Annotated in this window: 105 protein-coding genes (2 of these 105 only partly in view); 43 read left to right on the top strand and 62 right to left on the bottom strand. The window is 63.4% G+C overall.

What is annotated here, in order from left to right; translation table 11 throughout:
* The 3 genes in view from N805_RS16905 to N805_RS16915 are tightly spaced (at most 16 nt apart) and all read left to right on the top strand, a layout consistent with a single transcriptional unit that may run on beyond the window.
* On the top strand, positions 1–182 hold the final stretch of the coding sequence (locus tag N805_RS16905) for an ABC transporter permease (protein WP_019473622.1). 730 nt of this gene lie to the left of the window's left edge; the window shows 182 of its 912 coding nt (coding positions 731–912); the start codon falls outside the window, past its left edge; the stop codon is at positions 180–182.
* On the top strand, positions 172–978 hold the full coding sequence (locus N805_RS16910) for an ABC transporter permease (RefSeq protein ID WP_019473621.1): 807 nt from the start codon (positions 172–174) through the stop codon (positions 976–978). The genes N805_RS16905 and N805_RS16910 overlap by 11 nt, the downstream gene beginning before the upstream one ends.
* Before the next feature lie 16 nt (positions 979–994).
* On the top strand, positions 995–2,419 hold the full coding sequence (locus N805_RS16915; RefSeq protein ID WP_019473620.1) for a gamma-aminobutyraldehyde dehydrogenase: 1,425 nt from the start codon (positions 995–997) through the stop codon (positions 2,417–2,419).
* Positions 2,420–2,713: 294 nt separating this feature from the next.
* Here the strand turns inward: N805_RS16915 and N805_RS16920 are convergent, their stop codons facing one another.
* The 3 genes from N805_RS16920 to N805_RS16930 form a co-directional block, all read right to left on the bottom strand.
* Complete coding sequence (locus N805_RS16920; protein ID WP_019473619.1) at positions 2,714–3,820, bottom strand: NADH:flavin oxidoreductase/NADH oxidase; 1,107 nt, start codon at positions 3,818–3,820, stop codon at positions 2,714–2,716.
* Between the two features lie 229 nt (positions 3,821–4,049).
* Positions 4,050–5,759, bottom strand: a complete 1,710-nt coding sequence (gene recJ / locus N805_RS16925) for a single-stranded-DNA-specific exonuclease RecJ (protein WP_019473618.1) — start codon at positions 5,757–5,759, stop codon at positions 4,050–4,052.
* A gap of 8 nt (positions 5,760–5,767) precedes the next feature.
* Entirely contained in the window at positions 5,768–6,310 is a 543-nt protein-coding gene (locus N805_RS16930; protein ID WP_016485154.1) for a YaeQ family protein, read from the bottom strand.
* A gap of 131 nt (positions 6,311–6,441) precedes the next feature.
* On the opposite strand from N805_RS16930, the gene N805_RS16935 reads away from it, so the two are divergent.
* Both N805_RS16935 and N805_RS16940 read left to right on the top strand, forming a co-directional pair.
* The gene (locus tag N805_RS16935) at positions 6,442–7,641 is read left to right on the top strand and encodes a CaiB/BaiF CoA transferase family protein (protein WP_019473617.1); all 1,200 of its coding nucleotides are present in this window, start codon (positions 6,442–6,444) and stop codon (positions 7,639–7,641) included.
* Between the two features lie 21 nt (positions 7,642–7,662).
* Complete coding sequence (locus tag N805_RS16940) at positions 7,663–8,538, top strand: TIGR02285 family protein (RefSeq protein ID WP_019473616.1); 876 nt, start codon at positions 7,663–7,665, stop codon at positions 8,536–8,538.
* A gap of 178 nt (positions 8,539–8,716) precedes the next feature.
* Here N805_RS16940 and N805_RS30010 read toward each other — a convergent pair whose 3' ends face one another.
* From N805_RS30010 to ffh, 12 genes are all read right to left on the bottom strand, one after another.
* Positions 8,717–8,998, bottom strand: coding sequence for a DUF3509 domain-containing protein (locus tag N805_RS30010; protein WP_019473615.1), 282 nt, complete (start codon positions 8,996–8,998; stop codon positions 8,717–8,719).
* A 78-nt stretch (positions 8,999–9,076) separates the two neighbouring features.
* A complete protein-coding gene (locus N805_RS16950; protein ID WP_019473614.1) occupies positions 9,077–9,496 on the bottom strand; it encodes a response regulator in 420 nt (139 codons plus the stop codon).
* A 131-nt stretch (positions 9,497–9,627) separates the two neighbouring features.
* Positions 9,628–11,037 carry a threonine synthase gene (thrC, locus tag N805_RS16955; RefSeq protein ID WP_019473613.1) on the bottom strand — a complete coding sequence of 470 codons (1,410 nt, stop codon included), beginning with the start codon at positions 11,035–11,037 and terminating at the stop codon, positions 9,628–9,630.
* A gap of 61 nt (positions 11,038–11,098) precedes the next feature.
* Positions 11,099–12,403, bottom strand: coding sequence for a homoserine dehydrogenase (locus N805_RS16960; protein ID WP_019473612.1), 1,305 nt, complete (start codon positions 12,401–12,403; stop codon positions 11,099–11,101).
* Between the two features lie 83 nt (positions 12,404–12,486).
* On the bottom strand, positions 12,487–13,230 hold the full coding sequence (locus N805_RS16965) for a thioredoxin fold domain-containing protein (RefSeq protein WP_019473611.1): 744 nt from the start codon (positions 13,228–13,230) through the stop codon (positions 12,487–12,489).
* A 153-nt stretch (positions 13,231–13,383) separates the two neighbouring features.
* Positions 13,384–14,280, bottom strand: a complete 897-nt coding sequence (gene xerD / locus N805_RS16970; protein WP_003252154.1) for a site-specific tyrosine recombinase XerD — start codon at positions 14,278–14,280, stop codon at positions 13,384–13,386.
* Positions 14,281–14,451: 171 nt separating this feature from the next.
* Positions 14,452–14,859, bottom strand: a complete 408-nt coding sequence (locus N805_RS16975) for an acyl-CoA thioesterase (protein ID WP_019470347.1) — start codon at positions 14,857–14,859, stop codon at positions 14,452–14,454.
* A gap of 94 nt (positions 14,860–14,953) precedes the next feature.
* Positions 14,954–15,304, bottom strand: a complete 351-nt coding sequence (gene rplS / locus N805_RS16980) for a 50S ribosomal protein L19 (RefSeq protein WP_003252148.1) — start codon at positions 15,302–15,304, stop codon at positions 14,954–14,956.
* Between the two features lie 42 nt (positions 15,305–15,346).
* Positions 15,347–16,099, bottom strand: coding sequence for a tRNA (guanosine(37)-N1)-methyltransferase TrmD (trmD, locus tag N805_RS16985; protein ID WP_003252146.1), 753 nt, complete (start codon positions 16,097–16,099; stop codon positions 15,347–15,349).
* A 3-nt stretch (positions 16,100–16,102) separates the two neighbouring features.
* Entirely contained in the window at positions 16,103–16,639 is a 537-nt protein-coding gene (rimM, locus tag N805_RS16990; protein WP_016485144.1) for a ribosome maturation factor RimM, read from the bottom strand.
* Positions 16,640–16,644: 5 nt separating this feature from the next.
* On the bottom strand, positions 16,645–16,896 hold the full coding sequence (rpsP, locus tag N805_RS16995; protein ID WP_008094480.1) for a 30S ribosomal protein S16: 252 nt from the start codon (positions 16,894–16,896) through the stop codon (positions 16,645–16,647).
* Between the two features lie 247 nt (positions 16,897–17,143).
* Positions 17,144–18,520: a signal recognition particle protein gene (gene ffh / locus N805_RS17000; RefSeq protein WP_012270758.1), complete on the bottom strand. Its 1,377-nt coding sequence runs from the start codon at positions 18,518–18,520 to the stop codon at positions 17,144–17,146.
* 313 nt (positions 18,521–18,833) lie between these two features.
* Here ffh and N805_RS17005 point away from each other — a divergent pair, with 313 nt between their 5' ends.
* The 3 genes from N805_RS17005 to N805_RS17015 all read left to right on the top strand — a co-directional run bounded on the left by N805_RS17005 (position 18,834) and on the right by N805_RS17015 (position 22,432).
* A complete protein-coding gene (locus N805_RS17005; protein WP_019470346.1) occupies positions 18,834–19,643 on the top strand; it encodes a cytochrome C assembly family protein in 810 nt (269 codons plus the stop codon).
* 9 nt (positions 19,644–19,652) lie between these two features.
* Positions 19,653–20,858 (top strand): transporter associated domain-containing protein, encoded by a 1,206-nt coding sequence (locus tag N805_RS17010; RefSeq protein ID WP_019470345.1) that lies wholly within the window; start codon positions 19,653–19,655, stop codon positions 20,856–20,858.
* Positions 20,859–21,133: 275 nt separating this feature from the next.
* Entirely contained in the window at positions 21,134–22,432 is a 1,299-nt protein-coding gene (locus tag N805_RS17015; protein WP_019470344.1) for an MFS transporter, read from the top strand.
* A gap of 38 nt (positions 22,433–22,470) precedes the next feature.
* Here N805_RS17015 and purT read toward each other — a convergent pair whose 3' ends face one another.
* From purT to N805_RS17040, 5 genes are all read right to left on the bottom strand, one after another.
* Positions 22,471–23,652 carry a formate-dependent phosphoribosylglycinamide formyltransferase gene (gene purT, locus N805_RS17020; protein ID WP_016501237.1) on the bottom strand — a complete coding sequence of 394 codons (1,182 nt, stop codon included), beginning with the start codon at positions 23,650–23,652 and terminating at the stop codon, positions 22,471–22,473.
* A 76-nt stretch (positions 23,653–23,728) separates the two neighbouring features.
* A complete protein-coding gene (locus N805_RS17025; protein ID WP_010952556.1) occupies positions 23,729–24,196 on the bottom strand; it encodes a VUT family protein in 468 nt (155 codons plus the stop codon).
* 176 nt (positions 24,197–24,372) lie between these two features.
* Positions 24,373–24,570, bottom strand: a complete 198-nt coding sequence (locus N805_RS17030; protein WP_016501238.1) for a DUF1289 domain-containing protein — start codon at positions 24,568–24,570, stop codon at positions 24,373–24,375.
* Positions 24,560–25,084: a gamma carbonic anhydrase family protein gene (locus N805_RS17035; protein WP_016485138.1), complete on the bottom strand. Its 525-nt coding sequence runs from the start codon at positions 25,082–25,084 to the stop codon at positions 24,560–24,562. The genes N805_RS17030 and N805_RS17035 overlap by 11 nt, the downstream gene beginning before the upstream one ends.
* A 44-nt stretch (positions 25,085–25,128) precedes the next feature.
* Entirely contained in the window at positions 25,129–25,728 is a 600-nt protein-coding gene (locus tag N805_RS17040; protein ID WP_019470343.1) for a CoA pyrophosphatase, read from the bottom strand.
* 123 nt (positions 25,729–25,851) lie between these two features.
* On the opposite strand from N805_RS17040, the gene N805_RS17045 reads away from it, so the two are divergent.
* Together N805_RS17045 and N805_RS17050 are read left to right on the top strand one after the other, a co-directional pair.
* A complete protein-coding gene (locus N805_RS17045) occupies positions 25,852–26,409 on the top strand; it encodes an NUDIX hydrolase (RefSeq protein ID WP_019470342.1) in 558 nt (185 codons plus the stop codon).
* A 25-nt stretch (positions 26,410–26,434) separates the two neighbouring features.
* Positions 26,435–26,989 carry a L,D-transpeptidase family protein gene (locus tag N805_RS17050; RefSeq protein ID WP_019470341.1) on the top strand — a complete coding sequence of 185 codons (555 nt, stop codon included), beginning with the start codon at positions 26,435–26,437 and terminating at the stop codon, positions 26,987–26,989.
* Positions 26,990–27,072: 83 nt separating this feature from the next.
* Here N805_RS17050 and gspN read toward each other — a convergent pair whose 3' ends face one another.
* From gspN to N805_RS17110, 12 genes are read right to left on the bottom strand one after another with little or no spacing between them, the layout of a single operon-like run.
* Positions 27,073–27,732 (bottom strand): type II secretion system protein N, encoded by a 660-nt coding sequence (gene gspN, locus N805_RS17055; protein WP_019470340.1) that lies wholly within the window; start codon positions 27,730–27,732, stop codon positions 27,073–27,075.
* The gene (gspM, locus tag N805_RS17060) at positions 27,729–28,115 is read right to left on the bottom strand and encodes a type II secretion system protein GspM (RefSeq protein WP_019470339.1); all 387 of its coding nucleotides are present in this window, start codon (positions 28,113–28,115) and stop codon (positions 27,729–27,731) included. Before gspM ends, gspN begins: the two co-directional genes overlap by 4 nt.
* Positions 28,112–29,188, bottom strand: coding sequence for a type II secretion system protein GspL (gspL, locus tag N805_RS17065; protein ID WP_019470338.1), 1,077 nt, complete (start codon positions 29,186–29,188; stop codon positions 28,112–28,114). Before gspL ends, gspM begins: the two co-directional genes overlap by 4 nt.
* A complete protein-coding gene (locus tag N805_RS17070) occupies positions 29,185–29,835 on the bottom strand; it encodes a prepilin-type N-terminal cleavage/methylation domain-containing protein (protein WP_046811380.1) in 651 nt (216 codons plus the stop codon). The genes gspL and N805_RS17070 overlap by 4 nt, the downstream gene beginning before the upstream one ends.
* 17 nt (positions 29,836–29,852) lie before the next feature.
* Complete coding sequence (locus tag N805_RS17075; protein WP_019470336.1) at positions 29,853–30,221, bottom strand: type II secretion system protein GspI; 369 nt, start codon at positions 30,219–30,221, stop codon at positions 29,853–29,855.
* On the bottom strand, positions 30,218–30,655 hold the full coding sequence (gene gspH, locus N805_RS17080) for a type II secretion system minor pseudopilin GspH (protein ID WP_019470335.1): 438 nt from the start codon (positions 30,653–30,655) through the stop codon (positions 30,218–30,220). Before gspH ends, N805_RS17075 begins: the two co-directional genes overlap by 4 nt.
* 2 nt (positions 30,656–30,657) lie before the next feature.
* Entirely contained in the window at positions 30,658–31,092 is a 435-nt protein-coding gene (gspG, locus tag N805_RS17085; RefSeq protein WP_019470334.1) for a type II secretion system major pseudopilin GspG, read from the bottom strand.
* Between the two features lie 17 nt (positions 31,093–31,109).
* Entirely contained in the window at positions 31,110–32,312 is a 1,203-nt protein-coding gene (gene gspF / locus N805_RS17090; protein ID WP_019470333.1) for a type II secretion system inner membrane protein GspF, read from the bottom strand.
* Positions 32,313–32,315: 3 nt separating this feature from the next.
* Positions 32,316–33,764, bottom strand: coding sequence for a GspE/PulE family protein (locus tag N805_RS17095; protein ID WP_019470332.1), 1,449 nt, complete (start codon positions 33,762–33,764; stop codon positions 32,316–32,318).
* Positions 33,764–35,530: a type II secretion system secretin GspD gene (gene gspD / locus N805_RS17100; RefSeq protein ID WP_177313741.1), complete on the bottom strand. Its 1,767-nt coding sequence runs from the start codon at positions 35,528–35,530 to the stop codon at positions 33,764–33,766. Before gspD ends, N805_RS17095 begins: the two co-directional genes overlap by 1 nt.
* Positions 35,531–35,533: 3 nt before the next feature.
* Positions 35,534–35,959, bottom strand: coding sequence for a pilus assembly protein PilZ (locus tag N805_RS17105; RefSeq protein ID WP_019470330.1), 426 nt, complete (start codon positions 35,957–35,959; stop codon positions 35,534–35,536).
* Positions 35,956–37,596 (bottom strand): hypothetical protein, encoded by a 1,641-nt coding sequence (locus tag N805_RS17110; RefSeq protein ID WP_019470329.1) that lies wholly within the window; start codon positions 37,594–37,596, stop codon positions 35,956–35,958. The genes N805_RS17105 and N805_RS17110 overlap by 4 nt, the downstream gene beginning before the upstream one ends.
* A gap of 224 nt (positions 37,597–37,820) precedes the next feature.
* Here N805_RS17110 and N805_RS17115 point away from each other — a divergent pair, with 224 nt between their 5' ends.
* Complete coding sequence (locus tag N805_RS17115) at positions 37,821–39,896, top strand: PhoX family protein (protein WP_019470328.1); 2,076 nt, start codon at positions 37,821–37,823, stop codon at positions 39,894–39,896.
* A 132-nt stretch (positions 39,897–40,028) separates the two neighbouring features.
* Here the strand turns inward: N805_RS17115 and gspK are convergent, their stop codons facing one another.
* Positions 40,029–40,994, bottom strand: coding sequence for a type II secretion system minor pseudopilin GspK (gspK, locus tag N805_RS17120; protein ID WP_019470327.1), 966 nt, complete (start codon positions 40,992–40,994; stop codon positions 40,029–40,031).
* A 145-nt stretch (positions 40,995–41,139) separates the two neighbouring features.
* Between gspK and tatA the strand changes: the two genes are divergently transcribed.
* The 3 genes from tatA to tatC are packed head-to-tail and all read left to right on the top strand — an operon-like array spanning position 41,140 to position 42,418.
* The gene (gene tatA / locus N805_RS17125) at positions 41,140–41,373 is read left to right on the top strand and encodes a twin-arginine translocase TatA/TatE family subunit (RefSeq protein ID WP_016501257.1); all 234 of its coding nucleotides are present in this window, start codon (positions 41,140–41,142) and stop codon (positions 41,371–41,373) included.
* Complete coding sequence (gene tatB / locus N805_RS17130) at positions 41,373–41,663, top strand: Sec-independent protein translocase protein TatB (protein WP_019470326.1); 291 nt, start codon at positions 41,373–41,375, stop codon at positions 41,661–41,663. Before tatA ends, tatB begins: the two co-directional genes overlap by 1 nt.
* Positions 41,660–42,418 (top strand): twin-arginine translocase subunit TatC, encoded by a 759-nt coding sequence (gene tatC / locus N805_RS17135; RefSeq protein WP_019470325.1) that lies wholly within the window; start codon positions 41,660–41,662, stop codon positions 42,416–42,418. Before tatB ends, tatC begins: the two co-directional genes overlap by 4 nt.
* A 105-nt stretch (positions 42,419–42,523) precedes the next feature.
* Here tatC and N805_RS17140 read toward each other — a convergent pair whose 3' ends face one another.
* Both N805_RS17140 and purL read right to left on the bottom strand, forming a co-directional pair.
* Entirely contained in the window at positions 42,524–42,835 is a 312-nt protein-coding gene (locus N805_RS17140; RefSeq protein WP_019470324.1) for an NIF3 1, read from the bottom strand.
* A 3-nt stretch (positions 42,836–42,838) separates the two neighbouring features.
* Positions 42,839–46,738 (bottom strand): phosphoribosylformylglycinamidine synthase, encoded by a 3,900-nt coding sequence (purL, locus tag N805_RS17145; protein WP_019470323.1) that lies wholly within the window; start codon positions 46,736–46,738, stop codon positions 42,839–42,841.
* Between the two features lie 359 nt (positions 46,739–47,097).
* On the opposite strand from purL, the gene mltF reads away from it, so the two are divergent.
* Positions 47,098–48,555 (top strand): membrane-bound lytic murein transglycosylase MltF, encoded by a 1,458-nt coding sequence (mltF, locus tag N805_RS17150; protein WP_019470322.1) that lies wholly within the window; start codon positions 47,098–47,100, stop codon positions 48,553–48,555.
* Between the two features lie 110 nt (positions 48,556–48,665).
* Here mltF and tadA read toward each other — a convergent pair whose 3' ends face one another.
* The 6 genes from tadA to N805_RS17180 form a co-directional block, all read right to left on the bottom strand.
* A complete protein-coding gene (gene tadA, locus N805_RS17155) occupies positions 48,666–49,145 on the bottom strand; it encodes a tRNA adenosine(34) deaminase TadA (RefSeq protein WP_019470321.1) in 480 nt (159 codons plus the stop codon).
* Positions 49,145–50,527, bottom strand: coding sequence for a multicopper oxidase family protein (locus N805_RS17160; RefSeq protein WP_019470320.1), 1,383 nt, complete (start codon positions 50,525–50,527; stop codon positions 49,145–49,147). The genes tadA and N805_RS17160 overlap by 1 nt, the downstream gene beginning before the upstream one ends.
* A gap of 264 nt (positions 50,528–50,791) precedes the next feature.
* Positions 50,792–52,369: a glutamine-hydrolyzing GMP synthase gene (guaA, locus tag N805_RS17165; protein ID WP_016501266.1), complete on the bottom strand. Its 1,578-nt coding sequence runs from the start codon at positions 52,367–52,369 to the stop codon at positions 50,792–50,794.
* Positions 52,370–52,447: 78 nt separating this feature from the next.
* The gene (gene guaB / locus N805_RS17170; RefSeq protein WP_012270723.1) at positions 52,448–53,917 is read right to left on the bottom strand and encodes an IMP dehydrogenase; all 1,470 of its coding nucleotides are present in this window, start codon (positions 53,915–53,917) and stop codon (positions 52,448–52,450) included.
* Positions 53,918–54,003: 86 nt separating this feature from the next.
* On the bottom strand, positions 54,004–54,561 hold the full coding sequence (locus N805_RS17175; protein WP_019470319.1) for a hypothetical protein: 558 nt from the start codon (positions 54,559–54,561) through the stop codon (positions 54,004–54,006).
* Positions 54,562–54,608: 47 nt separating this feature from the next.
* A complete protein-coding gene (locus N805_RS17180) occupies positions 54,609–55,364 on the bottom strand; it encodes a sulfite exporter TauE/SafE family protein (protein WP_019470318.1) in 756 nt (251 codons plus the stop codon).
* 97 nt (positions 55,365–55,461) lie between these two features.
* On the opposite strand from N805_RS17180, the gene N805_RS17185 reads away from it, so the two are divergent.
* From N805_RS17185 to leuA, 4 genes are all read left to right on the top strand, one after another.
* Positions 55,462–56,340, top strand: a complete 879-nt coding sequence (locus N805_RS17185) for a LysR substrate-binding domain-containing protein (protein WP_019470317.1) — start codon at positions 55,462–55,464, stop codon at positions 56,338–56,340.
* A gap of 205 nt (positions 56,341–56,545) precedes the next feature.
* On the top strand, positions 56,546–57,925 hold the full coding sequence (xseA, locus tag N805_RS17190; RefSeq protein WP_026034458.1) for an exodeoxyribonuclease VII large subunit: 1,380 nt from the start codon (positions 56,546–56,548) through the stop codon (positions 57,923–57,925).
* Between the two features lie 3 nt (positions 57,926–57,928).
* A complete protein-coding gene (locus N805_RS17195; protein WP_019471486.1) occupies positions 57,929–58,756 on the top strand; it encodes a M23 family metallopeptidase in 828 nt (275 codons plus the stop codon).
* A gap of 432 nt (positions 58,757–59,188) precedes the next feature.
* Positions 59,189–60,862, top strand: coding sequence for a 2-isopropylmalate synthase (leuA, locus tag N805_RS17200; RefSeq protein ID WP_019471487.1), 1,674 nt, complete (start codon positions 59,189–59,191; stop codon positions 60,860–60,862).
* Between the two features lie 76 nt (positions 60,863–60,938).
* Here the strand turns inward: leuA and N805_RS17205 are convergent, their stop codons facing one another.
* From N805_RS17205 to zwf, 4 genes are all read right to left on the bottom strand, one after another.
* Positions 60,939–61,670 carry a monalysin family beta-barrel pore-forming toxin gene (locus tag N805_RS17205; RefSeq protein WP_019471488.1) on the bottom strand — a complete coding sequence of 244 codons (732 nt, stop codon included), beginning with the start codon at positions 61,668–61,670 and terminating at the stop codon, positions 60,939–60,941.
* Positions 61,671–61,830: 160 nt separating this feature from the next.
* The gene (locus tag N805_RS17210; protein WP_019471489.1) at positions 61,831–62,511 is read right to left on the bottom strand and encodes a bifunctional 4-hydroxy-2-oxoglutarate aldolase/2-dehydro-3-deoxy-phosphogluconate aldolase; all 681 of its coding nucleotides are present in this window, start codon (positions 62,509–62,511) and stop codon (positions 61,831–61,833) included.
* Positions 62,512–62,528: 17 nt separating this feature from the next.
* Positions 62,529–63,242: a 6-phosphogluconolactonase gene (gene pgl / locus N805_RS17215; protein WP_019471490.1), complete on the bottom strand. Its 714-nt coding sequence runs from the start codon at positions 63,240–63,242 to the stop codon at positions 62,529–62,531.
* Entirely contained in the window at positions 63,229–64,698 is a 1,470-nt protein-coding gene (gene zwf / locus N805_RS17220) for a glucose-6-phosphate dehydrogenase (protein WP_019471491.1), read from the bottom strand. Before zwf ends, pgl begins: the two co-directional genes overlap by 14 nt.
* Before the next feature lie 211 nt (positions 64,699–64,909).
* Between zwf and hexR the strand changes: the two genes are divergently transcribed.
* Entirely contained in the window at positions 64,910–65,773 is an 864-nt protein-coding gene (gene hexR, locus N805_RS17225; protein ID WP_172455959.1) for a DNA-binding transcriptional regulator HexR, read from the top strand.
* On the opposite strand, the gene N805_RS17230 is transcribed toward hexR, so the two are convergent.
* The 12 genes from N805_RS17230 to edd form a co-directional block, all read right to left on the bottom strand.
* A complete protein-coding gene (locus N805_RS17230; protein ID WP_019471492.1) occupies positions 65,766–66,620 on the bottom strand; it encodes a D-hexose-6-phosphate mutarotase in 855 nt (284 codons plus the stop codon). The genes hexR and N805_RS17230 overlap by 8 nt on opposite strands.
* Positions 66,621–66,737: 117 nt before the next feature.
* On the bottom strand, positions 66,738–68,081 hold the full coding sequence (locus N805_RS17235) for a carbohydrate porin (RefSeq protein WP_019471493.1): 1,344 nt from the start codon (positions 68,079–68,081) through the stop codon (positions 66,738–66,740).
* A gap of 41 nt (positions 68,082–68,122) precedes the next feature.
* Positions 68,123–69,277 carry an ABC transporter ATP-binding protein gene (locus N805_RS17240; protein WP_019471494.1) on the bottom strand — a complete coding sequence of 385 codons (1,155 nt, stop codon included), beginning with the start codon at positions 69,275–69,277 and terminating at the stop codon, positions 68,123–68,125.
* Positions 69,278–69,280: 3 nt separating this feature from the next.
* Positions 69,281–70,126, bottom strand: coding sequence for a carbohydrate ABC transporter permease (locus N805_RS17245; protein WP_019471495.1), 846 nt, complete (start codon positions 70,124–70,126; stop codon positions 69,281–69,283).
* Positions 70,119–71,027, bottom strand: a complete 909-nt coding sequence (locus tag N805_RS17250) for a carbohydrate ABC transporter permease (RefSeq protein WP_019471496.1) — start codon at positions 71,025–71,027, stop codon at positions 70,119–70,121. The genes N805_RS17245 and N805_RS17250 overlap by 8 nt, the downstream gene beginning before the upstream one ends.
* A 181-nt stretch (positions 71,028–71,208) precedes the next feature.
* Positions 71,209–72,495, bottom strand: coding sequence for an ABC transporter substrate-binding protein (locus tag N805_RS17255; protein ID WP_019471497.1), 1,287 nt, complete (start codon positions 72,493–72,495; stop codon positions 71,209–71,211).
* Between the two features lie 104 nt (positions 72,496–72,599).
* Positions 72,600–73,850, bottom strand: coding sequence for an AGE family epimerase/isomerase (locus N805_RS17260; protein ID WP_019471498.1), 1,251 nt, complete (start codon positions 73,848–73,850; stop codon positions 72,600–72,602).
* A gap of 228 nt (positions 73,851–74,078) precedes the next feature.
* A complete protein-coding gene (locus N805_RS17265; protein ID WP_019471499.1) occupies positions 74,079–75,533 on the bottom strand; it encodes an ATP-binding protein in 1,455 nt (484 codons plus the stop codon).
* The gene (gene gltR, locus N805_RS17270) at positions 75,514–76,239 is read right to left on the bottom strand and encodes a two-component system response regulator GltR (RefSeq protein WP_019471500.1); all 726 of its coding nucleotides are present in this window, start codon (positions 76,237–76,239) and stop codon (positions 75,514–75,516) included. The genes N805_RS17265 and gltR overlap by 20 nt, the downstream gene beginning before the upstream one ends.
* A gap of 340 nt (positions 76,240–76,579) precedes the next feature.
* Positions 76,580–77,638, bottom strand: a complete 1,059-nt coding sequence (locus N805_RS17275) for an IS110 family transposase (RefSeq protein WP_080956862.1) — start codon at positions 77,636–77,638, stop codon at positions 76,580–76,582.
* Positions 77,639–77,806: 168 nt separating this feature from the next.
* Complete coding sequence (locus tag N805_RS17280) at positions 77,807–78,769, bottom strand: glucokinase (protein ID WP_019472029.1); 963 nt, start codon at positions 78,767–78,769, stop codon at positions 77,807–77,809.
* Positions 78,766–80,592, bottom strand: coding sequence for a phosphogluconate dehydratase (gene edd, locus N805_RS17285; protein WP_019472028.1), 1,827 nt, complete (start codon positions 80,590–80,592; stop codon positions 78,766–78,768). Before edd ends, N805_RS17280 begins: the two co-directional genes overlap by 4 nt.
* Positions 80,593–80,856: 264 nt before the next feature.
* Between edd and gap the strand changes: the two genes are divergently transcribed.
* The 6 genes from gap to N805_RS17315 all read left to right on the top strand — a co-directional run bounded on the left by gap (position 80,857) and on the right by N805_RS17315 (position 87,700).
* Positions 80,857–81,858 (top strand): type I glyceraldehyde-3-phosphate dehydrogenase, encoded by a 1,002-nt coding sequence (gene gap / locus N805_RS17290; protein WP_019472027.1) that lies wholly within the window; start codon positions 80,857–80,859, stop codon positions 81,856–81,858.
* A gap of 247 nt (positions 81,859–82,105) precedes the next feature.
* A complete protein-coding gene (locus N805_RS17295; protein WP_003255059.1) occupies positions 82,106–82,618 on the top strand; it encodes an RNA polymerase sigma factor in 513 nt (170 codons plus the stop codon).
* 88 nt (positions 82,619–82,706) lie between these two features.
* Positions 82,707–83,669, top strand: a complete 963-nt coding sequence (locus N805_RS17300) for a FecR family protein (RefSeq protein WP_019472026.1) — start codon at positions 82,707–82,709, stop codon at positions 83,667–83,669.
* Between the two features lie 126 nt (positions 83,670–83,795).
* Positions 83,796–86,384 (top strand): TonB-dependent receptor, encoded by a 2,589-nt coding sequence (locus N805_RS17305; RefSeq protein WP_019472025.1) that lies wholly within the window; start codon positions 83,796–83,798, stop codon positions 86,382–86,384.
* A gap of 254 nt (positions 86,385–86,638) precedes the next feature.
* Positions 86,639–87,232: a biliverdin-producing heme oxygenase gene (locus tag N805_RS17310; protein WP_019471745.1), complete on the top strand. Its 594-nt coding sequence runs from the start codon at positions 86,639–86,641 to the stop codon at positions 87,230–87,232.
* 54 nt (positions 87,233–87,286) lie between these two features.
* The gene (locus N805_RS17315; RefSeq protein ID WP_019471746.1) at positions 87,287–87,700 is read left to right on the top strand and encodes a YbaN family protein; all 414 of its coding nucleotides are present in this window, start codon (positions 87,287–87,289) and stop codon (positions 87,698–87,700) included.
* Here the strand turns inward: N805_RS17315 and arcD (N805_RS17320) are convergent.
* Positions 87,680–89,107 (bottom strand): arginine-ornithine antiporter, encoded by a 1,428-nt coding sequence (gene arcD, locus N805_RS17320; protein WP_019471747.1) that lies wholly within the window; start codon positions 89,105–89,107, stop codon positions 87,680–87,682. The genes N805_RS17315 and arcD (N805_RS17320) overlap by 21 nt on opposite strands.
* Positions 89,108–89,543: 436 nt before the next feature.
* On the opposite strand from arcD (N805_RS17320), the gene arcD (N805_RS17325) reads away from it, so the two are divergent.
* The 7 genes from arcD (N805_RS17325) to gltS all read left to right on the top strand — a co-directional run bounded on the left by arcD (N805_RS17325) (position 89,544) and on the right by gltS (position 97,803).
* Positions 89,544–90,971, top strand: a complete 1,428-nt coding sequence (gene arcD / locus N805_RS17325) for an arginine-ornithine antiporter (protein ID WP_019471748.1) — start codon at positions 89,544–89,546, stop codon at positions 90,969–90,971.
* A gap of 33 nt (positions 90,972–91,004) precedes the next feature.
* Positions 91,005–92,267, top strand: coding sequence for an arginine deiminase (arcA, locus tag N805_RS17330; RefSeq protein WP_019471749.1), 1,263 nt, complete (start codon positions 91,005–91,007; stop codon positions 92,265–92,267).
* Positions 92,268–92,336: 69 nt separating this feature from the next.
* Positions 92,337–93,347: an ornithine carbamoyltransferase gene (locus N805_RS17335; protein ID WP_016485079.1), complete on the top strand. Its 1,011-nt coding sequence runs from the start codon at positions 92,337–92,339 to the stop codon at positions 93,345–93,347.
* A gap of 104 nt (positions 93,348–93,451) precedes the next feature.
* Entirely contained in the window at positions 93,452–94,381 is a 930-nt protein-coding gene (arcC, locus tag N805_RS17340) for a carbamate kinase (protein WP_019471750.1), read from the top strand.
* Positions 94,382–94,437: 56 nt separating this feature from the next.
* Positions 94,438–94,806, top strand: a complete 369-nt coding sequence (locus N805_RS17345) for a DUF5064 family protein (RefSeq protein WP_019471751.1) — start codon at positions 94,438–94,440, stop codon at positions 94,804–94,806.
* Positions 94,807–94,961: 155 nt separating this feature from the next.
* Positions 94,962–96,470, top strand: a complete 1,509-nt coding sequence (locus N805_RS17350; protein WP_019471752.1) for a sigma-54-dependent transcriptional regulator — start codon at positions 94,962–94,964, stop codon at positions 96,468–96,470.
* A gap of 127 nt (positions 96,471–96,597) precedes the next feature.
* Entirely contained in the window at positions 96,598–97,803 is a 1,206-nt protein-coding gene (gene gltS, locus N805_RS17355; RefSeq protein WP_019471753.1) for a sodium/glutamate symporter, read from the top strand.
* A gap of 57 nt (positions 97,804–97,860) precedes the next feature.
* On the opposite strand, the gene N805_RS17360 is transcribed toward gltS, so the two are convergent.
* Positions 97,861–98,352 carry a RidA family protein gene (locus tag N805_RS17360; protein WP_019471754.1) on the bottom strand — a complete coding sequence of 164 codons (492 nt, stop codon included), beginning with the start codon at positions 98,350–98,352 and terminating at the stop codon, positions 97,861–97,863.
* A 78-nt stretch (positions 98,353–98,430) separates the two neighbouring features.
* Positions 98,431–99,846 (bottom strand): NAD(P)/FAD-dependent oxidoreductase, encoded by a 1,416-nt coding sequence (locus tag N805_RS17365; protein WP_026034482.1) that lies wholly within the window; start codon positions 99,844–99,846, stop codon positions 98,431–98,433.
* A gap of 687 nt (positions 99,847–100,533) precedes the next feature.
* Between N805_RS17365 and gcvH the strand changes: the two genes are divergently transcribed.
* The 6 genes from gcvH (at position 100,534) to N805_RS17395 (ending at position 107,618) form a co-directional block, all read left to right on the top strand.
* Positions 100,534–100,917: a glycine cleavage system protein GcvH gene (gene gcvH / locus N805_RS17370; protein WP_019471756.1), complete on the top strand. Its 384-nt coding sequence runs from the start codon at positions 100,534–100,536 to the stop codon at positions 100,915–100,917.
* An 11-nt stretch (positions 100,918–100,928) separates the two neighbouring features.
* A complete protein-coding gene (gcvP, locus tag N805_RS17375; RefSeq protein ID WP_019471757.1) occupies positions 100,929–103,784 on the top strand; it encodes an aminomethyl-transferring glycine dehydrogenase in 2,856 nt (951 codons plus the stop codon).
* 154 nt (positions 103,785–103,938) lie between these two features.
* Positions 103,939–105,315 (top strand): L-serine ammonia-lyase, encoded by a 1,377-nt coding sequence (locus N805_RS17380; RefSeq protein ID WP_019471758.1) that lies wholly within the window; start codon positions 103,939–103,941, stop codon positions 105,313–105,315.
* Between the two features lie 27 nt (positions 105,316–105,342).
* Complete coding sequence (gcvT, locus tag N805_RS17385; protein ID WP_019471759.1) at positions 105,343–106,464, top strand: glycine cleavage system aminomethyltransferase GcvT; 1,122 nt, start codon at positions 105,343–105,345, stop codon at positions 106,462–106,464.
* Positions 106,465–106,821: 357 nt separating this feature from the next.
* Positions 106,822–107,034, top strand: a complete 213-nt coding sequence (locus N805_RS17390) for a cold-shock protein (RefSeq protein ID WP_019471760.1) — start codon at positions 106,822–106,824, stop codon at positions 107,032–107,034.
* Between the two features lie 95 nt (positions 107,035–107,129).
* A complete protein-coding gene (locus N805_RS17395) occupies positions 107,130–107,618 on the top strand; it encodes an RDD family protein (protein ID WP_019471761.1) in 489 nt (162 codons plus the stop codon).
* 173 nt (positions 107,619–107,791) lie between these two features.
* Here N805_RS17395 and lptG read toward each other — a convergent pair whose 3' ends face one another.
* Together lptG and lptF are read right to left on the bottom strand one after the other, a co-directional pair.
* Positions 107,792–108,853: an LPS export ABC transporter permease LptG gene (gene lptG, locus N805_RS17400; RefSeq protein ID WP_019471762.1), complete on the bottom strand. Its 1,062-nt coding sequence runs from the start codon at positions 108,851–108,853 to the stop codon at positions 107,792–107,794.
* The gene (gene lptF / locus N805_RS17405) at positions 108,846–109,961 is read right to left on the bottom strand and encodes an LPS export ABC transporter permease LptF (RefSeq protein ID WP_019471763.1); all 1,116 of its coding nucleotides are present in this window, start codon (positions 109,959–109,961) and stop codon (positions 108,846–108,848) included. Before lptF ends, lptG begins: the two co-directional genes overlap by 8 nt.
* A 301-nt stretch (positions 109,962–110,262) precedes the next feature.
* On the opposite strand from lptF, the gene N805_RS17410 reads away from it, so the two are divergent.
* The 4 genes from N805_RS17410 to N805_RS17425 all read left to right on the top strand — a co-directional run.
* Positions 110,263–111,756: a leucyl aminopeptidase gene (locus tag N805_RS17410; RefSeq protein ID WP_019471764.1), complete on the top strand. Its 1,494-nt coding sequence runs from the start codon at positions 110,263–110,265 to the stop codon at positions 111,754–111,756.
* 50 nt (positions 111,757–111,806) lie between these two features.
* Entirely contained in the window at positions 111,807–112,235 is a 429-nt protein-coding gene (locus N805_RS17415; protein ID WP_019471765.1) for a DNA polymerase III subunit chi, read from the top strand.
* Between the two features lie 5 nt (positions 112,236–112,240).
* On the top strand, positions 112,241–112,606 hold the full coding sequence (locus N805_RS17420; RefSeq protein WP_019471766.1) for a hypothetical protein: 366 nt from the start codon (positions 112,241–112,243) through the stop codon (positions 112,604–112,606).
* A 217-nt stretch (positions 112,607–112,823) separates the two neighbouring features.
* Positions 112,824–115,343 carry the 5' portion of a valine--tRNA ligase gene (locus N805_RS17425; RefSeq protein ID WP_028614168.1) on the top strand. It continues 327 nt past the right edge of the window, so only the first 2,520 of its 2,847 coding nucleotides appear in the window; its start codon is at positions 112,824–112,826; its stop codon lies beyond the right edge, outside the window.

A 115,343-nucleotide genomic window follows, 5' to 3' on the forward strand; every position in this document is an offset into this window, starting at 1 on the left:
GTGACTTCATCGTGCCGCAACTGGTCGGCCCACCCGGGTACTTCATCGGCAGCATGGTCTATGCCCAGCAAGGGGCGATCGGCAACATGCCGATGGCCGCCGCGTTCACCCTGGTGCCCATCGTGCTGATTGCGGTGTACCTGTCCATCGTCAAGCGCCTGGGGGCCTTCGATGCACTCTGAAAAAGCTTCAATAGGGCTGCGACTGGCGGCTTGGGGCGGGCTGCTGTTCCTGCACTTCCCGATCCTGATCATCTTCTTGTACGCCTTCAACACCGAAGACGCGGCATTCAGCTTCCCACCCAAGGGCTTCACCCTGAAGTGGATTGGCGTGGCCTTCGCCCGCCCCGATGTGCTGGAGGCGATCAAGCTGTCGCTGCAGGTGGCCTGCCTGGCCACGCTGATTGCCCTGGTGCTCGGCACACTGGCGTCAGTCGCATTGTATCGGCGCAGCTTCTTCGGCAAAGAGAGCATTTCGTTGATGCTGATCCTGCCCATCGCCCTGCCCGGCATCATCACCGGCATCGCCCTGCTCTCGGCATTCAAGTCCCTGGGGATAGAGCCCGGGGTGTTCACCATCGTGGTCGGCCACGCCACGTTCTGCGTGGTGATCGTCTACAACAATGTGATCGCCCGCCTGCGGCGCACCTCGCAAAGCCTGATCGAAGCGTCGATGGACCTGGGCGCCGATGGCTGGCAGACCTTCCGCTACATCATCCTGCCCAACCTCGGCTCGGCGCTGCTGGCCGGCGGCATGCTGGCTTTTGCGCTGTCGTTCGATGAAATCATCGTCACCACCTTCACCGCCGGCCACGAACGCACCCTGCCGATCTGGCTGCTCAACCAGCTGAGCCGCCCGCGCGACGTGCCGGTGACCAACGTGGTCGCCATGCTGGTGATGCTGGTGACCATGCTGCCAATCCTTGGCGCCTATTACCTGACCCGTGGCGGCGAAAGCGTCGCGGGCAGTGGCAAATGACCCTGGAGGAGCCCCGATGCAAACGCAGATGCTGATCAATGGCCAACTGATCGCCGGCCAAGGCCCGGCCTGGACCGTGCTCAACCCCGCGCTGGGAACCGCCCTGGCGCAGATCAACGAAGCCACCGAAGCCCAGGTGGACAGCGCCGTGCGCGCCGCCGACCAGGCCTTCGACAGCTGGTCGCAAACCAGCCCCAAGGACCGCTCGCAAACCTTGCTGGCGCTGGCGGATGCCATCGAAGCCCATGGCGATGAGCTGGCCCGGCTGGAATCGCAGAACTGCGGCAAGCCCCTGAGCGCCGCGCTGAACGATGAAATCCCGGCGATTGCCGATGTGTTCCGCTACTTTGCCGGCGCGGCGCGCTGCCTGGGCGGCTTGGCCGCGGGCGAGTACCTGCCGGGCCACACCTCGATGATCCGCCGCGACCCATTGGGTGTGGTTGCCTCCATCGCGCCGTGGAACTATCCGCTGATGATGTTGGCGTGGAAGATCGCCCCGGCCCTGGCAGCCGGCAACACGGTGGTGATCAAACCCTCCGAACTGACCCCGCTGACTGCCTTGCGCCTGGGTGAACTGGCCCAGGACCTGCTGCCGCCGGGCGTGCTGAACATTCTGTTTGGCCGCGGCCAGACCGTCGGCAACCCGCTGGTCAACCATCCCAAGGTGCGCATGGTGTCGCTGACAGGCTCCATACCCACTGGCGCGCACATCATCAGCGCCACCGCCGACAGCGTGAAACGCATGCACATGGAGCTGGGCGGCAAGGCCCCTGTGCTGGTGTTCGACGATGCCGACATCGACGCCGCCATCGACGGCATCCGCACCTTCGGCTTCTACAACGCCGGCCAGGACTGCACCGCAGCCTGTCGCCTGTACGTGCAGGCCGGAATCTACGAGCGCTTTGTCGAGCGCCTGGGTGAAGCCGTAGCCAGCCTCAAGCCTGGGTTGCAGGAGGCTGAGGACACCGAGCTGGGGCCGCTGATCAGTGCCCAGCATCGCGACAAGGTCGCCGGGCTGGTGGAGCGGGCCATCGCTCAACCGCACATCCGCCTGGTGACGGGGGGCAAGGCAATTGATGGCGATGGTTTTTACTTCGAGCCGACCGTGCTGGCCGACGCGCTGCAGGACGACGAGATCGTACGCAACGAAGTGTTCGGCCCTGTGGTATCGGTCACCCGCTTCAATGACGAAGCCCAGGCGCTGGAATGGGCCAACGACTCCAACTACGGCCTGGCCTCATCGGTCTGGACCCGCGACACCGGCCGCGCCCATCGCCTGGCGGCGCGCTTGCAGTATGGCTGCACCTGGGTGAATACCCACTTCATGCTGGTCAGCGAAATGCCCCATGGCGGGCAGAAGCATTCGGGGTATGGGAAGGATATGTCGATGTATGGGCTGGAGGACTACACCTGCGTGCGGCATGTGATGATCAAGCATTAAGTGCTCTGACCGAGGGTGTTGACTGCCCCTCGGTCAAAATCTCAGAAATTTCCTTCAACCGAGATCGACTTGAGACGTGTGAAAAGAGCATCAAACAACGGGTCAGCGATATCCTCAGCAAGGCTGCCTATAACTGATTCGAGCTGCCGACACGGTCATTGTAGGAGCGGCCTTGCGTCGCGATGGGCTGCGAAGCGGCCCCAGCATTGTCAGCGGCGGAGCTGAAAATCTGGGGCCGCTTCGCAGCCCATCGCGACACAAGGCCGCTCCTACAGGGACCGCGCAAGGGTTGGGTCAGTCGCGCAGATCGGACTCGTGAATCGGGTTGGCGCGGCTGGTCGCGCGTTGGTATTGCGCAGGCCAGGTGGCCTTGTTGCCGCCCAGGTCGTCGTCGGCGTGCAGTGGCCAGTACGGGTCACGCAACAGCTCGCGGGCGAGGAAGATGAGGTCGGCCTGGCCGGTGCGCAGGATGTGCTCGGCCTGGGCCGGTTCAGTGATCATGCCCACGGTGCCGGTGGCAATTTCCGATTCCTTGCGCACGCGTTCGGCGAAGCGGGTCTGGTAGCCGGGGCCGGTGGGGATCTCGGCGTTTATCGAGGTACCGCCAGAGGACACATCGATCAGGTCCACACCCAACCCTCGCAAGCGGCGGGCCAGTTCGACGGTTTCATCCGGGTTCCAGCCGTCCTCGACCCAATCGGTTGCCGAAACCCGCACCAACAGCGGCAATTCGGCAGGCCAGACCGTGCGCACGGCCTCGACCACCTGCAAGGTCAGACGGATACGGTTTTCGAAGCAACTACCGTACTCGTCACGGCGCTGGTTGCTCAGTGGTGACAGGAACTGGTGCAGCAGGTAGCCATGGGCGGCGTGTATTTCGACTACCTTGAAACCGGCCTTCAAGGCGCGTTCGGTCGCGGCGACAAAGGCCGCGATCACGCCCTGGATCTCGTTCGGGGTCAGCTCGTGTGGCGGTGTGTGTTGCGGGTCGAAGGCGATCTTCGATGGGCCTACTGGCTGCCAGCCTCCCTCTTCAAGCTTCACACTGCCCTGTTTGCCCAGCCATGGGCGATAGGTACTGGCCTTGCGCCCGGCGTGCGCCAACTGTATGCCCGGCACGGCGCCCTGGGCGGTGATGAAACGGGTGATGCGTTGCAGCGGCGCGATCTGGGCGTCGTCCCACAGGCCCAGGTCTTCGGCGGTGATGCGGCCATCGGCGGTAACTGCCACGGCTTCCGTGATCACCAGACCGGCGCCACCCACAGCACGGCTGCCCAAATGGACAAGGTGCCAGTCGTTGGCCAGGCCATCGATGGCGGAATACTGGCACATCGGCGATACCGCGATGCGGTTGGGCAAGGTCAGCTGACGCAGGGTGTAAGGCTCGAGCAGCAGGCTCATGAGGGCACCTCCCAAGGACTCCAATGGTGATCCGGCCCGGACACTCAATTGCACGTCCCTGGCCCAGGTCCGGTCATAACTTCAGACTAGACCAGAATGGGTGGGGGGGAGGTTCCATGGGATTTGGGTGCCTGCCTTGAGAGCGATGTCGTCTTTGAGATCGAGCGCCGCGCGGGCGGCGCTCGATTTCCGCCACACCAAACAAATCAAGGCAAGCCCAGCGAACCCGTCAGCGCGGCTCCATGTGGGCAATCATCAACTGCACGCTTTCGTTGCCACGAAACTCGTTCACATCCAGCTTGTACGCCAGTTCGACCCAGCGCACCGTCGGGTTCGGCCACACTTCGCGGTCGACGCCGAAGGCAATACCATCCAGGCGCACCGCACCACACTCGCTCTTGAGCACCACCTTCAGGTGCCGCTCGCCCACCACGCGCTGCTCCACCAGCTGGAACACGCCGTGGAACAGCGGCTCGGGGAAATGCTGGCCCCAGGGCCCGGCGTGGCGCAGGGCCTTGGCCAGGTCGAGGTGGAATTCCTCCACGGCCAGGCTGCCATCGGACAACAGCCGGCCTGTCAGGTCTTCCTCACGCAGCTGGCGCCGCACTTCTTCGTCGAACGCCTGGGCAAAGGCCGGGAAATTACCCTCGGGCAACGATAACCCCGCCGCCATGGCGTGGCCGCCGAACTTGCTGATCAGTTGCGGGTGACGCGCCGCCACGGCATCCAGCGCATCGCGGATGTGGAAGCCCGGCACCGAGCGCGCCGAGCCTTTGAGCATGCCCTCGCCGGCATCCGCGAAGGCGATGGTTGGCCGGTGATAACGCTCTTTAAGGCGCGAAGCCAGAATACCGATTACACCCTGGTGCCAGTCGGCATCGAACAGGCACAGTCCATACGGCATCGACTCGACCGGCAGGTCCTTGAGCTGGGCCAGGGCCTCGCGCTGCATGCCCTGCTCGATGGACTTGCGGTCCTGATTCAAATCGTCCAGCTGCTGGGCCATGTCCTGGGCCAGCGCCGCGTCTTCGCACAACAGGCATTCGATGCCCAGGCTCATGTCGTCCAGGCGGCCAGCGGCGTTCAGCCGTGGGCCGAGGATAAAACCAAGGTCAGTCGAGGTGATGCGCCGGTGATCGCGGCGGGCCACTTCGAGAATCGCCTTCAGCCCTGGCCGGGCGCGGCCGGCGCGGATGCGCTCGAGGCCCTGGTGCACCAGGATGCGGTTGTTGGCGTCCAGCGGCACCACGTCGGCGACGCTGCCCAACGCAACCAGGTCGAGCAGTTCGCCGATGTTGGGCTGTGGTTGCGTCTCGTAGCGCCCCAGGCTGCGCAGGCGCGCGCGCAGGGCCATCAGCACGTAGAAGATCACCCCTACCCCGGCCAGCGCCTTGCTCGGGAACGTACAGCCCGGCTGGTTAGGGTTGATGATGGCGTCGGCGTCGGGCAATTGCTGGCCCGGCAGGTGGTGGTCGGTGACCAGCACCTTGAGCCCGGCGGCCTTGGCTGCCGCCACACCCTCGACGCTGGAAATGCCGTTGTCCACGGTGATCAGCAGTTGCGGCTGACGCTGCAGCGCCACCTCGACGATTTCCGGGGTCAGGCCATAGCCGTATTCGAAGCGGTTGGGCACCAGGTAATCGACGTGGGCTGCACCCATCAGGCGCAGGCCCAGCACCCCGACGGTGCTGGCGGTGGCGCCATCGGCATCGAAGTCGCCAACGATAAGAATGCGCTGGCGCTGGTCCAGCGCCTCGACCAGCAGGTCGACACCGGCCTCGATGCCCTTGAGTTGCTGGTAGGGCAGCAGGCGCGCCAGGCTTTTGTCCAGTTCGGCCTCGCACTGTACGCCGCGCGCGGCGTACAGACGGGTCAACAAGGGTGGCAGGTTACCCAGAAATGGCAGGGTCGGCGGCAGGGGGCGAGGTTCGATGCGCATGGGTCGCTTCAGCCACGCTCACCGAGCAGCCACTGCAGTTGCACCTCGTGCTGGCCACGGTCATCGGTCACGAACACCGTACCTTCACTGATCATCACGTCCCACTTGATGCTGCGCGGCATGTCGGTAGCCAGCGTCTCCAGCACCTCCTGAGGCACGGCAGCGATGTTCAGGTTTTTCAGGTTCTTGACCGCGCCCACCACCTTGCCCTCCCACACGCGCAGGCTGCCATAGGCCAGCAGGCTGGTGCGTTCGGTGCGGCGCGAGCACCAGGTCAGGCGGTCGGCGTCCGGCTGGCCTACTTCGATCCAGTGCAACACACGATCGTCCAGGCTCTTTTCCCACAGCGCCGGCTCATCGACATCCGACAGACCGCGGCCAAACGACAAGTTCTCGTTGTACCAGAGCGCATACGCCAACAGACGAACCGCCATACGCTCTTCGGTTTCCGAAGGGTGGCGAGCAATGGTCTGCTTGACGCTTTCGTAGACATTGCGGTCAAGGTCGGTCAGATTCAATTCGAACTTGTAGGTGGTGGACGGCTGGGCCATGGTCGACGGGCTTCGTGCAAAAGAAAAGTGGCACAGTCTAACCCATCCGCTCCCTCCATGCGCCGCAGCAGTACCCGGCGAAACCGACGTGTGATAAAACCACGGCTCTGCCCAGCTGCCACGGATGCCCCATGTCGACGCCCAGCAAACCCCTCGCCGGCCTCAAAGTTGTCGAACTCGGCACCCTGATTGCCGGGCCGTTCGCCTCGCGCATCTGCGCCGAATTCGGCGCCGAGGTGATCAAGGTCGAATCCCCCGACGGCGGCGACCCGTTGCGCAAGTGGCGCAAGCTGTATGAGGGCACTTCGCTGTGGTGGTTCGTGCAGGCGCGCAACAAGCAATCGCTCACCCTCAACCTCAAGCACCCCGAAGGCCTCGAGATTCTGAAGCGCCTGCTGGCCGACGCCGACATCCTGATCGAGAACTTCCGCCCGGGCGTGCTGGAAAAACTCGGCCTGGGCTGGGATGTGCTGCATGCGCTTAACCCGCGCCTGGTGATGGTGCGCCTCTCGGGCTTTGGCCAGACCGGGCCGATGAAAGACCAACCGGGCTTCGGCGCCGTGGGCGAATCGATGGGCGGTTTGCGCTACATCACCGGCTTCGACGACCGCCCGCCGGTGCGCACGGGCATTTCCATCGGTGACTCGATTGCCGCCCTGTGGGGGGTGATCGGTGCGCTGATGGCGCTGCGCCACCGCGAGGTCAATGGCGGCCAGGGCCAGGTGGTGGACGTGGCGCTGTACGAGGCGATCTTCGCCATGATGGAAAGCATGGTCCCGGAGTTCGATGTGTTCGGTTTTATCCGCGAGCGCACCGGCAACATCATGCCGGGTATCACCCCCTCCTCCATCCACACCAGCGCCGACGGCAAGCACGTGCAGATCGGCGCCAACGGCGATGCCATCTTCAAGCGCTTCATGCAGGCCATCGGCCGTGCCGACCTGGCAGACGACCCGGCCCTGGCCAGCAACGATGGCCGCGACCTGCGCCGTGACGAGCTGTACGGGGTGATCGACCGCTGGGCCAACAGCCTGCCTCTTGAGCAACTGATGCAGGTACTGACCACGGCCGAAGTACCGGCCAGCCGTATCTATTCGGCCGAGGACATGTTCAATGACCCGCAGTACCTGGCGCGGGAAATGTTCCTGCAGGCCAAGCTGCCGGACGGCAAGCCGTTCCGCATGCCGGGCATCGTGCCCAAGCTGTCGGATACACCTGGCTCCACCGAATGGGTCGGCCCGGCGCTGGGCGAACACACCGAGGCATTGCTCACCCGCCTGGGCTACGACGCAGCGGCCATTGCCGGCCTGCGCGAAGCCGGCGCGGTCTGACGCCTGGCGCCGCCCTCGCCCATGCGCGCTGCCCGCGGGTTACGCCACCTGATCCTGCTGTGCGGGCTACTGCCCGCATTGCTGCTGCAGCCTGTCAGCGCCAAGGAACGCCTCTTCTGGCTGGTGCGTGACCTGCCGCCGTTCACCATTTTTGCAGGCCCGGAAGAAGGCCAAGGGGTGATCGACCAGTTGCTGCCTCTGTTGATCGGGCAGATGCCCGAATACGACCACAGCATTGTGCGGGTCAACCGCGCCCGTGGCATCCAGATGCTGCAAGACCGCAACAGCTTCACTTGCGACCCTACCCTGCTATGGACCCCGGAACGTGCCGAGTATGTGCGTTTTTCCAGGCCATCGCTGGGCGTCCTCAGCGGTGGCCTGGTGCTGCGCAAGGAAAACCAGGCGCTGGTGGCACCGTACCTCGATGGCCAGCAGGTCGACCTGCGTGGCCTGCTGAGCAACGATTCGCTGAAGCTGGGGATTGTTGCAGAACGCAGCTACGGCACCCAGATCGACGCCATCCTGCGCCAGTTGCCCGACAGCATGCTCAGCCGCCACTACGGCAACGAGGCGACCGCCAACCTGCTACAGATGCAACAGCTGGGGCGCCTGCGCATGGTCCTCGGCTACTGGCCGGAGGTGCGCTATCTGATCCAGCAGCAAGGGGGGGCACTGGCGGATTACCAGTTTCATCCGGTGCAGGGGGTAGAGCGCTACCAGTTTCTGCATGTGGGTTGCTCGGACAGCCCTCTGGGGCGCGATGCCATCGCGCATATCGATCAGCTGTTACCTGCACTGCGCCGGGATGTGTTGCCAGCGTTGTATGCGCGCTGGCTGGACCCGGCGTTGCAGGAAGACTATCTGGAAGACAGCAAGCGCTTTTTCCAAGACCAATAGCTGGTCGATCGGCAAGGCCGCTCCTACAGGGAAATGTGCTTAGTCAGAAAAAAGAAACCCCGGACGCTGGGGAGGACGCCCGGGGCCAAGCGAAAGCCGATTGAGGCTTCCCGAGGCAGCCTTGCCAGCGCCGGAGCAAAGCTCTGGCTGGCTACCCTCACACTGTCTGATAAACCACTCAGGCAAAGGTTCCCCTAGGTTGCTGACGCTGCTGCAGCGCCGCGATCACACAAGGCTGCAAACGCCCTTCGGCGATCTGCAAGTCACGGTGCAGGCCATCTACCAAATCAATCAACAGGCGTTGTTCCTGCAACTGACGCTCGCTAACCGTGCGCCGCAGGGTAATGCCGGCAACGGGGTCGTGAACGGTCAATTGGCGATTACCGCTGGCATCAGCGATGCCGAGCTGGGCCTGATAGGGAGTCAGGGCGTCGTTGAGCAGTTTGCAGATTCTTTCCATCCGGTTCACTCGCTGCGTGGTGGGATATAAAGGAACTGACCAACAGGCGCAGCGCAAAGTTCGTTATCCGCGGCTGTTTCAGTGAGCATGCGGGGCAGACGTGACAGTTTGAATACGCGGCCACGGGCGCACGTGCAACACTTGCAAGGCACGCTGCAGGCGCGTGGACGAAAGCGGCCAGGGGAGTTCGGCGAGCACCCAGAGGCCCCGCTTTCTTGCCTCCTGGGCAAGGTCCTGGTGCTTGGGTGTGGGTTGGCCAACGAACAGCAACGCACGTGATCGATGCTGCCGAGCGAGCAAAGAAAGGCCAGCCCGGGTTGGCATGGCATGGTCGAGAATCAGCAGGTCGGGGCAACGTTCAGCGGTCAGGCAGGCGTCCAGGTCGGTAGCGTTCGCGCTGATGCGCACGTTGAACATACCTTGGGCGTTGAGGGCCTGGTGCAGGAGGATCTGGTGGGATGGGCGGGCCTGGTGGATCAACACGTAGGGCTGGTGCATATGCCGCTCCTGGTGGGAGGACCGGCTAATTTAGGTTAGGCGTTCGGCGGGCCGAATAGGACTTTTCTGAGGGCCCCGTGGGAAAAGGCTGAGATTTTGGGGCTGCTCGGCAGCCCCAGAACGCAACGCAGTTACAGCGGCTTGCCGCGGTTACCGTGCTGGCTGACAAAGCCTTGCACTGCTTTCAGGTCATTTGCCAGTACCGTGCAACGCTCTTCACGGCTGAACAGGTCGCTGAGGTGTGCCGGCAGTTCCAGCGCCTTGCCTACACCCGCCTTCTCCACCGCTTCCGGGAACTTGACCGGGTGTGCGGTACCCAGCACCACCATCGGCGTGTCCAGGCTACGGCGGCACTCGCGTGCAGCCTTGACGCCGATCGCGGTGTGCGGGTCGAGCACTTCACCGGTGGCGGCGAAGACTTCGGCAATGGTCTCGCAGGTTTGCTCGTCACTTACCGCTAGCGAGTCGAACAGCTTGCGTGCTTCGGTCCAGCGGCCTTGCTCGACGCTGAAGCCGCCACCTTGCTTGAAGTTGGCCATCAGCTCGGCAATGGCGGCGCCGTTGCGCCCATGCAGGTCGAACAGCAGGCGCTCGAAGTTGGACGAGACCATGATGTCCATCGACGGCGACAGGGTCGCGTGCAGGGTGTCCTTGACGTACTGGTTGCCGCTCATGAAGCGGTGCAGGATGTCGTTGCGGTTGGTGGCGACGACCAGCTGGCTGACCGGCAGGCCCATGTTGCGCGCCAGGTAGCCGGCGAAGATGTCACCGAAGTTGCCGGTGGGCACCGAGAACGCCACCGAGCGCGCCGGGCCGCCCAGCTGCAGGGCTGCGTGGAAGTAGTAGACGATCTGGGCCATGATGCGTGCCCAGTTGATCGAGTTGACTGCCACCAGACGGGTGCCCTTGAGGAACGACTGGTCGGCGAAGCTGGCCTTGACCATTTCCTGGCAGTCGTCGAAGTTGCCTTCGATAGCGATGTTGTGGATGTTGTCGCCGAAGATGGTGGTCATCTGCCGGCGTTGCACTTCCGACACGCGCTGGTGCGGGTGCAGGATGAAGATGTCGACGTTGTCGCAACGGCGGCAGCCTTCAATGGCGGCGGAACCGGTGTCACCGCTGGTGGCACCGATGATCACCACGCGCTCGTTGCGCTTGGCCAGCACGTGGTCCAGCAAGCGGCCGAGCAGTTGCAGGGCGAAGTCCTTGAACGCCAGGGTCGGGCCGTGGAACAGCTCCAGCACCCACTCGTTGCTGTTCAGCTGGCGCAGCGGGGCGACCGCAGCGTGGGCGAACTCGCCGTAGGTTTCTTCGAGGATCTTCTTGAAGTCGGCGTCGGCGATGCTGCCTTCAACGAACGGGCGCATCACGCGGAAGGCCAGCTCGTGGTATGGCAGGCCAGCCCAGGAAGCGATTTCTTCCTGGGTGAAGCGTGGCAGGTTTTCCGGCACGTACAGGCCGCCGTCACTGGCCAGGCCAGCCAGCAGCACGTCTTCGAAATTCAGGGCCGGTGCCTGGCCGCGGGTACTGATATAGCGCATGGGTGCAAACCTTCGATGCTGGGGCCGGGGCCGCACTGGCGGCCCGACGGCAATAATTTTGTCAGTTGAGCTGTTCGACGCGGATGCGCACGACCTTGCCAATCACGTCCTGCAGGGCTTCCAGGGCGACGATGGCGTCGTTGATGCTCTGTTCGACCACACCATGGGTCAGGAGGATCATCGGCACCAGGCCGTCCTGCTCCTCGGCTTCCTTCTGCATGATCGACTCGATGTTGATGCCCCGCTCCGACAGGATGCTGGCCACCTGGGCCAGTACGCCCGGGTGATCCTTGGCCTGGATGCGCAGGTAATAGGCGCTTTCGCAGGCTTCGATCGGCAGGATCGGGTGGGCCGACAGCGAGTCTGGCTGGAAGGCCAGGTGCGGTACGCGGTTTTCCGGGTCGGACGTCATGGCACGGACCACGTCGACCAGGTCGCCGACCACCGACGAAGCGGTAGGCTCCATGCCGGCGCCAGCACCGTAGTACAGGGTGGAACCGGCAGCGTCACCGTTGACCATCACGGCGTTCATCACACCGTTGACGTTGGCGATCAGGCGGTCGGCCGGGATCAGCGTCGGGTGCACGCGCAGCTCGATGCCTTCGGCGGTGCGACGCGCCACGCCCAGGTGCTTGATGCGGTAGCCCAGGGCCTCGGCATAGTTCACGTCAGCAGTGGTCAGCTGGGTGATGCCTTCGGTGTAGGCCTTGTCGAACTGCAGCGGAATGCCGAAAGCGATGGACGCCAGGATGGTCAGCTTGTGCGCGGCGTCGATGCCTTCGACGTCGAAGGTCGGGTCGGCTTCGGCGTAACCCAGCGCCTGGGCTTCGGCCAGCACGTCCGGGAAGGCACGGCCCTTCTCACGCATTTCGGTGAGGATGAAGTTGCCGGTGCCGTTGATGATGCCGGCCAGCCAGTTGATGCGGTTGGCCGAGAGGCCTTCGCGGATGGCCTTGATCACCGGGATGCCACCGGCCACGGCCGCTTCGAAGGCGACGATCACACCCTTCTCGCGGGCCTTGGCAAAGATTTCGTTACCATGCACGGCAATCAGCGCCTTGTTGGCAGTGACCACATGCTTGCCGTTTTCGATGGCCTTGAGCACCAGGTCGCGGGCGATGGTGTAGCCACCGATCAGCTCGACGACAATATCGATCTCCGGGTTGCTCGCAACTTCGAACACGTCAGCGGTAATGGGGGTACCGGTAATCTGGCAGTTCGGGTTCTGCGAGCGCATGGCGATCTGTGCCACTTCAATACCGCGCCCGGCACGGCGGGCAATCTCCTCGGCGTTGCGCTGAAGTACATTGAAGGTTCCGCCACCGACGGTCCCCAACCCACAGATGCCTACTTTGACCGGTTTCACTGTGAACTCCCCATTGAACGGCCGACACTTTCGCCGACCGTGAAACATGCCGTCACCCCATGACGACGGCGTACTGAATTGGATTACTTGGCAAGTGCCAGCTTGGCGACCTGCGGTGCCGGCTGGTAGCCCGGAATGACCTGGCCGCTTTCGAGGACGATAGCCGGGGTACCATTGACGCCGATCGACTGGCCCAGCTGGAACTGCTTGCCGACCGGGTTGGCGCACTTGGCAGCCTTGATCTCTTCACCTTCGACCATCTTGTCCATCGCCCCGCGGCGGTCGCTGGAGCACCAGACCGCCTGCAGCTGCTGGTCACCCGGCGAGCCGAGCCCCTGGCGCGGGAAGGCGACATAGCGCACTTCGATACCGCGACGGTTCAGCTCGGGCACTTCGGCGTGCAGCTTGTGGCAATACGGGCAGGTGGTGTCGGTGAACACGGTGATGTGCGACTTGGTCTCGCCCTTGGCAGGATAAACCACCATCTCGGCGGCTGGAATGCCGTTGATGAGTTTGGCGACACCTTGGCGTTCGGTCTTCTCGGTGAGGTTGACCGGCTTGCCGTCCTGGATCTGGAACAGGTAGCCCTGCATCACGAACTGGCCGTCGGCACTGGCGTACAACACGCGGCCGCCCTGCAGCTTGACTTCGTACAGGCCGTTTAGCGGGCTGCTGGCCACACTTTCTACCGGTACTTCCAGCTCGAGGTTTTGCAACGATTTACGGATGGCCTGCTCGGCCCCGGCATTGCCATCGGTTGCCGCAGCAACGGCAAAGGTACTGGCCAGCGCCAACGCGGCGGCGGCGAAAAACTGGGTCACGCGCATGGGAACTCCTGAAGGCGGACAGGGGCCGGAGGGCGCCACCTGCGGAAAATACGCGGTGGCCGTGCGGCCCTTGGTGCAAACCGCCCAAGCCTACCACATCACACCACCGGTGAAGGGGCTTGCGAGGACCAGTCGGCGGAACATGAAAAACATTCATCCACGCGGGTGGTGCTGCGCGTGCAACTGCTGCAAGCGGGCTTTGGCAACGTGGGTGTAGATCTGGGTAGTCGACAGGTCGCTGTGGCCGAGCAGCATCTGCACCACGCGCAGGTCAGCACCATGGTTGAGCAAGTGGGTGGCGAACGCATGGCGCAACGTGTGCGGCGACAGCGGTTTGTCGATACCTGCCACCCGGGCATGGTGCTTGATGCGGTGCCAGAAGGTCTGGCGGGTCATCTGTTCGCCGCGCTGGCTGGGGAACAGCACGTCGCTGGGGCGGCCATTGAGCAACTCGGCGCGGCCATCGCGCTGGTAGCGCTCCAGCCACACGACCGCTTCTTCGCCCATGGGCACCAGGCGCTCCTTGCTGCCCTTGCCCATCACCCGCAGCACACCTTGGCGCAGGTTGACCTGGTCGAGGGTCAGGCTGACCAGTTCGGTGACGCGCAGTCCGCAGGCATAGAGCACTTCGAGCATGGCCCGGTCACGCTGGCCGATGGCTTCGCCCAGGTCCGGGGCCTGCAACAGGGCTTCCACGTCGGCTTCGGACAACGACTTGGGCAGCGGCTTGCCCAGTTGCGGCATGTCGACCTGCAGGGTCGGGTCAATCGCTACCAGCTTTTCCCGCAGCAGGTAGCGGAAGAAACCGCGCAGGCCAGACAGGAAGCGCGCGGTGGAGCGCGGCTTGTAACCCTGGTCGAGGCGCCAGGCCAGGTGGTCGAGGATCAGGTCACGGCCGGCATCGGGCAGGGAAACCGAATGCTCCTGCAGCCACCCGTTAAACAGTGCCAGATCGCTGCGATAGGACACGCGGGTGTTGTCGGACAGGCCTTTTTCAAGCCACAGGGCGTCGAGAAACTGGTCGATCAGGGGGTGGTCTAGGGCGGGCATTCGGGACTGCTGGGTGTTGGACGTTGGCTTAGTGTTTCACAGCAGCTGACAGGTTGTCTGTACTGGCCTCTTCGCGGCTAAAGCCGCTCCCACAGGGCTCCCCACAGGATCAGGAATTGTTTACCCCTGTGGGAGCGGCTTTAGCCGCGAAAGGGCCGCCACAGGAAAAGCTCAGGCCTGGGGCAAAACGGGCACCGGGCGCTTGTCCTCGTCGATGGCGACAAAGCTGAACACCCCGTGGATCGCCCGCTCACGGCCGTCCAGGTACATGTTCTCGACAAACACGTCCACCTGCACCTGCAGGCTGGTATTGCCGACCTTGATCACCGAGCCCACCAACTCGACGATCGAGCCCGCCGGGATCGGGTGCTTGAAGTCGATGCGGTCAGTGGACACGGTCACCAGCGGCAGGCGACAGAAGCGCGTGGCGGCAATGAACGACACTTCGTCCATCCAGGCCAGGGCGGTGCCGCCGAACAGGGTGTTGTGGTGGTTGGTGGTGTTGGGGAACACCGCCTTGGTCACGCGGGTCACCGACAACTCGGTGCGGCGCTGGATTTCCTGGTCTCGGGTAGTCATGGCAATCACATCTTCGGGGGTTCAAAACGCAAAAAAGCAGCCCGAAGGCTGCTTTTTTCTCGCTAGGCGGCCTTGGCCACCGGGCAAACTGTACTCAGGACAGTTTTTCCTTGATGCGAGCGGCTTTGCCGGACAGGTCGCGCAGGTAGTACAGCTTGGCTTTACGCACGTCACCACGACGTTTCACGGCCAGGCTGTCGATTTGCGGGCTGTAGGTCTGGAAGGTACGCTCTACGCCAACGCCGCTGGAGATCTTGCGCACGGTGAAGGCGCTGTTCAGACCGCGGTTACGCTTGGCGATAACAACGCCTTCGAACGCCTGCAGACGGGAACGCTCACCTTCCTTCACTTTAACCTGGACAACAACGGTGTCGCCTGGTGCGAAGGTCGGGATTTCCTTGCTCATCTGCTCGGCTTCGAGCTGCTGGATGATCTTGTTGGTCATGCTGTGCTCCTAAGATGGATACGCGATCCACCATCGATACGTTTAACTATCGTCCCGCTCGCGGAGGTATTCCTCGAGCAGCTTCTTCTCTTCTCCAGAAAGCGAGCGACTTTCCAGAAGATCGGCGCGTCGTTCGAAGGTCCTACCAAGGGACTGCTTCATCCTCCAACGCCGGATATGTGCATGGTTGCCACTTAGCAACACGTCGGGAACACGCTGATCCGCATACACCTCAGGTCGGGTGTAGTGCGGGCAATCCAGCAGACCGTCGGTGAAGGAATCTTCTTCCGCCGAGTCCACATGCCCTAAAGCTCCGGGCAGCAGCCGTGTAACCGCATCGATCAGTACCATGGCCGGCAGCTCGCCACCGGAAAGCACATAGTCGCCAATCGACCACTCCTCATCGACATGAGCCTCGATAAAGCGCTCGTCGATGCCTTCATAACGACCGGCGATCAGGATCAACGATTCCTGTTCGGCCAGGCCTTTGACCGCCTGCTGAGTCAGCTTGCGGCCTTGTGGCGAGAGGTAGATCACCTTCGCCGCAGCTCCAGTCGCTTGCCTGGCGCTAACCAGGGCGTCTTCCAGAGGCTTGATTTTCATCACCATGCCCGGACCACCGCCAAACGGCCGATCATCTACCGTGTGGTGACGATCTGTGGTGTAGTCCCGCGGGTTCCAGCAAGTCACCTGAAGCAACCCCTGTTTCACCGCGCGGCTGGTAATGCCGTACTCCGTGATGGCCGAGAACATCTCGGGGAACAACGTGATGACGTCTACGCGAAGGTTACCCATCGTTTAGAAGTCCGCGTCCCATTCAACCCGCATCACGCCTGCTTCCAGGTCGACGTCGAGCACGCATTGCGCCGTGTAGGGCAACAGACGCTCGCGATCATCCAGGCTGCCTGCGCAGGGCTTGACCACCATTACATCGTTCGCACCGGTCTCCAACAGGTGATCGACCTTGCCGAACAGCTGTTCGTCCTGGTTGATGACCTTCAGACCTACCAACTGGTACCAGTAGTACTCGTCGGCAGCCAGGTTGGGCAAAAGGCTCCGCGCAATGCAGATTTCGTAACCGCTCAGAAGACGGGCTTCATCACGATCATCGAGGCCTTTCAGTTTCACGACCAGGCCCTTTTGGGAGCCACGACCGCTGACCAGCTCGACCTGCTTTACCTTGCCTTCGTGCCGAAGCGTCCAGCCGGGATAATCCAACAGGTTTTCAATCGGATCGGTAAAGGAATACACCTTCACCTCGCCGCGAACGCCGTGAACCGAAAAAATCTTGCCAACGACGATGAGGTCGTCAGCCTTTTCTGGCGTCGCGTTCATACTGTTCAGGCAGCGGCCTTGGCAGCGTCCTTCAGCAGCTGAGCAACACGCTCAGACGGCTGTGCGCCCTGGCTCAGCCAGTAGGTGACGCGCTCTTGGTTGACCGACAGCTTGACTTCGGCGCCCGATGCGATCGGGTTGAAGAAGCCAACGCGCTCAACGAAACGGCCGTCACGGGCGTTACGCGAGTTGGTCACGGTCAGGTGGTAGAATGGGCGCTTTTTCGAGCCGCCACGGGCCAGACGAATGGTTACCATGTGAACATCGTTCCTATAGTCGGTGTTGCAGTTTGTACTGCAAATCTGAATGCCAAATAGGCACACGGGTGCCCAAAAGGCCGCATATTCTCGGGGAATACACGGACATTTGCAAATGACTTTTTCGGCAAGGCATTGCCCCACCGTCCAGATTTGCCGGTTTAGCCGCTAAATCAACGGCAGTTGCCCCGCCGGGGCGGGGGTTGTGGAAGCCTGCCCAGCTAAAGGCAGGCTTGCGCAATAGGGGTTACAGCTTCGGCATGCCGCCGCCTGGCAGCATCCCGCCCAGGCCACGCATCATCTTGGCCATGCCGCCTTTGGCGGAAAATTTCTTCATCATCTTCTGCATTTGCTTGTGCTGCTTGATCAGCCGGCCGATGTCCTGCACCTGGGTACCGGAACCCAGGGCGATACGGCGCTTGCGCGAACCACTGATCAGGTCAGGGTCGCGGCGCTCGGCCGGGGTCATGGAGTTGATGATGGCTTCCATCTGCTTGAACTGCTTCTCGGCCGCGCCCTGGGCGTTGCCCATCTGCGACAGGTTGACCCCGCCGATGCTCGGCAGCTTGTCCATCAGGCCGCCCAGGCCGCCCATGTTCTTCATCTGTTGCAGCTGGTCGCGGAAGTCTTCGAGGTCGAAGCCCTTGCCCTTCTTCAGCTTCTTGGCCAGCTTGTCGGCCTTGGCCTTGTCGATGGTCTGCTCGGCCTGCTCGATCAGGCTGAGCACGTCGCCCATGCCGAGGATGCGCGAAGCGACGCGGTCGGGGTGGAACGGCTCGAGGGCCTCGGTCTTCTCACCCATACCGATGAACTTGATCGGCTTGCCGGTAATGGCACGCACCGACAGCGCAGCACCGCCACGGGCGTCACCGTCAACCTTGGTCAGCACCACGCCGGTCAGCGGCAGGGCCTCGCCAAAGGCCTTGGCAGTGTTGGCGGCGTCCTGGCCGGTCATGGCGTCGACCACGAACAGCGTCTCGATCGGCTTGACTGCTGCGTGCAGCGCCTTGATCTCGTCCATCATGTCGGCGTCGATGTGCAGACGGCCGGCGGTGTCGACGATGACCACATCGATGAACTTCAGCTTGGCTTCACGGATGGCCGCTTCGGCAATGGCCACCGGCTTCTGGCTGATGTCGGACGGGAAGAAGGTGACGCCGATGTCGTTGGCCAGGGTTTCCAGCTGCTTGATCGCCGCCGGACGGTAGACGTCGGCGGACACCACCATCACGCTCTTTTTCTTGCGCTCTTTAAGGAAGCGCGCCAGCTTGCCGGCGGTGGTTGTCTTACCGGCGCCCTGCAGGCCGGCCATCAGCACCACGGCAGGCGGCGCAGCATTGAGCGCGAGGTCTTCGTTGGCCGCGCCCATCAGGCTTTCCAGCTCGGCCTGGACGATCTTCACGAACGCCTGGCCCGGGGTCAGGCTGCGCGACACTTCGGTGCCGACCGCACGTTCCTTGACGCTATTGACGAAATCCTTCACCACCGGCAGGGCAACGTCGGCCTCGAGCAGGGCCATGCGCACTTCGCGCAGCGTGTCCTTGATGTTGTCTTCGGTCAGCTTGGCCTTGCCGGTGACATGGCGCAGCGTCTGTGACAGGCGGTCGGTCAGGTTTTCGAACATGGTGATCCTTTCAGGCCCAGTAAAAGCCGAGGTTTGTCAGGCACCCTGGGGGAAATACACACCCGCCGGGCACAGCAAGGCGGCGATTATAGCGAAGTGCGGCGGCGGCGCACACCTTGGGAGATATTCGGTGGCTGTGCCGGCCTCTTCGCGGGCACGCCCGCTCCCACAGAATTTCAACCCGGTTGCGGACCTACGCGGTACCTGTGGGAGCGGGCGAGCCCGCGAATGCCCTGACACAAGCCTTCAGTCTTCCTTGATCAGCGGAATCTATGCCAAACTCCGTCTCTTTAAGGCTCGCCAACCAGGACTTATGGTCTCCTCTCCCAGCCTCATCCCCAACCTGATCGCTGCCGGCCTATATATAGCGGCGGCCATCTACCAGGGCTCGCACCTGGCCCAGGGCCGCAAGTCCGACAAGCGCCTGCTCGTCCTGCTGGGTACCTTCGCGGTGCTCGCCCAGGCCGGTGCGCTGTACTTCCAGCTGATCACCCCGCTGGGCCTGAGCCTGGATTTCTTCAGCGCCGCCAGCCTGATCGCCGTGGCCGTCATCGGCCTGACCCTGCTGGCCTGCCTGCGCATACCGGTCGAAAACCTGCTGGTGCTGCTGTTCCCGCTGGGTGCGGTCACCGCGCTGCTGGCGCAGTTTGCACCACCTGGCACCGTACCGCTGATCAACGAAGAGCCGGGCATCCTCGCGCATATCCTGCTGTCGATCCTGGCGTACGGGCTGTTCACCATCGCGGTGTTCCAGTCGCTGCTGTTGCTGCTGCAGGACCACCAGCTGAAGAACAAGCACCCGTCCGGGCTGATCCGCAATTTCCCGCCCCTGCAAACCATGGAAAGCCTGCTGTTCGGCTTTCTCTGGGCCGGCTGGTGCCTGCTGTCGCTGTCGCTGATCTCCGGCTGGCTGTTCCTCGACAACCTGTTCGCCCAGCACCTGGTACACAAGACCTTGCTGGCCTGTGTCGCCTGGGTGGTGTTCAGCGTACTGCTGTGGGGCCGCACCCGCCTGGGCTGGCGTGGCCACAAGGCCATCCGCTGGACGCTGGCCGGTTTCTGCCTGCTGATGCTGGCCTATTTCGGCAGCAAGCTGGTTCGCGAATTCATCCTGCATATCTGACGGCCGCTCATGGACACACTGCCGTACGCACCGCTCTTCGGCACCCTGGCACTGGCGCTGCTGTGGTCGGCGCTGTTCACCACGGTAGATGCCGCCCGCCTGCAGCTCAATGGCACGCTGCGCCCCCACGAGGACGGCCAGCCCGTGCTCCCGGCCCAAGCCTTGGTGCTTTGCGCCAGCCTGGGCAAGCTGCTGGTGTTGGGCCTGGCCTGCCTGGTCGGCCAGCGCCATAGCGGCGAGCACGGCTTTTGGCTGGCAGGGCTGGCCGCCGCCCTCACCCTGCTGGTGTTTGCCGAATACCTGCCGCGGCGCCTGGCACGGCGCAACCCGCAGGCATGCGTCAACCTGGGTACCAGCCTGCTGAAAGTGCCCCTCGCCCTGATGCAGCCAGTGGCCTGCCTGCTGGACGGTTTCGCCAAGCTGCTCCTGCGCCCGTTTCGCGTGCAACCCACGGCCGTGGCCCTGCACCCGCAGGAAGCCGACGACTTCGACGAAGACGAGGAGCACGAAACACCCCGCCATGGCCTGCTCGACGGCCTGCAGTCGCTGGACAAGATCACCGTCAACGACATCCTGGTACCGCGCAACGAGGTGGACGGCATCAACCTCGACGAGCCGATCGAGCGCATCATCGAGCAGTTGATCGTCAGCCGCCACACCCGCCTGCCGGTCTACCACAACGACATCAACCAGGTCGAAGCCATCCTCAACACCAAGCTGATCAGCCACCTGCTGCCCAAGGGCGAGCTGACCCTGGAGGCACTGCACGGCGCCTGCTACGAACCCTATTTCGTGCCAGAAAGCACGCCCTTGCAAATGCAGCTGCTGAACTTCCACAAGCAACAGCGCCGGCTGGGTGTGGTGGTAGACGAGTACGGCGAGGTGCAGGGCATCGTCACCCTGGAAGACATCCTCGAAGAGATCGTTGGCGAGTTCGAGGACGAACAAAGCCTGGAAAACCCCCACGTACACCCGCAACCCGATGGCACCTTCGTCATCGACGGCAACGCTTCGCTGCGCGAAATCAACCGCACCCTGGGCTGGCACCTGCCCTGCGACGGCGGGCCAAAAACCCTTAACGGGCTGGTTACCGAAGCGCTGGAAAGCATCCCGGAAAGCGCCGTTTGCCTGAAGATCGGCCGCTATCGCCTGGAAATCCTCGAAACAGAGGACAATTGTGCCAGCAAGGTACTGGTGTGGACCGTGACCCGATAGCTATACTCGGGTCACGCTTACCCAGCCCCGCCGCCACGCCCGCTACCCGCACCCGGCGTTCCACGGCCAGTCCGCTCCACTGACACGCCCTGCGGTCCTGCTTCAACACCCCGAACAGTGCCCGCGCCGCCCCTACCCCCCTTGGGCTATCGTCAGTCGGGCGCACACAACAACAAAACGCTCCGGCGCCCGCGCAACCGTGCCTGCCCTTTTGCTCAGCACGCCGCCGCGGGCCATGCCCATGGAGCTGGACCAGACTGTCAGGGACCTACTTAATGACAAGCAGCACCTATGCCCAAGCGCCTGCCGCGCCGGTCAACTCGCCCGCGCGAGTAGCCACTGCCAGCTTCATCGGCACCGCCATCGAGTTCTACGATTTCTACGTGTACGCCACCGCTGCGGCCCTGGTGATCGGCCCGGTGTTCTTCCCGTCCGGGTCGGGCACCGCGCAAATGCTGGCGGCCTTCCTCACCTTCGGCATCGCCTTTCTCGCCCGCCCGCTGGGTTCGGCGCTGTTCGGCCACTTTGGCGACCGCATCGGCCGCAAATCGACCCTGGTTGCCTCGCTGCTGCTGATGGGCGTGTCCACCACGGCCATCGGCGTGTTGCCAGGCTATGACAGCATTGGCGTGTGGGCGCCGATCATCCTTTGCCTGCTGCGCTTTGGCCAGGGCCTGGGCCTGGGCGGTGAATGGGGTGGCGCGGCGTTGCTGGCCACCGAGAACGCCCCGGAAGGCAAGCGCGCCTGGTTCGGCATGTTCCCGCAGCTGGGCCCTTCTATCGGCTTTTTGGCCGCCAACGGCCTGTTCCTGACCCTGGCCCTGACGCTCAGCGACGAGCAGTTCCGTGAATGGGGCTGGCGTATTCCGTTCCTGCTCAGTGCGGCGCTGGTGCTGGTTGGCCTGTATGTGCGCCTGAAGCTCGAAGAAAGCCCGGTATTCGCCAAGGCTGTTGCCCGCCACGAGCGGGTGAAAATGCCAGTGTTCGAGCTGTTTTCCAACTACTGGGTGCCCACCCTGCTGGGCGCTGCGGCGATGGTGGTGTGCTACGCGCTGTTCTATATCTCCACGGTGTTCTCGCTGAGCTATGGCGTGACCACGCTGGGTTACAGCCGCGAGACGTTCCTTGGCCTGCTGTGCTTCGCGGTGGTGTTCATGGCCCTGGCCACGCCATTGTCGGCCTGGCTCAGCGACCGCTACGGGCGCAAGCCGGTGCTGATCGTCGGCGGCCTGCTGGCGGTCGCTTCGGGCTTTACCATGGAACCGCTGCTGACGTCGGGGTCGACGACGGGGGTGGCGTTGTTCCTGGCCATCGAGCTGTTCCTGATGGGCGTGACCTTTGCGCCGATGGGGGCACTGCTGCCTGAACTGTTCCCTACCCACGTGCGTTACACCGGGGCTTCGGCGGCATATAACCTGGGCGGGATTGTCGGGGCCTCGGCGGCACCGTTCTTTGCCCAGAAGCTGGTCAGCATGGGCGGGTTGAGCTGGGTGGGGGGATACGTGTCGGTGGCGGCGGTGATCAGCCTGATTGCGGTGCTGTGCCTTAAAGAGACCCGTAATACCGAGCTGTAAGCAATTGGGGCCGCGTTGCGGCCCCCTTCGGTTTCGAATCAGAACTCGACCTTGACCGCCTGCGAAGCGCGGGTCGCCTTGGCCCGCGCCAGCTCGACCGACTCGTCACGTGCCAGGCACACGCCCATGCGGCGGGTACCGTTGATTTCCGGCTTGCCGAACAGGCGAATGGCCGTATCCGGCTCGCTCAGCGCTGCACCCAGGTTGGCGAAGCTGGTCTGCTGCGACTGCCCTTCTGGCAGGATCACCGCCGACGCCGACGGGCCAAACTGACGCACCACCGGAATCGGCAGGCCGAGAATGGCACGGGCATGCAGAGCGAACTGCGACAGGTCCTGGGAAATCAGGGTGACCAGGCCGGTGTCATGCGGGCGCGGCGACACTTCGCTGAACCACACCTGATCGCCCTTCACGAACAGTTCCACGCCAAACAGGCCGCGACCGCCCAGGGCATCGGTGACGGCCTTGGCCACGCGCTGCGACTCGGCCAGCGCTTTCGGGCTCATGGCCTGCGGCTGCCACGACTCCTGATAGTCGCCCTTCTCCTGGCGGTGGCCAACCGGCTCCAGGAAGGTGGTACCGCCGACGTGGCGCACGGTCAGCAAGGTGATTTCGTATTCAAAGTCGATGAAGCCCTCGACGATCACCCGGCCCTTGCCGGCGCGGCCGCCTTCCTGGGCGTAGTCCCACGACTTCTGCAGGTCGGCATCGCTGCGCAGCAGGCTCTGGCCTTTGCCCGACGAGCTCATCACCGGCTTGACCACGCACGGGTAACCCACATCGGCCACGGCCTTGGCGTAGTCTTCATAGGTGTCGGCGAAGTGGTACGGCGAGGTCGGCAGGTCCAGCTCTTCGGCGGCCAGACGGCGGATGCCTTCACGGTTCATGGTCAACTGCGTGGCGCGGGCGGTCGGCACCACGTTGAAACCTTCGTTTTCCAGCTCGACCAGGGTGGCGGTGGCGATGGCTTCGATTTCCGGGACGATATAGTGCGGCTTCTCGGCCTCGATCACCGCACGCAGGGCAACGCCATCGAGCATGTTGACCACGTGGCTGCGATGCGCCACTTGCATGGCCGGGGCATTGGCGTAGCGGTCGACGGCGATCACTTCGACGCCCAGGCGCTGCAGCTCGATCACCACTTCCTTGCCCAACTCGCCACAGCCGCACAGCAGTACACGGGTCGCGGTGGGCGACAAGGGGGTTCCGATACGGGTCATTTCAGGTCCTCGAAGGCGTCCGGGGCCGCGCCAGGCTTTGCGCCGCCCGCTGAAAAAGGACCGCTATTCTACACCATCAACCGGCGACGGCGGCCCGTCGGGCGCGAAATGCCATGGCCAGCCATACGGCAGTGACACCGGCGAACTTCGACGCCATGGCGGTGCCGATCACCGCCGGAGTCAGGGCGCCGATCATGCCGAAAAAGATGAAGGTATCCACCGGGATGCTCAGCGCCGAGCTGAGCCACAGGCGATCGCGCAGCGGCCGGCGGGTAATGCTGAACACCAGCCAGTCGATCAGCTCGGAAATGAAAAACGCGGTGGCGCTGGCCAGGGCGATGGCCGGCTCGGAGGTGACATAGGACAGCACCAGGGCCACCAACATGGCAACCAGGGCACCATGGCCGAAGCGGGTCTGCACCATGTCGCGCAGGATGAACACCAGGCCGCCCCAGGCGGACCAGATGATGTCCAGGTGCGGGGCGCTGGAGAAGGCGTAGTTGATCAGCACTACGCTGCTGATGTAGGCAATCAGATAGAACATGGCGGGTAGTCTGTGGGCAAGCCGTACAGATTACCGCTGGCGCCCTCGACAGGCAACGCCGTCCCTGTAGGAGCGGCCTTGTGTCGCGATGGGCTGCGCAGCGGCCCCGGGGTTTCTGATGCACACCGAAGATTGCAGGGGGCTGCTGCGCAGCCCATCGCGACACAAGGCCGCTCCTACAGGATCAGCCCGGCCTCTACTGCCCGTTCATGGCAAAGCTTGAGCACCGCCCGGCGCTCATCGTTGTCCATCCGCCCCCAGCGGCCAATCTCTGCCACGGTACGCTGGCAGCCGGTGCAGATGTCCTGCTCGTCCAGCGCGCAAATGCTTACGCACGGCGAGGCCACCGGCCGCTCTACCACATTACTCATCATCAACCACCAGCTCCTGCGCATAACGCTGGGCATTGTGCACGTAATGCGCGGCGCTGGCTTCAAGCATGCGCTTCTGCTGCTCGGTCAATTCACGTACTACCTTGCCGGGCGAGCCCATCACCAGTGAACCGTCGGGGATTTCCTTGCCCTCGGCGATCAGTGCATTTGCACCGATGATGCAGTGCTTGCCAATGCGCGCGCCGTTGAGGATTACGGCATTGATACCGACCAGGCTGTAGTCGCCCACGGTGCAGCCGTGCAGCATGGCGTTGTGACCAACGGTCACGCCCTTGCCCAGGGTCAGCGGCGAGCCCATGTCGGTATGCATCACCGTGCCATCCTGCACGTTACTGCCTTCGCCGATATCGATCAGCTCGTTATCCCCGCGCAGCACCGCGCCAAACCACACGCTGGCATTGGCTTGCAGGCGCACGTTGCCGATCAGCGTGGCGTTGGGTGCGGCCCAACTGGTGGGGTGGCTTTCGACCCGCAGGTCGCCCAGGCGGTATTTCATGCATGCTCCTCAGGCTGGAACGCAGACGGCAGGGTAGGCCCCGCTCAGTTTTCGATGTAACGCTCTGGGGGCTGGTGCAGGCTGATGCCGGCATCAAACAGTACGTTGACCAGTTCGACGATCATGATCGCCGACAACCCCCAGATCTTGTATTCGCCATAGCGGTAGCTGGGCACGTACCAGCTGCGCCCCTGATAATCGATACGGTGGGTATGGTCGCGCGGGTCCTGGCGGAAGAATTCCAGCGGCACGGTGAATACTGCCGCGATTTCGGCATCGTTGGCGCGGTATTCGACGAAGTCGGGAATAAGCCCGACGAATGGCGTCACTTTAAGGCCATGCAGCGAAATAAGCGGGCTGAGCGGGCCTACCACTTCCACCAAGCCAGGCGGCAGGCCGATCTCTTCCTCGGCCTCGCGCAGGGCGGTAAACACCAGGTCCGGGTCTTCCGGGTCGCGTCGGCCACCGGGAAAGGCCACTTCGCCACCATGGGTAGACAAGCCCTTGGCGCGCAGGGTCAGGACCAGCTCGGGCGCTTCGCTGCGGGTAATGGGCAAAAGGACCGCCGCTTCAGGGAACCGCCGGTCGGTTTCCAGTGATGCGGGTTGGTGGTTGCTCATTCGGCGAAGTAGCTCGTCCAGCATTGCGCACGCTCGTATCCAAGGCCTGCCTTGCATGATGCACCAAAGCCGCGAAGCACCCAAGCCCCTACGCTTGCGGCGGCCCTGCCTGCACGCCAAGATAGCCTTGAACAAAAGGAACCTCACATGAAATTCTGCAGCGCGTGCGGCCAGCCGGTCACCCAGCGGATTCCCGAAGGCGATAGCCGCCTGCGGTATGTCTGCGAGTCTTGCCAGACCATCCATTACCAGAACCCCAACATTGTCGCCGGCGTGCTACCGACCTGGGGCAGCCAGGTGCTGCTATGCCGGCGTGCCATCGAGCCACGCCGTGGCTTCTGGACCCTGCCCGCCGGGTTCATGGAGAACGGCGAAACAATCGACCAGGCCGCCCGTCGCGAAACCGTCGAGGAAGCCTGCGCCCGGGTGGGGCCAACCAGCCTGTACCAGCTGTTCGACTTGCCGCACATCAACCAGGTGCATGTGTTCTTCCGCGCCGAATTGACGGACCTGGACTTCGCCGTCGGTGTCGAAAGCCTGGAGGTGCGGTTGTTCGAAGAACATGAGATTCCGTGGGGCGAGCTGGCTTTCCGCACCGTCACACGCACACTAGAATGCTACTATCGCGACCGCATCGGGCAGCACTACCCCATAGGCCATGAGTACCTGGCGCCGATGACAGTGTCGACCTCCACCTCTACTTAGAAGAAGCCTTCAGGGATACCGTTACATGCGCTGGTTGCTTGCCATTTTCTGCCTTTGCGTTACCTCGGTGTCCCAGGCGGCCTTCACCGAGACGATCATCCGCAAGCCCGTGCCGGCAGCGCAGACGCCGTCGCCTTCGCAGCAGGCCATGCAACCGCTGATCGACAAAGTGCTGGTGATCAAGTCCGAGCGTCGCCTACAGCTGATCAGCCGTGGCGAGCCGCTGAAAACCTACCGCATTTCCCTGGGCAAGCAGCCCAAGGGTGCCAAGCAACGCGAAGGCGATAAAAAAACCCCTGAAGGCCTGTACTGGCTGGACTGGCGCAAGCAAAGCGACCGCTTCAACCTGGCCATGCACATCAACTACCCGAACATAAGCGATGCCGCCCGCGCCACCCGCGAAGGGGTGAGTGCCGGCAGCATGATCATGATTCACGGCACGCCGATCAACGACGAGTACCCGGAGTGGTATTTCCACACCCTGGACTGGACCGACGGCTGTATTGCCATGCGCAACCGTGACATGCAGGAAGTCTGGGAACTGGTGCGCGATGGCACGCTGATCGAAATCCGGCCCTGAAGAGAAACACAGTCTCGTGCAGGAGCGGCCTTGTGTCGCGAAAGGGCCGCAGAGCGGCCCCCAACCATGGAATCTCCCACAGTTTACCAGCGCAAATCGCGTTGCCCTGCCAGCGCTTGCGGCCCCAGCCACTGCGCGCCCCTCAGCAAGGGCGTCAACGCCGCCTCCGGTTGCAACTCGAACACCACCTGGGCCTGCCGACCTGGCAGGTCGACCTCCAAGGCCAACTGATGCTGCCCCTGCTGCGCCAGCTGACCACGCAGGCGCCAGCCACTGCGGCAGTCCATTTCCAGCCAGCCCTGCCCCAGGCCCAGTGACCACGGTTCGCTGAGCGCCAGGTCGCTCACCGTTACACGGCCCTCGCTGCCCAGGCATTGGCGCCCTGCCCCCTGCATGCGGACTGCGCCCTGCCACAGCCCGGCCAGGCGGTAATCCGTTGCCACCGTCGCCTGGGCGCCCATCGCCGTTGCCTCCAGCCGCCAGCGCCACGGCCAGCCTTCGGCGCGCAAATGCCAGGCCTGCCCCTGAAACCCCAACTGTGCAGTTGCCTGCAAGCGCCAAGGCTGCACCGACCAGCGCAGAGGCCCCACCGGCCCCAACTGTTGCGCCTGGCCCTGCCACAGGCTGCCACTGGCATCCCGCACCGGCACACCTGCCCCGCGAGCCACCCAGGCGGCGGGGAACTCAACGAGCAAGGTCAGGCCGAAAACCAGCAGCACCCACGCCACACCTTTGCGGCTCATGGCTGCACCACCAGGTCGAAGCGCAACGCCTTGCCATCCTGTTCCAGCCCCCATTGCAGCGGCGTTGCGCCCTCTTCATGCAGGGACTGCAACCAGCCTTGCAGCACCCGCTCATCGGCCACCTGGCCACGCAGTTGCCAGGCCTTGCCTTGCACATCGACCTCGGCCAATACAACCTGCCGCGCCTCGGCCGACTGCTTCAGGCGCTCCAGGCTCAAGCCCGGGCCGCCATGCAGGCTTGCGGCTTGTTCTGCCAGCCCCCGCCACTGGCTGACCTCGCGCCATTGTGCCAAGCCCTCGCGCAGGGCCAGAACAGTCAGCAACAACGCAATCAGCAACCAGGCGAACTTCAACCGATGACGCTGCATCCAGTCCTGGTTCATGCGGCGGCTCCCAAGTCGAACACCACTTCGCCACCTTGTACCTGTACGGCAGCACCGGCAGCGTTGGCCATGTCTTGCCAGGGTGGCGTGGCGCCGTCGCCTTCTAGCCGCAGGTGCCAGCGCTGGCCATCGAAGCGCACCGCTTGCAGGCGCCAGCCGGGGTGATCACGCAGCCAGGCCTGCAAGGCTGCCTGCAAGTCTTCGAGCTGGCGGGTGCGTACTTGCTGTTGAAGCTCGCTTTCCCGCAGGCGTTTGAGCGCCTGCGAGGCATGCCGTGGGCTGGCCTGCTCACCCGTCACGGCAAACACCTGGGCGCGCCAGAGTTGTGCCTGACGCCACTGCTGACTCAACCACAGCCCGCTCCAGACTGCCGCCAGTATCAGGCAGGTGGCCAACAGGCGTTGCTGGGGGCGTGAAACGACGGGCAACGAAGGTGCCTTGCGAGCACGCTCGAACAGGCCGGGCATCGCGTCGAGCGGCGCCAGCGCGCTTGGCCAGTTGCCACTCAGGGGCACGCTTTGCAGGTGTGCCCACGGTTGCTGCGGCGCCTCACCCAGCGCGTGCGGCCATGCCAGCCAATGCTCCTGCTCGTCCTCGGCCAGCCCTTTGTACAAGGACAAGCCGGGCGTGCGCTGCCAATGCCAGGCAGTGCCTGCCCCAGGCCCAGGCAGTAATTGCAGCTCCGCCCAGCAACGCTCTACCTGCCGGCCCCATGCGGCACACTGCCTGCGCCAGCCGTCCAGTTGCTGACGCGCCACCACCAGCAAGCGAAGGTGCCCGGGTGGACGGGCCAGGCAAGCGCAGGTGACCTCGTCCGGCGGTTGCAGCAAGCGGTCTTCCAGCAACAGCGGCCACTCCGCCCGCTTGAGCCCGGGTGGGGCGGGCACGTGGAAGACGCTGCAGGCCTCGGCAGGCAGAATCAGGGCTACCCGGGCTTGCAGGTGCGCCGGTGGCTCACCCTGCCCCTGGCTTTGCACGATGCCGCCCTCCGCCAACGCCCAGTGCCAGACAACACCTGGGCGCAACAACAACCACGGTTGAGCAGGTGCACGCTGTCGCCATTCAAACTTCATGAGCGCCCCCACGGGAGGGCGAAGGTGCAGACATAGGGTGCTCCGTCACGCTGCAGTTCCAGGCGCACACCACGGCCGGGGTGCGCCGGTTGGTCAGAAGGCCAGGCCAGCCAGCGGCCGCCCTGGTAATAAAGGATATTCATGGCCCCGACCCGGTCGAGTTGCTCACGCTGCACCCAGCGCGGCGCGGCGGCGGCGTACAGGTCGGCCGAGCTTTCCAGCAGCAAGCGCTGCTCACGGGCCTCGAAGCGCAAGCGCTGGCGTTGCAGGCGCGAGCCGCCTTCGGCTTCTGGCAGGCCGGTGGTGGCAACCCACTGCAACTGGTTGCTTGCCGGTTGCCAGTCCAGCCAGCGGCTGGCCAGGGGCAGACGCTGGTCGTAGACGCGGCGCAGCACCGGGCTGTCGAAACGCCGTTCAAGGGCCAGGCAGAAGTCCAGCACCGAGGTTTCCTGGGTGGTCACCTGCAGGCGCTCGCGCACTTTCAGCCAGCCATTGACCAACGCAGCGAGCATGATGCCGAGCAGGACAGTCAGGGCCAGGGCGACCATCAGTTCGATCAGGGTCAGGCCTGCCTGACGGTGCCTTACAGGCCGAACCCGGTACTGGCCGCTGTATGGGCAACCTGTGGGAGCGGGCGTGCAAGCCATCAGTGGTGTGAGCCAGATCATGGGCGCTCCAGAAACACGGTGTACTGGCCCAGTGGCACGCGCTGGTCGCGGTCGGCGAACAGTTGCAGTTCGCCACGGCGCAGGTCGCGCACGCCAGTGCGGCGCAATTGCAGTTGCCAATGACACGGCTGGCCACCTTGGCTCAGTTCACCCTTCACCTGGTTGGCAGAAGGCCAGAATTGCTCGACGGCAAAACGGGTTTGCAGTTCGCGCGCACACAATAGGCCAAGGCGATGTTGTTGCAGGTTGTCCTGCACGGCCAGGCGCTGACGCAGGACCTGGCTGGTGATCACCGCCAGCACGGCGGCGATCGCCAGGGCCACCGTTACCTCCAGCAAAGTGAAGCCACGCTGACGTTGCTTCATGGCGCAACCGCCACCTGCAAGCGCCCATCGCGGCCCCAAGCCCATTGCTGGCTGCCATCGGCCCAGCGCCAGCGCACGCTGCCCGGCCGTGACCAGCCATGCGGGGTGAACAGCACGTGGGGCTGCGGGCTGGCGGGCCAGTCCGGGTGCAGGCCCTTGGGCCAGTCGCCAAGCCCGACCGCTTCGGCCACCCAGGCACTGCCCTCACGCCGCACGAACTCCGGGCGTTGGCCATTCCAGCGCAGCCCACGCAGTTGCCCGGCATGCCGGGCCAGCGCCGCCTGGGCGCGGGTTTCGCTGGCCAGGCGTTGCAGGGCCTGATCGACACGGGCCTGGCCGCTGCCGAGCCCGGCCACTGCCAGGCCTGTCATCAGCCCGGCGATGGCCAGCACCACCAGCAATTCGATCAGGCTGAAGCCACGCTGACGGCGCACCCTTACAGCGCCCAGTTACCCAGGTCGGCATCCTGGCCTTCGCCGCCCGGCTGGCCATCGGCGCCCAGCGAGTACACATCGACCCGGCCATGCTCACCGGGCATGCGGTACTGATACGGGGTGCCCCACGGGTCCTGGGGCAGGCGACGCACATAGCCGTCACTGCGCCAGGCCCGTGGCAGGGGCTCCTGGCTCGGTTTTTTCACCAGTGCGGCCAGGCCCTGTTCGGTGCTGGGAAAGCGCAGGTTGTCCAGGCGGTACATGTCCAGCGCCTGCTCCAGGGTGGCCAGGTCGGCCATTACCTTCTGCTTCATGGCCTTGTCCTGATTGCCCAGCACGCTGGGCGCGACCACGGCAATCAGCAGGCCGATGATGAAGATCACCACCATGATTTCCATGAGGGTGAAACCGCGCTGGCGGTTACGTTGATGCTGCATGGCAGTACTCCTTGTATTCACAGTTGCAGGCCCTGGTTGAGTTGCATGATCGGCAGCAGCACCGCCAGCACGATGAACAGCACCACGGCCCCCATCACCAGGATCATCAGGGGTTCGAACAGCGCCATGGCGGTATCCACCTGGCGGGCAAAGCCACGCTCCTGGTCGTCGGCCACGCGCTCGAGCATGTCGGCCAGGGTGCCGCTGGCCTCGCCGCTGCCGACCATGTTCACCAGCAGCGGCGGGAATTGCTGGCTGGCATCCAGCGCACGGTGCAGGCTGGTGCCGCCCTGCACTTGCTGGCGCACCTGCTCCATGGCCAGGCGGATACGCCGGTTGCCGACGGTTTCGGTGGCCACTTGCAAGGCTTCGAGCAGGGCCACGCCGCTGCCGCTGAGAATCGCCAGGCTGCGCGCCAGGCGTGCGCTTTCCAGCACCTGCAACAAGCTGCCGATACGCGGCAGGCGCAGCAGCAACTGGTCGCGGCGCAGGCACCAGTGCGGCTTGCGCAGCAGCCAGGTGCCGAGCCCACCCGTCAATAGCACCAGCCCCAGCAACCAGGGCCCGGCCTGCACCAGCCCTTGGCTCAGGCCGATCAGCAACGCGGTGATCAGCGGCAGGCCTTGCCCGGCATGGGCAAACTGTTCGGTGAGCTTGGGCACGACAAAGGTCATCAGGCCGATGACCACGGCAAGCGATACGCCCATCAACACAGTGGGGTAGATCAGCGCAGTACGCGCCTTGTGTTGTTGCCGCTGCACCTGCTCCAGGTGGTCGGCCAGCCGGGTCAGCACCTGGGCCAGGCGCCCGGAACGTTCGCCGGCCTCGACCAGCGCGCAGTACAAGCCAGTGAATGGCGCCCCCTGGCGCGCCAGGCTGCGGGCCAGGCCCAGGCCTTCGGCAAGGGAGCCGCGCAGGGCCACCAGCACATTGTGCAGGGCAGGTTGACGCAACTGGCGCTCAAGGGTGCCCAAGGCATCGACCAAGGGGATGCCGGCACCGGTCAATGTGGCCAGCTGACGGGTCAGTTCACACAGCTGGGCACGGCTCAAACGCTGGCGCCGGGGTTGCCGATTACCGCTGTCCTGGCGCTGCAACTGGCGGGCAAACAGCCCCTGATCGCGCAGCAACTGGCGCGCATGGCGTTCACTGTCAGCCTGCAGGCTGGCCTTGCGGGTCTTGCCGGCGAGGTCGACGGCCAGGTAGCGATAGGTCGGCATACCTTAGCCCTGCACCACGCGCAGCACTTCGGCCAGGCTGGTCTCGCCACGGGCCAGGCAGTCGCTGGCCATTGCGACCAGGCTCTGCCGGCGTTCGGCCAGGTAGTCCTGCATGGCCAGTTCACTGGCGCCGTCATACAGCAGGCCGATCAGCCCGGCATCCAGTTCGATGAATTCGTAAAGCCCCAAGCGCCCGACATAGCCGCTACCCTGGCACTGCTCGCAGCCGACCGCGTGGTAGGTGCTGCCCAGCGCCGTCAGTTCTGGCCAAAGGTCACGCTCGGCACTTTGCAGCGGCTGCGCCACGGCGCAACTGCACAAGCGTCGCACCAAGCGCTGGGCCAGCACACCGCGCAGGCACGAGGCGATCAAAAACGGCTCGATGCCCATGTCGCGCAGGCGGGTCACCGCACCCACGGCACTGTTGGTGTGCAGGGTGGACAGCACCAGGTGCCCGGTCAGGCTGGCCTGCACGGCGATCTGCGCGGTTTCCTGGTCACGGATTTCGCCGAGCATGATCACGTCCGGGTCCTGGCGCAGGATGGCGCGCAGGCCACTGGCGAAGGTCAGCCCTGCACGCGGATTGATGGCGGTCTGGCCAATGCCGGCGATGGCGTACTCCACCGGGTCCTCGACGGTGAGGATGTTGCGGCTACCATCGTTGAGGCTGTTGAGGCTGGCGTACAGGGTGGTGGTCTTGCCCGAACCGGTCGGGCCGGTGGACAGCACGATACCGTTGGGCCGCGCCAGGCAGCTGCGCAGGCCCTGCAACACCGCTGGCGGCATGCCCAGGTTGCCCAGCGCCAGCAAGCTGGCCTGCTTGTCGAGCACACGCATCACCACGCGCTCGCCATGGATGCCGGGCAGGGTCGAAACCCGCACATCCACCTCGCGCCCTGCCGCACGCAGGGTAATACGGCCGTCCTGGGGCTGGCGCTTCTCGGCGATATCCAGGCGTGCCATGACCTTGATCCGCGACACCAGCATGGCCGACAGCGCACGCGGCGGGCGCAGCACTTCGCGCAGGTGGCCATCGACGCGCAGGCGCACCACCAGGCTTTGCTCGAAGGTTTCGATGTGGATGTCCGAGGCGCGCAGGCGCAGCGCCTGGCCGAACAGGCCATTGATCAGGCGGATGACCGGGGCTTCGTCATCGCTTTCCAGCAGGTCTTCGACTTGCGGCATCTCGCTCATCAGGCTGTCCAGGTCGACCTGGTCGCCGATGCCTTCAATCAGCGCTTCAGTGGCGCCATCGCCAGCCTGGTACAGCTGGCCGAGGCGCTCGTCGAACACGGCAGGTTCCAGGTATTGGAGCATGCAGGGCTGGCCATGTACCCGCAGCAGCTCCTGCACCTGGGCGCTGTCGGCGTCGGGCCGCAGCCATAGCTGCCAGCCGTGCTCCGTGGTGGTCATGGCCACCCCGCTCTGGCGTGCCTGGCGATACGGCAACATCACCAGGCACCGCCTTCGAGGCGTGCGCGGCTGGAGGGGAACACCTGCAACAGCGGCGTGCCCTCTGCAAGGTCCGGCAGTTGCAGCGGTGTGGTCTGCTGCAGGGTGCGGTATTTGTCTTCGCTGAGCCCGGCCAGGCTCGGCCCGTCCCGCAGAATGCGCGGGCGGATGAACACCATCAGGTTCTGCTTGGTGTTTTTGCTGGCATCGGAGCGGAACAGCCGGCCCAGGTAAGGGATATCACCGAGCAGCGGCACGCGCTGGTTGCTGGTGCTCAACTCGTCGCTGATCAGGCCGCCGAGGATGACCAGGCCATTGTCTTCGACCATGACCTTGGTCTTGATCTCGCGCTTGTTGGTGATCACGTCGCTGGCCGCGCTGGACTCGGCGATCGACGACACTTCCTGGACAATGTCCAGGCGCACGCTGTTGTCGATGTTGATCTGCGGCTTGATGCGCAGTTTTACCCCGACCTCTTTGCGCTCGATGGTCTGGTACGGGTTGGCGTTGTTCTGCGTGACCGAGCCGGTAACGAAGGGCACTTCCTGGCCGACCAGTATCGACGCTTCGGCGTTGTCCAGGGTCAACAGGGTCGGCGTGGACAGCAGGTTGAAGCCGCTCTTGCCCTTCAGCGCATTGACCAGCATGGCAAAGTTGAACCCGCCGCCGAAATGGCCGATGCCCGCCGTGGCGCCGGTGGTCGCGGACAACAGGTCGCCAAGCGCCTCGTTGTCGCCACCGGCAGCAGCCCCGGCAATATTGGCGATATTCACCCCGTTGCTGCCGAAGTTGACGATGCCGGCGCCGAATTTTTCGTCGGCAAACAGCCATTGCACGCCCAGCTCCTGGGCGCTGCTGTCGGACACCTCGGCGATGATGGCCTCCACCACCACCTGGGCACGGCGGATGTCCAGCTGTTCGACGATGCTGCGGTAGGCCGCCAGCTCGCTGTCGGTGCCGACCATGACCACGGCGTTGGTGCCTTCTTCGTACTCCAGGCGAATGCCCGGGCCACCGGCGGCGGCCATCACCGGCTTGTCCTTGCCCTCCCCTTCGCTTGCGCCTTCAGCTGGCGCCATGCCTTCCTGACCAAGCCCGCGCAGCACCTTGACCACTTCACCTGCGTTGGCGTGCCGCAGGTAGATGACCTGGGTACTGCCGCTGCCGGGTGCTTCCTGGGGGCGGTCGAGCTGGCGCAGCAGGCTGGCGATACGGTCCAGGTTGCTGCGCCAGTCGGTCACCACCAACTGGTGCGCCGCCGGGTACGGTGTGATCACCCCGACCCGTGGGTCGATCAGCGGTTTGAGGATGCCCAGCACCTGCTCGCTGGCGGCGTTGCGCACGTTGAATACCCGCGTCGCCACGCTGTCACTGCCTTCGCCCTGCTGCCCACCCGCCTCCACCGGCACCGGTTCCAGGCGCGCGGCCTGGTCAGGGACAATCTTCACGCTGCCGTTGGGCAGGTCGACGGTGGCGTAGCCTTGGGCGCGCAACTGCGCCAGGAAGATGTCGTAGATGGCATCGGCGTCGTGCAGGTCGACGGTGCGCACGGTGACCTTGCCCTTGACCCGAGGGTCGACGATGAAGGTGGTGCCGGTGATGCGCGACACGCTGTCGATGAACTCGCCCAGTTCGGTGTCGACGAAGTTCACCTCGTACATCGGCGTGCCGTTTTCATCGAACACCGGCTCTTCGGCGCGGGCCTCTGGCAGGCCTGTGGCCAGGGCCAGGCTCAGCACGGCGGCCACGCAGTATCTAACAGGCATCGTTCATCCTTGCCGCTTGAAGCCGGTCACGGCGGGGCGTGGCGGCCAGGGCAGGCGCTCACGCCGCCCCTGGTTGTTGAAAATCAGGCCATCGGTGTCGATGTCCTGCAGCACGATCCCCGGCGCCAGGCGCTGACCGCGGGCCAGGGTGCGGACCTGCTCGCCGTAGCGCAGCACCACCACGCTGGAAGACAGCGGCTGCGCCCTGAGGCCACCGAGGTAGTGCAATGGCAGGCGGGTAATGGCGATGGCGCCGTCGTCGACGGGCGCTTGCCAGTTGCCGACCATCAGCCCCGGCAGCGGGCTGGCGACCGCCGCCGGCGCCATGGCCGGTTGCGGCTGGCGGCTGAGTTGCAGCACGCACTGGGCGGCCAGCCAACCCGCCAGGGTCAAACCAGCGCCGGTGAAAAAGCGCGAGGCGCGTATCACGAGGCCAACTGCCGTGGGTGCCAGCCCGGGTGCCCCTGCACGTAACGCACTTCGGGCAGTTGCAGCGGCGCCAGTTGCCAGTCGCTACGCTGCTGGGCAAGCCAGGCTTCGACCCGCTGCCACAGGGGTTCGCCAGCCTGGCTTTCAAACTGCAGGCCGAAGGTGCGGCACAGGCCCTGCACCGGCTCCAGCCCAGTGATGCGCTTGCCTTGCGGGCTATAACTGACCCGCCAGGCCTGGCCCTGCCAGCGTGGCAAATCCTGGCTGTTGTCCAGCAGCAGCGGGTCGCCGAACAGCTGCTCTGCAGCGTTCTCCAGCACTTGCTCCACCTGCCGGGCCGGCGCTTCGACCACCGGCGCCGGGTAGCCACCGGTGAGGCTGATCAGGTGTTCGCGTGTGATCGACGCCCCGGCGGGCAGCGGGTAGTCGTAACGCAGGCCGGGCAGCAGCACGGGCATGCTGCTGTCATCGGCCAAGGCCTGATGCAGCAGGCGGTCCCAACTGCCGCCACGGGTATCGCGGCGCCACAAGGCCTGTGGCGCGCGGGCCAGCGGTTGATCGAGCCACGCCGCATGGCCGGCACGTTGCTGGCGCAGTTCTGCCTGCAATGGCCCGACACGCAGTTGCGCGGCAGGCGCCAGTTGTTGTTCAAACGCCGGGAAGAAACGCCCTTCGAACTGCCACAGCCCGGCCACGCGCTGGCAGCGCAGGCGGAAGGCACCACTGCCCCGACAACCGGCGAACAGCACCGGTACCCGGCGACCACTGGCCTGGGTTACCTCGACGGGCGCCGGCCACAGGTCCTGGCCACGGGCGCACAACAGCACATCGATTTGTGGCAACCGCTCGGCCAGCCAAAGGCCGGGGCCGGTGCCGACATCGGCCAGGGCCACCACCAGGTCGGCCTCGCGCCGGGCCTGCTCGAAGACCGGCTGAAGTGACTGGTACCACTGTTTGAGGGAGGCCTTCTGGTCCTGGGCATAGGGGTCGGTCACGCCGACCACGGCAACCCGGGCGCCGCCGCGTTCGAAGACGTGCAAGGCCTCCAGGCCCAGGGCCTGGCGTTGCCCGTCAGCCAGGCCGGCACCGAGGGAAACTGCACCCGCCTGGCGATAAAGGCCGGCGCTGCGTTGTGGCCACAGCACACGCTCGTCACTGCTGACCCGCGCTTCGATGCCCAGCAGTTGGCTGCCCTGCACCCCGCTTTCGCCCTGGGTCAGGTAAGCCAGGCCACTGCCGTTCCAGCCCTGGCCATTCTCCAGGGTCAGGCTGTTGCCTGCGCCGGCCTCGCCGCGCAGTTGCTCCAGCAGGGCGGCTAGCACCGCGTAGCCGCCGAGCTGGGCTGCTGTTGCCTGGCTGGCATCTAGCAGCGGTGCCAGTTGCGGGTAGGCAAGGCTGGCGCTGCTGCCAGTCATCCACGGCGCGCGGCCCAAGTGGCTGACCGGCCCCAGGCGGGTCGCTGGCACCACGGCCTGGCCGGGTTGGCGGGCATCGAGCGTATCGGCCACGTACAACAGGTCGAGCCGGGCGTTGCCGCCCTGCTGCCCAGGGAAGGCAGAACAGGCGCCGAGCAGCGGTGCCAATGCCCCGACACCCATCCAGCCAATCACTTCGCGCCTGTGCACACTGCTCGCCATCGCACCTGCCATCCTTTTCCACATTCATTCCGGGATCCGGATGTTGCGGCGTTGGCATTACAGTTTGATGGCAGAAATCCGACAGCAATTCCAAATTGATCTGTCAGAAGCCCCTCTAAGAGCGAGTCGTTTTAAAAACCCCTTAACATTTCTGCCAATCAATCATCATATTTCCCCCCTAAAGTCGCGGGTTCCTCTAACTCAGCCACTACAAGGACACCCTGATGAGTCGAGATACCGGCGACAACCTGGACCGGAACCAAAGCGGCAATATGCCGATGGCCAACGTCATGGACGCCTACCTGAGCCGCCGCAGCGTGATGCGCGGCAGCCTGGGCGCCGCCATCGCCATGATCGCCGGTACCGGCCTGACAGGCTGCTTCGACGGGGGTGGTTCCGATCACGATGATCCGGTCACCGAGCCACCGGTGACCGAGCCGCCTGTCACCGAGCCAGAAGTGCCGAAACTGGCACTGGGCTTCCAGTCCATCCCGGGCTCGCGCACCGACGCCTGTGTGGTTGCCGCCGGCTACAGCGCCTACGTGCTGGCGCCCTGGGGCACGCCGCTGAACAGCAACGCCAACCCGTGGAAGCCCGACGGCAGCAACACCTCGACCGACCAGGCCAACGCCATGGGCATGCACCATGACGGCATGCACTTCTTCCCCATCAACGGCAGCTCGGAAGACGGCCTGCTGGCGATCAACTTCGAGTACATCGACGCCGCCGCCCTGCACCCGGCCGGCCCGACCACCGATGTCAACGGCAAGCGCCCGGTCGAGGAGGTGCGCAAGGAAATCAATGCCCACGGGGCTGGCGTGGTGCGCCTGCAGAAAGTCAGCGGCCGCTGGCAGGTGGTCGACAACGACCCGCTGAACCGCCGCTTCACCACGGCTTCGCGCATGGAAATCACCGGCCCGCTGCGCGGCACCGACCACGTCAAGACCAAGTACTCCGCCGCCGGTACCCACTGCCGCGGTACCAACAACAACTGCGGCAACGGTTACACCCCGTGGGGCACCTACCTGACCTGTGAAGAGAACTGGCCGGGCATCTTCGTCAACAAGGGCACCCGCCCTGAAGACCAGCGCCGCATTGGCGTGGGCACCTCCAGCGGCCAGTACAAGTGGGAAAGCGCTGCCGGTGACAGCACCGAGGTGGCCGACGAGTTCGCCCGTTTCGACGTCACCGTCAAGGGCGCCAGCGCCACCGACGACTACCGCAACGAAGCCAGCACCTACGGCTACATCGTCGAGATCGACCCGTACAACAGCAGCACCCTGGCCACCAAGCGCACCGCGCTGGGCCGCTTCCGCCACGAGGGCTGCGCCCCAGGCCTGCCAGTCGCCGGCAAGCCGCTGGTGTGGTACATGGGTGACGACTCGAACAACGAGTACCTGTACAAGTGGGTGTCCACCGCCGTGTGGGACGCAGCCGACGCCAATCCGGCCGACCGCCTGGCCACCGGCGCCAAGTACCTGGACCAGGGCAAGCTCTATGTGGCGCGCTTCAATGCCGATGGCACCGGCGTATGGCTGCTGCTGGACGTGGCCACTGCCACCACGGGCGGCAGTACCCTGGGTGCGCTGTATGGTGACCTGCCAGGCATCATCCTCAACACACGTGGTGCCGGCGATGCTGTGGGCGCAACACCGATGGACCGCCCGGAATGGACGACGGTCAACCCGCTGAACGGCGATGTCTACCTGACCCTGACCAACAACAGCGCACGCACCCCGGAAAAGGTCGACGCGGCCAACCCGCGCGGCCCTAACCGCCACGGCCACATCATTCGCTGGCATGACAGCGACGACCAGTTGAGCTTTACCTGGGACATCTTCGTGTTCGGCGCAAACGCCGCCGGTACTGCCGACATCAACCGTTCCGGCCTGACCGAACTGAACCAGTTCGCAAGCCCCGACGGCATGAGCTTCGATAGCCGCGGCGTGTTGTGGTTCGAGACCGACAACGGCGAGAGCACCCTCACCGATTACACCAACGACCAGTTGCTGGCAGTGATCCCTACCGACCTGGTGGACGCCACTGGCAAGCAGGTGCCGGTGAACGCACAGAACCAGGTGGACCTGCGCCGCTTCTTTGTTGGGCCGAATGAGTGCGAAGTGACCGGGATTGCCTTTACCCCGGACAACAAGACGCTGTTCGTCAACATTCAGCACCCAGGGAACTGGCCGTATACCGACAAGGCCACTGATCCGACCCCAGCTGGTGCCACCGTTCGGCCGCGGGCTTCGACGGTAGTGATCCAGCGCAATGATGGCGGCGAGATCGGCACTGCCTGATCGACCTGTGCACGGGGGCCGCTTTGCGGCCCATTCGCGGCACAAGGCCGCTCCTACAGGGGGTACGCGATCCCTTGTAGGAGCGGCCTTGCGTCGCGATGGGCTGCACAGCAGCCCCAGCAATAGCAAGCCTTACCAGGCCACCGGCTCCCGGCTACGCACCCGCACTTGCTGCGCCGGCACCCGGGCATGCCATTGCACCACCCCTAGCGCCTCCACCTGGAATTCGCTGCGCATCACCCGCCCCTCTTCCTCGAACGACAGCTGCAGCAGAAAGTACCCGCTGTTGAGCAGCAAACCCTCACTCAGCCGTTCAAACGTTTCGTCATCCACCGCCCCCAGCGCCTGGCGCAACGCGGCTGCATCCACGTACCCCGACGCTGGCCGCCCGCTGATGATGCGGCTGAGCAACGACCGCGAATAGCGCCCTTCGTACAGCGCCTCCAGTAACGGAAGGTGCTCCAGCCCAAGCGCATTGGCGTTCAGGCGCCAGCCGGTGACCTGGGGCAAGGCGCACAGCATCGGGTAACGCGCCTGGCGGCCGGCGTCGGGCTCCAGCAGCAGGTTCAGTTCGCTGGTATCGAGCATCGGCTGGTTGGCCGCCAGGCGCGGTGGTTGCTGGCGCAGGTACTGTGCGCTTTCGGCGCCCTGCAGGCGGGTGTCGCTATCGGTGTCGAGCCAGTCGGCCAGCGCATCGACCAGGCGCTCGGCAGCCATGTCGTCGCCTAGCAGGTAGCGCAACTGGCGTTCGGCACGCTCGCCATCGGCCCCCAGCAGCGCATTGACGTTGAAGCAGGTGTGCTGGTCGCGCACCCGCAGTTGCGCCTGACCGGCGCCAAAATCGTAGTTCAGCGGCTGCCCACGCAAGGCCTGCCAAAACAGCGGGCTAAGTCGCCAGGCGGGGTCGCGCAGGGCCTGCTCGGCATAGGCCAGGCCAGCCTGCTCCATGGCCCGCGTCTGCACCCGCTGGTGCAGCAGGCGCACTTCATCCACCTGGCGTCGGCCATCTTCCACCAGCCAGGCCATGCCCGCCGCCAGCATTGCCAGCACCACCATCACCATCAACAGGGCCGCACCCTGCTGTTGCCTGCCACCCATCCGTGCGTGCCTCGCTCGCGCAATAAAGACGCCAGTCAACACGCGGCGTGTTGCAGGTAGATGGCAATGCCCGTTCGTCATGTGCACGTCATCTACACGAGGCAGGATTGCCCTTCCTTTTCATGACCTTACAGGAGTGGTCGCAATGGGTGGCATTGGAATCTGGCAACTGGTGATCGTACTGCTGATCGTATTTCTGCTGTTTGGTACCAAGCGCCTCAAGGGCCTGGGCAGCGATGTGGGCGAGGCGATCCAGGGTTTTCGCAAGTCCATGGGCGGCGACGCTGACGCCAACGCACCTGGCCAGGCGCAGGTTCAGCAACAGGCCCCGCTGACCGGCCAGGCCACGCAGCAGCCTCAAGCGGACCGTCAGGCCTGATGTTCGAGGTAGGCTTCAGCGAGCTGCTGCTGGTTGGCGTCGTCGCGCTGCTGGTGCTGGGCCCGGAGCGCCTGCCGGTGGCAGCGCGCACCCTCGGGCGCGGCCTGGGCCAGGCGCGCCGGGCCATGCACGCCTTGCGCACGCAGGTAGAGCGCGAAATCGAGTTGCCAAACCTCGACAGCGCACCGTTGCAGCGCCTGGAACAGGAAATCCGCCAAGGCATCAGCCTGAACACGGCGCCAGCCAATGATGCCGCAACGGTCACCGCCCCCAAGGAACACGCCTCATGAGTATTGCCATGGACCCGGCGGCCAGCATGCCGCTGACCGAACACCTGCGGGACCTGCGCAAACGCCTGGTGCGTTGCCTGGCACTGGTGGCATTGGTGTTCGCCGGCCTGTTCCCCTTCGCCCAGACGTTGTACACGCTCATATCCGAACCGCTGCGGCGCTTTTTGCCAGAAGGCGCCAGCATGATCGCCACCAGCGTAACCTCGCCGTTTCTGACGCCGTTCAAGCTGACCGCAATGTGTGCAGTGTTCCTGGCCATGCCGCTGCTGCTGCACCAGGCCTGGGGTTTTCTGGCGCCGGGGCTGTACCGCCGTGAGCGGCGCATTGCCCTGCCGCTGCTGGTGTCGAGCATCGTGCTGTTCTATGCCGGCATGGCGTTTGCGTTTTTCCTGGTCTTCCCGATGATGTTCGGTTTCTTTGCCAGCGTGACGCCGGAGGGCGTGGCGATGATGACCGATATCAGCCAGTACCTGGACTTTATCCTGGCGCTGTTTCTGGCGTTCGGGCTGGCGTTCGAGATCCCGGTGGCGACGTTCATCGTGGTCTGGGTGGGGTTGGCCGATGTGGCCACGTTACGGCGCAGCAGGCCCTATGTGATCGTCGGGTGCTTTGTGGTGGGGATGATCCTGACGCCACCGGATGTGTTTTCGCAGACGATGTTGGCGGTGCCGATGTGGGTGCTGTTCGAGGTGGGGTTGCTGGCTTGTGGAATGTTGAAGCAGCCTGAGCAAGGCAAGGAGATTGTGGCTGGCTGACAGGGCCCTATCGCCGGCAAGCCAGCTCCCACAGGGATATCACAGGATCCGAAAATGCTGATATCCCTGTGGGAGCTGGCTTGCCGGCGATGGCCTTGATGCCGTCTAGAACTCGGCGAGCCGCCAGACCTCATAGGCTGGCGTCTCGTACGGGTGGCTCTGCTTGAGCGCAGCGACGGCCTGGGCAATCAGGTCGTCAGCCACCACCAGCTCTACCTTCCACTCCTCCACCACCTCGACCTGGCCTGTTTGCCCGAGGTACGGCTGGCTGCCGTCCAACGGGCGGAACTGGCCCTGGCCCAGGGTTTGCCAGGCGCAGTGGTCATAGTCACCGATGCGCCCGCCACCCGCAGCGAACACGGCGGCCTTGACCACTTCGACGTGGCTGGCGGGGACGAAGAAGGCGAGCTTGTACACGTCTTAGTTCACCCACACCCGCGCGTTGCGGAACATACGCATCAGCGCGGCATCTTCCTGCCACTCATCCGGGCGCCAGGAGTTCTGCACGGCGCGGAACACGCGCTCCGGGTGCGGCATCATGATGGTCACGCGGCCGTCACGGCTGGTCAGGCCGGTGATACCACGCGGCGAGCCGTTCGGGTTGGCCGGGTAGGCTTCGGTGACCTTGCCGTGGTTGTCGACGTAGCGCAGGGCCACGCAACCGGACAGGTCGGCTTCCAGCAGTGCCGCTTCGTTGGCGAACTCGGCATGGCCTTCACCGTGGGCGATGGCGATTGGCATGCGCGAACCGGCCATGCCCTGCAGGAAGATCGAGTTGGACTTCTGCACCTCGACCATGGCCACGCGTGCCTCGAACTGCTCCGAGCGGTTACGCACGAAGTGCGGCCAGTACTCGGTGCCCGGGATCAGCTCATGCAGGTTGGACATCATCTGGCAACCGTTGCACACGCCCAGGGCGAAGCTGTCGGTACGCTCGAAGAAGGCCTGGAAGGCGTCACGGGCACGGGCGTTGAACAGCGCCGACTTGGCCCAGCCTTCACCGGCACCCAGCACGTCACCGTAGGAGAAGCCACCGCAGGCGACCAGGCCCTTGAAGGCCTCGAAGTCGACACGGCCCGCCAGAATGTCGCTCATGTGCACGTCGATGGCGGCAAAACCGGCGCGGTCGAAGGCGGCTGCCATCTCGACCTGGCCGTTGACGCCCTGCTCACGCAGGATGGCCACTTGCGGGCGCACGCCCTTCTTGATGTAAGGCGCGGCGATGTCGTCGTTGACGTCGAAGCCCAGCTTGACCGACAGGCCCGGGTTGTCTTCCTCGAGCAGCAGGTCGAATTCCTGGTCGGCGCAGTCAGCGTTGTCGCGCAGGCGCTGGATCTGGTAGCTGGTCTCGGCCCACTGACGCTGCAGCATGCGACGGTCGTCGTCGAACAGCACTTCGCCGTTCAGGCTGATGGACACTTCGGCGTTGTTGACCGGCTTGCCGATCACCGCGACGCACTCTTCGCCCAGGCCAGCGGCGCTGAACTGTGCCAGTACGTCCGGGGTGGCATCCTGGCGAACCTGGATGACCGCACCCAGCTCTTCGTTGAAGAGGATGGCCGGGACGTCCTTGCGGTTGTCGGTCAGTGGGTCGAGTTGCAGGTCGAGGCCGCAGTGGCCGGCGAAGGCCATTTCCAGCACGGTGGTGACCAGGCCGCCGTCGGAGCGGTCGTGGTAGGCCAGCAGGTGGCCGTCGGCGTTCAGGCCCTGAATCACGGCGAAGAAGGCCTTGAGGTCTTCGGCGTCGTCGACGTCCGGTGCCTGGGCAGCGATCTTGCCGTAGGTCTGCGCCAGGATCGAGGCGCCCATGCGGTTTTTGCCACGGCCCAGGTCGATCAGGATCAGGTCGGTTTCGCCCTTGTCCATGCGCAGCTCAGGGGTGAGGGTCTTGCGGATGTCGGTGACCGGGGCAAAGCCGGTGATGATCAGCGACATTGGCGAGGTGACGCTCTTCTCGCCGCCCTCATCGCTCCACTTGGTCTTCATCGACATCGAGTCTTTGCCGACCGGAATGGTAATGCCCAGCTCCGGGCACAGCTCCATGCCTACAGCCTTGACGGTGTCGTACAGGCGGGCGTCTTCACCCGGGTGGCCGGCAGCGGACATCCAGTTGGCCGACAGTTTGATGTCGGACAGCTTCTCGATGCGCGAGGCCGCCAGGTTGGTCAGGGTTTCGCCGATGGCCATGCGGCCGGACGCCGGGGCATCCAGCAGCGCCAGCGGGGTACGCTCGCCCATGGCCATGGCTTCACCGGTGTAGACGTCGAAGCTGGTGGCGGTGACGGCGCAGTCGGCGACCGGTACCTGCCACGGGCCGACCATCTGGTCGCGGGCAACCAGGCCGGTGATGGTGCGGTCGCCGATGGTGATCAGGAAGCTCTTGCTGGCCACAGCCGGGTGGTTCAGTACGCGCTGGACGGCGTTGTCCAGGTCCAGCTCGCTCGGGTCGAAGTCATCACCCAGCTCGGCTTCGCGGGTAACCGAACGGTGCATGCGCGGCGGTTTGCCCAGCAGCACGTCCAGCGGCATGTCCACAGGCGTGTTGCCGAAGTGGCTGTCGCTTACGGTCAGGTGCGGCTCTTCGGTCGCTTCACCGACCACGGCAAACGGGCAACGCTCACGCTCGCAGATGGCCTGGAAACGCTCGAAGTCGACCGCGCTGACAGCCAGCACGTAACGCTCTTGCGATTCGTTGCTCCAGATTTCGTGCGGGGCCATGCCCGGCTCGTCGTTGGGCACGTTACGCAGCTCGAAGCGGCCACCACGGCCACCGTCGTTGACCAGCTCGGGGAAGGCGTTGGAGATACCGCCGGCGCCGACGTCGTGGATGAAAGCGATCGGGTTGTTGTCGCCCAGCTGCCAGCAGCGGTCGATAACCTCCTGGCAACGGCGCTCCATTTCAGGGTTTTCGCGCTGTACCGAGGCGAAGTCCAGGTCAGCCGAGCTGGCACCGGTCGCCACCGACGAAGCGGCGCCGCCGCCCAGGCCGATCAGCATGGCCGGGCCGCCGAGCACGATCAGCTTGGCGCCGACGGTGATCTCGCCCTTCTGCACGTGGTCTTCACGGATGTTGCCCATGCCACCGGCCAGCATGATCGGCTTGTGGTAGCCGCGCACTTCTTCACCGTGCGGGGTGTTGATGGCCTGCTCGAAGGTACGGAAGTAACCGGTCAGGGCCGGGCGACCGAATTCGTTGTTGAACGCCGCGCCACCCAGAGGGCCTTCGATCATGATGTCGAGGGCGTCGACGATACGCTCAGGCTTGCCGTAGGCCTGCTCCCAAGGCTGCTCGAAGCCCGGAATGCGCAGGTTGGACACGGTGAAACCGGTGAGGCCCGCCTTGGGCTTGGCGCCACGGCCGGTAGCACCTTCGTCGCGGATTTCGCCGCCGGAGCCGGTGGAGGCACCGGAGAACGGGGCGATGGCGGTCGGGTGGTTGTGGGTTTCCACCTTCATCAGGATGTGCACCGGCTCCTGCACCGCGCCGTACTGGCGGGTTTCAGGGTTCGGGAAGAAACGGCCGGCCACGTTACCGACGATGACCGAGGCGTTGTCCTTGTACGCAGACAGCACGCCTTCGCTGTGCATCTGGTAGGTGTTCTTGATCATGCCGAACAGGCTTTTTTCCTGAGCCTGGCCGTCGATGTCCCAACTGGCGTTGAAGATCTTGTGGCGGCAGTGCTCGGAGTTGGCCTGGGCGAACATCATCAGTTCGATGTCGTTCGGGTTGCGCGCAAGGTTCTGGAAGGCCGCGACCAGGTAGTCGATCTCGTCTTCGGCCAGGGCCAGGCCCAGGTCGATGTTGGCCTGGGCCAGGGCTTCACGGCCACCGGCCAGGATGTCCACCGAGGTCATCGGCTTGGGCTGGGCGTGGCTGAACAGGTCGGACGCCTGCTCCAGCTGGCCGAGCACGCGCTGGGTCATGCGGTCGTGCAGTTCGGCAGCAATCAATGCGGCATCAGCGTCGCTCAGGGTGCCGGCTACGTAGTAGGCGATACCGCGCTCCAGGCGCTGGATCGACTGCAGGCCGCAGTTGTGGGCGATGTCGCTGGCCTTGCTGGCCCACGGCGAAATGGTGCCCAACCGCGGCACGACCAGGAACAGGCGGCCGGTCGGCTCCTGTACCGGCACGCTCGGGCCGTACTTGAGCAGACGGCCCAGCACCTGCTGCTGGTCGGCGGTCAGCTCGCCATCGACATCGGCGAAGTGGGCGAATTCGGCATACAAACCAGTAACAGCGGGGACTTTCTGGCTCAGTTGCTCGAGTAATTTACCGTGGCGAAAGGCAGAAAGGGCAGGAGCGCCGCGCAGGATCAACATCGTCGGGACAGCCTCAGGAAGGGGTGTGCTTAGAGGCCGTGCATTCTAGCCTAATTCGATGGCTTTCGGCACCCGCTCTACGCCACGGCTGCCGGGCGGCGTAACCGGACTTTCGGGTCAAAAAAATCCACCCGCCGCACACAGTCCCTGTAGGAGCGGCCTTGTGTCGCGATGGGCTGCATAGCAGCCCCGGCAATTCGTGCCGGTACTCAGATTTTGGGGCCGCTGCGCGCCCCATCGCGACACAAGGCCGCTCCTACAGGCAAGCGAGGGCGCTGACATTGCACAGAAAGCGCTACCAGACAAGCTAACCGTTGTCGAGATATGGTTGAACCGGTCCTTTGCGTATACTGCAACCTATGTTCGCCCACACTGCTTTGCGCCAGCGTTGCGCCAAATGGCTTTTCGCAACCGGACTCTTTCTGCTGCTCGGTGCCTGCGTTGAAAAACCCAGCACCCTCGAGCGCGTGAAGGAGGATGGCGTGCTGCGCGTGATCACCCGCAACAGCCCGGCCACCTACTTCCAGGATCGCAACGGCGAAACCGGTTTCGAGTACGAGCTGGTCAAGCATTTCGCCGACGATCTCGGTGTGAAGCTGGAGATCGAGACTGCCGACAACCTCGATGAGCTGTTCGATGACCTCGGCAAGCCCTCCGGCCCGGTGCTGGCAGCCGCCGGCCTGGTCAGCAGCGAGCGGCGCGCGGCCCAGGCCAAATTCTCGCACCCGTACCTGGAAGTCACCCCACAGGTCATCTACCGCAACGGCCGCCCCCGCCCGACCAACGCCAAGGGCCTGGTCGGCAAGAAAATCATGGTGCTCAAAGGCAGCAGCCATGCCGACCTGCTGGCCGAGCTGAAAAAGCAGAACCCTGGCCTGGACTATGAAGAGTCGGATGCCGTGGAGGTGGTCGACCTGTTGCGCATGGTCGACGAAGGCCAGATCGACCTGACCCTGGTCGACTCCAACGAGCTGGCGATGAACCAGGTGTACTTCCCCAACGTACGCGTGGCCTTCGACGTGGGCGACACCCGCGACCAGCGCTGGGCAGTGGCAGCGGGCGAAGACAACAGCCTGCTTAACGAAATCAACGAATTTCTCGACAAGGCGCAGAAGAACGGCACCCTGCAACGCCTGAAAGACCGTTATTACGGCCATGTCGACGTATTGGGTTATGTGGGTGCCTACACCTTCGCCCAGCACCTGCAACAGCGCCTGCCCAAGTACGAAAAGCACTTCAAGAGCTACGCCAAGGTCGAGCAGGTGGACTGGCGTCTGCTGGCTGCCATCGGCTACCAGGAATCGATGTGGCAGCCGGAGGTCACCTCCAAGACCGGCGTGCGCGGCCTGATGATGCTAACCCAGCGCACCGCCCAGGCCATGGGTGTGTCCAACCGGCTGGACCCGAAACAGAGCATCCAGGGTGGTGCCAAGTACTTCATGAAGATCAAGGCAGAGCTGGACGACAGTATCCAGGAGCCGGACCGCACCTGGTTCGCCCTGGCTGCCTATAACGTCGGCAGTGGCCACCTGGAAGACGCCCGAACCCTGGCCAAGCGCGAGAAGCTCAACCCTAACAAGTGGCTGGACGTGAAGAAGATGCTGCCGCGCCTGTCGCAGAAGCAGTGGTATCGGCAGACCAAATACGGTTATGCCCGTGGCGGCGAGCCGGTGCACTTCGTGGCCAACATCCGTCGTTACTACGACATCCTCACCTGGGTGACCCAGCCACAGCTCGAAGGCCAGGTGGCCGAGGGCAACCTGCATGTGCCCGGGGTCAACAAGACCAAGCCGGCGGAACAGTCGCCGCCGATGTAGGCCTGCACCGGCCTCTTCGCGGGCGCGCCCGCTCCCACAGGTACAGCACAGCCCCAAGGGAGTAGATATTCCTGTGGGAGCGGGCATGCCCGCGAAGAGGCCGGTTCAGGTCAAGCCTTGGCCCGGCGGGCCTTGAAGAAGTCGCTGAGGATCTGCCCGCACTCCTGCGCCAACACCCCGCCCTCCACCATCACCCTGTGGTTGAGGAACCCCTGGCCGAAGAACTGCCCCTGGCTCTGCACAATGCCTGCCTTGGGCTCGAGCGCACCAAATACCACGCGCATCACCCGCGAATGCACGATCAGCCCCGCACACATGCTGCACGGCTCCAGGGTCACATACAGGGTGCTGCCGGGCAGCCGGTAGTTGCTGGCCGACCTGGCTGCAGCCCTGATCGCCACCATCTCGGCATGCGCACTAGGGTCGCTGTCGATGATCGGCCGGTTGAACCCCTGGCCGATCACCTGCCCATGCTGCACCAGCACCGCCCCCACCGGCACTTCGCCCAGGGCCGCGCCCTCGGCCGCCAGCGCCAGCGCCAGGTGCATGAATTCCTGATCACGGCTGCGATCGATGATCTGCGGACGCATCAGACCACCGCGATCGCGGCCATCAGGCCGGTTTCCATGTGGTCGATGACGTGGCAATGGAACATCCAGGTACCCGGGTTATCCGCCACCAGCGCTACCTGGGCGCGCTCGTTCTTGCCCAGCAGGTAGGTGTCGGTGAACCACGGTTCCTTGATGTCGTGACGGTTGGAGGCGATCACCTTGAAGCTCATGCCGTGCAGGTGGATGGGGTGCTGGTACTGGGTCATGTTCTTGAGCTCGAAGATGTAGCTCTTGCCCTTTTTTAACGTGGCGATGGGGCGGTCGGCGCAGGTCTTGTCGGTGATATCCCAGGCCTGTCCGTTGATCTGCCACATGCTCGAGGGTTTGTCCGGGTTGGGGGTGACAGAGACGCTGGCCGCCCACTCGAAATTGAAGTTGAGCTTTTCGGCATTCTCCAGGTCCGGCTCGGCGATCGGGTTGGGCGGCAGCGCTGGCGGCCAGTCACCCGCCGCGTCGTTACTGGGCACTGAACGCAATGTACCCAGGCGCACGAAACCGTCGCGCAGGGAGATCTCCTCACCCGCTTGGGGAATACGTATGGCCAGACAGATGCGCATGCCCGGGCCAAGCCAGTACTCGTCTTCCAAGGGGCGCGGGGTCACCGGGTTGCCGTCCAGGGCATAGATTTTCGCCTCGCAGTTGCCCTTGAGGTTCAGGCGATAGGTCCAGGTGTTGTCCAGGTTCAGCAGGCGCACCCGCACCACCTGGCCGGCCGGCAGCTCGGTAACCGAGCCGGCCTGGCCATTGATGGTGATCAAGCGCCCGGCGGTGCCGTTGCGCGCCGCCTCGCGAGGGATGCTGAAAGGCAGCCAGGCCCCCTGCTCGTCCACATGCCAGTTCTTCAGGCTCAACGTGCGCTCGTGCTGGAACCCTGTAGGCTCGCGCTCTTCGACGATCAACGGGCCGACCAGGCCGCGCCCCAGCTCTTCGGAACTGCTGACATGCGGGTGGTACCAGTAGCTGCCGGCGTCCGGCACGCGGAACTTGTAGTCGAAGTACTCGCCCGGTTTTACCGGCAGTTGCGACACATAGGGCACGCCGTCCATTTCCAGCGGCAGGCGAATGCCATGCCAGTGGATGGTGGTTTCCACCGGCAGGTGGTTGATAAAGCGAACCCGCAGCCAGGTACCCTGGCGCACACGCAACTCGGTGCCTGGGGCCGATGGGCCGAACGCCCAGGCCTCGGTCTTGAAGCCCGGCACCAGCTCGACGTCCAAGGGCGCGGCGATCAGCTCGTAGTCATGCCCGGCGTTGTCGTCTTCGACCTTGCCCAGCCAGTAACGCGCCGCGCCACCGGCGCCCAGGCCAACCACAACCAGGCCGGTGAGGCCCTTGAGCATTTGTCGACGGGTGAAGGACATCGGTGCGGGTACCTCGTGTTCTGCGCAATCAAGCTGCCAGCAGTGGCTGGCAATGAAGGGCGAATACGATACACCTGCAAATGGGAAAGATTAAGTGAAGTGTTGTTTTGCCTGGGCTGGCCTCTTCGCGGGTGAACCCGCTCCCACAGGGACCGCACAGTCATTGAGGCTTGTGCAGCACTTTGTGGGAGCGGGTTTACCCGGGAATGGGCCGGGACAGGCGACAGATACAACAAGGGCGCCTTGCGGCGCCCTTGGCTCAACTTATTCCCACTCGATGGTGGCCGGCGGCTTGCTCGACACGTCGTAGGTAACGCGCGAGATGCCTTCGATTTCGTTGATGATACGGCCGCTGACGGTTTCCAGCAGCTCGTATGGCAGGTGTGCCCAACGCGCGGTCATGAAGTCCACGGTCTCGACGGCACGCAGGGCAACAACCCAAGCGTAGCGACGGCCGTCGCCAACAACACCCACCGACTTGACCGGCTGGAACACCACGAACGCCTGGCTGGTCTTGTGGTACCAGTCGGCCTTGCGCAGTTCTTCGATGAAGATGTGGTCGGCGCGACGCAGGATGTCGGCGTATTCCTTCTTCACTTCACCCAGGATGCGCACGCCCAGGCCCGGGCCCGGGAACGGGTGGCGGTAGACCATGTCGTACGGCAGGCCCAGTTCCAGGCCGATCTTGCGCACTTCGTCCTTGAACAGTTCACGCAGCGGCTCGACCAGCTTGAGGTTCATTTCCTCCGGCAGGCCACCCACGTTGTGGTGCGACTTGATCACGTGGGCCTTGCCGCTCTTGGCGCCAGCCGACTCGATCACGTCCGGGTAGATGGTGCCTTGGGCAAGGAACTGGATGTTATCCAGCTTGCTGGCTTCGGCATCGAAGATGTCGATGAAGGTGCGGCCGATGATCTTGCGCTTCTTCTCCGGGTCGGCTTCGCCTTCCAGGTTGTCGAGGAACTGCTTTTCAGCGTCGGCGCGGATCACCTTGACGCCCATGTTCTCTTTGAACATGGCCATCACCTGGTCGCCTTCGTGCAGGCGCAGCAGGCCGTTGTCGACGAATACGCACGTCAGCTGGTCGCCGATGGCGCGGTGCAGCAGTGCGGCAACCACCGAGCTGTCAACGCCGCCAGACAGGCCCAGCAGGACGTTGGCCGAACCGACTTGCGCACGCACCTGGGCGATGGCGTCTTCAACGATGTTGGAGGCGGTCCACAGGGCCTCACAGCCGCAGATGTCCTGCACGAAGCGGGACAGGATGCGACCACCCTGCTTGGTGTGGGTCACTTCCGGGTGGAACTGCACGCCATAGTAGCCGCGCGTATCGTCGAACATGCCGGCGATCGGGCAGCTCGGGGTGCTGGCCAGTACATGGAAGTTGCCCGGCATCTGGGTGACCTTGTCACCGTGGCTCATCCACACATCCAGGCCCAGCACGCCGTCGGCGTCAACGTGGTCTTCGATGCCGTCGAGCAGGCGGCTCTTGCCGACCACGTCTACGCGGGCATAACCGAACTCACGCAGCTCGGAGCCTTCGACCTTGCCGCCCATCTGTTCGGCCATGGTCTGCATGCCGTAGCAGATGCCCAGCACCGGTACGTTCAGGTCGAACACGGCCTGCGGGGCGCGCGGGCTGTTGGCTTCGTGGACCGACTCGGGGCCGCCAGCGAGGATGATGCCGCGCGGGTTGAATTCGCGGATCGCTTCATCGTCCATGTCGAACGGGTGCAGTTCGCAGTACACGCCGATTTCGCGCACGCGGCGGGCAATCAGCTGGGTGTACTGGGAACCGAAATCGAGGATCAGGATGCGGTGAGCGTGAATGTCGAGGGCCATGACTCAATCTCGTCAGTGGAAATCGGAAACGACGCGGGGCTGTCGTGACAGCCCCGCATGCTTGTATTGCTGGAAGCCTCAGCCTACGCGGTAGTTAGGGGCTTCTTTGGTGATCTGCACGTCATGCACGTGGGACTCGGCCATGCCGGCACCGGTGATGCGTACAAATTCCGGCTTGGTGCGCATCTCTTCGATGGTTGCGCTGCCGGTGTAGCCCATGGACGAACGCAGGCCGCCCATCAGCTGGTGGATGATCGCGGCCAGGGCGCCCTTGTAAGGCACACGGCCTTCGATACCCTCAGGAACAAGCTTCTCGGCGCCAGCCGAGGAGTCCTGGAAGTAACGGTCGGACGAGCCTTGCGCCTGTGCCATGGCACCCAGCGAGCCCATGCCGCGGTAGGCCTTGTAGGAACGGCCCTGGAACAGTTCGACTTCACCCGGGGCCTCTTCGGTACCGGCGAACATCGAACCCATCATCACGCAGGACGCACCGGCAACGATGGCCTTGGACAGGTCACCGGAGAAGCGGATACCGCCGTCGGCGATCAGTGGCACGCCAGTGCCTTCCAGTGCGGCGGCGACGTTGGCGATGGCGCTGATTTGCGGCACGCCGACACCGGCAACGATACGGGTGGTGCAGATGGAGCCCGGGCCGATACCGACCTTGACGGCGTCAGCACCAGCTTCGGCCAAAGCCTTGGCTGCGGCGCCGGTGGCGATGTTGCCGCCGATCACCTGCACTTGCGGGTAGGTTTCCTTTACCCAGCGAACGCGGTCGATCACGCCTTTGGAGTGACCGTGGGCAGTGTCGACAACCACCACGTCAACGCCAGCGGCAACCAGGGCGGCAACGCGCTCGCCGGTGTCCTTGCCGGTGCCGACCGCAGCGCCAACGCGCAGGCGACCTTGGTCGTCCTTGCTGGCCAGCGGGTAGGCCTTGGCTTTTTCGATGTCCTTGACGGTCATCATGCCCTTGAGGTTGAACTTGTCGTCGACGATCAGGACTTTTTCCAGGCGGTGCTTGTGCAGCAGCTCGCGGACTTCGTTCTTGTCGGCGCCTTCGCGGACGGTGACCAGACGCTCTTTGGGGGTCATCACGTCGCGGACCTTGGCGTCCAGGCGGGTTTCGAAGCGTACGTCACGGGAGGTGACGATACCGACCAGGTCGCCGTTCGCCAGCACCGGAACACCAGAGATGTTGTTCAGGCGGGTCAGGTCGAACAGGTCACGCACGGTGGCGTCGGCTTCGATGGTGATCGGGTCCTTGACCACGCCAGCCTCGAACTTCTTGACCTTGCGCACTTCGCCGGCCTGCTGTTCGATGGTCATGTTCTTGTGGATGATGCCGATGCCGCCTTCCTGGGCCATGGCAATGGCCAGACGTGCTTCGGTCACGGTATCCATGGCGGCGGAAACCAGCGGAATGTTCAGCTCGATGCCACGGGTCAAACGGGTCTTGAGACTGACTTCATTGGGCAGTACCTCGGAGTAGCCAGGTACAAGGAGGATATCGTCGAAGGTCAGGGCTTCTTGGCTGATACGCAGCATCGCGGGGGCTCCCGGGCGGGAAAAATGGAAGCGCGCCATTATACTCATGCAGGGCGCGCCGCTCAATGCAAAATAAGGGCCTTCGGTCAGCCTTGTGGCACTTTTACCTGCACCACGGCCACCGGCTGATCGAGCCAGTCGGCAAAGCTGTCGAGAAAGGCCTGGGTAAACCCGGCCTCGCCCCAGTTGTTGAAGATGAACCCCAGGTTGGAAAAGGCACATGGCTGCAGGTAAATGAAGCCATTGATGTCATCTTCAAAGCCGCACAGCGGGCAGGTGAAGTTGTCGGTCGCCGCCGGCGTCCACTCTTCCAGGCTTTCGAACAGCGGCTCGCCCACCTCGCGCCGGCACTCCGGGCAACCGGCTTCTTCGAGAAAACCTTCGGTGGGGGTATAGATGCAGCGCTTGAGCACCACCTCCATGCCGTTGACCTGCTGGTCGAAGGGCAGTTTTTCCGGGTGGAGGGCCACCTTGCGCGCCCCTGCGGCCAGGGCATGGCCCATGCGGTTGCCGGTGCGGCCACAGGTAGTCAGCTGTTCTTCGACGACCTTTTCGCGCACCAGCCAGCGCAGGATGGCGCGAGCGCGGGCTTCATGCGCCGGGACGGTGGACAGCTTGGGAACGATGATGCTCTGGGTGTTCATGAACGGGACAAGCCTGAAAAACGCCGGTAATGGCGCAATTCTACCGCTCAGGCGCTCAGGTAGCGACCGATCAACGCCAGGCCGCTGGCCAGCACCAGCCAGGTGACCAGGCGAACAAAGGCTTCACGCGACAGCCGGTTGGTCAGCCGGCGCCCTACCCAGAGGCCGACGAACATGACTGGCAGCAAGCAGGCGGCGAGCAGCAGCAGGCTTTGGTCGGCATACACACCGGCGATCAGGAACAGCGTCAGGCGTACGACCGTGCTGCAACTGATCAGTGCGCTCTGGGTGGCGCGTACCTGTTCCTTCACTTCCAGCCGTGCGCTCAGGTAAAGGGCGTAAAGAAACCCGCCGCTGCCGAACAAAGCCCCGAACAACCCGCCTGCCGTACCCATCGGCACGGCCCACAAGCCCGACAGGCTGGCCGGCCGCACTTTCACTGCCAGCCCGTACAACGCATAGGCGGTCACGAACACCCCCATCAACAGCAGCAAAAGGTCGGACTTCAGTTGCAGCAGGAACACCACGCCCAACGTGCAGCCCAGGGCCATGAACGGCAACAGCCGCAGCAACTCGCTGCGCACCACATCCCGGCGCGACGGCAGCAGGTTGCCGAATGCGGCAACGAAGTCCAGCAGCACCAGTAGCGGGATGATGCGCGACAACGGCATGAAATGTATCAGTACCGGCCCGGCCACCAGCGCGGTACCGAAACCGGCAATGCCGAAAACGATGTAGGCAACACCGACACCCAGCAGGATGGGCAGCCAGTCGAGGCCGGAAAACGACAGTTGGGCGAGCATGGCAACAATTCCTGGGAAGACAGGCCAAGGTTAGCCAGCGATGAGCCATGCCGACTAATATGCCTTTATCGCTAAAGCCATCTCGAAAAGGCATGACATGACGTCGATCCGCCAGTTGCGTTACTTCGTGGCAATCGCCGAGTGCGGCAGTTTCAGCGCTGCCGCCGAACGGCTGTACATCGCTCAGTCGGCGCTTAGCCGGCAGATCAGGGAGCTGGAGCAACAACTGGGGACGCCGCTGTTCGAGCGCACCGCGCGCCTGCCACGCCTGACACTGGCCGGCCAGGCCTTTCTTGAACGGTCGCGGCGCTTGCTGGCCGACCTGGCACAGGCCGAGCGGGTAACCCGCGACATTGGCGAGGGGCTGCAAGGCAGTCTGCGCCTGAACCATTCCAGTACCGTGCCACTGACCGGCACGCTGCTGGCTCGCCTGGGCAACTACCTGAAAGACAACCCGGGGGTTTCGCTGGAAATTGCGCAACAGTCTTCGGAGGCACAGCTGGAAGATATTGCTGCCGGGCGGCTGGATATCGGCCTGCTGCGCTTGCCGGTGCTGCGCCAGCATGAAGGTGTGGTGCTGCATGACCTGTTCAGCGAGCCCTTGTTGCTGGCGGTTGCTGCCGGGCACCCTTTAGCCAGCACGCCGCGGGTGAAACTGGAGCAGTTGAGGGAAGAACGCTTTATTTCCATCCCCCACCGGGACCGTGGCGGGCTGAGTTACCTGTCGGCTTCGCTGTGCATGGAAGCAGGCTTTTTCCCGCAAGCAGCGCAGGTGCTGTCGCGCAAGACCACGCAGTTGCAGCTGATTCAGGCGGGGTTCGGGGTAGCGCTGTTGCCGCAGTGCATGCGCGAGATTGCGCCGGTATCTGTCAGCTTCGTGGCGCTGGAGGGTGATTGCCAGAGCACAGTGGCACTGGCCTGTCGTCGCGATGCGGGGCAGATGGTGCGGCAGTTCGTGGCGACGATGCAGGGCTGAAGGCACCGGCTGCGGTCTTGTGGGAGCGGCCTTGCGTCGCGAAAGGGCTGCGAAGCGGCCCCAGGTTTTCAGCTTCGCAGCATGAAGTGCCGGGGCCGCGTTGCGGCCCTTTCGCGACGCAAGGCCGCTCCCACAAGGATTGGGTCAAGGCTGGCAGTAGGGGCAAGACAGACAACCGGGGGCGATGTCCTTTATGATGCCCGCCATGATCAAAGACCCCTTCGAACGACTCGGCCTGGACCGTGAGGTCCTTACCGTCAGCCAACTCAATGGCCGCGCGCGCGTGCTGCTGGAAGACGTGTTCCGCAGCGTCTGGGTGGAAGGCGAAATTTCCAACCTCGCCCGTCCGGCGTCCGGCCACATGTACTTCACCCTCAAGGACAGCGGCGCCCAGGTGCGCTGTGCGCTGTTCCGGCAGAACGCCACGCGGGTGCGCCAGGCCCTGCGCGACGGCCTGGCTGTGCGGGTACGCGGCAAGGTTTCGCTGTTTGAAGGGCGTGGCGATTACCAGCTGATTCTCGACACCGTCGAGCCGGCCGGCGACGGCGCACTGCGCCTGGCCTTCGAGGCGCTGAAGGAAAAGCTCAGTGCCGAGGGGCTGTTCAGCACCGAACGCAAAAAACCGCTACCGGCCCACCCTCAGCGTATCGGCATCATCAGCTCGCCTACCGGCGCTGTAATCCGCGACATCATCAGCGTGTTCGGCCGCCGCGCCCCACAGGTGGAACTGAACCTGATTCCCACGGCGGTACAGGGCCGCGAAGCCATCGCGCAGATCGTGCGCGCCATTCGCCTGGCCGACAGCCTTGGTTTCGATGCGCTGATCCTGGCCCGTGGTGGTGGTTCGCTGGAAGACCTGTGGTGCTTCAACGAAGAAGCTGTGGCCCGTGCCGTGGCCGCCTGCGTTACCCCTATCGTCAGCGCCGTGGGCCATGAAACCGATGTGTCGATCAGCGACTTCGTCGCCGACGTACGCGCCCCCACGCCGTCTGCCGCCGCCGAGTTGCTGGCCCCCGACAACAGTGGCTTGCAGCAACGCCTGGACGGCCTGCAACGGCGCCTGCTGCTGCGCATGCAGAACCGCCTGGCCCATGACCGGCTGCGCCTGGAGTCACTGACCCGGCGCCTGCGCCACCCGGGCGAACGCCTGCGCCAGCAGGCCCAGCGCCTGGACGACCTGGACATGCGCCTGCGCCGCGCCTTCATGCTCAGCCTCAACCAGCGCCGCGAGCGCCTGGCACGCATGGACACCCGCCTGGCCGCGCAGCACCCGGGGCGCAACCTGAAGTTGCTGAGCCAGCGCCTCGACAGCCTGGCCGAGCGCCTGCCACGGGCCATGCGCGAGGTGTTGAAAGACCGTCGCCAACGCTTCCAGGCCCAGCTGCAAACCCTGCAAGTGGTCAGCCCCCTGGCTACCCTCGCCCGCGGCTACAGCATCTTGCTGGACGACCAGGGCCAGGCCATTCGCAGCGCCGAACAGACCTGCAATGGCCAGCGCCTGACCGCGCGCCTGAACGAAGGCGAACTGCAGGTGCGGGTCGAAGACAACCACCTGACCCCGGTCACCCTCTCATTACTGGACTGACACATGCCCCGCCTGCTCGCGCCCCTGCTCGCCCTCTCCCTCGTGCTGCTCGCCGGCGGCGCCCAGGCCAGCTATATCACCCGCACACTGAACAAGCCGGTGCCTGGTGGCGTGGCGGTGGTTGACCTGGGCCCCGCCGCCAGCGCGCCCAGCGCCCGTTTCGACGGCAAGCCAGTGCTGGTGGTGAAGGAGCAAGACAACTGGCTGGCCATCGTCGGCATCCCGCTGACCCAGAAGCCCGGTACAGCCGTGCTGAGCCAGGACGGCCGCACCCTGCCCTTCAGCGTCGGGAGCAAGAAGTACCCTGAACAGCGCATCACCCTGAAGAACACTCGCCAGGTGAACCCGAACCCGGCCGACCTCAAGCGCATCGACCGCGAACTGGCCGAGCAGATCAAGGCCTACCGTAGCTTCAGCCCTACCCTGCCGAGCAACCTGATCCTCGACAAGCCGGTCAACGGCCCGTTGTCGAGCAAATTCGGCGTGCGCCGCTTCTTCAACGGTGAGGAGCGCAACCCGCATGCCGGGCTGGACTTCGCGGTGCCGGCGGGCACACCGATCAAGACACCGGCCAATGGCAAGGTGATTCTGGTGGGGGACTACTTCTTCAACGGCCGCACGGTGTTCGTCGACCATGGGCAGGGCTTTATCAGCATGTTCTGCCACATGTCGAAGATCGATGTGCAGGTGGGGCAATCACTGCGCCGTGGCGAGGTGGTCGGGCGCGTGGGCTCGACCGGGCGGGCAACCGGGCCGCACATGCACTGGAACGTCAGCCTGAACGATGCGCGAGTGGACCCGGCCATTTTCATTGGTGCGTTTCAACCCTGAGAATGCGGCGCCTGCTTCGCGGGCATGCCCGCTCCCACAGGTACGACGCAGCTTTCAAATGCGGCGCGATCCCTGTGGGAGCGGGTTTACCCGCGAAGAGGCCAGCACAGGCAGCACCCATACCACTGGGTTGCGCCATCGAAATATACCGCGCAAAAATAAAGAAACACTCAGCCAATTACAGCCATAAAATCTCGCCAATCACCGTTTTTTAAGCATTCCTCTCAAATTTTCCTGAACACTTGCCATCCCTCACCTCTCTGGTTAGGGTTGAAGGCATGAAAACCTTCAGCACCCTCATCCTGCTCCGACAACATCGCAGCCTCTGCCTGGTCAGCGCCCGACTACCAGGCTGAATCGCGTCGCCTCGCCTCTTCATCTCGTTATTGCTCGGCAGGCCCGATCTCGGCCGCACACAAAAGGATTGCTTCCATGTCCATGCTCAAAGACCCTTCGAAGAAATACCGCGCCTTCCCGACCATCGACCTGCCTGACCGTACCTGGCCGTCGAAAGCCATCACCGCCGCGCCGATCTGGTGCAGCTCCGACCTGCGTGATGGCAACCAGTCGCTGATCGAGCCGATGGATTCGGAGAAGAAACTGCGCTTCTGGAAGACCCTGGTGCAGGTAGGCGTGAAGGAAATCGAAGCATCGTTCCCGTCTGCCTCGCAGACCGATTTCGACTTCGTGCGTACCCTGATCGAAGACGGCCACATCCCTGACGACACCACCATCCAGGTGCTCACCCAGGCCCGTGAAGACCTGATCGCCCGCACCTTCGAGTCGCTGCGCGGTGCAAAAAAGGCCATCGTCCACCTGTACAACGCCACCAGCCCGTCGTTCCGACGCATTGTCTTCAACCAGGACAAGCAGGGCGTGAAGGACATCGCGGTAAACGCGGCCAAGCTGTTCGTCAAGTACGCTGCCCAGCAGCCGGAAACCCAGTGGACCTTCCAGTACTCGCCAGAAACCTTCAGCGCCACTGAAATGGAGTTCGCCAAGGAAGTCTGCGACGCAGTCATCGAAGTGTGGAACCCGACGCCTGAGCACAAGATCATCCTCAACCTGCCGGCCACCGTGGAAGTGTCCACGCCAAACATCTACGCCGACCAGATCGAGTGGTTCTGCCGCAACGTCAGCCGCCGCGACAGCGTGATCATCAGCCTGCATTGCCACAACGACCGTGGCACTGGCATCGCCGCCACCGAGCTGGGCCTGATGGCCGGTGCCGACCGCGCCGAAGGCTGCCTGTTCGGCAACGGCGAGCGGACCGGTAACGTCGACCTGGTGACCCTGGCACTGAACCTCTACACCCAAGGCATCGACCCGTTGCTGGACTTCTCCGACATCGACGGCGTGCGCAAGGTGGTCGAAGAGTGCAACCAGCTGCCGGTGCACCCACGCCACCCGTACGTGGGCGACCTGGTCCACACCGCGTTCTCTGGCTCGCACCAGGACGCCATCCGCAAGGGCTTCGCCAAGCAACAGGAAGGCGAACGGTGGGAAGTGCCGTACCTGCCGATCGACCCGGCCGACATCGGCCGCAGCTACGAGGCGGTGATCCGCGTCAACAGCCAGTCGGGTAAAGGCGGCATCACCTACCTGCTCGAGCAGGAATACGGCATCAGCCTGCCACGCCGCATGCAGATTGAGTTCAGCCAGGTGGTGCAGGGTGAAACCGACCGCCTGGGCCTGGAAATGACCGCCCAGCAGATCTACAGCCTGCTGCACAAGGAATACCTCCAGGCCAACGCACCGTACGCCCTGGTCAGCCACCGCCTGCAGGAAGAAAACGGCCACAGCGCCGTGGAAGTGGAAGTTGCCGGTGAAGGCGAAACCACCCTGCACTGGCGCGGCAAGGGCAATGGCGCCCTGGAAGCCCTGGTAGCCGGCCTGCCGATCTCGGTGGAAATCATGGACTACAACGAGCACGCCATTGGCGCAGGTACCAATGCCAAGGCCGCGGCTTACATTGAACTGCGTGTGGCCGGTGGCCGCCCGGTGCATGGCGTGGGCATCGATGAAAACATCACCACGGCCAGCTTCAAGGCACTGTTCAGTGCATTGAACCGCTCGCTGAGCCAGCAGGATGCCAAGGCAGCCTGAGCCGACCTGCAATAAAAATCCCGCATCTTGTGCGGGATTTTTTTTGGCCGATGCCGCCCTTTCAGGCAAACAATACTCAGTAGCGCGAGCCAGGCTTATGGTAGGCATTCGGATAGAACAGCCAGTGGCCGCTATTGTCCGAAGCCTTGTAATTTTCCATCAGCACAGCCTTCTGGATTTCATGCCAACCCAGCGGCGAGATCGAGGAATCGGTTGCGACCGGCACGACGGTATCGGTTGCTATGGAGGTGAGGAAGCACAAGTCTTCCCGCCCGCTTCCATCCGTGGCCACCTGGGAATACTGGAACATGCTTTCAAGATGGCCTGCCGATGTCGCCTTGTGCGCAAACACCATGTGCACTTGATAGAAGTTATAAACGCCCGGCCCCTGTATCTCATAGGACTCCGTACGCTTGTTGGACCCATGAACGCCTTCGGTATAGCTGTTAGAGAGCTTTACCCCTCCAGCGCCTAACAGCACGAATCCACTGCCTACAGAAAGCTCAGCCTCTGTCGTATGGCTAACTGACGAGCTGAATCCCTCCGTGATTTCAACGGCGTGAGTGTATTTGGTCGCGCTGGGTATACGCACCGTCTGCACATGTTCAAGGTAGGCAAACACCGGTACGCTGAAGGTCCCCCAGTTCTGATTCCAGATATACATGTCCCCATATATGGTCCTGCCTCGCACCCAGCAACCGGGATTAAGCACCTGCCCGGGTTCGCCCAGCAAATAGTTGTCAATTTCGTAACTACCGCGCTTCTCCGGCATATAGCCAATCTGCTGGACCATTTTTGTATCGATCATACTCACACACTCCTGCCATTGACGTTTGGTTGAGACCGTCAACTTAAGGAACAACAGTGCTTGCAGCGAAGCCTGAAGCGGTTCCTTGTCAGCGCCCGCTTCAGGCAAAAAAAAGGGACGCCGACCAAGCGCCCCATAAGCCGTAAAGCACACAACAAATTCAGTGGGTGTCCAGCAGCGCGATCGCCTCGGCACTGCACGCTTCGATCCGCGCCCAATCGCCGTTCTTGATCCAGCTACCGTCGAGCATCCAGGTGCCACCCACGCACATCACGTTGGGTAAGGCCATGTAGTTACGCACGTTGGCCGGGTTCACACCGCCGGTTGGGCAAAAGCGAATATCGCCGAACGGGCCACCAAAGGCCTTGATCGCAGCTACGCCGCCGCTTATTTCCGCCGGGAACAACTTGAACCGGCGGTAGCCCAAGGCGTAGCCCATCATGATTTCGGATGGCGTGCTGATGCCTGGCAGCAGCGGGATTTCACTGTCCACGCCCGCTTCGAGAATGTCCTGGGTAATGCCCGGGGTGACGACGAACTGTGCACCGGCAGCCTCGACGGCGGCGAACATGCTGCGATCAAGCACGGTACCGGCCCCTACACACAACTCTGGGCGCTGCTCACGCAGCACCTGAATGGCTTTGAGCCCATGCTGCGAACGCAGGGTCACTTCCAGGGTACGGATGCCGCCGGCGGCCAGTGCATCGGCCAGCGGCAGGATGTCTTCCTCACGGGCGATGGTGATGACCGGCAGGATGCGCGCCTTTTCGCAGATGGCGTCGATCCTGGCGGCTTTGGCGGCCATCGAGAGCTTTGGCTGTGGGCGTTCGAGGGTGGTCATGACAGTGGATCCTTGGCTCATGGGCACCAGTAGATGTCCAGGGGGTCGTGAAGAAAAGCGCGAATCGGCATTTCAGTAAGGTCGTTGCCCGCCAGCGCGGCGCGCAGGGTAGCGAGTTTGCCCGGCCCTTGCACGGACAGCGCTGTGAAGGCGGCGCTGACCAGCAGCGAACGGGTCATCGACAGGCGTTGGTGCGGCACGCTCGGCGCCAGCAATGGCAGGCAGCGACGCGGGTTGGCCAGGTCCAGGCCTGCTTCCAGGTTGGGGCTGGCGGGGAACAGCGAGGCGGTATGGCCATCGTCACCCATGCCCAGCACCAGTACATCGATTGGCGGCAGCGCGAGCAGAGCCTGGTCGGCCTTGCCAGCAGCGGCATCGAGGTTTTCTGCCTGCTGGTACAGGCCGACAAAGCGGGCCTCGGCCGCCGCGCCCTTCAGCAGGTGGCGGGCCAACAGGCCTGCGTTGCTGTCAGCGTGCTCTACCGGCACCCAGCGCTCATCGGCCAGGCTGACGGTGACCTTGGCCCAGTCCAGGTGTTCACTGGCCAGCTTCTCAAGGAACGGCACCGGGCTACGGCCACCAGACAGCACCACGCAGGCCTGGCCCTTGGCAGCAATCGCTGCACGAAGGCGCTCGGCCACATCATGGGCCAGCGTTGCAGCCAGCACCTTGGCGTCCGCCAGGTCGTGAACCTTCACAGCTGCCGGCAATTTCAGTTCAGATATCCCCATACCACGCCCTCCCATCGCGTGTGATCAATGCAATCGAGCTCATCGGCCCCCAGGAGCCCGCCGCGTAAGGCTTGGGCGCATCACCTGCATTACGCCAGCCGGCGATCAACTGGTCGCACCACTTCCAGGCATATTCGATTTCGTCCTTGCGCACGAACAGGTTCTGGTTGCCACGCATCACTTCGAGCAACAGGCGCTCGTAGGCATCCGGAATCCGCGTGCTGCGCCAGGTGTCAGAAAAATTGAGCTGCAACGGGCCGCTGCGCAGCTGCATGCCCTTGTCCAGGCCCTGCTCTTTGGTCATCACCCGTAAAGAAATGCCTTCGTCCGGTTGCAGGCGAATGATCAGCTTGTTACCGATTTGCAAACGCTGTTCCGGGGCGAAGATGTAGTGCGGCGTTTCCTTGAAGTGGATGACGATCTGCGACAGCTTCTGCGGCATGCGCTTGCCGGTACGCAGGTAGAACGGCACGCCCGACCAGCGCCAGTTGCGGATATCGGCACGCAGGGCGACGAAGGTTTCGGTGTCGCTGCGGGCGTTGGCATTGTCCTCTTCCAGGTAACCCGGCACCGGCTTGCCCTCGCTGTAGCCGGCAATGTACTGACCGCGCACCACTTGGGTGCTCAGCCCCTCGCCCGTGATTGGTGCCAGGGCTTTGAGCACCTTCACCTTCTCGTCACGAATGGCATCGGCGGACAGCTCGCTGGGCGGGTCCATGGCGATCAGGCACAGCAACTGCAACAGATGGTTCTGGATCATGTCGCGCAGCTGGCCGGCCTTGTCGAAGTAGCCCCAGCGGCCTTCGATACCGACCTTTTCGGCGACGGTGATCTCCACGTGGGAGATGGAATTCTGGTTCCACTGGGTTTCGAACAGGCTATTGGCGAACCGCAGGGCAATCAGGTTCTGCACCGTCTCCTTGCCCAGATAGTGGTCGATACGGTAAACCCGGTTTTCAGGGAAGAACCGCGCCACGGCATCGTTGACCCGACGCGAAGACTCCAGGTCGTGACCGATAGGCTTCTCCAGCACCACCCGGGTACGCGGGGCCAGCCCGGCCTTGTCGAGGTTTTCGCAGATAGCCCCGTATACCGCTGCTGCCGTAGCGAAGTAGGCGATCAGCGGCAGTTCGCCGGGCAACTGCTCGGCCAGGGCCTGGTAGCCCTCAGGTTGCAGGAAATCCAGGTGCTGGTAGCTCAACCGGGCCAGGAAGCGGCCCAGTGCTGCAGGCTCGATATCGGCCTCGGGCACATGGCGGCGCAGGTGGACTTCGATGCTGTTCAGGTGCTCCTGCGCACTGCCTGCCTCGCGGGCCAGCGCCAGCAGGCGCGTGTCGGGGTGCAGCAGGTTGGCCCGGTCGAGCTGGTAGAGCGCAGGAAACAGCTTGCGCAATGCCAGGTCGCCAAGGGCGCCAAAAAGGGCAAATGTGCAAGGTTCGACACTGATCGCAGCCATGATGTAGGTTCTTTCCTAAAGTTGGTCTAGGAATACCGCTTTCACATACGGTTTTCAAGGGATAATGTAGTAAAAACCACAACATTACACACAAGTATTACAGACAAGTGGTGCGCCACCCGCACCGACAGTACGATAGACGACCGTGCAAAAAGCCTGCTGCTTCGTCAGCCGGCTGTCTTCCCGACCCAAGGACACACCCATGGACCGCGTGCGAAACCTCCTGGAACAGATCCAGGGACGCCTCGACGAGCTGAACAAGGCCGAACGCAAAGTCGCCGAAGTCATCCTGCTCAACCCGCAACAAGCCACCCGTTTCAGCATTGCTGCACTGGCCCAGGCGGCCAAGGTCAGCGAACCGACCGTCAACCGCTTCTGCCGCTCGTTCGGCGTCAGCGGCTACCCCGAACTCAAGCTGCAGCTGGCGCAGAGCCTGGCCAGCGGCGCCGCCTACGTCAGCCGCGCGGTAGAGGCCGACGATGACCCGGCAGCCTATACCCAAAAGATCTTCGCCAGTGCCATCGCCTCCCTCGACGGCGCCTGCCAGCTACTGGACCCGCAGCAGGTCAGCCGTGCCGTGGACATGATGATCCAGGCCCGGCAGATCCACTTCTTCGGCCTGGGCGCCTCGGCCCCGGTGGCCCTGGATGCGCAGCACAAGTTCTTCCGCTTCAACCTGGCGGTATCGGCCCACGCCGATGTGCTGATGCAGCGCATGCTGGCCTCGGTGGCCCACACCGGCGACCTGTTCGTGATCATTTCCTACACCGGGCGCACACGCGAACTGGTCGAAGTGGCCCGCCTGGCCCGTGAAAACGGCGCCTCGGTGCTGGGCCTGACCGCTGCCGGCTCGCCGCTGGCCAACGCCTGCAGCCTGAGCCTGCACATTCCGTTGCCGGAAGACACCGACATCTACATGCCGATGACCTCGCGAATCATCCAGCTGACCGTGCTCGATGTGCTGGCCACCGGCATGACCCTGCGCCGTGGCGTCGACTTCCAGCCGCACCTGCGCAAGATCAAGGAAAGCCTGAACGCCAGCCGCTACCCGATCGAGGACGACGAACTCAACTGAGCCGGTGCGCCTGCAGCCGCAGGTGGGCACGCTGCCCCGGCGCCAGGCTCAAGCCCTCGCCACTGCCGCTGGCGGCCTCGACGCAGACAAAGCGCTGGCTTTCACGGCCAGTTACGCCCATCAACGGTCGGTTGCCCGGGTGCCAGACCACGGTGTCGTCGCTGTCACCCGTGTCAATGCACAGCTCGCGCTGCCAGGCCGGGTCCTGCAACTGCACCCGCGGCGTGCCCGGGTAGACCTTCTGGCAGCCACCCTTGAGCTTGAGCGCGCCATCCTCACGGCAGGCCTGGCGGTTGAGGCGGTCGTAACCTTCGATATCCTCCAACCCAGACAGCGCTATCTCGGACACGTCACTGATCCGCCAATAGGCCAGCAGTGCATGGCTCAGCTGGCAAGGTTCGCTGTCCTGGTGCTCGGTGCTCAGGCTCAGCTCCATACGGCTGCCCAGCCTTGCGTGCAGGTCGACCTGCCAGTCGCACAGGTCCAGGCGCCACTTCAGGGTCACCCCCTCCTCGTCTTCGCGGCTGTCCACCAGCTTCCAGTCCAGCAGGCGCGCCCAGCCGTGGGCCGGCCACAGGTCCTCGCTGGGGTGGCGGCCATACCACGGCCAGCACACCGGCACGCCGCCACGGATCGCCCCCACCTGCGGCCACTGCTCGGCGCACCACAGCCACGGCCGCTCACCTGCCGGTTGAAAGTGCAGCAACTGCGCGCCCTGGCGGCTGAAGACCGCCTGGCAACGGGGGTGATCGATGATCAGCACATCGCGCTGCTGGTAACGCTCCCACTCGAATGTCGGCCTTGGCCGCTGCGAGGCAAAGAAGCGATGGAGCGGATGTTCGGGCATGGTTCAGAGCTCTTGTTGTTTGAGATAGCGCTGTCTCGGCCTATCCCCGACAACCACTGCAGGCCAGTGGGTGCCGGGAACCGAAAAGGGATTGGCGTAAATTTACAACAAATGGCCTCAGAATGACGACTGAATCTTCAAGCCTGCGACCAGCGCGTTGTCCACTTCATCCACCCCGCCCGGGCTCTTGATGTACTGCAGGTTAGGCCGCACGGTCAGCCAGTTGGTGACGTGGAAGCCGTAGTAGAGCTCGGCGTTGTACTCGGTGCGTTGCAGCGGCACGAAGCCTGGGTTGTCGTAATCGTTGATACCACTCTGGGCGTTGAGCAGTTCGGCGCGTTTCTTCACGTCGTCATTCACATGAATACGCGCCACACCGAAGCCGATGTCATCCTTGGGCCGGGCGTCGAAGGCGCCTTTGTAGACCAGCCCCACCTGCTGGTAGTTGTCGACCACGTTGGTGGCCTTGTCGTGCACGGTGAAGTTGGCGAACAGGCTGAGGCCGCGGTTGACGTCGCCACCATGAGCCGTGACCTGCTGCTGCGCCACTACCCACCAGCCATGCTTGCTGGAATGCGACTTGAAGGCCCCGCCAGTCAGCGCCTGCGGGTTGCCATTGACGTCGTCGAACACATCGTCGGCCTTGGCCGTGCTGTAGTAGTAGCCCAGGCGGTACTCGCCCGGCAGATCGTTGACCTTGGGCGACCACACCGCCTCCACCGGCAGGATCGCCCCCTTGGTGCCGCTGCCGCTGAGCTTGAAGCCGTTGCCGGTTTCCAGGTTGGAGGGGTTCTGCTCGAAGGCGCCGACCTGTACGAAGAATTCCGGGGTGATGTTGTATTTCACCCGCAGCGCCCACTGGCTGACCGGCCAGTTGTACCAGATGCCGCCCACCCAGTTGCCCACCTGAGAGCCGCAGAAGGCCAGGTTCTGGAAGTCGCAAGGGAAGCTGTTGAAGTCCTCGCCCTCGCCGAAGCGGCCGAATTTGACGTCCAGGGCACCGTCGAAATACTTCTGCTTGAACCACATCTGGGTCAGACGCCAGGTCTGTCCTCGGCCCCACACTTCCTGCACCGAGCTGAACTGCCCGGCGCGCGGGTCGCTGATACGGTCGTTGGACAGGTTGCGGCCGCTGCGCTCGGTGATCGCCAGCTTGAACTCGGCATCGTGCCAACCAAAGATCTTCTGCAGGTCCAGGTGTGCGCCAAGGGCGAACTGGTCGCTGTAGCGTGCAGTCTTGTCGTCGTTGTAGCCACCGTGCAGGTTGCCGGCTACCTCGCCGACGTAGTCGAGGGTGAAGTCGTAGCCCTTCTCCAGCAACTCGGTACGGGTGCCGCCCCAATCGCCGGTCATCCACTTCGATTCGCTGGAAAAAGCCTCGGCAGCCTGCGCGCCGCTGCTGCCGACAACGGCGAGCAAAGCCAGCGAGCCCAATGTCCTGATACGTTTGCGCTGTTCCATCCCTATGCGTCCTCTTTTTTCTTATTGATGGTGTAGACGAGTCAACGGCCTTTGAAGTGAGCCACGTTGTCCTTTACCGCAGCACCCGTGCTGGCCAGGTGTAGGCGCTCGCCCGTGCTGGCATCGAACAGCAGCACCCGGGCCGGGTCCAATTGCAGGTCAAGGGTGTCACCGACCCGGCACGCCACATCGGGCGCCAGGCGGCAGCACACCTTGGTCTGGTTGAGCGTGACGAACACCAGCAGGTCCGGCCCGGTGGGTTCGGTTACCTGCACCTCGGCGCGGATGCCCGGCAGGCCGTTGCCCTCGCCGGCGCCCAGGGCGATCTGCTCGGGGCGGATGCCAAGGATGAGATCGCGGCCTTCAAGCTCGCCATCGGCTACCCCCAAAGGCAGCTCGCAGCGCGCCTGGCCACTGTCCAGCACGGCCAGCAGGCGCCCGTCCTGTTGCGTGAGGCGTACCGGGATGAAGTTCATCGGCGGCGAACCGATGAAGCTGGCAACAAACTGGTTGGCCGGGTCGTTGTAGATCTGCTGCGGGGTGCCGAACTGCTGGATGATGCCGTCCTTCATCACCGCCACCTTGTCACCCAGGGTCATGGCCTCGATCTGGTCATGGGTGACGTACACGGTGGTGGTCTTCAGGCGCTGATGCATCAGTTTCATTTCGGTGCGCATCTCGACCCGCAGCTTGGCATCGAGGTTGGACAGCGGCTCGTCGAACAGGTAGATCTTCGGCCGCCGCGCCAGCGCCCGACCCATGGCTACCCGTTGCTGCTGGCCACCGGACAGCTGTGCCGGCTTGCGCGCCAGCAGGTGCTCGATTTGCAGCAGCTTGGCCACCCGCGCCACTTCTTCGTCGATCGCGGCCTGGGGCAGCTTGCGGATCTTCAGGCCAAACTCGATGTTCTCGCGCACGCTCATGGTCGGGTACAGCGCGTAGGACTGGAACACCATGGCGATGTCACGGTCCTTGGGGCTCATACCGCTGACGTCCTGCTCGTCGATGAGGATCGCACCGCCGGTGATCTGCTCCAGGCCGGCGATGCAGTTCATCAAGGTCGATTTGCCACAGCCAGAGGGGCCGACCAGGATCAGGAACTCGCCATCTTTGATCGACAGCTGGATGTCCTTGAGGGTGTCCGGCAGGCCGCTGCCGTAGGTCTTGTTCACATTGCGAAGTTCGAGCGTTGCCATGACTTACCCCTTGACCGCGCCGGCCGTCAGCCCGCGCACGAAATATTTGCCTGCCACCACGTAGACCAGCAGGGTTGGCAGGCCGGCGATCATCGCTGCCGCCATGTCGACGTTGTATTCCTTGGCCCCGGTGCTGGTATTGACCAGGTTGTTCAGGGCCACGGTGATCGGTTGCGAATCACCGCTGGAAAACACCACGCCGAACAGGAAGTCGTTCCAGATCTGGGTGAACTGCCAGATCAGGCAGACCATGATGATGGGCGTGGACATCGGAAGGATGATGCGCCGGAAGATGGTGAAGAACCCGGCACCGTCCAGGCGCGCCGCCTTGACCAGTGCATCGGGGATGCTCACGTAGAAGTTGCGGAAGAACAGCGTGGTGAAGGCCAGGCCATAGACCACGTGCACCAGCACCAGGCCGCCGGTGGTGCTGGCCAGGCCAAGCTTGCCGAGGGTGAACGAAGCCGGCAGCAGCACGGTCTGGAATGGCAGGAAGCAGCCGAACAGCAGCAGGCCGAAGAACAGCTGCGAGCCGCGAAAGCGCCACATCGACAGCACATAGCCGTTGAGCGCGCCAAGGGTGGTGGAGATCAGCACCGCTGGCACGGTGATCATGATCGAGTTCCAGAAGTAACCGCTGACCGTGCCCCAGGCCTTGACCCAGCCAATGCCGGTAATCACCGCTGGCCAGCTCAGCAGGTTGCCGGTGCTGATGTCTTCGGGGGTTTTGAAGCTGGTCAGCAGCATCACCACCAGCGGCACCAGGTACAGCAGCACAGCGCTCAGCAACACCACGTGGATGGCGATACGGCTCAGGCTGAGCGTGGGTTTGTCGACAGGGCTATGCATGGCGTTTGCTCCGCAGCTCCGAGTACAGGTACGGCACGAGGATCGCCAGGATCGCCCCGAGCATGAGGATGGCGCTGGCCGAGCCCATGCCCATCTGGCCGCGGCTGAAGGTGAACGAGTACATGAACATTGCCGGCAGGTCGGACGAGTAGCCCGGGCCACCGGCAGTCATCGCCGCCACCAGGTCGAAGCTTTTGATGGCAATGTGCGAGAGGATCATCAGTGCACTGAAGAACACCGGGCGCAGGCTGGGCAGCACCACGGTCCAGTAGATGCGCGGCAGGCTGGCGCCATCCATCTGCGCCGCACGGATGATCGACGGGTCGACCCCGCGCAGGCCGGCCAGGAACATTGCCATGATGAAGCCCGAGGCCTGCCACACGGCAGCGATCACCAGGCAATACACCACCCGGTCGGGGTCGATCAGCCAGTCCAGGCGAAAGCCCTCCCAGCCCCAGTCGCGCAACAGTTTGTCCAGGCCCATGCCGGGGTTGAGCAGCCACTTCCAGGCGGTGCCGGTAACGATCATCGACAGCGCCATGGGGTACAGGTAAATGGTGCGGATGAAGCCCTCACGGCGGATGCGCTGGTCCAGCAACACCGCCAGCAGTACGCCGATAGCCAGGCTGATGCCGATGAACAGGCCACCGAACAGCAGCAGGTTCTTGCTCGCCACCCACCAGCGGTCGTTGTCGAACAGCCGCGCGTATTGCGCAAGGCCCGCCCATTTGTAGGTGGGCAGAAAGGTCGAGGTGGTGAAGGACAGCACGAAGGTCCAGAGGATGTAGCCGTAGAAGCCCACCAGGACGATGAACATGCTGGGTGCCAGCACCAGCTTGGGCAGCCAGCGCTGAAGCGCGTCCAGGGGTGAGGCCCGCAGTTGGGCGGTAGACGTGGTCATGGTTCACCTCAAAGGTACCGCACTCCCCTGTAGGAGCGGCCTTGCGTCGCGATGGGCTGCGCAGCAGCCCCAACGGACCCAAGGTCAACACCTACCTGGAAGATCGAGTGCGCAGGTTCTGGGGCTGCTGCGCAGCCCATCGCGACGCAAGGCCGCTCCTACAACGGGGATCGCGTCAGCTCTACTGGGCAGCCTTGATCGCCGCTGCCAGCTTTTTCGCTGCATCGGCCGGGTCGGCCTTGGGGTCGTTGATGTAGTTGGTCACCACATCGAAGAACGCGCCCTGCACGGCCAGGGTGGTGGCCATGTTGTGCGCCATGCTCGGCTGCAGGCCGCCATTTTTGGCGTCGGCCAGGAAGTCCTTGGCGGAGGTCTGCGCGCAGGCATCGAAGCCATACTGGCCCATGTTGGCGAGCATGTCGTTGCGTACCGGAATCGAGCCTTTGTTGCTGCTGAAGACCTTCTGGAAGTCCTCACCCAGCACCTTGCGGGCAATGTCCTGCTGGCCGGCAGACGTGCCCGCGTTGTTCTGCTTGAACACCACCAGCGAGTCGATGTTGTAGAGGAAGGCCTTGTCGGTGCCGGGGAACGGCACGCACTGGTAATCCGTGCCGGCGGTTTTCTTCGCCAGGGTCCATTCGCTCTTGGCCCAGTCGCCCATGATCTGCATGCCGGCCTTGCCGTTGATGACCTTGGCCGCTTCCAGGTTCCAGTCCTGGCCTTTGCCATCCGGGTCCATGTAGGTGGCCACCTTCTTCAGTTCGGTCAGCGCCTTGACCATGTCAGGGCCGGTCAGGGCGGCGTTGTCGAGGTCGACCATGGCCTTCTTGTAGCCGTCTGCTCCCATTACCGACAGCACCACACTTTCGAATACCGTGCTGTCCTGCCACGGCTGACCGCCATGGGCGAGCGGGATGAAGCCGGCGGCCTTGAGCTTGTCGGCAGCAGCGTAGAATTCGTCGAGGGTGGCGGGCGCCTTGTCGATGCCAGCTTTCTTGAAGACTTCGGGGTTGATCCACAGCCAGTTGATGCGGTGGATGTTCACCGGCACGGCCACATAGTCACCGTCGTACTTAACGGTGTCGGCGACCTTCTTGTCGAGCAATGCGTCCCACTTTTCTTCCTTGGCCACCTCCTTGAGCACATCGCCGTCGAGCAGGCCGGTGGCCGCCCAGTCCTGGATGTCTGGCCCTTTGATCTGCGCGACACCCGGCGGGTTGCCAGCTACAGCGCGGCTCTTGAGCACGGTCATGGCCGTGGCACCGCCACCGCCAGCGACGGCGCCATCCTTCCAGGTGAAGCCGTCTTTCTCGACCTGGGCCTTGAGCACATCGACGGCCGCCTTTTCACCACCGGAGGTCCACCAGTGCACCACCTCGACACTGCCTTTGGGTTCGGCAGCCAGGGCACTGAGCGGGATCAATGAAGCCAAGGAGATTGCGGCAGCGAGACGGAGCGTGGGAATCATCGAAGCACCTTTCTTGTTGTTATGCCGTGCAAGTCGGTCGCTTGCGTTGCATGGAGTCTAAACAGCGTGCCCGCCTCGCCGGGTAACGAAGCGATGCGTGAATGTCATCGTCTGGTTACATTGCCGGCCAGGTTGCTGGCCAGGCTGGGGGCCAGCGGCAAACCTGGCAGCAGCAGCGCCTGGTAGGCGTGATAGAGGTCGGGCTTGCCCGGCCAGAGGGTCCCGGCCGGCTGGTTGTGGGCATCGAGTTCGTGGTGCCAGCTGCCACCGACATTGTCGATAAAGTGGCTGGCGATGAAATCCCAGCAGGTGCGGTACCACTGCTCGTACTGCGCCTCGCCGGTGCGCTGCAACAGGGCCGCTGCGCCAGCACAGGCCTCGGCGTGCACCCAGTGCAGGCGCGCATGCACCACGGGCTGCCCGGCCCAGTCCAGGGTGTAGACGAAACCGGGCGCGCCATCGACCTTCCAGGCCTGCTGGCAGGCTGCGTCGAACAGTGCCCGGGCACTCTCCGCCAGCCACTGCGGGGCCTGCAGGCCGGCCCGTTCGAGGCTGGCTTCCAGGTGCAGCAGCAGCCGCGCCCATTCCAGGGCATGCCCAGGCGTGGTGCCATAAGGCCGGAAGTGGTCGGCCGGATGCTCAAGGTTGTAGTGCGGCAGTGGCTGCCAGCGCGCGTCGAAATGCTCGATGACCCGGCAGCCGTTGGCAGCAGCATGGGTACGGATGATGCGCTCGGCAATACGCAAGGCGCGCTTGAGCCACAGGCTGTTGCCGGTGACGTCTGCCAAGGCCAGAAAGGCCTCGGTCGCGTGCATGTTGCTGTTGGCGCCCCGGTACGGCTCGGGCAGTTGCCAGGCGCGGGAGAAGGTTTCCCGCAGGGCGCCTTCTTCTTCGCTCCAGAAATGCGCTTCGATCACATGGATTGCGTCGGCCAACAGCGCGGGGGCGTCGACAGCGCCCGCCACCACTGCCGAGCTGGCGGCCAGTGCGACGAAGGCATGCAGGTAAGCCGCCTTGCCACTGTCGTCGTGGCCGCCGGGGTGGGCGAACCAACCGCCGTAGGCGGCATCCTGCATGGCACCGCGCAAAGCAGCCACGCCGTGTGCCGCGTAGTCCAGGCAGCCGGGTATGCCCTGCAGGTGAGCCAGGGCGAAGCAGTGGGTCATGCGAGCAGTGTTCATGGTTTCGGCACGGGCGCCGGGGGCTAACTGCCCCTTGGCATCCAGGTTGCCGAAGCCGTCGGGCAGTTTCGCGGCCTTGGCGAAGGCCAGCAGGCGCTGTGCTTCGGCCACGCGCCAGGCGGTGTGGGCCGGGGCGTTGAGCCAGCTGGTGGAGGGCAGATTGGGGGTGTTCATGGGCCAGCTTGATCCTTGCCAGTCGTGTGCGAAGTCTAGTCAGCCGGGTTGGCCGGGGTGTCACGAAGGGAGATGGGTTTGTCACTATGCAGTGACATTTGACTCGCCTGTGCCGGCCTCTTCGCGGGTAAACCCGCTCCCACAGAACCCCACACACTTCGAGGCTATTGCAAAACCCTGTGGGAGCGGGTTGACCCGCGAGGAGGCCGGTGCAGGCAACACGACAGCTCAGTCCATGCCCCGCGGTAGATACAGGGTCACCCGCAACCCGCCCTGGCGCAGGTTCAACAAGCTCACCTCGCCCCCATGGCTGTGGGCAATGTTGCGCGCAATACCCAACCCCAGCCCATAGCCCTGCTGCTGTCCGGCCAGCCGGAAATGCGGCTCGAACACCTGCTCCAGCTGCTGCTGCGGTACGCCCGGCCCCTGGTCGTCCACCTGCAGCACAAAGCCCTCGGCACTGTCGATGATGCGCAGCCGCGCCTGCGCGCCGTACTTGATGGCGTTGTCGATCAGGTTGCCGATGCAGCGCCGCAGCGCCAGCGGCTTGCCTGGGTAAGGCGCCTGCGCCCGGCCATCGACGGTGATACGGCCATCACGCAGATAAGGCTCTGCCAGAATCTCCAGCACCTGGTTGAGGTCGACCGGCTCTATGTTCTCGTGGATATCGGTGTCCTTCACGCACTGCAGCGCACCTTTCACCAGCAGCTCCAGCTCGTCCAGGTCCTGGCTGAACTTGGCCTGCAGGCGTTCGTCCTCCAGCAGTTCGACACGCAGGCGCAGGCGGGTGATCGGCGTGCGCAGGTCGTGGGAGATGGCGCTGAACAGCTGGCTGCGTTCGGTCAGGTAGCGGCTGATGCGCTCACGCATGCTGTTGAATGCCCGGCTTACTTCGACCACTTCGCTACCACCACCTTCAGCCACCGGCGCTACATCGGCGCCCAGCGACATCTCGCGCGCAGCGCGCGCCAGGCGCTTGAGTGGCCAGCTCTGCCAGTGCACCAGCAAACCGATGAACAACAGCAGCAAGGCGGTGGTGAGCACGATGAAACCGATCTGTTGCCGTGGCAGGCGTTCGGCCTCAAGGCTGGTATAGGGCTCGGGCAACAGCGAGGCAATGTACAGCCACTCGTCCTCGCCCAGGCGGATCTGCGTCACTAGCACGGGCGGGTTGAGCGGCTCCAGGGTTAGTGAGTAATGCGCCCAGGAGCGTGGCAGCTCGTCGAGCTTCAGGCCGCTGTTGAAAATGCGCAGGTCGTCAGGCCCGACGAACTCGACGGAAATGTCCATCTGCGAACCTAGGCGCTCGTGCAGCACCTGCTGGAACACATCGATCACCGCCTGCTTGCGTGGGGTAATGGGCAGCACCGACATGTCCAGCGGCTTGGCGTTGAGCGAGACGAAAAAGCGCGTGCCGCCCATGCTGCGCAACTGGTCGAGCACCATGGGCCGATAGGCTACCGGCAGCGAGCGGAAGTAACTGACACTGGCGCTCATCGAATGGGCCAGGCTGCTGGCGCTGGCGCGCAGGCCCTGCAGCTGGCTGGCACGCAACTGGGCCACCCAGATGATGCTCGACAAGCCTTGGGCCAGCAGCACCACCAGCAGGGTCAGCAGCAGCATGCGCCCCAGCAGCGAACGCGGCAGCAGGCGCCAGCGCCGCTCAGGGCGCACTGCAGACATGCGCCGCCAACAGGTAACCGCTGCCACGCACCGTACGGATCAGCCGGGGGGGCTTGTCGGTATCGCGCAGTCGCTGACGCAGGCGGCTGACCGCCATGTCGACGATGCGGTCCAGCGGCATGGGCTCGCGACCACGGGTGGCGTTGCCGATGGTGTCGCGGTCAAGAATCTGCTGCGGATGGTCGAGGAACAGTTTGAGCAGGGCGAAGTCGGCGCCGGACAGAATCACCTCTTCGCCGTCGTGGTGGAACAGACGGTGGCTGACCGTGTCCAGGCGCCAGTCGTCGAAGGCCAGCACGGCACTGCCCGGCGCCGACTGGCCGAATTCGGCGCGGCGCAGCAGGGCCTTGATCCTTGCTTGCAGTTCCCGAGGGCTGAAGGGTTTGCCGAGGTAGTCGTCGGCGCCCAGCTCCAGGCCAATGACCCGGTCGGCTTCGTCGGAGCTGGCGGTGAGCATGATGATCGGCACGCGTGCCTGGCGCGGGTGCTGGCGCACCCAGCGGCACAGGCTGAAGCCGTCTTCGTCGGGCAGCATGACGTCGAGAATGACCAGGTCGCAGGGGGTGGTTTCCAGGGCGCTGCGAAAGCCCTTTCCATCGGCTTCGGCATGCACCTGGAAGCCGGAGCGGCTCAGGTAGGTTTGCAGCAGTTCGCGGATTTCCTGGTCGTCGTCGACCATCAGGATCGATTTGCCGGCAGTGCTCAAGGTGGTCCTTCCTCTTGTTGGTTACAGGTCTTGGTTGCCTGTTATTGGGGCCGCTTCGCGCCCCATCGCGACACAAGGCCGCTCCTATGTATGGACTCGCCCACACTGTCTAGCTGCTTTTGAACATAGGAACCCGGTTGCATCTATGTATCAGGCCTATTCGAGGAAGCTTTTCGCTTCTGGCCAACATCGTGGTGAGCTCGCAGTGTGCCGTTTACATTGAGGCCATTACGTTAGGCCTGTAGGAGCGGAGGCATCTGTCTGCGACGGTCTTACCTAGGGTCAATGTTCACTAGCAGGGGTTGGAGCGCTCAGCGCCCCGGTGGCATTGCTCGGTTGGTCAGAGGCTCATAGCAGCCTCCGGGTTGTTGTTCGGTTTACGTTGGTAGACCTGATTGCTCTGTAACAGAGCCCAGATAATGCGCAGATTTCGATTAGCCAGTCTGATCGCCGCCTCCTTGCGTCCAAGGCGGGATAGCCAGCGCAACAGGCGGCGATCGTCTGGCTGATCGGAATCAGGTCTTAGCTGACTCAAGACAGCATGGGCGCCCTGGATCATCAGGCTGCGTATGTAGCCGTCACCTCGCTTGCTCATTCTGCCCAGCCTGATTTTGTTTCCGCTACTGTGCTGGTCCGGCACGATACCGAAGAAGGCGGAATACATTCGGCCACTCGCGAAGCGGCTGGGTTCGGTCTGTTTTGCCACGATCGCCGTGGCGATGATTGGGCCAACGCCACGAATGGTGATCAGCCGCTGTGCCACCTTATCTTGCTGGGCTGTCACTTCGAGCCGTCCACTCAGCGCCGCAATGCGTTCACCTAAAGACAGCCAGTCAGTCAGCAGCTCATCAAGCAACTCGCGCAACAAATCGGGCAGAGGCAAGGAGGCATCCTCAAGCGCCCGCGGTACCTGCTGACTGATCGCGGCATCGCCTTGAGGCATGGATACGCCATGCTCAAGCAGCAGGCCACGTATCTGATTGCCCAGCGCTGTATGCCGCTTGATGTTGCCGCGCCGGATGCGATGCAGTGCTTGAATAGCCAGCGCTGTGGTGCTCTTGATCGGTACGGAGGCAATGCTGGTATCGCGACCGGCACGCAGAATGGCATGGGCATCGTTACGGTCGTTCTTCGCGCCGCTACGGTGTTCGGCGACGCGTTGCGCAGGCAGGATGCGAACCGGATTACCTTTGGTTTGCAGCAGCCTGGCCCAGGCTTGTGCACCTGGACCGCACTCCATCAAGACGGCCACGGTCGTTGGCAGCCTGATCAGGAAGTCATGGAATGCTTGACGGGATTTGATGCGATCTTCGTAGATCACCCGACCAGTAGCGTCCTCGCCTGCCAACTGGAAGACCTGTTTGGCCAGGTCAACGCAGATGGTTGTGCAAAGTTCCACGTCGGTGGAAGACAGGGAATCGTGCTTCGAACTATGCTTTTTCATGGTCTCGCCCTCGCTGCCGTTGGCTTCTTCGAACGCCACCGTGGCACTGTGATGCCTCGGCGGGGGCGAGTCCATCGATTACAGGGACCGTGCTGTGCCGGAACTATCAGCGGCCCTTTACACTTATCTGTGGTCCAAGGCCTGCTGCAAGGCCACACCGGCCCCCAGCAAACCGGAAAATTCCGCCGTCACCAGCCACACCGGCACACCGGCGAAGTAACCACTCATGCAGCCCTTGTCTGCAAAACTCGCGGCAAACCCGCTACGCAGGAACAGTTCGGCAAAGCGGGGAATGACGCCGCCGACAATATAGACCCCGCCTCGCGCGCCCAGCGTGAGCACGTTGTTACCCGCCACACGCCCAAGGAACCGGCAGAACTGCTCGACCACAGCCAGCGCCCGTGGCTCGCCGCCCAGCGCCGCATCGGTAATCTGCGCCGGGGTCCTGTGCCTGGGTGTGTCGCCATCCAGTGCACAGATTGCCTGGTACAGCCGCACCAGGCCACCGCCACTGAGCACGGTCTCGGCACTGACATGGCCGATCTGCCCGTGGATCTGTTGGTGGATTGCCGCTTCGCGCGCATTGCCCACCGGCAGGTCGACATGGCCGCCCTCCCCCGGCAAGGCCTGCCAGTGCTGTTCGCCCACGCGCAGCAGCGAACCCACGCCCAGGCCAGTGCCTGGCCCGATCACCAGCGCAGGCCGCAACGGGTCAGCCTGACCAGGGCACACCTCGCGGAACTCCCCTTCGCGCAGGCGGGTCATGCCCAGCGCCATGGCGGTGAAATCGTTGATCAGCAACAGCCGTTCAACCTGCAAAGTCTTGCAGAAAGCCGTACGGCTCAGGCGCCAGTGGTTGTTGGTAAAGCGAAATTCATCGCCATCGACCGGCCCGGCTACCGCCAGGCATACAGCCGCCAACCCGCCGCGGGCTATGCCCTGGCCTTCGAGGTAAGCCTCGATGGCCTGCTCCGGGCTGGTGTAGTCCGCAGTGGCAAAGACTTTTACCTCATGCAGCTGGTTGTCACGCCACAACGCAAAACGGGCATTGGTGCCGCCAATGTCGCCAACCAGCAGGTCCTTCATTTGAGGTTCTCCAGGGCCGAGGTGAAGGCACTCGCGCCCTGCTCTGCCGGGCTGAACGCCATGCGCATGAAGCCGAACAGCTCGCGCCCGCAGCCCAGGTCATTGCCCTGGGGGGCCGGCGGCAGGTCGCGGCTGGCCAGTTCTTCGGCCGACACCATGATCCGCAATGTGCCTTCGACACCATCGACCCGCACGATATCACCATCGCGTACCCGTGCCAGCGGGCCGCCATCATAAGCCTCGGGGCAAACGTGGATGGCCGCCGGGATCTTGCCCGAGGCGCCAGACATGCGCCCGTCAGTGACCAGCGCTACCTTGTAGCCACGGTCCTGCAGCACACCGAGGAATGGCGTGAGCTTGTGTAATTCGGGCATGCCGTTGCAACGCGGGCCCTGGAAGCGCACCACGGCGACAAAGTCACGCTCAAGCTCGCCGGCCTTGAACGCGTCGGCGAGCGACTGCTGGTCATGGAACACCAGCGCAGGCGCTTCGACCACCTGATGTTCGGGGGCGACGGCGGAAACCTTCATCACGCCACGGCCCAGGTTGCCTTCCATCACCCGCAGGCCGCCTTCGGCCGAGAACGGCCGCGCCACCGGGCGCAGGATGCTTTCGTCCAGGCTCTGTTGCGGCCCCTCGCGCCACACCAGCTTGCCATCGTCCAGGAACGGTTCCTGGGTGTAGCGGCGCAGGCCGTGGCCGGCCACGGTGTTGACGTCTTCGTGCAGCAGCCCGGCATCCAGCAGCTCGCGAATCAGGAAGGCCATGCCACCGGCAGCCTGGAAGTGATTGATGTCGGCCTTGCCGTTGGGGTAGACGTGGGACAAGGTTGGCACCACCTCGGAGAGGTCAGCCATGTCCTGCCAGGTCAGCTGGATACCTGCCGCCTGGGCAATCGCCGGGATGTGCAGGGTGTGGTTGGTCGAGCCACCCGTGGCGTGCAGGGCAACGATGGAATTGACCAGTGCCTTTTCGTCGACGATTTCGCCCAGCGGCATGAAGCTGCCGCTGGCCTTGGTCATGCGCGTCACCTGCTGCGCGGCCTCGGCGGTAAGCGCGTCGCGCAGCGGCGTGTACGGGTTGACGAACGAGGCGCCCGGCAGGTGCAGGCCCATCACTTCCATCACCAGCTGGTTGGTATTGGCGGTGCCGTAGAAGGTGCAGGTACCCGGGCTGTGATAGGAGTTCATCTCCGACTCCAGCAACTCTTCACGGCTGGCCTTGCCTTCGGCATAACGCTGGCGCACATCGGCCTTCTGTTTGTTGGAAATGCCCGACACCATCGGCCCGCCCGGGACGAAGATGGTCGGCAGGTGGCCGAAGCGCAGCGCGCCCATCATCAGGCCTGGGACGATCTTGTCGCAGATGCCCAGCATCAGCGCGGCGTCGAACATGTTGTGCGACAGCGCTACCGCCGTGGACATGGCGATCACTTCGCGGCTGGCGATGGCCAGCTCCATGCCAGGCTCACCCTGGGTCACGCCGTCGCACATGGCCGGCACGCCCCCGGCGAACTGCCCGACCGAACCGACCTCACGCAGGGCCTGCTTGATCTGCTCGGGGAAGTGCAGGTACGGCTGGTGGGCAGACAACATGTCGTTGTAGGCCGAGACGATCGCCACGTTGGCCGCGTTCATCAGGCGCAGCGTCTGCTTGTCCTCGCTGCCACAGCCGGCCACGCCATGGGCGAAGTTGGCGCACTGCAGGCTGGCACGCATGGGGCCTTCACTGGCCGCCCCGCGAATCAGCTGCAGGTAGCGTTCGCGGGTGGCACGGCTGCGTTCGATCAGCCGCTGGGTGACCTCAAGGATGCGCGGATGCATGTACTGGACTCCAGGCTAATTGTAAGGGCGGTTTACCGGGCATTTCCCCTCCAAACGATTGCGGCCTAGGCTCAAGCTAAGGAGCCTGCTGCATCGGTGGAGGCGCATCGCCCAACCACTCGTTGTATGTTTAAACAAAATACTGCCACTAAAAAGGCTTGTTTTCTATCAGCCAGTGAATAATCTTGTAATTCCAACAACAAAACCGTTTCAGTGAAGCTCCTTTTTGCCACAGGTTTCACTCGGACTGCCAGAGGTACTGCCATGACCCTACGCATCGCCATCAATGGATTCGGCCGCATCGGGCGCAACGTCCTGCGCGCACTGTATACCCAAGGCTACCGCCAGGACCTGCAGGTCGTCGCCATCAACGACCTGGGCGACAGCGCCATGAATGCCCACCTGCTCAAGTACGACAGCGTGCACGGCACGTTCGACGCCACGGTGGAGGCCGACCACGAAAGCCTCACGGTCAACGGTGACCGTATCGCGGTCAGTGCCATCCGCAACCCGGCCGAACTGCCCTGGAAGGCCGAGGCGATCGACGTGGTGTTCGAGTGCACAGGGCTGTTCACCGACCGCGCCAAGGCCGCTGCACACCTTGCTGCAGGGGCTGGCAAGGTGATTGTCTCGGCGCCGGCCAAGGGTGCCGATGCCACCGTGGTGTACGGGGTCAACCATGACATCCTGCGGGCCTCGCATCAGGTCATTTCCAACGCCTCCTGCACCACCAACTGCCTGGCGCCGATCGCCCAGGTGCTGCACCGCGAGTTCGGCATCGAGCAAGGCCTGATGACTACCATTCACGCCTACACCAACGACCAGGTGCTGACCGACATGTACCACAGTGACCCGTACCGCGCGCGCTCGGCCACCCAGTCGATGATCCCGAGCAAGACCGGCGCCGCCGAGGCCGTGGGCCTGGTGCTGCCGGAGCTGGCCGGCAAGCTGACCGGCATGGCAGTGCGGGTGCCGGTGATCAACGTGTCGCTGGTGGACCTCACCGTCAACCTCAAGCGCGAGGCCACGGCCGAGCAGGTCAACCAGCTGTTCCTTGAAGCCAGCCAGCATTCCAAGGTATTGGGCTACAACGCGTTGCCATTGGTTTCCTGCGATTTCAACCACAACCCGCTGTCGTCGATTTTCGATGCCAACCATACCCGGGCCAACGGGCGCATGCTCAAGGTGCTGGCGTGGTATGACAACGAGTGGGCGTTCAGCAACCGCATGCTGGATAACTGCCTGGCGTTGTGCCAGGCCCGCTAAGACCTGGCACGCTCACTGTAGGAGCGGCCTTGTGTCGCGATGGGCTGCGCAGCAGCCCCACAATCTCCGCTACACAGCACATATTGCAGGGGGCTGCTACGCAGCCCATCGCGACACAAGGCCGCTCCCACAAGGGACCGCACAGGGCGGGGACTCACAATCTTTACCATTCCCTAACACATCCACACTTGACCAACGGCATGGATGATAAGCATTATCATTAACCTTTCGTCGGCCAGGTCCCCCCGTGAGTCAGTCCCGGTTCAACTCCGTCTTCCTCGTCCAGCGCCTTACCCTGTTGCGCACCTTGCAGCGCATGGTCGGCAACCCCAGCACGGCCGAAGACCTGCTGCAGGAAACCTACCTGCGGGTGTCCCGCGCCCTGGGCGAGCGGCCCATCGAGCACATCGAGCCGTTCGTGTTCCAGACCGCGCGCAACCTGGCACTGGACCACCTGCGCGCACGCCGGGTGCAGGCACGCATGCTGGTCGACGACGTGCCCGACGAAGTGCTGCACAGCGTGGCCGCCCCCGCCACCAGCAGCGAGGATGCCGCCCATGCCGAGCAGTTGCTCAAGCACCTGAGTGTCAGCCTCAACCAGCTGAGCGAACGCCAGCAGCGCATTTTCATCCTCAGCCGCCTGCATGGCGCCACCTACCTGGAAATTGCCGAACAACTCAGTGTTTCGCCCAGTACGGTACAAAAGGAACTGAAACTCATCATGGCGATCTGCATGGGTGTTGCCGAACGCCTCAAGTAAGCTGACCGCAGGCGAACGGCAACGCAAAGCCCTTGCCACACCCCGTCTTAGCCTTGATCATTCGCAAAAAACCATTCAAGGATTCACCGTGACCGACAGCCCTGCCCCTCGCCCGTCACCTGCCGGGCCTAGTGCCCGTGCTCGTGCCATGGACGAGGCGCTGGACTGGCTGGTGCGCCTGCAATGCGCCGATGCCGCAGACACCCAGGCCTTTGAAGCCTGGCTGAGCGCCGCGCCGGAAAACGCCGAGGCCTATGTCGAAGCAGAAGCACTGTGGAACGGTACGCCGTTGCACCAGGCGGCCACGCAGATGCACCAGCAGCAACGCCGCTCGTGGCGCGGGCGCCTGCGCAGCCACTGGAAACCCCTGGCCACCGCCGCAGTGTTGCTGGTCGGGCTGTTCACCGTCGGCAACCTGCCCACCCGCCTGCAGGCCGACCACCTGACTGTGGTGGGCGAGCGCCAGCGCCTGCAACTGGAAGACGGTGCAAAAGTGCTGCTCAACACCAACTCGGCATTAGCCAGCGACCGCCGGGAGGGCCGCCAGGTTGCCCGCCTGCTGCAGGGTGAGGCCTACTTCCAGATACCCGAAGGTGCGCTGCTGCCACTTGAGGTCGAGGCCGGGCCGTTGCGCGCACAGGTGCGCGATACCGACTTTGCCGTGCGCTACCTCAATGGTGAGGCCCAGCTGCGGGTGCAACGCGGTGATGTCGACCTGCAAGGCGCACGCGACCAGCGCATCCGCCTGAGTGCCGGCGACAGCATCAGCGTGGGCCCGCAGGGCTTCGGCCAGCGCCAACGCGCCGACATGCAAAAGGACCTGGCCTGGGTCGACGGCCGCCTGGTGTTCGAGAACTGCCCGCTGAGCCAGGTACTGGCTGAAGTGCGGCGCTACTACCCAGGCTGGATCATCAACCGCAATGCGCAGCTCGAAGACGTTGCAGTGACGGGTAACTACCGCCTCGACCAGCCATTGGAAACCCTGCGCGCACTGGCCCACATCACCTCGGCACAGCTGCATGAGTACCCTGCGCTGGTGATTCTGAACTGACCCCGAAATTATTTTTACGCGATCCCCCTGCCCCGCCCGTCTCGTTATAGCCAATGCAACTGATTCTTGTTTGAAAACGAGAACAGCAATCACCTATAACAGCCCGCGCATCAGGGAGCGCTTTCGATGTCCACTGGTCCTACCCGCACGTCCACCCTTCCCCGCCGAACCGGGCAACTGTCCCTGTTGACCCTGGCCCTGCTCGCCAGCGGCGCTTGCAGCCTGCCGGCGCTGGCCGCCGAACCGGCCCAGGCCAGCAGCCCGCGCATGGGTGACTACCGCTTCAGCATCGGCCAGCAGCCGCTGGTGTCGGCGATCAACGCCTTCAGCCAGGTCACCGGCTGGCAGGTCGGCTTCAGCGCCGAGCTGGCCGACGGCGTGGCGTCGCCGGGCGTGCAAGGCTCGATGCCGCCGGATGCTGCCCTCAAGCGCCTGCTGCAGGGTACCGGGCTGAGTTTTCGCAAGATCAGCAACGGCAACGTGGTCCTCGAGCGCCAGACCAGCGGCAACGTGATCGCCCTGCAACAAGTGACCGTCAGCGCCACCCGCAGCGCCCAGGACGTCAGCCAGGTGCCGAGCACCGTCAGCGTGCAGACCCGCGAGCAACTGGACCGGCAGAACGTCAACAACATCCAGGACCTGGTGCGCTACGAACCAGGCGTGTCGGTGGCCGGTACCGGTCAGCGCAGCGGCCTGAACGGCTACAACATCCGTGGTATCGACGGCGAGCGTATCCTCACCCAGGTCGACGGTGTGTCGATCCCGGACAGCTTCTTCTACGGCCCCTACGCCCAGACCCAACGCAACTACGTCGACCCGGAAATCGTCAAGCGCGTGGAAATCCTCCGCGGCCCGGCCTCGGTGCTGTACGGCAGCAACGCCATCGGCGGCGCTGTGAGCTACTTCACCCTCGACCCCGACGACATCATCAAGCCCGGCAAGGACGTGGGTGCGCGGCTGAAGACCGGCTACAGCTCGGCCGACGAAAGCTGGCTGACCTCCGCCACCGTCGCCGGCCGCGAGGGTGATTTCGATGGCCTGCTGCACCTGAGCCAGCGCAACGGCCACGAGACCGAAACCCACGGCAACCACAGCGGTGACGGCCTGTCGCGCACCGAAGCCAACCCGATGGACGTGCGCACCACCAACGTGCTGGCCAAGCTTGGCTGGAACTACGACGACGACGCGCGCCTGGGCTTCACCTACGAACGCTACAAGGATGACCGCGACCAGAACATCCTCAGTGCGGTGGGTGGGCCGTTCATTCCGGGCTTTGGCGGCATGGGTTACTACAAGGCGCGCAGTGGCAACGACACCATCACCCGCGAGCGCTTTGGCATCAACCATGAGTTCGGCCTGGATTCGCGGGTCGCTGACCACGTCAAGTGGAGCCTCAACTACCAGGTCGCCAAGACCGACCAGCACACCGAAGAAGTCTACGCGCCGCCTGGCCGCCAGGTACTTCGCACGCGTGACACGACCTACAAGGACCGCCAGTGGGTGTTCGATGCCCAGCTGGACAAAGCTTTCAGCATCGGCGCCACCGACCACCTGCTGACCTATGGCACCACGATCAAGCACGAGAAAATCACGGGTACGCGCAGCGGCACGGGCACCTGCCTGGCCGTGGGCTCCGGTTGCTCCGCCGCCGGCGCCGAACGCCCGGCAGACGGCCAGGTTCTGGTCAGCGACTTCCCGGACCCGACCGTGAACACCTACAGCCTGTTCGTGCAGGATGAAATCCGCTGGAACAAATGGACCTTCATGCCCGGTGCGCGCTACGACTACACGCGCATGGAACCCAAGTTCACCGACGAATTCCTGCGTGGCCTGGAGTCCACCGGCACAGCGCCCACCTCCCAGGACGACTCGGACAAGAAGTGGCACCGCGTCTCGCCCAAGTTCGGCCTGACCTACGCCTTCAACGACAATTACACCTGGTATGGTCAGTATGCTGAAGGCTTCCGCACCCCGACCGCCAAGTCGATGTACGGAAAATTCGTGAACCTTGAGGAAGGTTACCGCGTAGAAGGCAACCCAGGCCTGGAACCGGAAAAGAGCAAGAGCTACGAAACCGGCCTGCGTGGCAACTTCGACGCGGGTAACTTCGACGTGGCGGTGTTCTACAACAAGTACCGCGACTTCATCGACGAAGATGCGGTGCAAAGCGCCAATCTGGAACAAACCTTCCAGGCCAACAACATCAAGCACGCCACCATCAAGGGTGCCGAGGTCAAGGGCCGCCTGAACCTCGACCACTTCGGCGCGCCGCAAGGCCTGTATACCCAGGGTTCGATTGCCTACACCTATGGTCGTAACGACGACACCGGTGAGCCGCTGAACACCGTCAACCCGCTGAAGGGCGTGTTCGGCCTGGGCTACGAGCAGCAGAACTACGGCGGCCTGCTGAGCTGGACGCTGGTCAAGCGCAAGACCCGCGTCGACGACTCCAGCTTCTACTCGCCAGATGGTTCGAGCTCGAAGTTCCGCACCCCGGGCTACGGTGTGCTGGACCTGACCGGCTACTACAAGGTCACCGACGACGTGACCATCAACGCCGGCCTGTACAACCTCACCGACAAGAAGTACTGGCAGTGGGATTCGGTGCGCAGCTACGACGGCCAGGGTGAAGCGGCTGTGACCCAGCCAGCCAACATCGACCGCCTGACCATGCCGGGTCGCAACTTCGGTATCAATGTGGTTTGGGATATCTGAAGCCTTTCTCCTACAGGCCTGCGCAATGCCTGTAGGAGCGGCCTTGTGTCGCGATCGGGCCGCGAAGCGGCCCCGGCAATCTTTGTATGAGTGCTGAAATCCTGGGGCCGCGCTGCGGCCCGATCGCGACACAAGGCCGCTCCTACAAAAAGCTCTGCGGCCTGCAGGAACGATGTAAAACCCGGTTTTTTTACTGTCCCGCCGCCGCTGTTTCGTCTTGTATCTAGACGCCCCTCTTTCCAAGGACTGCCCCCATGACCGAACGCCCAGCCCTGCGCTCTCAGCGCCTGAACCAGATCACCCACGCCCCGCACGCCGAGCTGGATGCCCTGGTCAAATCCCACGCACCCTTCGACAGCCGCGAAAGCTTCGCCCGCTTCGTCGTTGCCCAGTACCTGTTCCAGTCCGAGCTGCAAGGCCTGTACAACGACCCGAAACTGATCGCCATCGTCCCCGACCTGGCCGAGCGCTGCCGTGCCGACCAGGCACGCCTGGACCTCGCTGACCTCGACACCGAAGTGCCGGCCGCCGTGCCAGGCGCCGTGGGCAACCCGAGCCTGGGCGAGGCAATGGGCTGGATCTTCGTCTCCGAAGGCTCCAAACTGGGCGCTGCGTTTCTGATCAAGCGCGCCGTGGCCCTGGAACTGTCCGACAGCTTCGGTGCCCGCCACTTGGGCGAGCCGGCCGGTGGCCGTGCCGAGGGCTGGAAGCAGTTCACCCGCATCCTCGATGGCCTTGAGCTGTCGGCCGAAGAGGAAGCCGCCGCCGAGCGCGGTGCAGTTGCCGCCTTCGAGCGTTTCACCGAACTGCTCAAGCATGCCTATGCTGCGGATGCCGCGCTGGTCTGATACGCCGTACACGGCCACCCTGACGGTGGCCGAACCGCTTTTTGCAGTGAGACCATGACCCAACCTGCCCGCTCGAAGATCGCCCGCCTGTTATATGGAATCCTGGCTTACGTGAGCCTTGGGGTGGGCTTGGTCGCGATCGTCATACCCGGTTTGCCGACCACTGAATTCATCCTGCTGGCCGCCTGGGCGGCGACCCGCAGTTCGCCGCGCCTGTCGGCCTGGCTGGAGAACCACCGGCTGTTCGGGCCAATCCTCTACAACTGGCGCAATGGCAAGGTGATCCAGCGCCGGGCCAAGGTAAGCGCGACCATCAGCATGCTGCTGTGTGCAGGCCTGATGCTGACGTTTCTGGAACACCACTGGCCGGTGTTCCTGGCAATCGCCGGCATGACCCTGGGCAACCTGTGGATCTGGTCACGCCCGGAGCACGCCTGCCCTGCCCCGTCACAAGCTCAGCAACCCTGAATACAGGGCGTAGGCTGCCAACCCGGCGCCCGCCAGCACAGCGGCGAAAATCAGCTTTTCCCAGGTGGTGAACAACGTCTGGCCCTGCTCATGCTTGGCCCTGGCGAACAGGATCACGCCGGGGGCATACAGCAGCGCCGACAGCAGCAGGTACTTGAGCCCGCCGGCATACAACAGCCACACGGCATACAGCAACGCAACCAGCGCCACCAGCAAGTCCTTGCGCCGTAACCCCGGCTGCCCGGCATAGGTGTCTGCACGTACCGCCAGCAGCACGGCATACGCCGCAGACCACAGGTAGGGCACCAGGATCATCGACGAGGCCAGGTAGATGAGGCTGGTGTAGGTACCGGCCGAGAACAGCGTAATCAGCAGGAAGCCCTGGATCATGCAGTTGGTCAGCCACAGGGCATTAGCGGGCACATGGTTGGCGTTTTCCTTGGCCAGAAAGCGCGGCATGGTCTTGTCCCGCGCCGTGGCGAACAGGATCTCGGCACACAGCAACGCCCACGACAGCAACGCGCCCAGCAGCGAAACCGCCAGGCCGAGACTGATCAGCAAGGCCCCCCAAGGGCCGACGATATGCTCCAGCACCGACGCCAGCGACGGGTTCTGCAACCCGGCCAGTTCCGGCTGGGTCATCACCCCCAGCGAAAGCACGTTGACCAGCACCAGCAGCGCCAGCACACCAAGAAAACCGATGACGGTGGCCTTGCCCACGTCCGAACGCCGCTCGGCGCGCCCGGAATATACGCTGGCGCCCTCGATGCCGATGAACACGAACACGGTCACCAGCATCATGTTGCGCACCTGCTCCAGCACGCTGCCGAATTGCGGGTTGCTCAAGCCCCAGATGTCACGGGTGAAGATATCGGCCCGAAAGGCGAACGCCGCAATCACCACGAACATCAGCAACGGCACCACCTTGGCCACGGTGGTCACCTGGTTGATGAACGCGGCTTCCTTGATGCCGCGCAGCACCAGAAAGTGGACTGACCATAGCAGCAGCGAGGCACAGCCGATGGCGATCGGCGTGTTGCCTTCGCCGAAAACCGGAAAGTAGAAGCCCAGGGTGCTGAACAGCAGCACGAAATAACCGACATTGCCCAGCCAGGCGCTGATCCAGTAGCCCCAGGCTGACGAGAAGCCCATGTAGTCGCCGAAACCCGCCTTGGCGTAGGCGTACACCCCCGAGTCCAGTTCCGGCTTGCGGTTGGCCAGGGTCTGGAACACAAACGCCAGGGCCAGCATGCCGACGGCGGTAATGCACCAGCCGATCAGCACCGCCCCGACATCGGCACGCGCCGCCATGTTCTGTGGCAGCGAGAAGATCCCGCCACCGATCATCGAGCCGACCACCAGCGCGATCAGCGCGCCCAGGCGCAGCTTCTGTCCCGGTTCGCTCATGCATCCCCCATTTTTTTACGCGCTGTCATGCCTTTGAAACAGCCCTGCGGGCCATATAAATGTGGTTACTTATAATAGAACACGCCATTCAAGCTATAGCACTCATAACTGCTTTGTCTATGCGCCATTCCTTAAAAGCTAGCAGCTGTACGGCAACTAGAACAGTTCCTGATAAAGCTCGAAATTATTGTGAAAAATTTGCGAAAGCGTCAAAAGCGGCTAGCTTCAAGCATCGCAGGCTGAACAGAGCGTTTGCTCTAGAAAGACATGGAGGTGCCAGCGCGCAAGGCTTGCAGCTTAAGCTGTCGGCACTCTCCAGGAGCACCCGTGAAGGAAATTTCCTACCTTCACGTCGCCTTAAACTGACACAAGTCAGCTTACGGCAACGGCGTCGGATTTATGCTGACGTCAACTTTCTCCTGGCAGGAGTTGTTAAATGTCTGATTCATCCGGAAAACTAAAGCTCGGCGCGTTAGTTGCACTTGTCGTCGGGTCCATGATTGGCGGCGGGATCTTCTCGTTGCCACAAAACATGGCCGCCAGCGCAGGGGTTGGCGCCGTGCTGATCGGCTGGGGCATCACCGCGGTCGGCATGCTGACCCTGGCGTTCGTGTTCCAGACCCTGGCCAACCGCAAGCCTGACCTGGATGGCGGGGTGTATGCCTACGCCAAGGCCGGTTTCGGCGACTACATGGGCTTTTCCTCGGCCTGGGGCTACTGGATCAGTGCCTGGCTGGGCAACGTCGGCTACTTCGTGCTGTTGTTCAGCACCTTGGGCTACTTCTTCCCGATCTTCGGTGAGGGCAACACGCCAGCCGCCATCATTGGCGCGTCGGTGCTGTTGTGGGCGGTGCACTTCCTGGTGCTGCGCGGCATCAAGGAAGCCGCATTCATCAACCTGGTCACCACCGTGGCCAAAGTGGTGCCGCTGGTGCTGTTCGCTTTGATCTGCCTGTTTGCCTTCAGGCTCGACATCTTCACCGCCGACATCTGGGCTTTGGGTACGCCAGAGTTGGGCAGTGTGATGAATCAGGTGCGCAACATGATGCTGGTCACCGTGTGGGTGTTCATCGGCATCGAGGGCGCGAGCATCTTCTCGTCCCGGGCGGAAAAGCGCTCTGACGTAGGCAAGGCCACTGTCATCGGCTTTGTCACCGTGCTGCTGTTCCTGGTGCTGGTCAACGTGCTGTCGCTGGGCATCATGACCCAACCGGAACTGGCCAAGCTGCAGAACCCGTCGATGGCTGCCGTACTGGAGCATGTGGTCGGCCACTGGGGCGCGGTGCTGATCAGCGTCGGTCTGATCATCTCGCTGCTGGGGGCCCTGCTGTCGTGGGTACTGCTGTGCGCCGAGATCATGTTCGCCGCCGCCAAAGACCACACCATGCCGGAGTTCCTGCGCCGCGAAAACGCCAACCAGGTACCGGCCAACGCCCTGTGGCTGACCAATGCCATGGTGCAGATCTTCCTAGTGATCACGCTGTTCTCCAACAGTACCTACCTGTCGCTGATCTACCTCGCCACCTCGATGATCCTGGTGCCTTACCTGTGGTCGGCGGCCTATGCGTTCCTGCTGGCACTGCGCAGCGAAACCTACGAACAGGCCCTGGCCGAGCGCAAGAAGGACCTGATCATCGGCGGCATCGCCCTGCTGTACGCCCTCTGGCTGCTGTATGCCGGCGGCGTGAAATACCTGCTGCTCTCGGCCCTGCTCTACGCACCTGGCGCCATCCTGTTCGCCAAGGCCAAGCGTGAGGTAGGCCAACCTGTCTTCACCAACGTGGAAAAACTGATCTTCGCAGCCGTGGTCATCGGCGCCCTGGTGGCAGCCTTTGGCCTGTATGACGGCTTCCTGACGCTTTGATCCACGTCTTCGTTCAATTGGAGGAATGAAACCATGTCCGCTGAAAAACAGAAGTACGGTGTCCACTCCGAAGCCGGCAAACTGCGCAAAGTGATGGTTTGCTCGCCGGGCCTGGCGCACAAGCGCCTGACGCCGAGCAACTGTGACGAATTGCTGTTCGACGATGTGATCTGGGTCGACCAGGCCAAGCGCGACCATTTCGACTTCGTCACCAAGATGCGCGAGCGCGGCGTGGATGTGCTGGAGATGCACAACCTGCTGACCGACATCGTGCAGCAACCCGAAGCCCTCAAGTGGATCCTTGACCGCAAGATTACCTCTGACACCGTGGGTGTCGGCCTGACCAACGAGGTGCGTAGCTGGCTCGAAGGGCTGGAACCACGCCACCTGGCGGAGTTCCTGATTGGCGGCGTGGCAGGCCAGGACCTTCCAGTAAGCGAAGGCGCCGAAGTGATCAAGATGTACAACAAGTACCTGGGCCACTCCAGCTTCATTCTGCCGCCACTGCCCAACACCCAGTTCACCCGTGACACCACCTGCTGGATCTACGGTGGCGTGACGCTCAACCCGATGTACTGGCCTGCGCGACGCCAGGAAACCCTGCTGACCACAGCCATTTACAAGTTCCACAAGGAATTCACCGGTGCCGACTTCCAGGTCTGGTATGGCGACCCGGACAAGGATCACGGTAACGCCACCCTCGAGGGCGGCGACGTTATGCCGGTCGGCAAGGGCATCGTGCTGATCGGCATGGGTGAGCGGACCTCACGCCATGCCATCGGCCAATTGGCTCAGAACCTGTTCGAGAAAGGCGCGGCCGAGAAAGTCATCGTCGCTGGCCTGCCGAAGTCCCGCGCAGCGATGCACCTGGACACCGTGTTCAGCTTCTGCGACCGCGACCTGGTAACGGTATTCCCGGAAGTGGTGAAAGAGATCAAGCCATTCATCATCACCCCAGATTCCAGCAAGCCCTATGGCATGAACATCGCGCCGCAGGATGCCTCGTTCCTCGAGGTGGTATCCGAGCAGTTGCTGGGCAAGAAAGACAAGCTGCGCGTGGTCGAGACCGGCGGCAACAGCTTTGCCGCCGAGCGCGAACAATGGGATGACGGCAACAACGTGGTGGCCATCGAGCCGGGCGTGGTCATCGGCTATGACCGCAACACCTACACCAACACCCTGCTGCGCAAGGCCGGCATCGAGGTCATCACCATCAGCGCCGGCGAACTGGGCCGGGGCCGTGGCGGCGGCCACTGCATGACCTGCCCGATTGTGCGTGACCCGATCGACTACTAACGACCATTGCACCCGGCCGGGCCCACAAAGTGCCGGCCGGGACACTACCGAACTCAAGGAGAAGCAATCATGGCGTTCAACATTCACAACCGCAACCTGCTCAGCCTGGAACACCACACCACCCGCGAGCTGCGCTACCTGCTGGACCTGTCCCGCGACCTCAAGCGTGCCAAGTACACTGGCACCGAGCAGCAGCACCTGAAGGGCAACAACATCGCGCTGATCTTCGAAAAAACCTCCACCCGTACCCGCTGCGCCTTCGAAGTGGCGGCCTACGACCAAGGCGCCAACGTCACCTACATCGACCCTAACTCTTCGCAGATCGGCCACAAAGAGAGCATGAAAGACACCGCCCGCGTGCTCGGGCGCATGTACGACGCTATCGAGTACCGTGGCTTCAAGCAGGAAATCGTTGAAGAGCTGGCCAAGTTCGCTGGCGTGCCGGTGTTCAACGGCCTGACCGATGAATACCACCCCACCCAGATGATCGCTGACGTGCTGACCATGCGCGAGCACAGCGACAAGCCGCTGCATGACATCAGCTACGCCTACCTGGGCGACGCCCGCAACAACATGGGTAACTCGCTGCTGCTGATTGGCGCCAAGCTCGGCATGGACGTGCGCATCGCGGCGCCCAAGGCACTGTGGCCACATGACGACCTGGTCGAGCGCTGCAAGAAATACGCTGAGGAAAGCGGCGCCCGCATCACCCTCACCGAAGACCCGAAAGCGGCAGTCAAGGGTGTGGACTTTGTCCATACCGACGTGTGGGTATCGATGGGCGAGCCGATCGAAGCCTGGGGTGAGCGCATCAAGCAGCTCAAGCCTTACCAGGTGAATGCCGAGCTGATGAAGTCCACTGGCAACCCACGGACCAAGTTCATGCACTGCCTGCCGGCGTTCCACAACTCCGACACCAAGGTAGGCAAGCAGATCGCCGAACAGTACCCGGACCTGGCCAACGGCATCGAAGTGACTGACGACGTGTTCGAGTCGCCGGCCTGCATCGCCTTCGAGCAGGCGGAAAACCGCATGCACACCATCAAGGCGATCCTGGTTTCGACCCTGGCTGACCTCTGACAACCACCCCGCTCCGGTGGGAGCTGGCTTGCCGGTGATCGCCGGCAAGCCAGCTCCCACAAAGGACCGAGGTGCTCACCCCATCTGCGTAAAGGACATTCCCCATGCGTATCGTTGTTGCATTGGGCGGCAACGCCCTGCTGCGTCGCGGCGAGCCCATGACCGCTGACAACCAGCGCGCCAATATCCGCACCGCCACCGAACAGATCGCCAAGATCCACCCTGGCAACGAACTGGTCATCGCCCACGGCAACGGCCCGCAAGTCGGCCTGCTGTCGCTTCAGGCCCTGTCCTACAAGCCTGACGAGGCTTACCCACTGGACGTGCTGGGTGCCGAAACCGAAGGCATGATCGGCTACATGATCGAACAGGAACTGGGCAACCTGCTGGATTTCGAGGTGCCGTTCGCCACCCTGCTGACCCAGGTGGAAGTGGACGCCAACGACCCCGCCTTCAAGGACCCGACCAAGTTCATCGGCCCGGTCTACAGCAAGGAAGAGGCCGAGCGCCTGGCCAAGGAGAAAGGCTGGGTGGTCAAGGCCGATGGCGACAAGTACCGCCGTGTGGTGGCCAGCCCGAAACCCAAACGCATCTTCGAAATCCGCCCGATCAAGTGGCTGCTGGAAAAGAACAGCATCGTGATTTGCGCAGGCGGTGGCGGCATCCCCACCCTGTACGATGAAAACCGCAAGCTCAAGGGCATCGAAGCGGTGATCGACAAAGACCTGTGCTCGGCACTGCTGGCCGAGCAACTGGAAGCCGACCTTCTGATTATCGCCACCGACGTCGACGCGGCCTACATTGACTGGGGCAAGCCCACGCAAAAAGCCATTGCCCAGGCCCATCCGGACGAACTGGAGCGTCTTGGCTTCGCCGCAGGCTCCATGGGGCCGAAGGTGCAAGCTGCCAGTGACTTTGCCCGCAACACCGGCAAGGTGGCGGTGATCAGTTCGCTGGAAAACATTGAAGACATTGTCAAAGGTACTGCCGGCACACGGGTTTCCACCGCGAAGCCTGGGATCAGCTACCGTTGAATGCAGTTGGCGGGCGCCAGGTGCCCGCCATTTTCGACCTTCCAAAGGAGCTAGCCATGGCCCAGTACCACCCCGGTCATGTACACATCGAGCGCACTGCGCTGAACAATACCGACCACAGCTATGACCTGAACATCGAGTACGAAGCAGCGTCGGACCCCAAGGAAGGCAGAGGCATTCAGTTCCGCATGCATGGCAGCATCGAGGGCAAGCCTGTGGAAGAAAAGTTCTTCCTCGCCAAGGACCAGGTGCTGCCAAGCTTTCTCATGCTGCTGACTCGCAAGGCGCAGTCGTATCTGGCGCCGCCGAAGAAATTCGAGAACCTGAGTTCGCCGCACAAGCTCTATGACTACATGTTTGCGGACATTCGCGAAAAGCTCGATGTGAAATCGGGGGACCCGATCAGGCCTGAACATCTCGAGTGAATTCACCATTTCGGGGCTGCTTTGCAGCCCATCGCGACACAAGGCCGCTCCTACAGGAGAATGCGTAAACTTTGTGTCGCGATAGGGCCGCACAGCGGCCCCGGCGATGTTAAGGCATACTACCGCCCTCCCCGGCCACCACCTCGCCCCTCCCCATGCGCATCCACGTCAGCTTCATCGACCGCGTCGGCATCACCCAGGAAGTCCTTGCCCTGCTCGGTGCCCGCAACCTCAACCTGGACGCCGTGGAGATGGTCCCCCCGAACGTCTACATCGACGCACCCACCCTCAGCCCTGCCGTGCTCGAAGAACTGCATGACGCACTGTTCGAGGTGCAGGGCGTGCAATCGGTGGACGTGGTCGACATCCTCCCCGGCCAACGCCGCCACCTGCAGCTCGATGCCCTGCTGGCGGCAATGAGCGACCCGGTACTGGCCGTGGACAGCGCAGGCCTGGTGCTGCTGGCCAATCCGGCGCTGATCGCCCTGTGCGGGCGCGAATCCGCCGGGCGCTCGGTGGGTGAACTGTTCGGCGATCCCGCGCTGCTGCAGGCGCTGCAGGACAACAACTTCCACCTGCCCATGCGCGAGATGCAACTGAACGGCCAGAGCCTGCTGCTGGACGCCATGCCGATCACCAACGCCGGTGGCCTGCTGACGCTGTACCCCCCCACGCGCATGGGCGAACGCCTGTCGGCCCTGCACCACGACCATGCCGAAGGCTTTGATGCCCTGCTCGGCGAGTCGCCCGCCATCCGCACGCTCAAGGCCCGCGCCCTGCGCGTGGCCGCGCTTGATGCACCGCTGCTGGTGCATGGCGAAACCGGTACCGGCAAAGAGCTGGTCGCCCGCGCCTGCCACGCCATCAGTAGCCGCCACGCTGCACCGTTCCTGGCCCTGAACTGCGCCGCACTGCCCGAAAGCCTGGCCGAGAGCGAGTTGTTCGGTTACGCCCCCGGCGCCTTCACCGGCGCGCAACGCGGTGGCAAACCCGGGCTGATGGAGCTGGCCAACCAGGGCACGGTGTTCCTCGATGAAATTGGCGAAATGTCACCGTACCTGCAGGCCAAGCTGCTGCGTTTTCTCAGCGATGGCAGCTTCCGCCGGGTGGGCGGCGACCGCGAAGTGAAGGTGGATGTGCGCATCATCAGCGCCACCCACCGCGACCTGGAGCGCATGGTCGCCGAAGGCAGCTTCCGCGAGGACCTGTTCTATCGCCTCAACGTGCTGAACCTGCAGGTACCGCCACTGCGCGACAGGGGCCAGGACATCCTGATGCTGGCGCACTTCTTCATGCAGCAAGCCTGCACGCAGATCCAGCGCCCAGCCTGCCGGCTGACGCCCGCCACCCACTCGGCACTGCTGGCCAACCCTTGGCCGGGCAACGTGCGCCAGCTACAGAACGTGATTTTCCGCGCTGCGGCCATCTGCGAGGGCGACCTGGTGGATATCGGCGACCTGGACATTGCCGGCACCTCGGTGGCCCGCGGGCAGGACGGCGAAGTGGCCAGCCTGGAGCAGGCTGTGGGTGATTTCGAGCGTGAACTGTTACAGCGCCTGTATGCCAGTTACCCATCGACACGGCAACTGGCCGGGCGCTTGCAAACTTCGCACACCGCTATTGCCCAGCGACTGCGTAAATATGGAATACCCGGAAAACTTTGATGCACGTCGACAATACCGACGGTTCAATCAGACTTTTCCTAGCCGCGTGGCCGCAATTGACGGGAGTGCTCGCCGTAGAATGGTGACATCGTAATTTCGCATGTCACCTTGAACGAAGAGTACCCTGATGTTTGAACTCGATTTTTACGGGACACTTGTAGCCGCCTCTCTAGTACTGCTGCTGGGGCGCGGGCTGGTCGCACGCATTGGTTTCCTGCGCGTTTACAATATTCCGGAACCTGTTGCAGGCGGATTGGTCGTTGCCTTGGCACTCTTGGCATTGCGCAGTTTCGATGTCCAGGTCCAGTTTGATACCTCGTTGCAAACACCGTTGATGCTAGCGTTCTTCGCCACCATCGGTCTGAGTGCCGACTTCGCCAGCCTGAAGAAGGGCGGGCGTGTGGTCGCCGTGTTCCTGCTGGTGGTGACTGGCTTGCTGCTGGTTCAGAACGCCATGGGCATCGGCCTGGCAACGGCGTTGGGGCTGGACCCACTGATGGGCCTGCTGGCCGGTTCGATCAGCCTGTCGGGTGGCCACGGCACGGGCGCCGCCTGGGGCGCGACGTTTACTGAAAAGTTTGGCCTGGCTTCGGCTTCCGAACTGGCGATGGCCTCTGCCACCTTCGGCCTGGTATTGGGCGGCTTGATTGGTGGCCCAGTTGCCAAACTGCTGATCAAGCGGGTCAAGACACAGGGTACTGAAGAAGAAGTAGCACACCTGCCAAAAGGCTTTGAACAGCCGAATAAAGAGCGCCTGATCACATCATTTTCATTTATCGAGACGTTGGCACTGATTGCCGTCAGTCTGCTGGTCGGCACAGTGCTTAACGGGCTGTTGAAAGGCACCGCATTCGAACTGCCGACATTCGTTTGCGTACTCTTCGTAGGCGTATTGCTGCGCAATGGGCTTTCGGCATTCGGCTTTTACCATGTCTTCGAACGTGAAGTCTCGGTACTGGGCAATGTCAGTTTGTCCCTGTTCCTGGCGATTGCCTTGATGTCGCTCAAGCTGTGGGACCTGGCAGCGCTGGCCTTACCGTTCTTTGTCTTGCTGGCCGCGCAAACGCTGGTCATGGCTCTGTTTGCGATCTTCGTGACGTTCCGGGTCATGGGCCGCAACTATGATGCGGCGGTGCTGGCTGCCGGGCACTGTGGCTTCGGCCTGGGGGCGACGCCGACGGCGATTGCCAACATGCAAGCGGTGACCCAGCGCTATGGCGCCTCGCACATCGCCTTCCTGGTAGTGCCGATGGTGGGGGCGTTCTTCATCGACATCATCAATGTCATCGTGATCAAGCTGTACCTGGCATTGCCCTTGTTTATCGCGGGTTAAGCCCGCCTGATGCTGCCCGTCCTGGGCACGCGTGGCCCAGGACGAGCGCTCATCCGCTCAGGGACGAACCGCGGTAACCTCGATCTCGACGCGCCAGGCCGGGTGTGCCAAGCCTGCAATCTGGAACGCCGAGCGCGCAGGAAGAACCGGCTGCTTGGCGGCAGGCCCAAAGAACTGGGTGTAGCCGGCCATGAAACCGTCGAAATCCATTTTGCCGCCGTTCTCTGGCCCACCCACCAGGAAGACCTGCATCTTCACCACATCCGTGAGGCCAAGACCCAGTTCTTTCAGTTGCTTCTGAATGTTTTCAAGCACGTTGATGGTTTGTGCTTTGGTGTCACCGTAGGCTTCCAGTGACTCCTTGGGGGCGTCGGGATGGATAACCGAGGGCACGGAACCACTGAGGTAGATGACCGTCTTGCCTGCAGGAACTTCTACGGCCGACGAGATTGGGAAACTCCCTGCACCATGGCGCACGATGTCTTGTGCATGAGCGCTGCCGATACCGGCCAATGCCAATGCAGCAACGGTCTTCAAAGCGACTTTCATAGTGTTCTCCTGAAAATTACCAAACATGTGTACGCAGGGATGATGCGTACACGGGTCATTCCATTGCGCCAGGTGCGCTTAGAATCGATAAAGGCTGAAGGGCTTCGGGTCCAGCACGGGCGCCTTTCCAAGCAGCAGGTCCGCCGACAACTCGGACGATACCGGGCTTTCCGTCATCCCCCAACCGGTTGCGGTATTGATGACTAGGCCTGGGTACTCATTGACCTGCGAAATAATGGGGTTCTCATCCGGTGCGATGGCCATGGCACCGCTCCATTGATCGATCAACTTCGCATCGCCGAAGGCAGGGAACTCGACCTTGAGTTTTTCCAACGAAGCATCCAGTTCCGGAATATCCGGGGCCGCCGTCATCAGTCGGTTTTTCTCGAAGGGCGAAACCTCGTCCAACTTCCAATGCGTGGGCTGAGTGAACGAATCGATCAATTGCCTGTTAAGCGCGATGTGCACCGGGAAGTCGGGAATAGCCAGCAATGGCAGGTATTTATAGCCATACATGAACGACTCTTTCACCACCGGGGCAACCACGACGCGCGGCGAAGTCGCGTAGGTACCGTCGGCCTGCTCACGGAAGTAGATATTACCGGGCAATGCAACGTTGCCGCCGGGTGCACGCGGTGCCGCACTGATGATTTGCTGGGACTGATAAGCGGGCAAGGTGGGCACATCCACGCCCAGGTTCTGCATGAACAACCTGGACCATGCGCCGCCGGCCACGATCACGCGGGCAGCCCTGATCGCGCCCTTCTCCGTCACTACATCGGAGATCGCGCCGGCGTGGGTTTCCAAGCCCCTTGCAGCGCAGTGGGTGTAGATGCGCACACCGATTTTCTTGGCGTATTCGGCCATGACAAACGATGCGCGCTCGGCGTCCAGGCTACCGGAGTCTTCCTCGAAGCCTGCAACCGTCCAGTTCGAAGACGCGCCGCGCAGCCGCTGTTCAAGTTCACTGCCTTGAATAATGCGGGTCTTGAAAGGGATGTCAGACCCTGCTTCCCGGGTTTTGACATCAATCCACTTTCTCACACCTTCCAGGTCTTCTTCATCGAAAGGCACTTCGACTCGGCCTTGTGTGCGATAACTGGTATCTGCACCCACTTTGGCATTCATTTCACGCCAGCGTTGCTTGGCAAGGTGGTGCAACTGGAAAGTCGCATCAGGCATCTTGTAGGTCATGACCTGACCATAGAACCTGCATGACTGCTCGCCGGCAATCTCACCTTTTTCAACGACAACCACGGAAAGGCCACGTTCGACGAGGTTGATCGCCGTCATGAGCCCGAGAATGCCGGCGCCGACGACGACTACATCCGCCTGCTTGGGCAGCACCCCCTCAGTGCCTTCTACAAAACCAAACCGCGGTTTGCCGGGGATCAACCGGCCTTCGCGCGTCAGCAGGGGGGTGAGAAGACCCGCGCCCCCCGCGACGGCCACGACGCTACCGCCGATCAAAAACTTACGCCTCGTCATTCCCATGACACTTTCCTTTCCTGGTATCCGGTGTTGATTGCATTCGCCCAGACGGCGAGGCACCTGCTTGGCCGACAGCCGCCTTGACCAACTTTGCGGTCAGGCAGTCAGGCTGAGCGTTAAAAATTCAAGGGGGGCGATTCTGATGACGCAACCGTGCCGGAAAAATCGCGGAGGGCAAATACTTAGTTCAGTCATTTGCAAACTAATACGCAGGAGACATAAATAGTTGAGATAGCGACACTGCGCCTTCACCTGATAAATGCCATTTCGGAACAAGCATGTGGATTATTTGGGCGATGCAATAACCTCATTAATAAGCCGGTTATTTGATACTTAGTAATTACGCGTCTTGGATATAACTGTGTTCCTTTAATTCATATGCGACGGTTTCCAGCAGATTGACAGTGGACAGCCCGTAGATCCATTACCGTAGCGATTTGAATACACCGTATCGAAATCAGTACAACCCCGTTCGAGAGCGGCTGCGCAAGGGTTTGATCCCCAAACGCTTTTTCATGCCTCGCCATCTGTAGCGTTTTCGTTCCAAAAGAATCGCGGCGCGAATGCAGAAATTCGCTAAATCATTGTTTTATAACTGTTTTTTGTCGTTGGCCGTGTTTTTGCTAAGGGAATACCAACCCAAGAGCGCGGAGCCACCGCGCCCAACGCCCTGCTTCCCGAGGATTCCCCATGAGCGAGTTGCGTTTCACTGAAGATCACGAATGGCTGCGCGTCGAAGCCGATGGCAGCGTCACCGTGGGCATCACCGCCTACGCCCAGAACGCCCTTGGCGATGTGGTTTTCGTGCAACTGCCAGAGTTGCAGCAGTATCAGAAAGGCGGCGAAGCGTCCACCGTCGAATCGGTCAAGGCCGCCAGCGGCGTGTACATGCCGCTGACCGGTGAAGTGGTCGAGGTCAACGGCCAGCTCGAAAGCAGCCCGGAACTGGTCAACGAAGACCCCATGGGCGAAGGCTGGTTCTTCCGCTTCAAACCGGCCGACATGAGCGAAGTCACCGCCCTGCTCGACCAGCACGCCTACGACCGCCTGATCAAAGCCAACGACGACGCCTGAGGAAAACCGCCATGACCATCCACCTCGGCACCGCCAACGAATTCATCGCCCGTCACATCGGCCCGCGCGCCGCTGACGAGCAGGCCATGCTCGCAACCCTGGGCTTCGACTCGCTGGACGCCATGACCGCCGCGGTCATCCCCGACAGCATCAAGGGCACCAGCGTACTGGGCTCCCACGACGGCCAGAGCGAGGCCGACGCGCTCGCCGCGCTCAAGGCCATCGCCGGCAAGAACCAGCTGTTCAAAAGCTACATCGGCCAGGGCTACTACAACACCCACACCCCGGCGCCGATCCTGCGCAACCTGCTGGAAAACCCGGCCTGGTACACCGCCTACACCCCGTACCAGCCAGAAATTTCCCAAGGCCGCCTGGAAGCGCTGCTGAACTTCCAGACCCTGATCAGCGACCTGACCGGCCTGCCGATCGCCAACGCCTCCCTGCTCGACGAAGCCACAGCTGCGGCCGAGGCCATGACCTTCTGCAAGCGCCTGTCGAAGAACAAGGCCAGCCATGCCTTCTTCGCCTCTGTGCACTGCCACCCGCAAACCCTCGACGTACTGCGCACCCGTGCCGAGCCGCTGGGTATCGAGGTGGTGGTTGGCGACGAGCGCGAGCTGGGCGATGTCAGCGCCTTCTTCGGCGCCCTGCTGCAATACCCCGCCAGCAACGGTGAAGTGTTCGACTACCGTGAAGTGGTACAGCGCTTCCACGCCGCCAACGCGCTGGTGGCCGTCGCGGCCGACCTGCTGGCCCTGACCCTGCTGACCCCACCGGGCGAATTCGACGCCGACGTGGCCATCGGCAGCGCCCAGCGTTTTGGCGTACCACTGGGCTTCGGTGGCCCGCACGCGGCTTACTTCGCCACCCGTGACGCGTTCAAGCGCGACATGCCGGGCCGCCTGGTCGGCGTATCGATCGACCGCTTCGGCAAAACTGCCCTGCGCCTGGCCATGCAGACCCGCGAGCAGCACATCCGCCGCGAAAAGGCCACCAGCAACATCTGCACCGCCCAGGTGCTGCTGGCCAACATCGCCAGCATGTTCGCCGTTTACCACGGCCCGGCCGGCCTCAAGCGCATTGCCGAACGCACCCATGCACTGACCGCGATCCTGGCCGCCGGCCTGAAGACGCTGGGCGTACAGGTAGTGGGCGCCAGCGCCTTCGACACCCTGACCCTGGCTACTGGCACTGCCACCGCAACCCTGCATGACAAGGCACGCACCCAGGGCATCAACCTGCGCCAGATCGATGCCGCCCACGTGGGCCTGTCGCTGGACGAAACCAGCAGCCAGGCTGACGTTGAATCCCTGTGGCAGCTGTTCGGTGACGACAAGGCCCAGCCTGACTTCGCCGCCCTGGCCGCCAGCACCGGTTCGCTGCTGCCTGCCGCCCTGCTGCGCCAGTCGGCCATCCTCGAACACCCGGTATTCAACCGTTACCACAGCGAAACCGAGCTGATGCGCTACCTGCGCCGCCTGGCGGATAAGGACCTGGCGCTGGACCGCAGCATGATCCCGCTGGGCTCGTGCACCATGAAGCTGAACGCCGCCAGCGAAATGATCCCGGTCACCTGGGCCGAGTTCGGCAACCTGCACCCGTTCGCCCCGGCCGCGCAGAGCCAGGGCTACCTGCAGATGACCACCGAGCTGGAGGCCATGCTGTGCGCCGCCACCGGCTATGACGCCGTGTCGCTGCAGCCCAACGCCGGCTCCCAAGGCGAGTACGCAGGCCTGCTGGCCATCCGCGCCTACCACCGCAGCCGTGGCGAAAGCCACCGCGACATCTGCCTGATCCCGTCGTCGGCCCACGGCACCAACCCGGCCACCGCACACATGGCCGGCATGCGCGTGGTTGTCACCGCCTGTGACGCCCGCGGCAACGTCGATGTCGAGGACCTGCGCGCCAAGGCCATCGAGCACCGCGAGCGCCTGGCCGCGATCATGATCACCTACCCGTCGACCCACGGTGTGTTCGAGGAAGCGATCGGCGAAATCTGCGCGATCATCCACGACAACGGTGGCCAGGTGTACATCGACGGCGCCAACATGAACGCCATGGTCGGCCTGTGCGCCCCGGGCAAGTTCGGCGGCGACGTGTCCCACCTGAACCTGCACAAGACCTTCTGTATCCCGCACGGTGGCGGCGGCCCGGGCGTTGGCCCGATTGGCGTCAAGTCGCACCTGGCGCCGTTCCTGCCTGGCCACGCGCAACTGGAAAACACCGAAGGTGCGGTGTGCGCCGCACCGTTCGGCAGCGCCAGCATCCTGCCGATCACCTGGATGTACATCCGCATGATGGGCGGTGCCGGCCTCAAGCGTGCCTCGCAAATGGCGATCCTCAACGCCAACTACATCGCCCGCCGCCTGGAAGAGCACTATCCTGTTCTGTATACCGGTGGCAATGGCCTGGTGGCCCACGAATGCATCCTCGACCTGCGCCCGCTGAAAGACACCAGCGGCATCAGCGTCGACGACGTGGCCAAGCGCCTGATCGACTTCGGTTTCCACGCCCCGACCATGTCCTTCCCGGTGGCCGGCACGCTGATGATCGAACCGACCGAAAGCGAGGCCAAGGAAGAGCTGGACCGCTTCTGCGACGCGATGATCCAGATCCGCGAAGAAATCCGTGCGGTGGAGAGCGGTAGCGTGGACAAGGACGACAACCCGCTGAAGAACGCCCCGCACACTGCGGCCGAGCTGGTTGGCGAGTGGGCCCACGGCTACAGCCGCGAGCAGGCGGTCTACCCGCTGCCAAGCCTGGTGGAAAGCAAGTACTGGCCGCCGGTCGGCCGGGTCGACAACGTGTTCGGCGACCGCAACCTGGTGTGCGCCTGCCCGTCGATCGAGAGCTATCAGGACGCCTGATTGCTCTCACGCCCGCTACCTGACTTGAGGTGTGGACCTCTGTGGGAGCGGGCGCGCCCGCGAATGCGATGATGACTTCACCGACGCATTCGCGGGCACGCCCGCTCCCACAGGGTTCACCGTCCGCCTAATTTTCCTGGCTGGAGGAACCACCATGTCACTGAGCGTCTTCGACCTGTTCAAGATCGGCATCGGCCCCTCCAGCTCCCATACGGTCGGCCCGATGCGTGCTGCCGCACGTTTCGCCGAAGGCCTGCGCCGCGACGGCCTGCTGCCCGGCACGGTTAGCGTCAAGGCCGAGCTGTATGGCTCCTTGGGCGCCACCGGCAAGGGCCACGGCAGTGACAAGGCCGTACTGCTAGGCCTTGAAGGTGAACACCCCGACACCGTCGACACCGACGCCATCCCCGGCCGCCTGCAGGCCATCCGCGACAGCGGCCACATCAACCTGCTGGGCGAACAGCGCATTGCCTTCAACGAGAAACAGCACCTGGCAATGATCCGCAAGCCACTGGCCTACCACCCCAACGGCATGATCTTCCGCGCCTTCGACGACGCCGGCCTGCAAATCCGCAGCCGCGAATACTACTCGGTGGGCGGTGGTTTCGTGGTCGACGAGGATGCCGCCGGCCACGACCGTATCGTCGAGGACAGCACCGTGCTGCCCTACCCGTTCAAGACCGCCAAGGAACTGCTTGGCCACTGCACCACGCAGAACCTGTCGGTGAGCCAGGTGATGCTGACCAACGAGGCCGCCTGGCGCCCGGAGGCGGAGACCCGCGCCGGGCTGCTGCGTATCTGGCAGGTGATGCAGGATTGCGTCGAAGCCGGCTGCCAGCATGAAGGCATCCTGCCGGGCGGGCTCAAGGTCAAGCGGCGTGCGCCAGCCCTTTATCGCCAGCTGAGCCGCCACCCGGAGGCCAGCCTGCGCGATGCGCTGTCGGTGCTCGACTGGGTCAACCTCTACGCCCTGGCAGTGAACGAGGAAAACGCCAATGGCGGGCGTGTGGTTACCGCGCCCACCAACGGCGCGGCGGGCATCGTCCCGGCGGTGCTGCACTACTACATGCGCTTCGTGCCGGGCGCCAGCGACGACGGGGTGGTGCGTTTTCTGCTCACCGCCGCGGCGATCGGCATCCTGTACAAGGAGAACGCCTCCATCTCCGGCGCCGAAGTGGGCTGCCAGGGTGAAGTCGGCGTGGCCTGCTCCATGGCCGCCGGGGCGCTGTGCGAAGTGATGGGTGGCACCGTGCAGCAGGTGGAAAACGCTGCCGAAATCGGCATGGAACACAACCTGGGCCTGACCTGCGACCCGATCGGCGGGTTGGTCCAGGTGCCCTGCATCGAGCGCAATGCCATGGGCTCGGTGAAGGCCATCAACGCGGTGCGCATGGCCTTGCGCGGCGACGGCCAGCACTTCGTGTCGCTCGACAAAGTCATCCGCACCATGCGCCAGACCGGCGCCGACATGAAAAGCAAATACAAGGAGACCGCCCGCGGCGGTCTTGCCGTCAACATCATCGAATGTTGACCCAACAATAAAACCAAGGAGTCACCGATGTCCGAAACACTGCTCAAGACCCCGCTGCACGCCCTGCACCAGGAACTGGGTGCGCGCATGGTGCCGTTTGCCGGCTACGACATGCCGGTGCAGTACCCGCTGGGGGTGCTCAAGGAGCATTTGCACACCCGCGAGCAGGCCGGCCTGTTCGATGTCTCGCACATGGGCCAGATCATCCTGCGCGGTGCCGATGCCGCCAAGGCCCTGGAAAGCCTGGTACCGGTGGATATCATCGACCTGCCGGTGGGCATGCAGCGCTACGCCATGTTCACCAATGAACAAGGTGGCATTCTTGACGACCTGATGGTTGCCAACCTGGGCGACGACACCCTGTTCCTGGTGGTCAACGCTGCCTGCAAGGACCAGGACCTGGCCCACCTGCAAACGCACATCGGCAGCCGTTGCGAGGTGCAGCCGCTGTTCGAACAACGTGCCCTGCTTGCCCTTCAAGGGCCGGCAGCGGTCAAGGTGCTGGAGCGCCTGGCCCCGGAAGTGGCCGGCATGACCTTCATGCAGTTCCGGCCGGTAAAACTGCTGGGTGAAGACTGCTTCGTCAGCCGCTCAGGCTACACCGGCGAAGACGGCTACGAGATTTCGGTACCGGTCCAGGCCGCCGAAGCCTTGGCCCGCCGCCTGCTGGACGAGCCCGAAGTACAGCCTATCGGCCTGGGCGCACGCGACTCGCTGCGCTTGGAAGCCGGCCTGTGCCTGTACGGCCATGACATGAATACCGAGACCACCCCGATCGAAGCCAGCCTGCTGTGGGCGATTTCCAAGGTGCGCCGTGCCGACGGTGCACGGGCGGCCGGCTTCCCCGGCGCCGAAGCAATCTTTGCCCACCAGCGCGACGGTGTGGCGCGCAAACGTGTCGGCCTGTTGCCGCAGGAGCGCACGCCAGTACGTGAAGGCGCGGATATTGTCGATGCGAACGACAAGCCGGTAGGTAAAGTGTGCAGCGGCGGCTTTGGCCCGACACTCGGCGCACCTGTTGCAATGGGTTATATCGATAGTGAACATGCTGCACTCGACACCGCACTGTTTGCCGTGGTGCGCGGCAAGAAGGTGGCCTTGAAAGTCAGCAAAATGCCTTTCGTGGCGCAACGTTACTACCGTGGTTGAAACGGCTTTGTGAAGGTGATGGCCAGGTTCGACATATTCGATTTCGAACCTGCCCAATAACTTTTGAACATGGCGCCAGGCCAGGCGCCATGCCGTTTCCGACAAATTGGTCGGTTATCGGCAAGCGGCCGATTTTCCATTCGACCAAGGGCTTGTTTTTCGCTCGGGAGTTGGCGTAGAGTCACTGCACTGTGTTTGCATGGGTCGCAACAGTTCGTGACCTGGGCCAGTAGCCGCAATCTGCTACAACCCGTTCGACGTCTCTTACTTTCCTGCAACCCAGCCCAGTAATCTTTTGCTTACAAACAATGCAGAAGAAACTGTCATCAAAATTTAAGTTTCATAGGAAATAAGACAATGGCTGAGCGTCAGAACGGTACCGTCAAGTGGTTCAATGACGAAAAAGGTTACGGTTTCATCACCCCAGAACAAGGTCCGGATCTGTTCGTGCACTTCCGCGCCATCCAGGGCAACGGCTTCAAGAGCCTGAAAGAAGGCCAGAAAGTGACCTTCGTTGCTGTGCAGGGCCAAAAAGGCATGCAGGCTGACGAAGTCCAGGCAGAAGGCTGATACTTCTAAAAAAGAGCCCCTGCGTTGACGCGCAGGGGCTTTTTTTTGCTTGCAATTCCATAGAATGAGCCTTTTCCGTCTGGAGTTGCCGAGCGATGCGCAAGCCCCACCTTATCCCTCAGGGCGACTTCCCCGCTGCTGGCCTGGGCCGACGACTGGCCGCGATGTTCTATGACTTCCTGTTATGTACTGCGCTGCTCATCGTGACCGCCGGTGCCTACAAGCTGATCCAGATGGCGATCATCGGCGAAGCGCGCATGCGAGAGCTGACCGAAGCCGGCGCACTGGATGGCGACCCGCTGTTGTCGACGGTACTGCTGTTCGCCTTGTTCGGCTTCTTTGCCAAGTTCTGGACCCATGGCGGGCAGACGCTGGGCATGCAGGTGTGGGGCGTGCGGGTGCAGAATGCCGATGGTTCAGCCATCAGCCTGTGGCAGGCATTGTTGCGCTTCGTGGTATCGATTGCCTCATGGCTATGCCTGGGGCTGGGGTTTTTCTGGGTGTTGATCGACAAGCGAAAGCGTGGCTGGCATGACATCTATTCGGAAAGCCAGCTGGTGCGGGTGCCGAAGCAAAAGAAATGACTTGAGCCTTGTGTTGCCTTGCTCCGGCCCTATCGCCGGCAAGCCAGCTCCCACAGGTACCCGACAATGCTCAGCATTCGTGCTGAACCTGTGGGAGCTGGCTTGCCGGCGATAGGGCCATCAGCCACAAAAAAGCCGACACTGGGGTCGGCTTTTTTGTACAACTCAGGCCACTATCCTGCCCGGCGCAACAGCCAGACACCGGCCAAGGCACAGATCCCCGCCGGGATCACCACCGCCAGCAGCGGCGGGAAGCCGAACACCTGGCTTGAAGGCCCCAGCAGGTCCTGGGCGATACGGAACACGAAGCCCACCAGCACACCGGTGAACACGCGCTGGCCAAGGGTTACCGAGCGCAGCGGGCCGAAGATGAAGGAAATCGCCATCAGCACCAGCGCTGCGGTGACCATCGGCTGCAGCACCTTGCTCCAGAACGCCAACCAGTACCGGGCGTTGTTCAGGCCCTGGTCGGACAGGTAGTGGATGTAGTCCCACAACCCGGTAATGGACAGCGACTCCGGCGCCAGGATCACGGTATTGAGCAGTTCTGGCGTGAGCGACACATCCCAGCGTTCCTGCGGCGCGTTGACCACTTCGGTGTGGTCGCCACGGAAGTAGGTGGTCCGCACGTCGGCAAGCAACCAGTGGTCGGTCTGGTACTGCGCGCGGCGAGCGAAGCTCGAAGTGACAATCTTGCGCTCGCTGTCGAAGCGGTAACGGGTCACACCCAGCAGCAGGCCGTTGGGCTGCACGGCGTTGATGTGCACGTACTCTTCACCCTGGCGGTGCCACATGCCGCGTTTGGAGCTTTGTGCTTCACCGCCGCCCTGGGCCAGGGAACGGTCCGCCTGAGCCTTGTTCTCGGTCACAGGTGCCACGTATTCGCCGATCAGCAGGCCAACCAGCATAAGCACCAGCATCGGCTTCATCACCGCCCAGACGATGCGGCCGATGGAAACCCCTGCAGCTCGCATGATGGTCAGTTCGCTGCTGCTGGCCAGGCTGCCCAAGCCAATCAGGCAGCCGATCAATGCCGCCATCGGCAGCATGTCGTAGAGCCGCCGAGGTGCGGTGAGCAGGACGAAGTTGCCCGCTTCCATCACTGTGTAGGTGTCACTCAGGTCGCCCATCTCGTCGATGAAGGCAAACAGCGAGGCCAGGCCGAGAATGATCCCCAGCACTGCCAGGATGGCCAGCAACACGCTCTGGCCGATGTAGCGGTCGAGCTTACCCATGGGCCACCTCCGCACGCCGCGCGGCGCGCTTGAGGCGCAGCGGCTCCCAGTACAACAGGCCGAGGCCAATCAACAGGAACAGGCCGTGGACCCACCACATGCCCAGGGCAATCGGCAGTTTGCCCTTCTCGAGGGCGCCGCGTACGGAGATCAGCATTGTCAGGTAGGCCATGTACAAGAGAATTGCCGGCAGCAGCTTGAGGAAGCGGCCCTGGCGTGGGTTGACCCGCGACAGCGGCACCGCCAGCAGGGTAACGACGAATACCAGGATCGGCAGCGACAGCCGCCACTGCAGCTCGGCGCGCTCTCGCAGGCCCTCCTTGCCGATCAGCTCGGAGGTGGGGATGGCTTCGCGCTCGGTGACTTCTTCGGCCACTTCCGGTTTGGGCAGCAGCACACCATAAGTGTCGTACTTGATGGCGCGGTAATCGGCCTGGCCCGGGTTACCGTCATAGCGATAGCCGTTTTCCAACACCAGGTAGCGGTTGCCGTCGGCCTGGATTTCCTGGTGACCTTTTTCAGCGACCAGTACCGACGGGGCGCGGTCCTTGGTCTTGTCCTGGTTGAAGCGCTTCTCGGAGATGAACACCCCGGCCAGGTTGACGCGGTCGTCCGACAGCTGCTCGGTGTAGGTGACCCGCGAGCCGTCACGCAAGGTCTGGAAGCGGCCCGGCACCAAGGTGTCGAACTCGGTCAGCGTGTCCTGCTGGGCAATGATCTGCTGCACCTGGGCAACGCCCAACGGCGCAAGGCTCAGGCTCAGCCAGGCCACCAGCAGGGCGACCAGCGCCGCCGGCGCCATGGTCAGCCCCAACAGGCGCTGCTGGCTCATACCGGTTGCGGACAGCACGGTCATCTCGCTTTCCAGGTACAGCCGCCCATACGCCAGGAGAATGCCGAGGAACAGCCCCAGAGGCAGGATCAGTTGCAGGAAACCCGGCAGCCGGAAGCCCATGATCAGGAACAGCACGCCCGGGTCGAGCACGCCCTGGGCCGCCTGGGCCAGATACTTGATGAAGCGCCCGCTCATGATGATCACCAGCAGCACAGCGCTGACGGCGCTCAAGGTCACCAGGACCTCGCGGGACAGATAACGAAAGACGATCAAACCAGACACTCCTGGGTTGTCAGGGCGGACTGCCATGCAATGGCGCCAAACAATGACTTAGTACAGCCAAGACCAATGCCGGTTCGCCAAAGGCGAACCTCCATGTAAAGTGCGCGCATTATCCTGTGATTGACCGCGCCTGTCACTTGGCCGCGCATCAAGGCGCATAACGGGGTTGTCAGCACACTTGCCGCAGGCTCAAACTGGCAGCTTTTCCGCTGGCGCGCGACTACGCCGCCAGGCCCGTCCAGAGCGCTGGAACACACAGCGCCATTTGTATCGATCATTCGGGGACCCTGACATGGAACTGGTTGTAAAAAGCGTAGCTGCTGCATCCGTAAAAACCGCCACCCTGGTCATTCCGGTAGGTGAAAGCCGCAAGCTTGGCGCCGTTGCCAAGGCTGTCGACCTGGCCAGCGAAGGTGCCATCAGCGCTGTGCTCAAGCGCGGCGACCTGGCTGGCAAGCCAGGCCAGACCCTGCTGCTGCAGAACCTGCAGGGCCTGAAAGCCGAGCGCGTGCTGCTGGTAGGCAGCGGCAAGGACGAAGCCCTGGGCGACCGCACCTGGCGCAAACTGGTCGCCAGCGTGGCTGGCGTGCTCAAGGGCCTGAATGGCGCCGATGCCGTGCTGGCCCTGGACGATGTTGCGGTCAACAACCGCGATGCACACTACGGCAAATACCGCCTGCTGGCCGAAACCCTGCTGGACGGCGAGTACGTGTTCGACCGTTTCAAGAGCCAGAAGGTCGAGCCACGCGCCCTGAAAAAAGTCACCCTGCTGGCCGACAAGGCCGGCCAGGCCGAGGTCGAGCGCGCCGTCAAGCACGCCAGCGCCATTGCCACCGGCATGGCCTTCACCCGCGACCTGGGCAACCTGCCGCCTAACCTGTGCCACCCAAGCTTCCTCGCCGAACAGGCCAAGGAGCTGGGCAAGGCGCACAAGGCGCTGAAGGTCGAGGTGCTGGACGAGAAGAAGATCAAGGACCTGGGCATGGGCGCGTTCTACGCCGTGGGCCAGGGCAGCGACCAGCCACCGCGCCTGATCGTGCTCAACTACCAGGGCGGCAAGAAGGCTGACAAGCCGTTTGTGCTGGTGGGCAAGGGCATCACCTTCGATACCGGCGGCATCAGCCTCAAGCCAGGCGCCGGCATGGACGAAATGAAGTACGACATGTGCGGTGCTGCCAGCGTGTTCGGCACCCTGCGTGCGGTGCTCGAACTGCAACTGCCGGTCAACCTGGTGTGCCTGCTGGCCTGTGCCGAGAACATGCCAAGCGGCGGCGCCACCCGCCCGGGCGACATCGTCACCACCATGAGCGGCCAGACCGTCGAAATCCTCAACACCGACGCCGAAGGCCGCCTGGTGCTGTGCGACACCCTGACCTACGCCGAGCGCTTCAAGCCGCAGGCGGTGATCGACATCGCCACCCTGACCGGCGCCTGCATCGTCGCCCTGGGCAGCCACACCACCGGCCTGATGGGCAACAACGACGACCTGGTTGGCCAGTTGCTCGACGCTGGCAAGCGCGCCGACGACCGTGCCTGGCAGTTGCCGCTGTTCGATGAATACCAGGACCAGCTGGACAGCCCGTTCGCCGACATGGGCAACATCGGCGGGCCGAAGGCCGGCACCATCACCGCAGGCTGCTTCCTGTCGCGCTTCGCCAAGGCCTACAACTGGGCGCACATGGACATCGCCGGTACCGCATGGATCAGTGGCGGCAAGGACAAAGGCGCCACAGGCCGCCCGGTACCCCTGCTGACCCAGTACCTGCTGGACCGCGCTGGCGCCTGACGCCGTGAGGCCGGTGGTGCCTTGCGCACCTCCGGCCGGCGATTACCACCATGAGCAAAGTCGACTTTTACATCCTGCCCACCGACTCGCTGTCGGCGCGGCTCGATTTCGCCTGCAAACTGTGCGAAAAGGCCTGGCGCCTCGGCCACCGGGTCTATCTGCATTGCCAGGATGAAGAACAGCGCAGCGAGCTGGACCTGCGTTTGTGGCGCTTCAAGGGCGAAGCCTTCGTGCCCCACGACCTGGCAGAGCAGCATGCCGATGCCGACGTGGCCCTGGGCGTGGCGGACAACGCAGGCGAGCACCGCGGCCTGCTGATCAACCTGGGGGCCGGCGTGCCGGGCTTCGTCGGCCAGTTCGAGCGGGTGGCCGAAATCGTGGTCGAAGAGCCTGGTATCCGCCAATCAGCCCGTGAGCGATTCCGTTTCTACCGTGAACAGGGCTATGCTCTGCAAGACCACCGCTTACAGCGACTTTGACGACGATGGACAAGCCCTCCCCTTTGCCCGACTCCGCCCATCTGCTCGATGACCTCGAGTCGATCCGCCAGCTGCTTGGCGACGCCGACCTGCAACCGCCGCTGCTGACCGAGACGGTGGAGCAGATCCCGTTGCTGCTGGAAGAGCCTGCCGGTAACCCTGCACCTAATGGCGAACCGATCGCTGTCCAGCCTGAGGAAGACCCGCAGACACGCCGGCAGGACACCCTGCTGCACCTCGAAAGCGAGCTGCGCGCCGCGGCGCAGATGATCATGCAGGACGTGATCAACGACTTTACCCCGCATATCGAGAACGAGATCAAGCGCCGGCTGGATGCGCGGATCGAGCGGTTGATCAAGCGTACCGAGTGATCGGAGCCACCTCTTCTGAAATAGCCACTGGCCTCATCGCCGGCAAGCCAGCTCCCACAAGTATTGCGCAAGGCCTGAAGCCAGCGCCCATCCTGTAGGAGCTGGCTTGCCGGCGATGAGGCCAGCCCACGCAACAAAGGACTAGCTGTCGCTTGCGGCCCCCAGCTTGGTTATACTTCCCGGCTTTCCCGAATAAATGCACAGGGTCCCGCCGCGCATGGATAAGACCTACCAGCCGCACGCCATCGAAACTTCCTGGTACAACACCTGGGAGTCCGAGAACTATTTCGCCCCACAAGGTGCAGGCGAGTCCTACACCATCATGATCCCGCCGCCGAACGTGACCGGCAGCCTGCACATGGGACACGGGTTCAACAACGCGATCATGGACGCCCTGATCCGTTTCCGCCGCATGCAAGGCCGCGACACCCTGTGGCAGCCAGGTACCGACCACGCCGGTATCGCCACCCAGATGCTGGTCGAGCGCCAGCTCGAAGCCAAGGGCCAGAACCGGCATGACCTGGGCCGCGAAAAGTTCCTGGAAAAGGTCTGGGAATGGAAGGACCAGTCCGGCGGTAATATCAGCCGCCAGATCCGCCGCCTGGGCTCGTCGGTAGACTGGAGCCGCGAGCGTTTCACCATGGACGACGGCCTGTCCGAAGCGGTCAAGGAAGCTTTCGTGCGCCTGCATGAAGACGGCCTGATCTACCGCGGCAAGCGCTTGGTCAACTGGGACACCAAGCTGCACACGGCCATCTCCGACCTCGAAGTGGAAAACCACGACGAAAAGGGCCACCTGTGGAACCTGCGCTACCCGCTGGCCGACGGCGCCAAGACCGCCGAGGGCCTGGACTACCTGGTGGTTGCCACCACCCGCCCGGAAACCCTGCTGGGTGACGCGGCCGTTGCGGTCAACCCCAATGACGAACGCTACCAGGCACTGATCGGCAAATTCGTCGAACTGCCGCTGGTTGGCCGCCGCATCCCGATCATCGCCGACGACTACTGCGACCCCGCGTTCGGTACCGGCTGCGTGAAGATCACCCCGGCTCACGACTTCAACGACTACGAAGTCGGCAAGCGCCACAACCTGCCGCTGCTGAACATCTTCGACAAGAATGCCTTCGTGCTGGCCAGCGCCCAGGCTTTCAACCTCGACGGCAGCGTCAACGAGCAGGTCGACACCCGCCTGCCGGCCCAGTACGCCAACCTCGACCGCTTCGTCGCGCGCAAGCAGATCGTTGCCGACCTGGACGCCCAGGGCCTGCTGGTGAGCATCGACGACCACGCCCTGAAAGTGCCGAAAGGCGACCGTTCGGGCACCGTCATCGAGCCGTGGCTGACCGACCAGTGGTACGTCTCCACCAAGCCGCTGGCAGAACCTGCCATCGCTGCCGTGGAAGATGGCCGCATCCAGTTCGTGCCCAAGCAGTACGAGAACATGTACTTCTCCTGGATGCGTGACATCCAGGACTGGTGCATCAGCCGCCAGCTGTGGTGGGGCCACCGCATCCCGGCGTGGTACGACGAGGCCGGCCAGGTCTATGTTGGCCGCGACGAAGCCGAAGTGCGTGCCAAGCACCACCTGGGCGCCGACGTGGCCCTGCGCCAGGACGACGACGTACTCGACACCTGGTTCAGCTCAGGCCTGTGGACCTTCTCCACCCTGGGCTGGCCGGAACAGACCGAGTTCCTCAAGAAGTTCCACTCCACCGATGTGCTGGTCACCGGCTTCGACATCATCTTCTTCTGGGTTGCGCGCATGATCATGCTGACCATGCACCTGATCAAGAACGAAGACGGCACCCCGCAAGTCCCGTTCAAGACCGTGTACGTGCACGGCCTGGTGCGTGACGGCCAGGGCCAGAAGATGTCCAAGTCCAAGGGCAACGTCCTCGACCCGCTGGACATCGTCGACGGCATTACCCTCGACGCCCTGCTGGAAAAACGCACCAGCGGCATGATGCAGCCCAAGCTTGCCGAGAAGATCGCCAAGCAGACCAAGGCCGAGTTCCCCGAAGGTATCGCCAGCTACGGCACCGACGCCCTGCGCTTCACCTTCTGCTCGCTGGCCTCCACTGGCCGCGACATCAAGTTCGACATGGGCCGCGTCGAAGGCTACCGCAACTTCTGCAACAAGATCTGGAACGCCGCCCGCTACGTGCTGGACAAAGGCGAAGACTGCGGCCAGAACGGCGAAGCCTACGAACTGTCGCTGGCTGATCGCTGGATCATCTCGCAGCTGCAACGCACCGAAGCCGAAGTGACCCGCCAGCTGGAGCAGTTCCGCTTCGACCTGGCCAGCCAGGCACTGTACGAGTTCATCTGGAACCAGTACTGCGACTGGTACCTGGAGCTGTCCAAGCCGGTACTGTGGGACGAAAACGCCCCGGTCGAGCGCGCCCGCGGCACCCGTCGCACCCTGGTGCGCGTACTGGAAGTGGCGCTGCGCCTGGCGCACCCGTTCATGCCGTTCATTACCGAAGAAATCTGGCAGCGCATCGCGCCGCTGGCCGGTATCGAAGGCAAGACCATCATGCTGCAGGCGTGGCCGGTGGCCAATGAAAGCCGCATCGACGTGGCTGCCGAAGGCGACATCGAGTGGCTGAAGGAACTGATGGTCGGCCTGCGCAATATCCGCGCCGAGATGAACATCGGCCCGGGCAAGCCGCTGCCGCTGTTCCTGAAGAACGCCAACGCCGACGACCAGCGCCGCCTGCACGAAAACGAAGCGCTG

This window comes from Pseudomonas putida S13.1.2, from assembly GCF_000498395.2.
Classification (GTDB): domain Bacteria; phylum Pseudomonadota; class Gammaproteobacteria; order Pseudomonadales; family Pseudomonadaceae; genus Aquipseudomonas; species Aquipseudomonas putida_Q.

Bases quoted from the DNA above. Each gene is read 5' to 3' on its own strand.
- N805_RS16910 (WP_019473621.1), top strand. From the start codon at position 172: ATGCACTCTGAAAAAGCTTCAATAGGGCTGCGACTGGCGGCTTGGGGC.
- N805_RS16915 (WP_019473620.1), top strand. From the start codon at position 995: ATGCAAACGCAGATGCTGATCAATGGCCAACTGATCGCCGGCCAAGGC.
- N805_RS16920 (WP_019473619.1), bottom strand. From the start codon at position 3,820: ATGAGCCTGCTGCTCGAGCCTTACACCCTGCGTCAGCTGACCTTGCCC.
- recJ (WP_019473618.1), bottom strand. From the start codon at position 5,759: ATGCGCATCGAACCTCGCCCCCTGCCGCCGACCCTGCCATTTCTGGGT.
- N805_RS16930 (WP_016485154.1), bottom strand. From the start codon at position 6,310: ATGGCCCAGCCGTCCACCACCTACAAGTTCGAATTGAATCTGACCGAC.
- N805_RS16935 (WP_019473617.1), top strand. From the start codon at position 6,442: ATGTCGACGCCCAGCAAACCCCTCGCCGGCCTCAAAGTTGTCGAACTC.
- N805_RS16940 (WP_019473616.1), top strand. From the start codon at position 7,663: ATGCGCGCTGCCCGCGGGTTACGCCACCTGATCCTGCTGTGCGGGCTA.
- N805_RS30010 (WP_019473615.1), bottom strand. From the start codon at position 8,998: ATGGAAAGAATCTGCAAACTGCTCAACGACGCCCTGACTCCCTATCAG.
- N805_RS16950 (WP_019473614.1), bottom strand. From the start codon at position 9,496: ATGCACCAGCCCTACGTGTTGATCCACCAGGCCCGCCCATCCCACCAG.
- thrC (WP_019473613.1), bottom strand. From the start codon at position 11,037: ATGCGCTATATCAGTACCCGCGGCCAGGCACCGGCCCTGAATTTCGAA.
- N805_RS16965 (WP_019473611.1), bottom strand. From the start codon at position 13,230: ATGCGCGTGACCCAGTTTTTCGCCGCCGCCGCGTTGGCGCTGGCCAGT.
- xerD (WP_003252154.1), bottom strand. From the start codon at position 14,280: ATGCCCGCCCTAGACCACCCCCTGATCGACCAGTTTCTCGACGCCCTG.
- N805_RS16975 (WP_019470347.1), bottom strand. From the start codon at position 14,859: ATGACTACCCGAGACCAGGAAATCCAGCGCCGCACCGAGTTGTCGGTG.
- rplS (WP_003252148.1), bottom strand. From the start codon at position 15,304: ATGACCAACAAGATCATCCAGCAGCTCGAAGCCGAGCAGATGAGCAAG.
- trmD (WP_003252146.1), bottom strand. From the start codon at position 16,099: ATGGGTAACCTTCGCGTAGACGTCATCACGTTGTTCCCCGAGATGTTC.
- rimM (WP_016485144.1), bottom strand. From the start codon at position 16,639: ATGAACGCGACGCCAGAAAAGGCTGACGACCTCATCGTCGTTGGCAAG.
- rpsP (WP_008094480.1), bottom strand. From the start codon at position 16,896: ATGGTAACCATTCGTCTGGCCCGTGGCGGCTCGAAAAAGCGCCCATTC.
- ffh (WP_012270758.1), bottom strand. From the start codon at position 18,520: ATGTTCGAAAACCTGACCGACCGCCTGTCACAGACGCTGCGCCATGTC.
- N805_RS17005 (WP_019470346.1), top strand. From the start codon at position 18,834: ATGGTCTCCTCTCCCAGCCTCATCCCCAACCTGATCGCTGCCGGCCTA.
- N805_RS17010 (WP_019470345.1), top strand. From the start codon at position 19,653: ATGGACACACTGCCGTACGCACCGCTCTTCGGCACCCTGGCACTGGCG.
- N805_RS17015 (WP_019470344.1), top strand. From the start codon at position 21,134: ATGACAAGCAGCACCTATGCCCAAGCGCCTGCCGCGCCGGTCAACTCG.
- purT (WP_016501237.1), bottom strand. From the start codon at position 23,652: ATGACCCGTATCGGAACCCCCTTGTCGCCCACCGCGACCCGTGTACTG.
- N805_RS17025 (WP_010952556.1), bottom strand. From the start codon at position 24,196: ATGTTCTATCTGATTGCCTACATCAGCAGCGTAGTGCTGATCAACTAC.
- N805_RS17030 (WP_016501238.1), bottom strand. From the start codon at position 24,570: ATGATGAGTAATGTGGTAGAGCGGCCGGTGGCCTCGCCGTGCGTAAGC.
- N805_RS17035 (WP_016485138.1), bottom strand. From the start codon at position 25,084: ATGAAATACCGCCTGGGCGACCTGCGGGTCGAAAGCCACCCCACCAGT.
- N805_RS17040 (WP_019470343.1), bottom strand. From the start codon at position 25,728: ATGCTGGACGAGCTACTTCGCCGAATGAGCAACCACCAACCCGCATCA.
- N805_RS17045 (WP_019470342.1), top strand. From the start codon at position 25,852: ATGAAATTCTGCAGCGCGTGCGGCCAGCCGGTCACCCAGCGGATTCCC.
- N805_RS17050 (WP_019470341.1), top strand. From the start codon at position 26,435: ATGCGCTGGTTGCTTGCCATTTTCTGCCTTTGCGTTACCTCGGTGTCC.
- gspN (WP_019470340.1), bottom strand. From the start codon at position 27,732: ATGAGCCGCAAAGGTGTGGCGTGGGTGCTGCTGGTTTTCGGCCTGACC.
- gspM (WP_019470339.1), bottom strand. From the start codon at position 28,115: ATGAACCAGGACTGGATGCAGCGTCATCGGTTGAAGTTCGCCTGGTTG.
- gspL (WP_019470338.1), bottom strand. From the start codon at position 29,188: ATGAAGTTTGAATGGCGACAGCGTGCACCTGCTCAACCGTGGTTGTTG.
- N805_RS17070 (WP_046811380.1), bottom strand. From the start codon at position 29,835: ATGGCTTGCACGCCCGCTCCCACAGGTTGCCCATACAGCGGCCAGTAC.
- N805_RS17075 (WP_019470336.1), bottom strand. From the start codon at position 30,221: ATGAAGCAACGTCAGCGTGGCTTCACTTTGCTGGAGGTAACGGTGGCC.
- gspG (WP_019470334.1), bottom strand. From the start codon at position 31,092: ATGCAGCATCAACGTAACCGCCAGCGCGGTTTCACCCTCATGGAAATC.
- gspF (WP_019470333.1), bottom strand. From the start codon at position 32,312: ATGCCGACCTATCGCTACCTGGCCGTCGACCTCGCCGGCAAGACCCGC.
- N805_RS17095 (WP_019470332.1), bottom strand. From the start codon at position 33,764: ATGTTGCCGTATCGCCAGGCACGCCAGAGCGGGGTGGCCATGACCACC.
- gspD (WP_177313741.1), bottom strand. From the start codon at position 35,530: ATGCCTGTTAGATACTGCGTGGCCGCCGTGCTGAGCCTGGCCCTGGCC.
- N805_RS17110 (WP_019470329.1), bottom strand. From the start codon at position 37,596: ATGGCGAGCAGTGTGCACAGGCGCGAAGTGATTGGCTGGATGGGTGTC.
- N805_RS17115 (WP_019470328.1), top strand. From the start codon at position 37,821: ATGAGTCGAGATACCGGCGACAACCTGGACCGGAACCAAAGCGGCAAT.
- gspK (WP_019470327.1), bottom strand. From the start codon at position 40,994: ATGGGTGGCAGGCAACAGCAGGGTGCGGCCCTGTTGATGGTGATGGTG.
- tatA (WP_016501257.1), top strand. From the start codon at position 41,140: ATGGGTGGCATTGGAATCTGGCAACTGGTGATCGTACTGCTGATCGTA.
- tatB (WP_019470326.1), top strand. From the start codon at position 41,373: ATGTTCGAGGTAGGCTTCAGCGAGCTGCTGCTGGTTGGCGTCGTCGCG.
- tatC (WP_019470325.1), top strand. From the start codon at position 41,660: ATGAGTATTGCCATGGACCCGGCGGCCAGCATGCCGCTGACCGAACAC.
- purL (WP_019470323.1), bottom strand. From the start codon at position 46,738: ATGTTGATCCTGCGCGGCGCTCCTGCCCTTTCTGCCTTTCGCCACGGT.
- mltF (WP_019470322.1), top strand. From the start codon at position 47,098: ATGTTCGCCCACACTGCTTTGCGCCAGCGTTGCGCCAAATGGCTTTTC.
- tadA (WP_019470321.1), bottom strand. From the start codon at position 49,145: ATGCGTCCGCAGATCATCGATCGCAGCCGTGATCAGGAATTCATGCAC.
- N805_RS17160 (WP_019470320.1), bottom strand. From the start codon at position 50,527: ATGTCCTTCACCCGTCGACAAATGCTCAAGGGCCTCACCGGCCTGGTT.
- guaA (WP_016501266.1), bottom strand. From the start codon at position 52,369: ATGGCCCTCGACATTCACGCTCACCGCATCCTGATCCTCGATTTCGGT.
- guaB (WP_012270723.1), bottom strand. From the start codon at position 53,917: ATGCTGCGTATCAGCCAAGAAGCCCTGACCTTCGACGATATCCTCCTT.
- N805_RS17175 (WP_019470319.1), bottom strand. From the start codon at position 54,561: ATGAACACCCAGAGCATCATCGTTCCCAAGCTGTCCACCGTCCCGGCG.
- N805_RS17180 (WP_019470318.1), bottom strand. From the start codon at position 55,364: ATGCTCGCCCAACTGTCGTTTTCCGGCCTCGACTGGCTGCCCATCCTG.
- N805_RS17185 (WP_019470317.1), top strand. From the start codon at position 55,462: ATGACGTCGATCCGCCAGTTGCGTTACTTCGTGGCAATCGCCGAGTGC.
- xseA (WP_026034458.1), top strand. From the start codon at position 56,546: ATGATCAAAGACCCCTTCGAACGACTCGGCCTGGACCGTGAGGTCCTT.
- N805_RS17195 (WP_019471486.1), top strand. From the start codon at position 57,929: ATGCCCCGCCTGCTCGCGCCCCTGCTCGCCCTCTCCCTCGTGCTGCTC.
- leuA (WP_019471487.1), top strand. From the start codon at position 59,189: ATGTCCATGCTCAAAGACCCTTCGAAGAAATACCGCGCCTTCCCGACC.
- N805_RS17205 (WP_019471488.1), bottom strand. From the start codon at position 61,670: ATGATCGATACAAAAATGGTCCAGCAGATTGGCTATATGCCGGAGAAG.
- N805_RS17210 (WP_019471489.1), bottom strand. From the start codon at position 62,511: ATGACCACCCTCGAACGCCCACAGCCAAAGCTCTCGATGGCCGCCAAA.
- pgl (WP_019471490.1), bottom strand. From the start codon at position 63,242: ATGGGGATATCTGAACTGAAATTGCCGGCAGCTGTGAAGGTTCACGAC.
- zwf (WP_019471491.1), bottom strand. From the start codon at position 64,698: ATGGCTGCGATCAGTGTCGAACCTTGCACATTTGCCCTTTTTGGCGCC.
- N805_RS17230 (WP_019471492.1), bottom strand. From the start codon at position 66,620: ATGCCCGAACATCCGCTCCATCGCTTCTTTGCCTCGCAGCGGCCAAGG.
- N805_RS17235 (WP_019471493.1), bottom strand. From the start codon at position 68,081: ATGGAACAGCGCAAACGTATCAGGACATTGGGCTCGCTGGCTTTGCTC.
- N805_RS17240 (WP_019471494.1), bottom strand. From the start codon at position 69,277: ATGGCAACGCTCGAACTTCGCAATGTGAACAAGACCTACGGCAGCGGC.
- N805_RS17245 (WP_019471495.1), bottom strand. From the start codon at position 70,126: ATGCATAGCCCTGTCGACAAACCCACGCTCAGCCTGAGCCGTATCGCC.
- N805_RS17250 (WP_019471496.1), bottom strand. From the start codon at position 71,027: ATGACCACGTCTACCGCCCAACTGCGGGCCTCACCCCTGGACGCGCTT.
- N805_RS17255 (WP_019471497.1), bottom strand. From the start codon at position 72,495: ATGATTCCCACGCTCCGTCTCGCTGCCGCAATCTCCTTGGCTTCATTG.
- N805_RS17260 (WP_019471498.1), bottom strand. From the start codon at position 73,850: ATGAACACCCCCAATCTGCCCTCCACCAGCTGGCTCAACGCCCCGGCC.
- N805_RS17265 (WP_019471499.1), bottom strand. From the start codon at position 75,533: ATGTCTGCAGTGCGCCCTGAGCGGCGCTGGCGCCTGCTGCCGCGTTCG.
- N805_RS17280 (WP_019472029.1), bottom strand. From the start codon at position 78,769: ATGAAGGACCTGCTGGTTGGCGACATTGGCGGCACCAATGCCCGTTTT.
- edd (WP_019472028.1), bottom strand. From the start codon at position 80,592: ATGCATCCGCGCATCCTTGAGGTCACCCAGCGGCTGATCGAACGCAGC.
- gap (WP_019472027.1), top strand. From the start codon at position 80,857: ATGACCCTACGCATCGCCATCAATGGATTCGGCCGCATCGGGCGCAAC.
- N805_RS17305 (WP_019472025.1), top strand. From the start codon at position 83,796: ATGTCCACTGGTCCTACCCGCACGTCCACCCTTCCCCGCCGAACCGGG.
- N805_RS17310 (WP_019471745.1), top strand. From the start codon at position 86,639: ATGACCGAACGCCCAGCCCTGCGCTCTCAGCGCCTGAACCAGATCACC.
- N805_RS17315 (WP_019471746.1), top strand. From the start codon at position 87,287: ATGACCCAACCTGCCCGCTCGAAGATCGCCCGCCTGTTATATGGAATC.
- arcD (WP_019471747.1), bottom strand. From the start codon at position 89,107: ATGAGCGAACCGGGACAGAAGCTGCGCCTGGGCGCGCTGATCGCGCTG.
- arcD (WP_019471748.1), top strand. From the start codon at position 89,544: ATGTCTGATTCATCCGGAAAACTAAAGCTCGGCGCGTTAGTTGCACTT.
- arcA (WP_019471749.1), top strand. From the start codon at position 91,005: ATGTCCGCTGAAAAACAGAAGTACGGTGTCCACTCCGAAGCCGGCAAA.
- N805_RS17335 (WP_016485079.1), top strand. From the start codon at position 92,337: ATGGCGTTCAACATTCACAACCGCAACCTGCTCAGCCTGGAACACCAC.
- arcC (WP_019471750.1), top strand. From the start codon at position 93,452: ATGCGTATCGTTGTTGCATTGGGCGGCAACGCCCTGCTGCGTCGCGGC.
- N805_RS17345 (WP_019471751.1), top strand. From the start codon at position 94,438: ATGGCCCAGTACCACCCCGGTCATGTACACATCGAGCGCACTGCGCTG.
- N805_RS17350 (WP_019471752.1), top strand. From the start codon at position 94,962: ATGCGCATCCACGTCAGCTTCATCGACCGCGTCGGCATCACCCAGGAA.
- gltS (WP_019471753.1), top strand. From the start codon at position 96,598: ATGTTTGAACTCGATTTTTACGGGACACTTGTAGCCGCCTCTCTAGTA.
- N805_RS17360 (WP_019471754.1), bottom strand. From the start codon at position 98,352: ATGAAAGTCGCTTTGAAGACCGTTGCTGCATTGGCATTGGCCGGTATC.
- N805_RS17365 (WP_026034482.1), bottom strand. From the start codon at position 99,846: ATGGGAATGACGAGGCGTAAGTTTTTGATCGGCGGTAGCGTCGTGGCC.
- gcvH (WP_019471756.1), top strand. From the start codon at position 100,534: ATGAGCGAGTTGCGTTTCACTGAAGATCACGAATGGCTGCGCGTCGAA.
- gcvP (WP_019471757.1), top strand. From the start codon at position 100,929: ATGACCATCCACCTCGGCACCGCCAACGAATTCATCGCCCGTCACATC.
- N805_RS17380 (WP_019471758.1), top strand. From the start codon at position 103,939: ATGTCACTGAGCGTCTTCGACCTGTTCAAGATCGGCATCGGCCCCTCC.
- gcvT (WP_019471759.1), top strand. From the start codon at position 105,343: ATGTCCGAAACACTGCTCAAGACCCCGCTGCACGCCCTGCACCAGGAA.
- N805_RS17390 (WP_019471760.1), top strand. From the start codon at position 106,822: ATGGCTGAGCGTCAGAACGGTACCGTCAAGTGGTTCAATGACGAAAAA.
- N805_RS17395 (WP_019471761.1), top strand. From the start codon at position 107,130: ATGCGCAAGCCCCACCTTATCCCTCAGGGCGACTTCCCCGCTGCTGGC.
- lptG (WP_019471762.1), bottom strand. From the start codon at position 108,853: ATGGGTAAGCTCGACCGCTACATCGGCCAGAGCGTGTTGCTGGCCATC.
- N805_RS17410 (WP_019471764.1), top strand. From the start codon at position 110,263: ATGGAACTGGTTGTAAAAAGCGTAGCTGCTGCATCCGTAAAAACCGCC.
- N805_RS17415 (WP_019471765.1), top strand. From the start codon at position 111,807: ATGAGCAAAGTCGACTTTTACATCCTGCCCACCGACTCGCTGTCGGCG.
- N805_RS17420 (WP_019471766.1), top strand. From the start codon at position 112,241: ATGGACAAGCCCTCCCCTTTGCCCGACTCCGCCCATCTGCTCGATGAC.